This is a genomic window from Gilliamella apicola, from assembly GCF_000599985.1.
GTDB classification, from domain to species: domain Bacteria; phylum Pseudomonadota; class Gammaproteobacteria; order Enterobacterales; family Orbaceae; genus Gilliamella; species Gilliamella apicola.
This window is the reverse complement of record NZ_CP007445.1, coordinates 2,824,663-2,940,005: the sequence shown is the minus strand read 5'-3', so window position 1 is coordinate 2,940,005 and position 115,343 is coordinate 2,824,663. Positions and strand designations below refer to the sequence as shown.

The following is a 115,343-nucleotide window of genomic DNA, read 5'->3' as shown; positions in this document are numbered from 1 at the left end:
CACTAAGCAAAAGACTTTTTTGTTTATAAGACAATATTAGAATCAAATTAAATTTTAGCTTAAACAATATGACAGGAGTAAATAATGAAAATAGCTGTAATTGGTGCAAATGGTAAATCAGGTTCATTAATCGTTAAAGAAGCGCTTAGCCGTGGTCATGCAGTCACTGCAATTGTCCGTAAAGCTGATGCTAAAGTTGATCCTAAAGCTGATGTGTTAGTTAAAGATCTTTTTGATTTAACTTATGATGATTTAAAACCTTTTGATGTTATTGTTGATGCTTTTGCTACTTGGACGCTTGATTCACTGCCTTTACATCAAACAAGTTTAAAACATCTTACTGATATTTTAAGCGGTAAACCTAACCGATTATTAGTTGTTGGTGGTGCAGGTAGTTTATATGTCAATCCAGAACTTTCTGTTCGTTTAGTTGATACTCCTGAATTCCCAGAAGAGTTTAAACCGTTAGCAACTAATATGGCAAAAGCGTTAGATGAACTTAAAAAATGTGACAATGTTAACTGGACATACTTAAGCCCAGCGATTGAATTTGTTGCTGATGGTGCAAGAACAGGTCATTATACCGCTGGTGGTGAGCAGTTTATGGTTAACAGCCAAGGTAAGAGCCAAATTAGCTATGCTGATTATGCCATCGCTATGGTTGATGAAGCTGAAAATGCTAAACATATTAAACAACGTTTTACGGTTGTTGCTGAATAATTTATTTATTAAGCCTTACATTAAGATAGTTTATAATCAAATCGCTATGTTATATGTAAGGCGATTAATTTAATCCGCAAATATCAAAAAATTTTTGATGACTTTTATCTATTCTGATTCTAATTCTAATATCCAATCTTATTCTAATTTCCAAAAATGTAGCAAAGAATAATATTGCTACCCGTCGTTGAATCATTTTAGTGCATCACTCATTGGAATTATCAAGCTGTAATCGTGATGCTTAATGTTTGATTCATTGGCATGTTAATTGCATTTATATTCTTATCAATCTTTCATAGTTGTATTAATTGTACTGTTTTTTTATTTGTTATCATTTAACTTGGGAAAACTGTTATGCAATACGATCTAACCATAAAAAATGGTATTGTCATTCTCGAATCTGGTGAAATACATACCGATATTGCCATAAAAAATGGCAAAGTTGCAGCTATTGGTCCTGATTTGGGGCAATCTGATAAAACTCTTGATGCTCAAGGTTTAATTGTTAGTCCTGGTATGGTTGATGTTCATGTACATATTAGTGAACCTGGTGGCGTTCGTCATGAATGGGAAGGCTATGTCACAGGAACAAAAGCATGTGCAAAAGGCGGGGTCACTACCTTTGTTGAAATGCCGCTTAATCAACTTCCTGCCACAACGAGCGGTGAAACACTTCGGCAAAAATATGCAGCTGGAGACGGAAAACTTTATGTCGATGTTGCTTCTTATGGTGGCTTAGTTCCTTACAACTTAAATAATAATGGTATTGCAGAACAAGTTGCAGAAGGGGTCGCTGCCTTTAAATGCTTTATGGCAACCTGTGGCGATCCAAATCTTGCTGGTGATTTTGCTAATGTAAATGATTATGCCTTATGGGAAGGGATGCGCCAAATTGCTAAGACAGGTAAAGTGCTTGCTATCCATGCCGAAAATGCCGCAATTACAGATATATTAGGACAACAAGCCAAAGCACGAGGAGAAAGCAAATTATCACAATATGTAGCAACTCGTCCGGTATTTACTGAGGTCGAAGCCATTCGTCGAGCTATCTTTTTTGCTAAGCAAACTGGCTGCCCGATTCACATTTGCCATGTGGCTTGCCCAGAAGGAGTTGAAGAGGTAATCAAAGCTCGTCAAGAAGGTGTGAATGTGACGTGTGAAACTTGTATCCATTACCTCTATTTCACTACCGACAAGTTAGATGCGATTGGACCAATCGCGAAATGCTCTCCGCCAATTCGCGATCAGCAAGCTCAAGACGGGTTATGGAAATACCTTTTTGCTGGACATATTATTACCGCCGTATCTGACCATTCACCTTGTACTTATGACTTAAAAAATAAAACCAACGCGTTTGATGCTTGGGGCGGAATTTCTGGTGTTCAAAATAATGTGGATATCTTTTTTGATGAAGCGGTACAAAAACGTGGAATGTCATTAAAGCAGTTTGCCGATATCATCGCTAAAAATCCAGCTGAACGATATAACTTACCTACTAAGGGATCTATTCAAGTTGGTAAAGATGCTGATCTCATCTTTATAAAACCGCATTCACACTATGTATTAAAAGAACAAGATCTCGAATATCGCAATAAATTTAGCCCTTATGTGGGTAGGCAAATTGGTGCGCAAGTCGTTCAAACATTGTTACGAGGAAAGACCATTTATCAGATTGATTCTGGTATTGATTCAACGCCAAGAGGGACATTTATTCGCCGTTAATCATAAAGACATAATAAAAAAACCAGGTAATTAGAGGATAGGATTATGACAAATCACACAAAGCAATCATCATCTGTATCACTAACCATTGATAATTCATTACTACCTAAAGACAATAAAGATCGAACCATGAATTGTTTTACCTATGCGTTTATGTGGATTGGTGATGGTATGAATTTGGGTAATATGACTTTAGGTGCAAGTTTGGTCGTCGCGGGCGTTGCTACGATGAATATTCTTCAAACCTTTGTTGCAACGTTCATAGCGATATTAATTATCAGCACAATTTTTGTCTTTAATGATCGATTAGGGTATCGCACAGGAATTCCTTATGTTGTGCAACTTAGAATGTCATTTGGGATAAAAGGAGCTATTATCTCATCGTTGCTACGTGGTATTCCTGCTATTGTTTGGTATGGCTTTCAAAGCTGGATTGGTGCTACAGCGCTTAATGAAATTATTAAAATATTGTCTAATGGCGAATTTAATCAGGTATTTGTTTGTTTTCTTATTTTGCAGTTTTTCCAAATCATCCTTTCGCTCTATGGATTTCATGCTATAAAGTGGGTTGAAACCTTAATTTCAGTGGTTATTCTTTGTGCATTAATTTATGTCTTTATTATAGTACTCAATAATCATCAAGCTATTATTATAGATAAATGGGTAAAGCCTGAAGGGACTTGGGGACTGCCTTTTTATGGCTTTATTATGATGTTTTTAGGTAATTATGCGGCAATTTTTCTTAGTGCGGCCGATTATTCTCGAGAACTTAAATCAGGCTTTAGCAATCGTAAACGAGGATTACTCTATTTTCTACCGATTTTTATTGCTTATGGATTTATTATTACGATTGGGGTGATGTTGGCGTCTGTCACAGGTAACTCAAATCCAGTGAAAGCCTTTGCAATTGTGGTCGATAATGCCTATATCACTCTGGTCGTATCAACTTTTATTGTGTTAGGCACCATTGCGGTAAATATTGTCGCTAACATTATTCCTCCAGCCTATGTGATTACTCTGTTAACTAAAGCTAATTATAAACTGGCGGTAACAATTACGGGTTTATTTGCGATCGCTTCTTTCCCTTGGATTTTAGTGCAAGATACATCAGCACAAGGATTAGGGCTATTTATTCTCATTTACTCCGCATTTTTGGGTCCCATTGTTGCAATATTATTGGTCGAATATTATCTATTACGCCGTCAACAAATTAATATAAATGCCTTATACGATAATAAAGGTCAGTTTGCAGGTTATAACTCTGCTGCTATTTTAGCGATGCTGATTGGTTCTGCAGCGGCATTTTATGAAGTGAGTTTATCGTGGGTTGTCGGTTTTTTTGTTGGTGGAATAAGTTATATCTTATTAACCAAATACGCGTTTAAGCAATCTCTTTTCAAAAAAGGGACCATCTTTGAAAAGAGATAGAGAGTTTAAAATAGCAAGCAAGACTGCTCTTTAAATGTCCTAAGTTTATATTACGTTTCGCTGCCAATTTGACAGGTTACTTTGATCTCTCGATTATTCGGAATTTCTAAATTTGACAATACCGCTAATTGAGGAAAATTAGGTCTTAAAAATTGTGCAAGCATTGCTCGTAATGAGTGATTAACCAATAAAACAGGTGGGGCACCAATTGCTTCTTGTTGATGAAGAGCTTGTTGTAGTTGTTGAATGATATGTTCAGCTAACCCGGGTTCGAAGTTACTGGTATTTTGTAGCGTTTGCAATAGCAATCGTTCTAAATTGACATTTAAACAGATCACATTGATTTGTTCACTATCAGAAAACCATTGTTGTGTAATGACGCGTCCTAAAGCAATTCTGATCATGCTAAGTAATTGGTAAGCATCATTCTGAGTCGGTGCATGCTCACAAATGGTTTCTATAATAGTGCGCATATCACGAATAGAGACTTTTTCAACAATCAGATTTTGCAATATTTTATGGAACGTTGTTAAGGTTATAACGCCCGGAATAAAATCTTCAACAAGTTTCGGTACTTCTTGCTTAATTCGATCGAGTAGTTCTTGAGTTTCTAATCGACCAAGTAAATCGCTCGCAAATTGTTGTAACAAGTGATTAAAGTGCGTTGCAATCATGGTGCTGGTATCAACAACGGTATAACCTAATATTTGCGCATTTTCTTTATCATTTTTATCGATCCAAACAGCAGGCAATCCAAAAGCAGGTTCGGTAGTTGGCGTGCCTTTAATGGTTTCAGTTACATTACCGGGATTAATGGCTAACCATTTGTTATTAACAATTTCACCTTTGCCAATCTCACCGCCTTTGATAAAAATTTTATATTGATAAGGTGCTAATGAAAGATTATCGCGAATATGTACTTGAGGCGGTAAAAAGCCAAGCGTTTGAGCAAATTTTTTGCGTAAACTACGAATTTTACCCAATAATTCACCGTTTTGTGTTTGATCAACCATCGGAATAAGTCCGTATCCGACTTCCATGGCTAAAATATCTTCAATATTTACATCTGACCAAGTTGCCTCTAAATTTGTGGGTGTAGTTGCAGTGACCTCTGCGGCTTTTGTGGTGTTTTGCGGTTCAACATTTTTATGTTTGTTTAGCCACCATGCCAGTAAGGTTAAAAAACCTGTGAACATTAAAAATACAATATTGGGCATACCTGGAATCAATCCAAGTAAACCAATTACAACCGCTGTTAAAATTAATACTTTAGGGCTATTAAATAGCTGGTTAAGCATTTGCTCACTGATGCTATCTTGTGAGCTGACTCGAGTCACAATAACACCTGCTGCGGTTGAAATAATTAATGATGGGATTTGTGCAACTAAGCCATCACCAATTGTTAATAACACATAAGTGTGGCTTGCATCAGCAAAGGTCATGTCATGCTGCATAACACCCACTAATAAGCCACCAATAATGGTAATAGCCATAATGAGCAAACCGGCAATAGCATCACCGCGAACAAATTTACTGGCACCATCCATTGAGCCGTAAAAATCGGCTTCTTGGGTTACTTCTGCTCGACGTGTTTTAGCTTCATCTTCACCAATTAATCCTGCATTAAGATCCGCATCAATGGCCATTTGCTTACCCGGCATACCATCTAATGCAAAGCGAGCGCCCACTTCAGCAATTCGACCTGCACCTTTGGTTATAACCATGAAGTTAATGATGACTAGAATAATAAAGACCACGATACCAATAGCAAAATTCCCGCCAACTAAAAAGTGACCGAACGCTTCAATAACTCGTCCCGCAGCATCACTACCCGTATGACCTTTTAATAATACTACTCGCGTCGAGGCAACATTAAGTGATAAGCGCAATAAAGTGGCAAATAATAAAACCGTTGGAAATGCCGCAAAATCAAGCACTCTTTTAGTGAATAAAGCTACAATTAAAATAATAATGGATAAGGCAATATTAAATGTAAAAAAGAGATCTAAAATAAATGCGGGCAAAGGTAATACCATCATCGATAGAATCAATAATATGAGTATTGGCCCTGCTAAAATTTGATATTGACCGTTTTTTAAGGTATTAAATGACAATAACGTCTGTAGCTTTGATTTAATCATAAAATTAGTAATTACTGTTATTTATTTTCCGATAGCGATTCAGGTACAGGTAAATTATTCGGTGCTAATGGCTTATCACCACCATATATATGCCAGCGTTTTAACTGATATACCCAAGCTAAAATTTGTGCGACAGCGGTATAGAGCTCGGTTGGAATCGTTTCACCAATTTCACCATGATGATATAAAGCACGAGCTAATGGCGGTGCTTCTAATAAGGGAATATTATGTTCGCTTGCTATCTCTTTAATACGTTGCGCAATTTTGTCGGTACCTTTCGCCAATAATTTTGGTGCTGCCATGATTTTTTCATCATATTGCAGGGCAACGGCGTAATGGGTTGGGTTAGTTACGATAACATTGGCTTTTGTGACATCTTTCATCATTCGGCGTCTAGCTATTGCTTGTTGCATTTGTCGAATGCGTCCTTTTATTTGTGGATCACCTTCTTGTTCTTTAAACTCATCTTTTACCTCCTGCTTGGACATTTTTAATTTTTTTAAATTACTCCAAATTTGATAAAAAATATCAAATCCCACCATTGGTATTAAAGATAATACACTTAACATTCCACAAATAATGATTAACTGTATTGCATTGGTTAATGCATTATTTAAATACATATTGGGCAAGGAAAGTATATTCGGAAAATAATGTAACAAAAATAGAGCAACTGTTGTTGCAATCAATATAACTTTAAGTACGCTTTTAAGTAGTTCCGAAAGTATTCTAATACTAAATAGCCGACCAAACCCAGCAATAGGGTTGAGCTTTGAAAAATTTGGTTTAATTGATTGCAAGCTAAAAAGCAATCCTCCGATAGCAAGTGGAGCAAAGATGGCTGTAATGACCAATCCTATAAAAACTGGCACAATAGACCAAATACCCGCTGTGACCAAATTAACTAAATATAAAGTGGATAATGCATCATCTTTTGGTGAATGTGATACTTTGATCGCCATTTTTATAATGGTGATCAATTGATTAATGGTATAAGGTCCGATTACTAAAAGTAGTGAAATACCTATTAATAGAATAAATAGCGAAGTTAATTCCCGAGATCGTGGTATCTGCCCCTTTTCCTTAGCCTTTTTTATTTTGCTATCAGTGGGTTGTTCGCTTTTATCTATATCACTATCATTAGCCATATTAATAATAAAATTATACTGTTAAACGCGTTTTTTAGTGTTAACAGTATGAACTTATTACTAAAGAATTAATGCTTTGAAAAGGCGATGATTTATGGGTTATTTATCTCGTTTAATGATTTTTAATATCAATAGGTTGTTTCTTTTTATTTTAAACCTTCGCCCGTTTGGATGAAATCACTTCGGTTTGCTGATAACCATTATTTGTATAAACAGCTGGATTATTTAAATTTTTAAGATAATTAATTGATTGTTCTGTCATGTTCATGCGATTTTCAATAATCAAACCATTATCACGATTAATGTTTGCCAATAACTTGGTGGTATCGGTAATTGATTGCCATTGAGCAGCAACGGTTGGATTTTCACTATAAGGTGGTTGTATATTTAGCTGTTGACTTAATTTAACTCGTTTTTCATCTAATAATTTTAATTCAATGAGTAACTGACTTTTTCTATCGATAATGTCAGCTAATTGATTGATTAACTTATTATCAATCAGTATTTGTTGTTCTGTTTGCAGAATTTCAGAAAGTGTTTGTAACATTTCTGTTATGTTATTTAAAATATCCTCTAATTCTAACATATTTATATTCCTTAAATTTTCATTATATTTCAATTTCTTGTAGCATTTGCTCAATAAGTTCTTTAGCGATTTTTTGTGAATCAATCACTAATGAACCATCGGCAATAGCTTGTTTTATTTTTTCAATTTTCTTTACGTCAATATCATTATTGGATGTGCGTAATAGTGTCACTGCATTTTGTGATAGGTCTACATTGGCACTTACCTTAGTATCATTTGGGGATGATATTACCGCTGTCTGATTTTTTTGTTGCTCAGTAATTACATCACGACTAATAAGTCCTGAAATGGCGGTAATAGATTTTGTTGCATCAATACTCATAAAGTACCTTTAATCATATTTACGATTTATGTAATTTGTTTAGTTCTATTATCGGCAATAATAGAAAAATCATTAATATTATTTGTTGGAAATTATTACACCTTGGTTTGTTAAAATTCCCTCAATAATATTGCCAGAATTAAGTTTAATACTGATTTTATCGTCTAATATGGCATTATTGAGTGCTTTACCATTTGTCGTTACTTGGTAATCTTCGTCATCAATAATTACTTTAACGATTTGACCCGCTTTGACCAGCCAATTTTTTTGTAGCATCGCCATTTTTATGGTTTCATTCTGATTGATATTGCGAGTAGCAATATAATTAAGGACATCAGATTTATTTAAAATAACTGAAGATGGCAGTTTATCTAACCATCCAGATTTTAAATCTATCAAATCTTCAGTGATAACTGAGCCAGCCGTAATGGGCTGTTTGGCTATAAGATAATGACCGCTAACAGCAACATAAATTTGCATAAAACTTTTTTTATTATCACATTGCACACCAATGGTCATATTGCCCCATGGTTTATTTTTATTGAGTAAAGATAGAGTGGGGGTGTCACAACTTAATTTAGGTATATTATTGGTATAGCCAATGGTTATCGTTTCTAGATTATGGCTAAATTGCTGCGCGATGAGATCTTTAATCTGTTTGCTAAGCGGGTTCGCTAACACAAAATGGCAGCTACATAGCATAAACACACCAATTATTAATTTCACGATTTTAATCATGCTTATTTTTTCTAGATTATTTATAAAGTAAATTCTACTTTATGCTCAAAAAGTTTGAATGTTGAAATAAGGACAATTTTAACCGTTATTTGTACGATAATTTTTTCTAGCTTCACTTAAAATCTGTGCTATCAAAAAAATTAGGGTGATTTTATGTTTGATAAACTGGATAACTGGGTTAATTTTCACAGTCAGGCACTCAATGTGCGTGAAACGCGGCAAAATATATTAGCGGCTAATATAGCTAATAGTGATACACCTAATTATCAAGCTCGAGACATTGATTTTAAAGCAGAGTTAACTAAAGCCATAAAAAATCAAGGCAATGTTAATAATATCGCACTTCATACTACCTCTAATCATCATATTCAAATATCAATGCCAATGCCTACAAATCAAAATCTACTGTATCGAATTCCTTATCAAGCTTCGGCTGATGGTAACACTGTAGAGATGGATCAAGAGCGCACAGTGTTTATAGATAATAGTATTCACTATCAAAGTAACCTTACTTTTTTAAGTGAACAATTTAAAAATGTGATGTCAGTATTACAGCAAGGATAATTGTGATGAGTTTTTCTATTTTTGCCATTTCTGGTTCAGCACTAATGGCGCAGACCCAACGAATGAATGTCAGTGCTAGCAATTTAGCTAATGCCGATAGTATTACCAGCATTTCAGGTCAGGCTTATCGCGCCAAACAAGTAATTTTTCAAGTTGATGATAAGGGGTATCAAAATAGCGTAGCAGGCGTAAAGGTCTCACAGGTGATTGAAGATCCAGCACCAATGAATTTAGTGTATGAACCGAATCATCCTTTAGCAGACGAGAAAGGTTACATTCAAAAACCTAATGTTGATCCAGTGGCAGAAATGGTTAATACCATATCGGCATCTCGTAGTTATCAAGCAAATGTAGAAGTTATTAATACAGCGAAAAGTTTAATGCTAAAAACCCTTACTTTAGGGCAATAGAAGGATGTAATTCATGGGTATTTCTAATGTAGCGGTGTCAGATTCATCAAATATGACCAGTCCAGTCAGAAAAGGTGCATCTGATGGAAACTCTAGTCAGGAATTACAAGATAATTTCTTAACATTACTTATTGCTCAAATGAAGAATCAAGATCCTACCAATCCTATGGATAACAGTCAGTTAACATCACAACTTGCTCAAATTAATACGTTAGCGGGTATTGAACGACTTAATACGACTTTAGGTATGGTGTCAGGCCAGATTGACGATAGTTTATCGGTCAATGCAAGTAATATGATTGGTAAAGGTGTCATGGTTCCCGGCAATAAAATTTTAGTTGCCACATCGGATGTAGATGGTTCTGAAACAGAAAAAGAGACCATTGCCACACCATTTGGCTTTGAACTTATGCGTGATGCTGATTCAGTAGTTGTCACCATAAAAGATGAAAACGGCAATGTTGTACGTGAGGTCGATTTAGGTTCGATTCCTGCTGGGGTCAGCTCTTTTACTTGGGATGGTGAACTTAACGATGGAACTAAGGCGCCAGACGGTAGCTACACGTTTTCGATTAATGCCAGCTACGATGGACAAAAAGTATCATCAACATCATTATCTTATTCAGTTGTATACGGAGTAATTAATAGCAAAGTTAACAATAAAGTATTACTAGATTTAGGGATACTCGGTTCAATTAGTATTGACGAAGTACGTCAAATTCTTTAAAGGGGAATAAGTTCATATGGGGTTTTCTCAAGCAATTAGTGGTATGAATGCCGCTTCAAAACAATTAGATGTTATTGGTAATAATATTGCCAACTCTGCAACAGTTGGCTTTAAAAGTGCCAGTATCTCATTTGCTGATATTTATGCTGGCTCAAAAGTTGGTATGGGTGTTAAAGTTGCATCTGTTATGCAAAATTTTAATGATGGCACGATAACTTCAACAAATAATAGTTTAGATGTTGCCATTTCTGGTAATGGATTTTTTCGGTTAGTGGATAGCAACGGGCAAATTTATTATACCCGTAATGGTCAGTTTCAATTAGATGCTGAGCGTAATATCGTATCTGTCGATGGGTTGCAATTAACTGGCTATTTAGCAACAGGTACGCCACCAAAAATCCAGCAAGGGTCTGCACCTGGTCCATTAAAAATTTCACAAGATATGTTAAATGCATCAGCAACCAGTAAGGCTTTTTTACAAACGAATTTAAATTCAAATAGCAAAGTCCCTGAAAAACAACCGATTAATGCAGAAGATGCTGACACATTTAATTATTCAACCAACATCACAACTTATGATTCCTTAGGTAATCAACGTAACGTTCAGCTTTTTTATGTTAAAACCGCAGATAACCAATGGGATGTTCATTATCTTGATAGTAGCGATCCTAATGCAAGCCTTAAAACATTAGGACAAATGGAATTTGACTCATCAGGTAAATTAATTAGCAATCCAGAAATGACCATCAATCTTAATGGTTTAAATGGTTCAGCTGATAATACCTTTACACTGTCATTAGCAAACAGCACTCAACAAAATATGGGTAAAGAAGTAGGCAGCATTAAAGCTCCTATCATTGATGGTTATGCTGCTGGTGATCTCGTTGGCTATAGTATTAATGATGATGGCACAATTTATGGTGTTTATTCTAACCAGCAAACCATGTTATTAGGTCAAATTGCGATGGCTGATTTTGCCAATGTCAACGGATTAGAATCAACAGGCAATAATAACTGGCGCTCAACGCCTAATTCTGGAGCAGAAGTTTTAGGTGTCGCTAATAGTGGAACGTTTGGATCACTAGCTAGTGGTGCGGTTGAAGCGTCTAATGTTGATATGAGTGCAGAACTGGTTAATATGATTGTGGCTCAGCGTAATTATCAATCGAATTCCCAAACCATTAAAACTCAAGACCAAATATTTAATACATTAGTTAATCTGCGTTAATTTAAGGATTATTTATGGATCGGGTTATTTATACTGCAATGTCGGGCGCAAGCCAAACTCTTAATCAGCAGGCGATTACCTCACATAATCTGGCTAATGTATCAACGGTGGGATTTCGTGCTCAATTAACTGCAATGAAAGCCGTGCCAATAGTTGGTAATGATATACCGACACGAACGATGGTTGCTGCAACTACACCAACCTACGATTCAACAATGGGAGCATTTAATTATACAGGGCGAAACTTAGATGTCGCCCTATCTCAAGACGATTGGCTAGCTGTTCAGTTAGCAGATGGTCGTGAGGCTTATACCCGTAATGGTGCAATTGATATTGATGAAAACGGCGGACTTTATATTCAAGGTCATCCATTAATGGGTGATAATGGTGTTTTAACTGTACCACAACAATCTCAAATAAGTATTAGTAGTGATGGTACGCTTTCTGCTTTAGGTGCAGGTGATAAACCGACCACGATAGCCCAAGTCGGTAAAATAAAAAAAGTCCATCTTTTGCCACAAGAAATTGAACGTGGCGATGATGGTTTTTTTCATTTAACACAAGCGATACAAAATGAGCGTGGCACGGTAATGCCTGATAATCCTAAAGCCCAATTAATGTCTGGGGTATTAGAAGGCAGTAATGTGAATCCTGTTACCGCTATGGTGGATTTAATCTCTCATGCTCGTCAATTTGAAATGCAAATCAAAGAAATCACGACTGCTGATGAAAATGCTCAAAAAGCGAATCAAATTTTATCACTTACATAGGAAGGAATAGCAATGATTAAATCATTATGGATTGCTAAAACGGGATTAACCGCCCAACAGATGAATATGGATATTATCTCTAACAATTTAGCCAACGTTAGTACCAGTGGTTTTAAACGTCAGAGAGCGGTATTTGAAGATTTACTTTATCAAACGGTTCGCCAACCTGGGGCGCAATCATCTGAGCAAACGACATTACCCTCTGGTTTGCAAATTGGTACAGGCGTTCGCCCAGTTGCAACCGAACGTATTCATAGCCAAGGTAATTTGGAAGCAACGGATAATAGCAGTGATGTAGCAATTAATGGACAAGGTTTTTTCCAAGTTTTATTACCTGATGGTACACAAGCATATACGCGTAGTGGTGCGTTTCAAGTCAATCAAAATGGTCAATTGGTGACAGCGGCTGGTTATGAAATTCAGCCTACTATCAATATTCCTTCCAATGCTATCAAAATGACTGTTGCGCGCGATGGTGTGGTCAATGTGACGTTAGCCAACCAATCAACACAAGTACAAGTTGGGCAGTTGACCTTACATACGTTTATTAACGATACTGGTCTAGAAAGTATGGGCGAAAACCTGTATTTAGAAACCGAAAGTTCAGGTGCACCAACGGAAAACACACCCGGACTAAATGGAGCAGGTTTGCTGTACCAAGGTTATACCGAAACGTCTAACGTTAATGTTGCAGAAGAGTTAGTTAATATGATTCAAGTACAACGTGCATATGAAATTAACAGTAAAGCCATTTCTGCCTCGGATCAAATGCTACAACGTTTAAACCAACTTTAAAGCGAATAACATGATAAATTTAGTGAAATATCTTTATATTCTCATGACGTTTTTTCTTTTAAGTTGTGCACAGTTGCCTAAAAAAGCATTGGTTGAGGGGGAAACTAGCATCGTGCCGAAAATGCCTGATATCGTCAATACCAGCGGTTCGATCTATCAAGCTGCCCAACCGACTAGTTTTGGCTACCAACCTATGTTTGAAGATCGTCGTCCGCGCAACATTGGTGATGTATTAACAATTGTCTTACAAGAAAATGTTAGCGCGAGCAAAAGCTCATCAGTTAATGCCGGTCGTAATGGTGCGTTAAATGTAGGAGTAAAAACTGTACCTCATTTTTTAGATGGACTTGTTGGTCGAGGTAAAGCCGATACAGATATCTCAGGCAGTAATGATTTTAAAGGATCGGGCGGTGCGAATGCTAAAAATACCTTTAGCGGTACAATCACTGTAACTGTGCAAAATGTCATGATTAATGGCAACTTGAAAGTTATTGGTGAAAAACAGATTGCGATTAATCAAGGCACGGAATTTATAAGATTTTCTGGTGTAGTTAATCCAAGAACCATCAGTGGTAATAATACTGTTATTTCAACACAAGTTGCTGATGCCCGTATTGAATATGTCGGTAATGGCTACATTGATGAAGCGCAAACTATGGGCTGGTTACAGCGCCTATTTTTAAATTTTTCACCATTTTAGTGAGTATCATCATGCTAAATAAATTACGTTTTTTTATCAATTTTATCGGTATGACTTTATTGCTCACTCCAGTTTGTTACGCTGAACCTATTCGTGATCTTGTTACTATTCAAGGGGTAAGAGAAAACGCCTTAGTAGGCTATGGTATTGTGGTTGGACTTGATGGCACCGGCGATCAAACTTCACAAACGCCTTTTACTATTCAAAGTATCACGAATATGTTATCGCAATTGGGGATAACGGTGCCATCAGGCAGTAACATGCAATTAAAAAATGTGGCAGCAGTAATGGTGACAGCCAAATTACCTTCTTATGCACGAGTTGGGCAACAAATTGATGTTGTGGTGTCTTCTTTAGGGAATGCTAAAAGTTTGCGTGGTGGTACATTAATTATGACACCACTAAAAGGCACCGATAATCAAGTTTATGCTATTGCTCAAGGTAATTTATTTGTGGGTGGAATGGGTGCAAGTAATAAGGGGTCAAGCGTAAGTGTGAATCAAACAGCAGGAGCGACCATTCCTAATGGTGCGACAATCGAACGTGAGCTTGCTACGCGTTTAGATGAACAAGATATAATTCATTTACACCTTAATCAATTTGATTTTACCCGAGCCTTAAAAATATCTGAGGCAATTAATAAGTTACAAAAAAACACAGCAGTTGCGATGGACGGCACTACCGTCACGGTGACAATGCCTAAGGATAATCAGGATCGAGTAAGGTTATTGTCACGCATACAAAATCTTGAAATTAGTAATACACCTATTTCAGCTAAAGTGGTGGTAAATACCCGTACTGGTGTTGTAGTGATGAATCAAAAAGTTAAATTAGACAATTGTGCCGTAGCTCATGGTAATTTATCGGTTGTAGTCAATAATAAATTAAAAGTGAGTCAACCTAATACACCATTGGCAGGTGGTAAAACTGTCGTTGTTCCAGATGATGAAGTTAGCATTGAGCAAGATGGTGGCGCGCTACATAATTTGGCTTCAGGTACCGATTTGAACCGAGTTATTCATTCACTTAATTTATTGGGTGCAAATCCTACGGAGTTAATGTCTATACTTGAAGCATTAAAAACCGCAGGTTGTTTACACGCCGCGCTAGAAACGATTTAAAACAGAATTATTAATATGAAAAATTTAGTTAATCAGTCCATTAATCGTTTTGCTTATGACTTTTCAAGTATTAACCAATTAAGACGCGATGCTGTTAGTGGTTCAACTGAAAGTATCAAACAAGTTGCGGATCAGTTTGAAACATTATTTGTTAATATGATGATGCAATCTATGCGCAAGGCCGTTCCTAATGGTGGTTTATTTAATCAATCTGCCATGCAACTATTTACCTCTATGTTTGATCAGCAAATTGCTCAGCAAACAGCAGGAAAAGGTCTTGGGCTTGCCAATATTATTGCCAAACAATTAACGAATCAGCCTCATTCTGCGGCTAATATTAATGCGCAATCTCAAGCAAATAATAATCAAGTTAATATCCAATTAGCACAATCTCTATTTAGTGATAATACATCAAATTTATCTCCAGCGGCATTAGGTCAATTACTTTATCAGCAACACAAAACCAGTAATTTAACTAATACTAATGTCAATCAATTATCATCACCAACCAACTATGCTGATCAAGACCATATCACGCAATTTGTGGTTGAATGGTTTGAACCAGCTAAAAAAGCCGCTAAAGCTTCAGGTATTCCTTATGAAATTATTATTGCTCAAGCCGCATTAGAAACAGGTTGGGGTAAAAAACAGATAAAAACAGCCGACAATCAGCCAAGTTATAACTATTTTGGTATAAAAGCATCGCCATCATGGAAAGACAATTCTACTCGTTTAAAAACTCAAGAATTTTTAAATAACAATAGAGTTAAAATTCAAGATGATTTTAGAGTGTATAACAGTAAACAACATGCAATAACTGATTATGTTAATTTACTCACCAAAAATTCACGTTATCGGGCGGTGGTCAATGCTCCTGATGCAAAAACAGCGGCCAAAGCATTACAAGATGCTAATTATGCAACTGATCCTAACTATAGCGAAAAATTGATTAAAATTATCAATCGTATTGAGAAAATTGCTAAAAATATACCGCCAAAATCACCATCTGGTTTTAGACAAATTGCTTTCAAATAGTATCCGGATAAATTGATTTAAACTTAAATAAATTGATGATTAGGAGGCTTTAGCCTCCTGTTTTTTTATGTATATTTTTAAATATAATCTATTAACATTTTTGTATAAATGAAGTTTAGTGACAATCAGCTATTTCATTTGAAATAACGACATGTTTTGCATATTCATAAATGTATATTGTGCCGCTTGTAAATTTGCTTGTAACATCACATAGTCTGAAATGGCTTCATACCAATCAACATCTTCGATTTGACTAATTTGCGTTTCAAAATCGATGTCCAAGGTCTTACCAAGGGCTGTTAGTCTTTCGACTTCTGCAAGTACATTACCGCCTGATGATCTGACGGTTGATATATTTTCAAACGAGTTATCGACACCTTGGCTGGCTTTGGATAGGCTCTCTCTAAATTGTGCAATCGAATTAGGGTCATTGTCGTCTAAACCAATTTGCAATGCTTCAATGGCATAATCAATGCTGGCAAAAATATCATTTTCAACAGCACTATTGGCACCAGTCATAAAAATTTGCTCACCAGTAAAACTCATTGATACTTCACGTGTTTCATCAATAAATATATTAATGGTTGTTGAGCCACCAACATAATTAACTTTGCCATTTTCATCAACAACAAAAGGAGGCGTGTCATTTTTGTTACCCGCAAACAGATAATTCCCATTCGTGTCTTTGGCATTGGCTAATGATATTAATTGATCTTTTAATCCTTGCAGTTTATTGGCTAAATCAAGTCTGTTTTCATCGTTTAGCGTTTCATTACCTGCATAAACTAATGTTTCTTGAATTGATTGGATAACGGTATTTGCTTCTTTTAGTACGGTATCTTGACGACTTAACGAGTTATTAGCACTTTCACGGGCAGCTTGAAACTGATTATTTCTAGATTGCGACTGTTTTAATATTAAGGCTTGTGATGAACCCATTGGATCATCTGATGGTGATAAGATTTTTTTACCCGTTGCTAAATATAATCCTGATTTTTGCCATTTATTATTGGTATCTAAAATACTATTTAAATTTTTTTGATACATTGAATTAGTACTAACACGCATATTTTAATCCTTTTATCATTTAGCCAAACCTAAAATGGTATCAAATATTGTAGTTGCAGCATCAATAATCTTTGCATTAGCTTGATAATACTGCATATAAACTTGCATAGAAATATATTCTTCTTCAATATTCACACCAGATATAGATTGATTTTGCTCATAAATTTCTTGGGTAATATTTTTACTGGATTGTGCTGAAATTTTAGCAGTTTGTGTTTCACTTCCTACATAACTGACCAACGCGTTATAAGCACTATTTAAGGTTTTTGTACCATTAATTAATTTTTCGTTCTGAATATCAAGTAATTTGGCAACATTACGATTGTCACCATTACCATTTTCATCGTCATTAATGCCGGTTGCGAATTTATTCACATCTTTTACTAATAGCTGTAATGATGATGCTACATCGGCAACAGGTTTAAGTAAAAAGCTATCGCCTGCAACTGGATTGCCATTTATTTCAATAGATAATCCATCAAATAATAACTTGCCATCTTCAACTTGTGGGGTAATTTGTTTATTATCTGATAATCTGGTTACTACCCAATCGTTACCATTGAACTCAATTTTATAATCAGACGCTTTTACATCTGTCACTGAGTGGTAATTGATTTTAGCCGTAGCATTACCTTGATTTTTGGTGTTAGCAATACTGCTGGGAGACTGATAATCAAATAATTTTTCGCCAGGATTACCGTTAACATCGACACCTGACATATGTACTTCATTAAAACGCTCAGCTAAATTTAAGGCAATTAAACCGAGCTGATTGCGTGCTTCAAGGAGTGGTCCATCACGAAAAGCTAATAATCCATTTAATCGGCCTGATGCGATATTTTGACTTGTCAGTTCTTGAGTCGCACCAGAATTATGCGTGTAAATAATAGTGTTTAGGGCCGGGTCATCTTTAGACGGTTGTACCGATAATTGAGTTGCCGAAGAGCCTTGTACCAGACTTAAACCATTAGGAAGCGAAATATTATATTCTCCATTTTGATCGGTAACGGTTATTCCGATCATTTCGCTTAATTCATTAACCAATTGATCTCGTTCATCCAGTAGAGCATTAGGTTCATGCCCGCCACTTACTGCCTGTAATCTTGCAATTTTTTGATTAAGGTCAGCAATTTGTTTAGTGTATGAGTTAATCGTATCAACGTTATTAACGATTTCAGTGTTGATATTGGTAATCTGATTTTTTAAATTTAACTCAGTTTTATTGAATTGACTTACTAAAGAGTTAAGATCATTAATGACAGTCTGTTTCGAAGCTGCATTACCCGCATCAGAGGAGAGCTTATTTAAACTAGTAAACAGGTTATTTAATTGCGAAGAAATACTGTTTTCATTTTCAGCTAATAAATTATCAACTTTTGATAATTCATTGTAATAAGCTTTTATCGAACCATTCTGTGATTGTGATTGGCGTAATTGTCCTACCACAAAACTATTATACGCTCGATTAACCGATGATACCGAAACACCATTACCAACAAATCCATAATTATATTTAGTGCCATTTGCTTGCCGCAAAATTTGCTGCTGACGATTATAACCAGCAGTATGTGCATTACTAATGTTATTACTTATCACATTAAGCATATTTTGTGCTGCATTTAATCCACTAATACCTGTATTCATCAATGAATTTGACATAATAGCTCCTGCTCATAAATATAATTTCAGTTAATAACAAAACTATTAACCTAAATGGTTATCTTTTATATCGGACTAAAATCGCAAAACTTTAGTTATTTTTTTTAAAAATTGGATTTTTTTTGATTTTAATTTTTTAGCATACTCAACCAAATTATTTTTATTGGTATTACTCTGATTTAATTGGTTTTGCTTGTTTTAAAAAGTCAATTCCCGTCATGGTATTTTCATCTTCAATATATTGTTGGGCTGACTTATTTAAAATTAAAATACTAATACGACGATTAGCATCTTTACTGTAATTTTTATTATTTAAACTCACCGTGTCAGCCAGTGCAATAATGCGAATAATTTTGCCAGAATCTAATCCGCCAGCAATAAGTTCCCTTCTTGATGAATTTGCTCTATCGGCAGATAACTCCCAGTTACTATACCCTCGATCACCTGTTACATACTGACGCTCATCAGTGTGACCAGATAAAGTTATTTTGTTGGGCAAAGCGTTTAAAATGGGTGCAAGTGCATGTAAAATATCTTGCATATCAGAATGAATAACGGCACTTCCTACTTCAAACATAGGGTTGTCATCGGTTGCCAGAATTTGAATCCGTAATCCCAATTCGGTCAATTCAATAATCAGGTTGGCTGCTAATTTTTTTAATCTGGGATCGATTTCAAATACTTCATAGATTTTTTGAGCAGCTTTTATAAGCTGTAATTTTTCAACTTGCTTAGATTCTGATTCTGTAAAATTATGGTTTAAATTGGTATTTTTTTCTTCACCTAATTTTTTATTAATATCATCTCCACCACCTGGAATAGGACTTTCACTATCACTTAGGTTTTTACCGCCATTTTGTCCCAAAATAAGAGGTGTTCTAAAATATTCTGCAATACCTTGTAATTCTTGCGGGCTAGCTTTGGAAATTAACCACATGACCAAAAAAAGTGCCATCATCGCTGTCATAAAGTCAGCATAAGCGATTTTCCACGAACCACCATGGTGAATGCCACCATGCTGGGATTTTTTTCTAGTGATTATTCTTACAGATTTTTCTTTCATTATTCATTATTTTCATTTGGGTTGGTATTTTTATCTTTTACATCTTGGATGTATTTTTCTAATTCAAAGAAAGAAGGTCTTTCATGAGAAAATAACGTTTTTCGTCCAAATTCAATGCAAATTTGTGGAGCATAGTCGTGCATACTCGCAATCAGTATTACTTTGGTACACTCCAGCGTTTTGATCACACCTGCATTTCTTTGTTTTAGTAACGCCGCTAATGGTGAAACAAATCCATAAGCAAGCAAAATACCTAAAAAGGTTCCAACCATGGCATGCGCAATAAGTTCACCCAATTCACTCGCTGGTCTATCTGCTTGTGCTAGCGTATTGATAACACCCATAACTGCAGCCACAATACCAAAAGCAGGTAATCCATCTCCAACAGTTGAAATTGCATCAGCAGGTTTTTCTAATTCGTGAGTATAAGTTTCGATTTCCTCATTCATCAGTGCTTCAATTTCAAATACATTCATATTGCCACTAATCATTAATCGCAGATAATCAGTGATAAAATCGCAGATTTGAGGATTGTCCAAAATAAGCGGATATTTTTTAAATAATTCACTTTCTTTTGGATTATCAATATCAGATTCAATGGATAATGTACCATTTTGTCGAATTTTGGTAAGAATGGTGTACATTAAATTAATCAGTGTTAGATAAAGTGTTTTATTATATTTAGATGATTTAAATAATTGGCCTAATGCTTTAAGTGTCGCTTTTATCACTTTCTTTTCGTTACTGACAATAAAAGCTCCGATTGCTGTTCCTCCAATAATCAGAAATTCTAATGGTTGAAAAAGTACTGCTAAATAACCACCACTTAGAACGTAACCAAGTAATGCAGAAGCGATGACAACAATATATCCTATAATTATTAGCATTGGTTTTCCTTTTTATCCATAATTAATATTTTTAATATTTATTTTAAGCTGTCATTTCTTTAGCAATTACTGAATCAAAACCACTAGATATTGATAGTACCTGTAAACACTTCGCATGTTTTTCTTTATGGGTTTTATTATTTTTTTCTGCTCTTGATGGTGGCTGACATAAACTGCAAATAAAACTGTTATATGGTTGGTAAGCATGTGTAATAAATCGTCCATGACACTCTTTACAACATGATTGTTGCATGACATTGCTTTCAACAAATTTGACTAAAATCCAAGCTCGAGTTATGCCTAAAACGGGCTCGTTTTCATGTGAAAATGAACATTGTTCTAAGTAAAGTTGATAGGCTTTTAAAATTGTTTGAATACCAGGCTTTGAGCCATGTTTCACTAAAAAATGGTACGCGTTGTAAAATATACTAGAATGAATATTGGGTTCCCACGTCATAAACCATGTGGTGGAGAAAGGTAATAAACCTTTAGGTGGAGGGCAACCTTGAATCTCTTTATACAGTTTTATTAATTTACCTCGACTTAGATCTGTTTCACTTTCTAGCATTTGAATTCTTGCACCGAGTGAAATTAATCGGGTAGCTAATTGAACTTCCTTATATTTTTGAATGATACTTGTACCTTTCATACTGATTCCTTTTTGCTACTTATTTATTGAATCTAAAAGTAAACTTGATAAAAGTATGCCCGTATGCATCTGTTTTATATCACTTATGCGGGAATCTTCTGTGAGTTTCTTCATCATTTCTGCGTTTTCAAATCGCAATTGAAATGTTAATTGGTTGGTTTCAGATAAAACCAACATTTGTGAAGTGTTCAAACTGCTAAGTATGTCGGCTGTTTCTTCATCAATACCTAATCGATACATTGCCATCACTTTATCTTTTTCAAGCATCTTTTGACTTAACAAGAGAGTTGAAAGATTTAAATGATGTATACATTTCAAAATATCGTCATCTAATATATTTCCCAATTTAATCACCCATCCATATTTATATCCGTATAAAAAAACGAATAATTGATAAAATAAAACATTAATAATTTTTTTAAACTTAAAATTACATTTTTAAATGGAAAAGGTCAATAAAAAAATCATTTCAATTTATTTTCAATTTATTTTTCTGCGTTTTACTCTTTTAATTCTATTTTTTTATAGATTGATTTTACTTTGTATTCGTTTAATTGCTTGACTATGTAATTGGCTAACACGAGATTCACTAATATTCATCACGTTACCAATCTCTTTTAAATTCAGTTCTTCTTGATAATAAAGTGCTAAAACCATTTTTTCTTTTTCAGGCAATTTATTAATTTGTTGAATAATAATATTGTAAATTTCATCACTAATGATTGAAGAAAATGGGTTATTGTCAGTGTCCGATTCAATTACTGTATCGAAGTTATCACCCAATTTTTTTTGTATTTCATCGTAAGAAAATATCTGACTATAATTTGAATCTAATAAAACTTTGTGATATTCAGTAACAGATAATTGCAAATGTGCCGCTATTTGATGGTCATTAGGAGGGACGCCAAGTTTTTTTTCTAACTCATTAATTGCATTTGTCACATCTTTAATTTTTTTCCGTGTTTGCCTTGGCAACCAATCTCGACTACGCAGTTCATCTAGCATAGCGCCTTTTATTCTAGGAATAGCAAAGGTGGTAAAAGAATAACCTTGAGAAGCATCATACCGTTTTATGGTATCTAACAAACCGATGTAACCGACTTGTAATAAGTCATCAAGTTCAATTGTGGTTGGCAAACGAACCGCTAATTTAAGAGCTTCATTACGAACTAAATAGATATATTGTTGCCAATCAATTTGATTCACTATACCTTGAGAGTTATACAGGCTATCACTCATTTTTTGAACCAATTTAAAAAAATGCTAACAAGTATTATGACTATAATTGATTGAATTAATGGCTAGAATAAGATAAAAAAAATAGGTAATTAACTTTATTAGCAATAATGGTATTAAAAATACCATTATTGTTATTGTATAAATTAGAGTGACCATGAATTCTAATTGTATACTTTATTGTAGTAAAGAAAGTACAGATTGAGGTACTTGGTTCGCTTGTGCTAATACTGAAGTACCTGCTTGTTGTAAGATTTGACCGCGAGTCATATTAGATACTTCTTCCGCGTAATCTGCATCTTCAATACGGCTGCGCGCTGAACTTAGGTTATTTACAGTATTGTTGATGTTAGTTACAGTTGACTCAAAACGATTTTGTACCGCACCAAGCTCACCACGTAATTCATCAATTTTTGATAATGCCGCATCAATTGTTTTTAATGGATCTGCTGTTGGCGCATCTGATACATTAAAATTAGCTAAACCTAATTTGTCGCTGTCAATTTGTTTTAAATTGATAGAAATGATTTCACCATCATTTGCACCAACTTGAATGTTAAGGGTTCTATCTTCTGATAATACTTTAGTACCATTAAAATCAGTTTGTGCTGATACACGGTCGATCTCTTGTAAACGTTGATCGATTTCATTTTGAATTGAAACAAGATCGCTTTCAGAGTTAGTACCGTTTGCCGCTTGAACAGTTAACTCACGAATACGTTGTACGTTATTATTGATTTCGTTTAATGCACCTTCAGTGGTTTGTGCAATTGAAATTCCGTCATTTGCATTACGTGCTGCTTGAGTTAAACCACGAATACTTGAAGAAAAACGGTTAGCAATTGCTTGACCTGCTGCATCATCTTTAGCGCTGTTGATACGCATACCTGATGATAAACGCTCAATTGCAGTCCCAAGAACGCTTTGAGAGTGATTAAGATTGTTTCTTGCCATTATAGACATAGTATTGGTATTAATTACCTGTGCCATTTTTATCTCCTTTATATAATAATAAGTTTGATCAACACGATATTGAAGATTAATTCAAAACATTTGCTGATGCTTTAGTTATCGGTTTTAAAAAAAGAAACTTTAGTATTTTTTTCCACGAATATTTGTTTTAAAAAAAATTATTGAAAAATAAAAAATATTGTTATTATTTTTCAGTTATTTATATAAAAATTGTTTCCGTAAAATGTATCTTGCTATGTTAAATAATCTAAGATTTTTATTTTTAACCTTTGAATTTATTATCATTACTAAACTTTTTATTACATTGGTCGATAAAACAAGTGATGAAAGAATTTATATTAGGGTAATTAATCATGGCAATGAGTATTTTAGGAATTGGTTCTGGTATTGATTTAAATGAAGTATTAGATCAATTAGAAGCCGTTGAAAAAAATCGTCTTACACCAATAAAAGCGCAGCAAAAAACAATAAATAATAAGATTAGTGGTTTTGGCAAGTTAAAAAGTGCGTTATCCACATTTAATAGTGCAACAGCAAAACTGCAAAAAAAAGAACTCTTTCATGCCCGCACCGTATCAGGTAATGATAATTATTTTACGACTAATGTAAGCAGTAATGCTCAATTGGGTAATTATACGGTTAGTGTTGAACAACTTGCTCGTGCACATAGCGTTGCAACTAACGCAGTAAATGATAAAAATTCAGCGCTCGGCAATGATAATGAAACTCGGACACTCACCATTGAACAAGCCAATGGCCAAAAGTTAAATGTTACTTTATCCAAGGATGAGACGTCTTTAGAGTCGATTGCCAATGCGATTAATCAAGCGAAAGTGGTTAATGAAGATGGTTCAACCAGTGAATCATCTGTAAATGCAACCATTGTGCGTTCAGGAACGGATAGTTATCAGTTAGTTATTACATCAAAAGAAACCGGAGAACAACAAGCCATTACTTCTGTTTCATCGGATGATGATAAGCTTAATTCACTCATTGGCTTTGATATTCATCAAGCTGATTCATCGGCAATGAGTGAAGTCGCTAAAGCGCAAGATGCCAAATTTAGTTTTAATGGTATTACGGTTAATAGTGCATCAAATACTGTTAAAGATGTTATTCCGGGCGTTGATATTACGTTAAAAGCGGTCACAACTACCTCACAAAATTTAACTATTGCGGCCGATAATGAAAAAACGCAAGAGGCACTTAAAGAGTGGGTGGATGCATTTAATCAATTGCAATCAACCATATCAACCTTAACGCAATTTACTGCCAGCGATGCCAATTCAGATGAATTAAATAGTAATAATGGACCACTGATTGGAGATTCCACTCTACGTAATATTGATCAAAGCATTCGTTCTATATTTTCGAAAGGTCAAGCAGGTGAATTTTCGGTACTGTCACAAATTGGTATCAATATGGACAGCAATGGCAAGTTGGTGATTAAAGAAAACGAATTGGAAAAAGCCCTTAAAGAAAACAGTGAAGCAGTAGCCATTTTATTTACGGGAGATGGTGAAACAACAGGCATTGCTAACGAAGTGTTTGCCAAAGTCAGTAGTTTTATTGATAGTGATGGCATGATTGATACTGCAACTAATGGTTTAAATTCAACATTAAAATCATTAGATAAACGCTATGATCAAGTCAATAACTCCATTGACCAAACTATCGAGCGTTATCGGGTACAATTTACCAAGCTAGATATATTAATCAATGAATTAAATGGTATGAGTAATTACCTTACTACCCAATTTGAAATGATGGCGAATTTAAAAAAATAAGGCATAACAATGTATAAAATGGGATCTCAAGCTTATAAACAAGTTAATTTAGAAACCAGTGTCAGTCAGGCATCACCACATCAGCTTATTGTTTTGTTATTTGACGGCGCACTTAATGCTATTCGACTCGCTGATTTATATATACAAAAAGGTGATATTGCAGGTAAAGGAAAAGCCATTTCCAAAGCAATTAATATCATTGATAATGGACTTAAAAGTTGTCTTGATTTAGATCAAGGTGGTGAAATTGCCGAAAACTTAGATCAGCTCTATCACTACATTAGCCAACAATTGATTTTAGCTAACTTACACAATGATAGGGAAAAACTGCAAACCTGTTTTGATTTGCTTGATAATATTGCTCAAGCTTGGCGAGAAATAGCATAAGGATGTAACAGCTTTGAATACTAATTTATTATTAGAACAATATGAGCAACTTAATTATGTTGTTGAACAAATGCTAATTGATACTCAAAAAGAAGATTGGGAATCTTTAATCAGTTGGCAACCAAAATATCATCAATTAACGGAAAATCTTAAATTAACTGATGGGTTAACTTTTATTGAAAGTATACCTTTACAACATCAAGATGTGATTAAAATGTATTTCAACAATATAATTAGTTATCATCAGCAATTAGTACAGTTAATGCATGCGCGGCGTAGAGAACTGAGCAAACTTATTGGCGAACAAGTTGATTATCAAACTAAAATAAACAGCTATCAAAAAATAGCCGACTTATTATAAGAACTAAATATTCTTGATCTTATTTACTAAGCAATTAGGTAACTAACTAAAAGTAATTGAGGAAAAGGTTTTTTACATACAAAAACTTCCTTTCCTCAAATTTTTTTATTGATTAATTTTAGATCGTTAACGTATAAACTTTACTTGTACTGGCGATTGGTTCATTTTGCTATAATTGGAACCTTTTGCATTAAGGGCAGATAACTTTCGGTGTTATTATACATATACTCACAAACCAATGAATTACCTAACAGTTCATTAGTATTAAGTGTCTATTTTATATCACCATTTCCAAGTTTTTTAGGTCTTAGTTCAGAGTGTAGATATACCTTGCCAATAAATAAACGAGCATTATAAAGTTTATAAGTGGCATTGCCCGCAGGAAAGATTGCTGGGCTAGACTATTTATTGATATAAAACTAAATAGGAAACTAACTGTTTGTTTTCTTATTCAATAATATAAAAATACATTTTATTTGAAAAATTTATCCCTAACAAATAATTATGGCATACACCTTGCCTGTTTTGGTGTGTTTATGACTTCACAATAACTGGCTTGTTTAATATGAAAAACGATGGAATGACCTTCATTATACGAACAAACGAAATAGGGATTGATTGTAGAGTTAAGTGTCCAGCGGAGTCTATCTTTGTTATCTATGTCAGGAACTAACTCAATGCCATTCCAAACTGGAGAATCGTATAAAGAAGCCGTATAGAATGAGTAAACACTGTGGCCATCAGACATTGTTGCAGGACAGCTAACTACTGGCGTTGAAGTTTGTTCCTGCGCCTGACAATTGGTTGAAACTATTGCTAGTAATAAACTGAAAAATAGTATTATTTTTTTTGTATTGTTTAACATAAGGTCTTTTTCCATTATTAGTAATCGAATCTAAAAAATTCCCATTTCTATTAGTTATCTTACAATACCGCTTCGATATTTACTATGCCGATTATATGTCATAATTTGTATGACGTTAAATATCAATAATCTAAATTATTTTAAAATAATAACAGGTTAAAAGGGAGCGAAGGATTTGTTGTTGTAGCTAAAATAGTGGTGAGGTTAAGCCAATTTACTATAAAAATTGGCGGTTAATTAATCATATTTTTTAAACTCAAATACCATTATCTAGTAGATAGTGAGCTATCTAATAATGGTTTAAACATTCATATTCATGATTTCTTGATATGCTGAAACTAATTTATTTCGAACTTGAATACCAAATTGTAATGAAACTGAAGATTTTTGCATATTAACCATTACTTCATTTAGAGAAACATTCGGTTCTCCCATTTCAAAAGCTTTAGCTGAATTATTAGCTTGTATTTGCAATTGGCTAATGTTATCTAATGCAGTTTTTAACTCATTAATAAAGTTATTCTCATCTGTTAATTGAGGCTTTGTTGCATATGGTGCATTTAAATTTGTAAGTTCAGTTGTATTTAATGTATTGATCGTTGTCATAACGGTTTGGTTGTTTTCATTTTGTCATTTTACGGTGCAATTTATCATACAAGGCAAAAACTAAATGGCATAAGTAAGGGACAAATGCTGTGTTTTTTTAGCTATTGATTTTTATTAATACAAAGATAATAGAGCCTAGAATTAATCTAATCAGCTTAGCATTAGGATTTTTATGGCTAGCCAAACAGTCGATGGTAAAGGCGAATCAAAATTAAATAAGTTACCTTTTATAAATCAAATAAAACAAAATGCCAAAATGGCATGGTCAATTGCAGCTGTTATTGCTATTGCTATTATCAGTATCATCTATTTATGGGCTAAAGATGATTCTTATAGTGTTTTATTTAGTAATTTAAATGATAAAGATGGTGGCGAGATTATCAGCCAACTCGATAAGATGAATATTCCCTATAAATTTTCATCGTCTGGTTCGACTATCTTAATTCCTGAAGATAAAGTTTATGATACGCGTTTGCGTATTGCTCAACAAGGACTGCCTAAAGGTGGCGCTGTTGGCTTTGAGTTGCTCGATAAAGAAAGTTTTGGTATGAGTCAATTCAATGAACAGATAAATTACCAACGTGCTTTGGAGGGCGAATTATCCAGAACAATATCGATTATAAGTAGCATTGATGATGCGAGAGTGCATTTGGCGATGCCTAAACCATCATTATTTGTCAGAGAACGAAAATTTCCTTCCGCATCTGTGGCATTAACACTATTACCCGGTCGTAGCTTATCACAAGGTCAAATTGATGCCATTATTCATTTAATTTCAAGTAGCGTACCAGAATTACAGGCAGATAAAGTCACAATTATTGATCAACATGGTCATCTATTAACAGGTGAAAATTATCGAGACAGAAATGCCAATGTGGCGCAATTAGAATTCAGTGAACGCATCGAAAACAGTGTTCGTGAGCGGGTTGAAAAAATTATTATCCCTATTTTGGGTAAAAATAATGTTCGGGTGCAAGTGAATGCTGAGGTTGATTTTAGTCGACAAGAATCAACATCAGAAATTTATGATCCTAATAGTGATATTGCCAAGCAAACTATTCGCAGTAAACAGTTAACGGAAAATCGGCAATTAATTAATAGCTATGGTATTGGTGGTGTGCCAGGTGCGTTATCTAATCAGCCCATTCCTACATCAAGTGCTCCTATTGATGAAGACAAGGAATCCAAAGATATTACTGATAAGTCGCAACCGAGTAACTGGCAATCGAATAATACCTTAAATTATGAAGTTAATCGGCAAGTTGTACATAGCCAAATACCCGAGGGGCGTATTAAACGTTTATCGGTTGCAGTGTTAGTTAACTACAAGTTTGTGACCAATGAATTAGAGAATAATGAGACAAATGAGAATAATGATGAAAATAAATCATCACTTCCAACTGAACAATGGGTAAAACTTGATAGTAATGAATTAAACAATATTGAATCATTAGCTCGTCAAGCGATGGGGTTTTCTCAATTACGTGGCGATAGTTTAACTGTTGCCAATTTGAAATTTACCGATCAAGAATCTGATGAAGAGAGTGGTATTGCATTTTGGAAAACGCCTGAATTTTACGATTCTATCAAAACAGGCGGTAAGTATTTAATCTATATTTTAATCATTTGGATTATCTGGCGAAAAGCATTGCGTTCAGTATGGCTGAAATTACAACGACATTACTTAAGTTTTAATAATAAAGAGGTTGATGACCATATAACGCTAGATGAGAAATTAGATTATAAAGCGCACAGTAAACAGCAGCAGAAAATATTTGAAGATAATATGCAACAACAACAATATATTCGTAAAATTGTCGAGAAAGACCCTCGAGTTATGGCATTAATTATTCGTGGTTGGTTGAATAAGGAGGACACAGAATGATGAATTTAAGTGAATCTCAAAAAGCCGCCACAGTAATGATGATATTAGGAGAAAATCTTGCTGCCAAAGTGATGCAATATCTTAGTTCTAAAGAGGTACAACATATCAGTAGTGCGATGATGTCTTTACCACAGCTTTCGCAAGATCAATTGAAAAGCGTCCTTAATGAATGTCAATTTACACTTGAAAATTGTGCAGTTTTAACTACCGATAAAGATGGTTATTTACGTTCAATACTCGAAAAATCTATAGGCACTGAAAAAACCGAACGTTTACTTGATGAGTTGTTAGAAACAAATCGTGAAGAAGCTACCGATGGACTTGAAATGCTTAATTTTGTTGATGCTGCACGCGCAGTTGATCTGGTTAAAAAAGAGCATCCACAAATTATTGCTACTATTTTAGTTCATCTAAATCGAGATTTAGCTGCTGAAATTTTAAATCTTTTTGATGACGAATTACGTAATGATGTCATGTTACGTATTGCAACTTTTGGTGGTGTTGAACCATCAGCTCTACAAGTTTTATCGACATCATTATCTACATTATTACATGGTCAAAATATTAAACTTAATAATATGGGTGGGATTCGTACTGCTGCTGAAATTATTAATTTAATGAAATCACATCAAGAAGAGCTTGTTATTAATGCGTTACGTGATTATGACAATGAACTTGCTCAAAAAATTATTGATGAAATGTTCTTATTTGAAAATCTGGTTGAAGTCGATGACAGAAGTATCCAACGTCTACTTAAAGAGGTCGATAATGAAACATTAATTATTGCCTTGAAAGGTGCGTCAAGCACATTACGTGATAAGTTATTAAGTAATATGTCACAACGTGCCGCATCTATTTTACGTGAAGATCTGGAAAATAGACCACCAGTTCGCTTATCACAAGTTGAAACAGAACAGAAGAAAATTTTGGTTATTGCGCGTCGCTTAGCAGAAAGTGGTGAAGTGATCTTGAGTAGTGGTGATGATGAGTATGTATAATCAACCCAGTAGATTAAACTGGAAACCACTTAGTTTTCAGGATTTAACATCAGTAACGTTATCGAAATTAAGTACCAACGATAGTGCCCAAGAAAGTGAAAGTTGCCAGCCTGAACAGGAATTAGAGTTAGTTGAATCGACTAAAGAACCTGATATCGATCAAGAAATACTTGAGCAGTTAAAGCAAGAAGTTAAAGCTCAAGCTTATCAAGAAGGATTTACTTTAGGTCAAACTGAAGGTTTTGATATAGGTAAAAAGTCTGGCTATGAACAGGGATTTGCGCTTGGACAGCAAGAAGGACGTCAACAGATAGAGCAGCAACTTAGTGATGAAAAGTTAAAAGCGGCTGAAAACATAACGGATCTAATTCGCAATTTTCAGCAGTCAATTAATGAAATTGATGAGTTAATCGTGCCCAAATTAATTGATTTAGCAATGCTTGCTGCACAAAAAACCGTTGGAACTCTTTCTAAAGTCAAACAAAAGCAGTTGGTCTTTACGATACAAATGCTTATTGAGCAGTGTTCGATGTTATCAGAGCCGATTTTATTGCATCTTAACCCTGATGATCTGTTGTGGTTAGAACCAATAATGAATGAAGAGATTAAACAATATCATTGGCAAGTTATCGCCGATCCTAATATTGAAAGTGGTGGTTGTAAAATTTTTACAGATACCAATGAAATTGATACCAATGTTACCAATCATTGGCAAATCATGTCCGATTGTTTACATGAAACATGAGCATTAATATGACTTACTCATCTCAATGGATCAATAAAATAGACCAAGCTACGCAGCAACTTCAATCCTTATCCTTAATTCGCCAATATGGGCGCTTAGTTAAAGCATCGGGATTAGTTCTTGAAGCTGTGGGATTAAAATTACCATTAGGTTCAAACTGTTTTGTTGAGCGACAATCTAATGGTCAACTTGATGCGGTTGAGTGTGAAGTGGTTGGATTCAATGGGCAAACATTATTTTTGATGCCATTTGAGGCAACGGACGGCATTTTATTAGGTGCCAGAGTTTATACTTCACAATATGATTTAGCGCATTTTAGCCATAAATTATTACCCGTCGGTATGGCGTTATTGGGTCGAATCGTTGATGCCATGGGTAAACCATTAGATGGCAAACCATTGTCAGAACATATTGAATATGCTGGTTTAGTTAATAAAACACTCAACCCTTTAAATCGTACTCCCATTCATCAGGTTCTGGATGTTGGGGTCAGAGCCATCAACGCATTATTAACTGTTGGACAAGGCCAACGGATGGGGTTATTTGCTGGTTCGGGTGTTGGTAAGAGTGTTTTACTCGGTATGATGGCGCGTTATACACAAGCCGATATTATTGTTGTAGGCTTGATTGGTGAACGTGGACGAGAAGTTAAAGATTTTATTGAAAATATTTTAGGTGAAGAAGGTTTAGCTCGTGCTGTTGTGGTCGCCGCACCAGCCGATGTATCACCATTATTACGTTTGCAAGGCGCGGCTTATGCAACAAGAATTGCTGAAAGCTTTCGCGATCAAGGTTTTAATGTGTTATTAATTATGGATTCTTTAACTCGCTATGCTATGGCGCAACGAGAAATTGCCTTAGCAATAGGTGAACCTCCAGCGACCAAAGGATATCCTCCTTCTGTATTTGCAAAATTACCAGCACTTGTTGAAAGAGCCGGCAATGACGATCATGGTAAAGGAGCAATTACTGCTTTTTATACGGTTTTAACCGAAGGTGATGATCAACAAGATCCGATAGCTGATTCGGCTAGGGCAATATTAGATGGGCATATTGTTTTGTCGCGTACACTTGCTGAGTCAGGTCACTATCCTGCTATTGATATTGAAGCATCTATTAGTCGAGTAATGACCGATCTTACCGCTACTAAAGATGAAAAGAAATCACGCTTGTTTAAACAGCTATTTTCCAGTTTTCAACGTAATCGCGATTTAATTAATGTTGGCGCCTATGTGGCAGGTACTGATCCTTTGCTAGATAAGGCGATAACTTTATATCCAGCCATGCAAAAATTTTTGCAACAAGGTATTTACGAACATTGTGGATATGAAGATGCGTGCCAACAATTAGCTGCGATTGTGAGCCAACATTAATCGGTTAGGAAAGTAATCATGAATAAAAATCCTTCACAATTAGCCTTTTTAACCTTAAAAAAGTTAGCGCAAAAATCAGTTGACGATAATTTACTTAAGTTAAAAAAAGCAAATGAGAATCAGGATAAAGCACGGTCTCAACTCAATGTTTTAAATGATTACTATGTTGAGTATCAACAAAAACTGAATGATGCTTTATCTGGCGGCATAAAAGGATATGAATTAAATAATTTTAATGCCTTTATTGCCACTATTGAGCAAGGGATAGAGCAGCAAAAAAAACTGTTACTAACCTTAGATATCAAACAGAAGCAGATTACTAACCAGCTTAATCAATCACAAAAAAGTTTGAATACTTATACCACATTGTTAAATAAGCAATATAACAAATATTTACAACAGCAAAATCGTTTACAACAAAAACTGACTGATGAATTTGCTCAGCAACAATTAGCAAGGAGGTTATTGAGTGAATATTAATGTAACTGGTAATTTAAACTTAATGTCAGTGTATCAATCAGATTTTGTTATTAAAGATACCATTGATAATGATAGTAGTTTGTTTGAGCAATTACTGTTACTGAGTGAACAGTATAGCCAACCTGCTAATAAGCCAACGCAAACCAAATCCAGCGATATTGATAATGAGGAACTTGATGATAATAACGCAACTGATAATGAGTTAACTATTGGCGGTTATCCAGTTGCTGTTGAGTATTTCGAACACGAAAAATTGGCTATTATCAGTGCTACAGAGATAAACGCTGTAGAAAACAGGGATATACCCACTAACCCATCTTCACTGCCAACAAATAAGGTAAATTTTGAAATTTTACAAGATAATCTGTTGAACAATTTACCGACAAACTCATTAGACAGTGAGCCAATTAACGAAGTTATTCATGATGAAGGGAATGTAGTTAGCTTGATAACGCAACAAAATAATTTTATATCATTATTTGAAGCTAAACATCACGCTGACAATACTCTTATCAATCCCAAAAATACTGAAATTAATCATAACACGAGTAATTATCTATCTAATTCATCAAATAATTTATCAAATATTAGTGATGTTATGCCAAAAATGGTTTCCGCTCAAACTGATTTTGTTATGAATTTAGAGAGTAACGATGTAATAGCGCCTATCCATCAAGTCTCTAACTTGATAACGCAACAAAATAATTTTATATCATTATTTGAAGCAAAACGTCATGCTGACACTACTTTTATCAATCCCAAAAATACTGAAATTAATCATAGCACGAGTAATTATCTATCTAATTCATCAAATAATTTATCAAATATTAGTGGTGTTATGCCAAAAATGGTTTCCGCTCAAACTGATTTTGTTATGAATTTAGAGAGTAACGATGTAATAGCGCCTATCCATCAAGTCTCATCTTTGTCATCATCGATAACCAATGAACCTAGTCTGTTATTGCCAGCTAATTCGACTGTAACTACTTACACAATGGATTTATCAATGCCAGTTAATGTTGAGCAATGGCAAAAATCGTTAACTCAGCATATTATGATGTTTAATCATAAAGGAACGCAAAGTGCCGAAATTAAATTACATCCTCAAGAATTAGGTTCGTTACATATTAAACTTGCTATAACTGATGATAATATCAATCTTCATATGATGACTGAACATAATATGGTAAAAGGGGTGTTAGAATCTGCATTACCATTTTTAAGAACTTCATTACAAGAACAAGGTTTTACCTTACAACAAACCGATATAAGTGATTTTTCGATGATGAGAGATGGCGAGCAATCAGCGATGCATCATGAAAATAATCATCGTCAACAATCGAATACTGTTGTGCCAAAAAAAGTAGACAAAATTAATGAGCAGCCAAACAACGAAAAACATCTTGTTAAATCTGGATTGAGCGTATTTGCTTAAAAGATAGAGGGTGATTTATTCTCAACTTAGTCTCTTAAAAATAAGTTGAAAACGTTAAATAGGTATTATTTTTGTTGTTTATTCTTCAAATCAATTTTACGAGTTTGATTTATTATTTTTCTCATTATTACCATTTAATGGTTATAAATTTTTTATTGAGATAAGAATAAATATGCCAACTACTCCAAAGAAAGTGAATATTTTGAACTTAATACTTATTCTCATCACGCTGTTAGCATTAGGTACAGCTGTTTATTTATGGTTGCAAAATCAATCAAAAACCATGGCTAAAACGCAGGATGAAATAACTATTGTATCGCCAGTTTTTTTAACCTTAAAGCCTTTTACTGTATCATTACCAACCTCAGAAGATAGTGGTGATATTAATAAAATTTTTTATGTTGGTATGGTATTGCGTGTTGCCGATGAAGATCAAAAAACCGTGTTACTAGAATATTTACCTGAAGTTAGGAGTGATATACTTCTTCTATTATCTAAACAATATGTTAATACATTAAAAATAGAAGTAGGTAAATCTGAATTACAAGAACAGATAAAAAATACATTATCACGCCAATATGATATCAAACATTCGGTAAAAATTGACGAAGTGCTCTTTACTGATTTTATTATACGGTGATAGTTATGTCTGATAAACATAAACCGATAATAGACATTAGTGACGACAATGATACTATGGTTGTGTCAGCAAATTCAGTTGCCAATGAAGATAATGCTATTGATAATAACGTTGTATCATTACCATCAGGCAAAAAAGCCGATGTTAAACCTTATGATTTATCGGTTAAACACCGTTTTATTCCTGAACGTTTAACCGCATTAGAAATAATTAATGAACGTTTTGCTCGTCAGTTCAGGATAGGTTTATTTAATCTATTACGTCGTAATACTGATGTAATTGCATCTCCAATTGAAACACAAACCTTTAAATATTTTTCTAATATTTCATCAACATATCATTTGAACTTAGTGCATCTTAATCCTTTACGAGGCTCTTGTTTATTTTCTTTTTCACCCGAATTAGTCTTTATTGTGGTTGATACTTTATTTGGTGGAGATGGGCATACAAATAAGGTTGCAACAGAAGGTCGTGAGTTTACTCATACTGAACAACAAATCATTAAACGAGTTTTAGAGTTAGCATTAACCATTTATCAAAGTGCTTGGGCAGATATCTATTCAGTTGAAACGGAGTATACTCGCTCAGAAATACAAAGTAAGTTTACTAATATTACTACTTCTCCTGATGATGTTGTATTAACTAGCAAATTTAAGATTGAGATTGGTAGCTTTAAAGCGACATTTTATATTTGCATCCCTTATGCTATGGTTGAACCAATCAAAGAATTATTAATAAAACCGCCTATCGAACAGCAAACTTATCAAGATGATAATGTTTGGATGAGTTCATTAACCTCAGGCATTAAGCAATCAACTGTCGAATTAGTTGCTAACTTTGTTCGTATTCATACCTCTGTCTCTAAACTATTAGCGTTAAAAACTAATGACATTTTAATGATCGATAAACCGAACCAACTAGATGTTACCGTCGGTGGTGTGCCAGTGCTAAAAGGTCATTACGGTAAAGTTAATAAACAATATGCAATTCAAGTAGAACAGGTTATTAATCCTGTAATAGAACAATTAAATGAGGGAATGCAAAATGACTGATATCAGACAAGATAGTGAAGATATCCCGAAAGTCGATGAAAACAGTGATGAATTATCTACTCAAGGCGTTATTTTTGAAACACTATCACCACAACAAACCGAAGAACAAAAGCAGGATATTAATCTTATTTTAGATATTCCGATTGATTTGAGTGTCGAACTTGGTCGAACCAAAATGGCAATTAAAGATTTGTTGAATCTAACTCAAGGATCCGTAATTGCATTGGATGGTCTTGCCGGTGAACCTTTAGATATATTAATTAATGGTTATTTAATTGCCCAAGGCGAAATTGTGGTTGTCGGTGATAACTATGGCGTGCGTATCACCGATATTATAACTCCATCAGAGCGTGTACGCAGGTTGAGTCGTTAATGGATATTATACACGAAAATAAGGCTCAGCCTTCAATATCAGCAACAGATACAATTGCGATAACTTCTGTATCACCTGAATTAAAAGTCAACACGCAAATGGCTACATCAATGGGCATGTCGCTTATCGGTGTGATTGCTGTGATTTTGTTTTTAGGGTGGATAGTAAAACGTTTTAATTGGAAAAATCCTAATAAACAATTAATTGAGGTGAAAGCAACCTATAATATCAATCCTAAAGAACGGATCGTTTTAGTTCATGTCGATCATCAATTATTAGTTGTTGGCGTAACTGGGCAGCAGATGACTTTACTGCATACTATAAATGAACAACGAACCGATATGCTACTAGCAGAACCTTCTTCAGGAGTGAAAGATTTTTCCAAAAATAGGATGTTTGAGCAAATGTTACAGTCTATTTTGAAAGTAAGAAAGGAGTAATTGGTAGTGCGGTTAAAATCTGTTATTTTGCTAAGCTTGTTGTCGATTAGCCAATATAGCTTTGCTGAAATTTCGCCGTTATCAATCATTACTCATACTACATTGGACAATGAACAAAGCTGGTCATTACCCGTAGAAACATTAGTTTTTTTGACTTTACTGTCTTTTATTCCTGCAATACTACTGTTAATGACCAGCTTTACCCGCATTATTATTGTGTTGGGTTTATTGCGTAATGCTCTAGGGACACAATCGGCACCACCTAACCAAGTTATTTTAGGTATTGCTCTTTTTATGACATTTTTCATTATGTCACCTGTGACTGATAAAATTTATCAAGATGCTTATACACCTTATTCACAAAATCAAATCACTATGCAAGAAGCGTTATCCATAGCAACTAAACCATTGCAGGCGTTTATGCTTACTCAAACTCGAGAAAATGATTTAGCGTTATTTGTGAATATGTCCCATCAAAACGAGATCCAAAGTCGTGAAGATATTCCTTTAAAAGTTTTGGTTCCTGCTTTTGTGGTCAGTGAGTTAAAAACCGCTTTTCAAATAGGTTTTACGATTTTTATTCCTTTCTTAATTATTGATTTAGTGGTAGCCAGTACACTTATGGCATTAGGGATGATGATGGTTCCACCTGCAACAGTATCATTACCATTTAAGTTAATGTTGTTTGTATTAGCAGATGGTTGGCACTTATTACTTGGTTCATTAGCACAAAGCTTCTTTAGTTAGGGAATTTTAGTTAAGTAATTTTAGTCAAGAAATTCGAATAAAGGAACAACATGTCACCTGAGTATATTAGTACCTTGGCCATACAAGCCATAAAAGTCGCAGCATCTCTTGCTGGTCCTTTACTGTTAGCCGCTTTAGTTACTGGGTTAATCATTAGTTTATTGCAAGCGGCTACGCAAATTAACGAAATGACATTATCATTTATTCCCAAAATTTTAGCAGTTATCGTCGTTTTAGTTATTTTGGGACCATCGATGTTATCAACGATGATTGATTATATTCAAATTGTTATCACCGATATTCCTAACTTAACTCATTAAAAATGATAGATTTTAATATTAACAGCCTATTTAATATTGATTTCTTTTCTTGGATTAACGATGTTTTTTTTCCATTTGTCCGTATTTTGGCATTAATTATGGTTGCACCCATTTTTGGTGAAAAAGAGGTGCCAAATCGCACAAAAATTGGTTTAGCATTAGTAATTGTTATGCTCCTACCACTTCCTCATCTTGATGAGAATATAAAAATCTATTCCCTAATGGGAATATGGGTTATTGCTCAGCAAATAATGATTGGTGTGTTGATTGGTTTTACCATGCAACTTGCATTTATAACAGTCAGAATTGCGGGTGAATTAATTGGAATGCAAATGGGACTGGGAATGGCAACATTTTTTGATCCAGTTGGCGGACCTTCCACTTCAGTTTTATCTCGCTTAATTAATATTATAGCGTTACTGATTTTTTTAAGTTTAGATGGTCATTTATGGTTATTGTATGGTATTTCAAATAGCTTTGATATTGTTCCAATTAGACTTATGTCATTACCTGCAAATGGCTATTTATCCTTAATTGAGATAAGTAATCAACTGTTTATCAATGGCATTATGTTGGCACTTCCTTTAATGACTTTATTATTAATCATCAATATATCATTGGGGTTGTTAAATAGAATTACACCACAATTATCGATTTTTGTGGTTGGTTATCCACTAACACTATTGTTAGGATTAATCATGTTAAGCTATTTAATTTCGATGTTACCGACATTTACTGAGTTTATTTTTGAACAGATGTTTAATCACATTTCTGTTATTTTATGGTTTTTAAGCGGTGTTCAGTAATGTGATATTGATTATATAATTGAGAAATTTATTAATTTTATTCCTATCTGAATTATCTTTTTCATTAGCTATCCATTACATTAAATGATCATTTTTTGTAAAAAAGTTTCAGATTAACTATACGTTTCAGTATAAAAATTGGGTGAATTAAGCTAAACGATAATTTGAAAAAGATGAGTTAAAACTAAACAAGAAAGGAATGCTGATATAATCAGCATTTTATTTATATCAATTAAGCTTTTTTTACAAAACAAGCTTTAAGCATGATTTTCATGCCATCAATTTTACAATCGATCTCATGATCGCCTTCGACTAAACGAATACCTTTGGCTTTAGCGCCTTTTTTCAAAACGGTAGAAGAACCTTTTAATTTAAGGTCTTTAATTAAAATAATATCGTCGCCATCAGCAAGTAAGTTACCATTACTGTCTTTTACTTGTAATCCTTCATCGGTTGAAGCAATATCGTTCGGATCCCATTCGTGAGCACATTCAGGGCAAACATAAAATGAACCATCATGATAAGTATGTTCAGACTGGCAAACAGGGCAGTTAGGTATAGATTCCATGGGTATGAATAATCCAAGTTAAATAAAATGGCGTTTACTATAGCAAAAAAACGCTATTAAGTCATGGTATTCCCATTTTCAATAGCGTTATAGTGGTTATCAAATGGCTGATTTAGGTTTGATAGAACAGATGGCTATATAATTAAGTTGGTTTCGGTATTGTTTGAATGTTTTAAACATTTTAAAAAATTGTGGTCGATTTTGTTTACGTAGTGCATTGCGAATAATTCTGAATGTTCCTAATAAACCTTCATCATAAACCATGCCTTTAGGAGACATTAATGTCATGGCAGCATGTTGTGATTGAATATCAATAAATCCAACATCAGCAAAAAGGGCATGCCAAGATTCATAGCTAATCGGCTGGGCATTAACATTAATTGCTTGATGAATTCGTCCTATAACTTCTTGTGATTGTGCTGGATTAACTAGCATAATATCGTGAGTAAGGAGTTTGCCTCCTGGCTTTAATACTCGATAATACTCTTTAATTAAATGCGTTTTAGCTTTATTCGCATACATTGTTAACATCGCTTCGTTAATCACTATGTCAAAACTATTATCGGCAAAGGGCAATGTTGATGCATTAGCTTGTTGTATATCAACTAAATGAGTAACTTTATTTTTAATAACATTTTGCTTTGCTTTTTCTAAAGCAAGTTTATCCATATCTACACCAATTATATGGCAACCGAAACGCTGGGCAATTTCGATAGATGTTGTACCCATGTTGCACGCAATTTCAAGTACCTGACTTTGTGGTGTAAAGTGTGCTTGTTTAAATAACCATTCAGTAGCTTTTCTACCACCCGGGCGTAATCTGGTTTTTCCTAGGCGAGCAAGAAATTTGTGCCCAGCTTCTTTTTTTATGTCGTCCATTATATAGCACCTTAATTAGCATTTAGTGTAATTTCTCTTAACATGATGAGTAGCATTTTAGCTGCTTGTGGAGCTTCAACCGCATGAGGAACGTTAGCAGGCATTCTGACTATAGTACCGGGTACAGCTTTAACGGGTTGGCCATCAATAATCAAGGTTAGTTCACCTTCAATAACCATGACAATGGCATCAAAAGGGGCACTATGTTCGGATAATCCTTGCCCTTTATCAAACGCAAAGAGCGTTAAATTGCCACCTGTTGTTTTAGCTAAAATCCGACTGGCAATACTTTGTTCTGTTGCGTTAATTAATGAGGTGATTTCGAATGCTTGAGCAGGGTTAATGGTATTATTTGGCATAAACGACTCCTATATTAAGTGAGTAAATAAGTTATTGTGACTTTAAGAATAAAGCCATATGTTTCATATGGTTATTTAATAATTTAAAGTAATTATCAGTATTGAAATAAGAACTATTATCAATTATATTGAATTCATTCTAGAAGCATCTTTAGGCAAAACCTATGATATTTGTCAAAAATATACCAACTGAGCAACAGATTTTTGGTTGGTTAACTCAAGTTGAGTTGTTTCAAGGATTAGATAAAGAGGCGTTAATGCCTATTATTGAAAATGCTAGCTATAAAGAATTGATAAAAGGAGAAATGATCAGTTATGAAGGTAAACCCTTATCTTGTTGTGTGCTTGTTTTAACTGGGGAAGTTGAAGTTTATCGTAGTACTTATTTAGGTGAAGAAAAGATTTTTGGTATTTTTTATCATTATCAATTAGTGGCTATTGCCGCTATCTTTATGCCACATAATCGTTTTCCAATGACGATTAGAGCTAAAACAGATTGTTCGGTATTATTAATTGAAAAACAGAGTTTATTGCAAGTTTGCAAAACTAATCCTATTATTATGCAACGTTTATTAATACGTTTTAGTACTAAATTATATGAGCAAATAAATAATATCGATTGGTTAACTTCAAGCTCCTCAGAACAGCGTTTGGCTAGTTATTTGTTATCATTATGTTCTTCCAGTAACACTTATCAATTTATATTGCCTATTTCACATGGTCAGTTAGCGACAAAGTTAGGTATTCGTTATGAAACGTTAAGCCGATTAATGTCGAACTGGCGAAAACAAAAAATTATTCAAGTTGAAAATAATCGAATTAATATACTGAATGACGCTTATTTGAAAGAGCTTACTCTACCTTTTCAACGTTCATTTTAAAAAAGTGGTTAGTGTTTAGAAATAATCTTTTATAAAAGACAAATAAAGTTTATAAAAATTAAAATGACAAATTGCCGTTATTAAAGCAATCGAGATAAACATAAAAAAGGCGCGTATTATACGCGCCTCTTATACTGATAAAGAGCATTAAATATATAATGCTCTAAATAGTTAACATAGATTATTTAATAACCTTAGCAACAACACCAGCACCAACAGTACGACCACCTTCACGGATAGCGAAACGTAAGCCGTCTGCCATTGCGATTGGGTGAATTAATGATACAGTCATTTTGATGTTATCACCTGGCATTACCATCTCTACGCCTTCTGGTAATTCGATAGTACCAGTTACGTCAGTTGTACGGAAGTAGAACTGTGGACGGTAACCTTTGAAGAATGGAGTATGACGACCACCTTCATCTTTGCTTAGGATATACACTTCTGATTCAAAATCAGTATGTGGAGTGATTGAACCTGGTTTTGCTAATACTTGACCACGTTCGATTTCTTCACGTTTTGTACCACGTAATAGTATACCAACGTTTTCACCTGCACGGCCTTCGTCTAGTATTTTACGGAACATTTCTACACCAGTACAAGTTGTTTTAGTAGTCGGTTTGATACCAACGATTTCAACTTCTTCACCAGTTTTGATTACACCGCGCTCTACACGACCTGTTACTACTGTACCACGACCTGAGATTGAGAATACGTCTTCGATTGGTAATAAGAATGGTTTATCAATGTCACGCTCTGGTTCTGGAATGTAAGTGTCTAATGCATTTGCTAACTCAACGATTTTTTCTTCCCATTCTGCATCGCCTTCTAACGCTTTAAGCGCTGAACCACGAATTACTGGTGTGTCATCACCTGGGAAATCGTATTGAGATAGAAGTTCACGTACTTCCATTTCAACTAATTCTAATAACTCTTCATCATCAACCATATCGCATTTGTTTAAGAATACGATGATGTAAGGAACACCTACTTGACGACCTAAAAGAATGTGCTCACGAGTTTGTGGCATAGGACCATCTGTTGCTGCTACTACTAAGATAGCGCCGTCCATTTGTGCCGCACCAGTGATCATGTTTTTAACATAGTCAGCATGGCCTGGGCAGTCTACGTGTGCGTAGTGACGAGTTGGTGTATCGTATTCAACGTGTGAAGTGTTGATGGTGATACCACGAGCTTTTTCTTCTGGTGCGTTATCGATTTGATCGAATGCACGAGCTTGACCGCCGTATTTTTTAGAAAGTACAGAAGTAATAGCTGCAGTTAAAGTTGTTTTACCATGGTCAACGTGGCCGATTGTACCAACGTTAACGTGGGGTTTTGTACGTTCAAATTTTTCTTTAGACATCTTAATGTTCCTTTATTAAATCACTTCCCTTCTAAATAAAAGGGAAGTGTTACTTATTTATATAAATAATTATTTCGCTTTACGAGCTTCAATAATTGCTGTAGCAATATTGGTTGGCGCTTCATTGTACTTCAAGAACTCCATAGAGTAAGAAGCACGACCTTGGGTTTGTGAACGAAGGTCTGTTGCATAACCAAACATTTCTGAAAGTGGAACTTGTGCTTTAACTGTTTTACCAGTAGCGGTGTCTTCCATACCTTCGATCATACCACGACGACGGTTTAAGTCACCGATTACGTCACCCATATAATCTTCTGGAGTTTCAACTTCTACTTTCATAATTGGTTCTAAAAGCACTGGTTTAGCTTTCATGAAGCCTTCTTTAAATGCCATTGAACCAGCAATTTTAAATGCCATTTCTGATGAGTCGACATCATGGTAAGAACCATCAAAGATAGTGACTTCAACATCAACAATTGGGTAACCAGCAAGAACACCGTTTTTCATTTGTTCTTGACAGCCTTTATCAACTGCAGGGATGTATTCCTTAGGAACCACACCACCAACAATTTCATTGTTGAATTTGTAGCCTTCGCCGCCAGCTTCCAATGGTTTGATTTTTAACCATACATGACCATATTGACCACGACCACCAGATTGACGAACAAATTTACCTTCTTGTTCAACTTCATTACGAATGGTTTCACGGTAAGCTACTTGTGGTTTACCAACATTTGCTTCCACTTTGAATTCACGTTTCATACGGTCAACGATGATTTCTAAGTGAAGTTCACCCATACCAGAAATAATTGTTTGACCTGATTCTTCATCTGTGTGAACACGGAATGAAGGGTCTTCTTGTGCTAGTCGACCTAAAGCAAGACCCATTTTTTCTTGGTCAGCTTTGGTTTTTGGTTCAACTGCAACTGAAATTACTGGTTCAGGGAATTCCATTCTTTCAAGAATGATTGGTGCGCTTTCAGCACAAAGAGTATCACCAGTAGTCACATCTTTAAGACCGATTGCTGCAGCAATGTCGCCCGCGCGAACTTCTTTAATTTCTTCACGTTTGTTAGCGTGCATCTGAACGATACGACCAAAACGTTCTTTTTTATCTTTAACAGAGTTAAGAACTGTATCACCAGAGTTTACAACACCAGAGTAAACACGGAAGAATGTTAAGTTACCAACAAATGGGTCAGTCGCAATTTTGAATGCTAATGATGAGAATGGTTCATCATCACTTGAATGACGTTCAGCTGCTTCACCATTTGCTAATTCACCTTTAATTGCAGGTACATCAGTTGGTGCTGGTAGATATTCAATAACCGCATCAAGCATGAATTGAACACCTTTATTTTTAAAGGCACTACCACAAGTTACTAAGATGATTTCATTAGCAAGTACGCGTTCACGTAATGCAGCTTTAACTTCTTCTTCAGTTAACTCTTCACCACCAAGGTATTTTTCCATTAACTCTTCACTTGCTTCAGCAGCAGCTTCCATTAAGTAAGCACGCCATTCTTCGACTTGCTCAGCCATATCAGCAGGTACATCTTCATAAGTGAATGTTACGCCTTGATCAGCATCATTCCAGTTAATTGCTTTACGTTTAAGTAAATCAACTACACCAGTAAAGCCTTCTTCAGCACCGATAGGTAAAACTAAAGGAACAGGTACCGCTGCTAAACGAGTTTTGATTTGATCAACAACACGTAAGAAGTTAGCACCCATTCGGTCCATTTTGTTTACGAAAGCGATACGTGGAACTTTATATTTGTTTGCTTGGCGCCATACTGTTTCTGATTGAGGTTGAACACCACCAACCGCACAGTAAACCATTACTGCACCATCAAGAACACGCATAGAACGTTCTACTTCGATTGTGAAGTCAACGTGTCCCGGGGTGTCGATAATGTTGATGCGGTGTGGTTCAAATTGTTGACCCATACCAGACCAGAATGCAGTTGTTGCAGCAGAAGTGATAGTAATACCACGTTCTTGTTCTTGTTCCATCCAGTCCATGGTAGCTGCGCCATCATGAACCTCACCAATTTTGTGACTTACACCAGTATAAAACAAAATACGTTCAGTTGTTGTTGTTTTACCTGCGTCAATATGTGCACTAATACCAATATTGCGGTAGCGTACTATAGGGGTTGTACGAGCCATATTAATCCTCTACTTAGAATCGTTTGCTTAATAAAATATCATTTAGGTTAACTGACAGTAAATATGCACTGTCAGTTTAATCCTCAGCCATTTAATTGAATGGCGAAAATTACCAACGATAGTGTGCAAACGCTTTATTAGCATCAGCCATACGATGAACATCTTCGCGTTTTTTCACAGCGGTACCTTTGTTTTCAAAAGCATCCATAAGTTCATTCGCTAGGCGTAAAGCCATTGATTTATCGCCACGTTTACGTGCTGCATCTACAATCCAACGCATTGCAAGTGCATTACGACGAACAGGGCGCACTTCAACAGGAACTTGGTATGTAGAACCACCAACGCGACGAGACTTAACTTCTAGAGTTGGTCTTACGTTATCTAATGCAACTTCGAAAGCTGCTAAGTGGTCTTTTCCACTACGCTCAGCTAATTTATCAAGAGCTGAATATACGATTGATTCTGCGATAGATTTTTTACCATCTATCATTAAAATATTTATAAATTTCGCTAGCAAATCTGAACCGAATTTCGGATCAGGTAAAATTTTTCTTTGACCAGCAACATGACGACGTGGCATTGGAATACTCCGTTTATATGTTATAAATTTTTCAGGTTTACCCAAAACTCAAGTGAGTTAAATGGAATTATTTAGTTTGGCCTTACTTAACGGAGTTCCATTAAGCTTTAGGTCGTTTCACACCGTATTTAGAACGGCTTTGTTTGCGATCTTTAACACCTGCGCAGTCTAATGCACCACGAACAGTATGATAACGAACACCAGGTAAGTCTTTAACACGACCACCGCGGATTAAAATCACGCTATGTTCTTGTAAGTTGTGACCTTCACCACCGATATATGAAGTTACTTCAAAACCGTTGGTTAAACGTACACGGCATACTTTACGTAATGCTGAGTTTGGTTTTTTCGGTGTAGTAGTGTAAACACGTGTACAAACACCGCGTTTTTGCGGGCATGCCTCAAGAGCAGGAACGTTACTTTTTACTTCCTTTAGTGCTCTCGGTTTGCGTACCAGCTGATTAATTGTTGCCATTAATAAGCTCCTGATTAATTAAAATAAATTTAAAATTGCTTTTTAGATACGTAATTAATAACTGTAGACCAAAAACTATGTATATAAGTTTTGGGTCGCAAGATTCTAGACCTCAACAGCCATAATGTCAAGTATTACCACAACTTCTTTACCTGTTTCAATTAAATTTTATTAGTATTAGGTAAAAATAATAAAAATGTTTTAATTATATTTTGTTACTCTTTTTGTTGATTAAATTATTTGGTGAGATTTATGGTTATTTGGATGTCACTAATGTTTAATAATTAAAAAAAGTAATTAAAAGACTAATTGAGGCAAATCTTTTTTTGCAAAAGTGATCGGTTTTATTTGATGTCAGTAATATTATGTGATTTTACTCAATCTTTATATATTAAAAAACAGTAATAATATACTGATTGTGAATATATTTAACACGTAACAATGATGAATATAAAAAATAAACCTTGTAAAGTTGTTTTATTTTTTAATGCAAATAATATCTCTGATCGACAAATTCTTAAAGGTATTGGCGATTTTTTGAAATTAAATGATATACATTGGAATATTTATATATCAGAAACTCTGATTTATGATAAAAAAGCTTCTTTCCATTTTGATTGTGATGGCATTATTGCTAATTTTGATGATCCTGATATTGAAGATTTGCTTATCGAGACTGATATTCCAATAATTGGTGTGGGTAGTTCGTATCATGATGATGCTAGTTATCCTAAAGTCCCTTATGTGGCAGCTGATAATTATGCCATCATGGAAAGTGCTTTTAATCACTTATGTGATAAAGGAATAAATCAATTTGCTTTTTACAGTATACCGACAACTCGGTATTGTCGTTGGGCAGGTGAAAGAGAAAAAATCTTTGAAAAAATTTTAGCCCAGAAAGGTTATCAAGGCGTTATCTATCAAGGAATGAGAACTTCTTTAGATAATTGGCAAGAAAGCTTAGAAAAATTGTCCAAATGGTTATTATCGTTACCTGTTAATACCGGTATTATTGCAGTAAATGACGCTAGAGCACATCATATTTTACAGGCTTGTGATATGGTCGGCTTAAAAATACCAGAAGAATTATGTTTGATTGGTATTGATAATGAAGAAGTAATAAATAATTTATCAATGGTTTCATTATCGACAGTAAAACAAGGTACAGAAGGAGTGGGCTTTAATGCAGCGAGTCTATTACATAAACTTTTAACTAAAGGGAAAATTCCCGCCTCTCCTTTATTGATTGAGCCCAAAAAGATTATTGCTAGGCGTTCAACAGATTATCGTTCAATACAAGATCCATATGTTATTCAAGCAATGCACTATATTCGAAAATATGCTTGTAAAGGCATTAAAGTTGAACAAGTTATTTCTGAGATGCAAATTTCTCGTTCTAATTTAGAAATACGTTTTAAAGAGTCATTAGGTAAAACTATTCATTCAGTGATTCATGAAGAGAAATTTAATCGAGCTAAATATCTATTAATTGAATCATCATTGTCTATTCAGGCAATTTCCCAGCAATGTGGATATCCATCAATACAATATTTTTATTTTTTATTTAAAAAGTTTTATGGAATTACACCTAAAGATTTTAGAAGTAAGTTTGCAACTATTAATCATCTATAGGCGTCATATTATTAAGATCATTTTTTATAAAATGAAAGGAAAACAGAATATTTATTCACATTTTCCTAACTTCTAGATGTTTATCTTTTTACTGAACGGATTGAAAGTATTGATATCCCTCCTAACATTGCAAAAACAAAAGAAGTAATAAATATTGCTCCAAAACCGAATAGTGATATTACACAAGCGGCAATTATTGGTGCTAAAGCTTGAGTTGCTGTATTACCTAAATTATAGACGCCTAGAAAGAATGCAACCCTATTTTTGTCGGGAATAACTTCTAAATTTAATAAATTATCTAATGAGTTCCAAACGCCCATACCAATTCCAGCCGTGAATGCATAAATCAAAATACCAATATGATTAGGAGCAATAACAAAACTTAACGCTCCAACACCTAAAAATATTGTTGATAACCCAACTGGAATTTTGAGAATTTTCAATTTATCGGAGATTGGTCCAGCAATGAATCCCATCAAAATGCCAAATATAAGCATAACCAAATTAATTAATTGAATTGAGTTTTGAGTTTCAGATGAGTCAGTATGCATAAAGTCAGTCATAATAAATAGCAAATAACCAGTGATTGTGAAATTGCCAATTCCTTGAAAAAGTTTACCTATTAATGCTAGGTAGTAATCACGACCAATTGACCATCTCGGAAATATAGCTAATGAGCTTTTTTGTTTATTATCATCTTGTTTAACTTGATTTTGGTTTTTTTTGTCCAAATTAGACGGTTCGCGAACAATAAAGACAGATATTAATGCACCGATAAAAGTGATTATCCCAAATACAATGAAACCTAATCGGAAACTACCTAAGAACATTGCAGCAATAATTGTAAATCCATTATTACCCAGTGCCATACCCAGACCACCATAAGCACCTGATGCGGTTCCTTTTTTATCATCTGCTGCAAAATCAAGCCAAGCAACCATCGGTGCCACAACAAAATTTAAGGCCGTTTGCGCTAATATCCAACAAAATAATAAAAAAGGTATACTGTTGGCGGTTGATGTTAATATCATGGATAACATAAACGCAATTGCTCCAATTATAATCCATGGTGTGCGACTGCCAAATCTAGAATAAGTCCTATCAGATACATAACCTGCCAACATATTTGATATTGTTGCAGCAACCATACCACAACTTGAAAATAGCGCTAATAATGTAATTTTATTTGTTTCATCAAGTTGTTGAATTAAAGCGGGTAAAAATAGACTTGCTGCTGCAATGTAGGGACCTAACCAAGTGGCAGGTCCAATAATAAGTCCAGGAACTAGTCGAGTTAATGGAATTGTTATTTTCATGATGTCTTCCTTAATATTATTGATTATTTTTCACGTAGTAATAATCAAAATCGGCGTAGGATTGATGTTGGTAGGTATCAACTGAGGCGATAAAATTAAATAATCCTGTAAAACCACCTATTTCTCCAGGTTCTCCATTTACTCCCTCATCAGACAAATAAGTAGCATCTATCTGATTAATGATATTATTCCACTCCTCTTTTTCAATTCGATAAAAGAGTGAAACAAATCCATCTCGATATGATAATTTGAGTTCAACTTGTCCATTAGGTATTACTATTCTATGATTAACAAATTCAATTCGAGTCCCAAGTTTTGCTTGTAAAATAGTAAGGATGGTAGCGTTTAGTTGTTCACTATGAGTTAAATTTAAGTAGATCCAATTATTAGAATCATAATAAATTCCAACTCCAGCCGTTTGTGAATAATGCTCAGGATGAAACTCTACTTTAGTTTGAATATCATAATTAAAAGATGTTGCTCTTGTTGCCATTATTGATGGGTTAAATTGGGAGAATAGTGAATTTTGTCCATATATTCGCAAATGTCCCGGTCGTTCATGGGTATTCACCCAATTAGGTGTTTGCGCTCTATATGGTGTCATAAATTCTAATTGATACTCTTTATCAAAATCATCAATAACATCATGGCTTACTTCGCTACCAATAGGTAATGAATAATCAAACTCCATTTTAGCTAAATTTGTACCGTCAGCCATTTCTAACCAGCCATCATCGGTCCATCTCATCTTTTGTATGGACGTTTCTCGACCCAAAGGATTTAACAATGTCCCATTAAGCGGTCTAGACATTAAGTGAGCAATGTACCACTCACCATCTTGTGCCTTAAATAATGAACCATGACCGGCTTTTTGCATTATTGAATTTGGATTGTACATTTCAAAATGACCAGCATCTGGGTCACCTAATGAAAATAAATGATTGGGCGATGATGTGACTATTGGTTCTCTTGACGGATGTGGTTCATAAGGTCCATAAATATTTTTAGAGCGACCTATTTCAATGCCATGAGCATAACCAGTTCCACCGGCAGCAATTATTAGATAATAATAGTCAAATTTTTTATAAATTTGTGGAGCTTCAGAACATCCTCGAGTAGTAAATCCATTGGTCACTCTTGTCCATGGGCTAATGACTTTACCTGTATTTAAATCTACTTCTGCTATTACTATATTTCCAGGTGCTTGATAACCTTGGCGAGTTTCCCATTCTAAGATCGTTAAATAATGTTTACCATCATCATCGTGAAATAATGCAGGGTCAAAACCAATGGAAGTAAAATAAATAGGATCTGACCAAGGCCCTTTTATGTTATCTGCATGAACTGCATAAGCATCAGCATTAAATTCTCTTCCAGCCATGCTAACCATATGAGAATAAATTAACCAATATTTTTTATTGCTCGGATCATAAGATAAATGAGGAGCCCAAATACCCGCAGGCGTATTGGTTCCAGAAAGTTTAATTTCACCATTTTTAAAAATATAATCAACTAGTTTCCAATTTGATAAATCATTAGATTGAAAAATTTGTATTGAAGGGTGCCAATGGAAAGTTGATGTAGCAATATAGTAAGTATCATTAACCCGTATAATTGATGGATCAGGTGACATGCCAGGTATAATAGGATTTTTTATTTTAGGCATTTTTTAAAACTCCTTGTATTATTTTATTGATAAGAGAAAATCTTTATGTTTCTGATTGAACTATAATTTATCTGTTAAAACTTTTTTATTATCAAATTTGGTTTTCAGATTACGAAATTTTGTTAATGAGAGATTGATCACATTCCTAGCGTTATGGACATAAATAGGCGGTGAGTTAATTTAAGTTATTAAATCTTTTGTCAATTTTTTTAAAAATTAACGCTGTAGTTAGAATTTTGCATGTTTTTTCATGTCGTGTTGATGGGTTTGAATTATAGGTAATAGTGGTAATAACGTTTGACTAAATATCATTTAATTAGTGAAGCTGTTTGGTTAACAGCAGAAAATCATATAAATATGAACTTCTGCTGATTAAATATTAAGACATGAGTGGTTTTAGTTGTTGATAAATTTTTCTAAAAATTGAACGTTGTTGTTGGAATTGTGCATGTTTTTTCATGTCAGGTTGATGGGTTTGAATCATCGGTAATGGCGGTAACAAGGCTTCTAACTGAGTATTTGGATTACATGCAATTTGTGCCAGTTTCGCTGCACCTAAAGCGGGTCCAACTTCACTTCCCTCACAATATTCAATAGGGTAGCCTGAAATATCACTGATCAATTGTCGCCAATAGCCACTACGTGCTCCTCCACCAATAATCAAAATTTTATCGGGTGAAATACCTGTTTGATGAACAACATCAATACCATCGGCAAGCGCATAGCTGACGCCCAATAATACTGCTTTTGCTAAATCTATTTTGTTATGTTGATAAGTTAGACCAAAAAATACGCCTTTTGCTTCAGGATTATTATGTGGCGTTCTTTCTCCTGATAGATAAGGTAAAAAATACACTGGTGGTTTATCGTCAGATTGTTGTTTTTCAATTAAAGAAAATAATGTAGCCACATCTTTAATTTCTAATAATTGGCAAGCCCAATCAAGGCATGAAGCGCAGCTCAACATAACCGACATAAGATGCCACCGATTAGGTAGCGCATGGCAGAAACTATGAATTGCTTGTTCTGGCTTGCTGATAAAACGATCCGTAACGGCAAAATAAACACCTGAGGTTCCAAGTGATAACATGGCTTGACCAGATTGATACAAACCGACCCCTACTGCGCCAGCTGAATTATCTCCGCCACCAGCTATCACCGCAATGGTATTAATTCCCCAATCATTGGCAATTTCATCTGTGACATAACCAGTGACTTGAGTACCTTCAAACAGAGTTGGCATATGTTTTCGACTTAAACCACAAACATCTAATAGTAAATCACTCCAATCGCGCTTCTCAACATCTAACCACATTGTACCTGCAGCATCAGCCATATCGGATGCAAATTGATTGGTGATTTTAAAACGTAAATAATCTTTAGGTAATAATACTTTGTCAATTTTGGCGAATATTTCTGGTTCATGATTTTGTACCCATTTTATTTTGGGGGCGGTGAAGCCCGCCATCATCACGTTTCCTGTGATTTGTCTTGAAGTTGGTACTTGTTGTTCTAATTGATGACACTCGGCATCACAACGTCCATCATTCCAAAGTATTGCCGGTCTTAATATTTGTGCTTGTTGGTCTAAAAGTACTGCTCCATGCATTTGTCCACTTAGACCAATGGCTTTTACAGTTTTTAAATTATGTTGCTGACTAAGTTCACGCATTGCCATATCGGTTGCATGCCACCATTGTAATGGATCTTGTTCAGACCATAATGGATGAGGGCGAGATACAGTTAGTGGTTTTGTAATAGTGGCAACGATGTGTTGTTGTTCATCCATCAAAATTACTTTGATCCCTGAAGTACCTAAATCAATACCAATGTACATAGTCTTCTCCATTGTGTTGCCATCAGAGCTATTGCTATTACCAAATAATGGTTTCAATATAGTAGCTCTGACTTTATTATATTCAACAATATTGCTAGCCAAAAATAAACTTATTAACGAGATTTTCTAATTTCTCTTGTTCTCCACTGTATGGTTTTGGTTGTAAATTGTGGGAAAGACTATATTGAGCAATATCTTGTAGCGTCATATTGCCTTGTAATATCTCTTTACCTAAGTTGTTACTCCAACCTGCATAACGGTCAGTGACTTTTTGATTCAGTGCATTATCTTCAATCATTTTTGCCGCACATTTTAATGACAATGCCATGGTATCCATTGCACCAATATGTCCATAAAATGCATCATATTTATCAACACTTTGACGGCGGATTTTCGCGTCAAAATTCAATCCTCCCGTTGTAAATCCGCCATTTTTAAGAATTTCATACATGACAAGAGTATTTTCTTCCACACTGTTTGGAAATTGATCGGTATCCCAGCCTAGTTGTGGATCGCCACGGTTAGCATCAAGTGATCCAAATATATCTAAAGCAAAGGCAGAGGCTACTTCATGCTGGAATGAATGGCCGGCAAGTGTCGCATGGTTGGCTTCGATGTTCACTTTAATCTCTTTTTCTAAACCAAATTGTTTTAAAAATCCATAAATGGTTGCGACATCATAATCATATTGGTGTTTAGTCGGCTCTTGTGGTTTAGGTTCAATAAGTAAAGTACCGTTAAAACCAATTTTATGTTTGTTTTCAACTACAAGTTGCATAAATTTACCAACTTGTTCTCGCTCTTTACGTAAATCAGTATTTAATAATGTTTCGTATCCTTCTCGTCCTCCCCATAGTACATAATTTTGTCCACCTAGTTTATGAGTTGCATTCATGGCATGTACAACTTGTGTTGCTGCACAAGCAAAAACTTCTGGGTCTGGATTTGTCGCCGCACCAGCTGCATATTTTGGATTGGTGAAACAATTAGCTGTACCCCATAGTAAGTTAACGCCTGTTTGCTGTTGCTTTTCTAGCAATATATCGGTCATTATTGATAAATTATTGATATATTCCTGAATCGAATTGCCTTCAGGTGCAACATCTACATCATGAAATGCATAAAAAGGTACATTCATTTTATATAAAAACTCAAAGGCAACATCAGCTTTAGCTTTTGCGTTACTTAATGGATCATCACTAGATTGCCATGGATAGTTAAACGATCCTGAACCAAACATATCCGTTCCAGCCCAACAAAAAGTATGCCAGTAACAGATAGAAAAGCGTAAGTGTTCAGCCATGGTTTTACCTAAAATGATTTGGCTTGGATTATAATGCCGAAAGGCGAAAGGGTTATCAGTTTGTGTTCCTTCGTAATTAATGCGTTCTATTTTGTCATAGTAATGTTTCATAATGTTCTCCTTAATATTGTTTTTAAATTAGATTCTGATTTATTTATTCCAGAAATTTTCAAGTTCTTCTAAAGATTTTCCTTTTGTTTCAGGAAGCCATTTCCAGATAAAAATAGCTGCCATTATGCTAATTGCACCGTATAGCCAATAGGCAAAACCGTTATTAAAATGAGAGATAAGATAGGTATTTTTATCCATAATTGGAAAAGTCCAAGATACTAGGTAATTTGTGATCCACTGTGCTGCAACAGCAATGGATAAAGCTTTACTTCGGATAGAGTTGGGGAATATTTCTGATAATAATACCCAGCATACAGGTCCCCAGGAGATAGCAAAAGAAGCGATATAAAACAACATTGCAGCAAGAGCAATACTGGCTGATATCTGTAAATAAAATGTAGTGCCTAACGTGATCATGCCTATTGCCATGCCAATGGCACCAATTATTTGTAATGGTTTTCGACCAAATTTATCAACGGTAAAAATAGCAATGGTAGTAAAAGATAGATTGATAATACCCACTACAATGGTTTGTAATAATGCTGAATCAGTACTAGCACCTAATGTTTTAAACACTTCTGGCGCATAATAAAGAACAACATTAATTCCCATTAATTGTTGAAATGCAGATAATAAAATTCCAATGATAATAACCCCTATACCATATTTTAATAATGAACTACTTTTTTTATCACAATTGGATGATAGGGAATCGATAATGCTTTTTAATGCTTGATCGGCTTTTTGATTTCCTAAAATGTTAGAAAGAATATGTTGAGCTTTGTTTATTTTATTTTGTGCGGTTAACCAACGAGGGCTTTCCGGTACTGTGAATAATAATCCAAAAAATAGTAATGCTGGAATGGCTAAAGATAAAAACATATATCTCCAACCAACTATATTTAACCAAACTTGATCGCCTGAACTTGCTATACCGTAATTAACACAATAAACTAAAAGTTGTCCAAAAATAATAGCAAATTGGTTAAACGATACTAGCTTACCTCGGATTTCTGCTGGTGCCACTTCAGCTATGTACATAGGTGATAACATAGAAGCTAAGCCAACACCAATACCACCGATGATGCGATAAAACACAAAATGAGGGACATATTGAGCTAAATAATAAGGTATTTGTTGAGATTCTATTGTATGAAATCCTAGTTCAGGCCAAGCGGATCCAATTGCAGCGATAAAGAATAAAAATGCTGCAATTAGTAATGAATTTCGACGTCCAAAACGATTACTTAAATAACCTCCCATTAAACCGCCAATAATACAACCAATTAAAGCACTTGCTACACAGAAACCTAATAAGGAATTTGCAGCAGTCTCACTTAAATGTTGTGGTTCAACAAAAACTTTAAATATGGATTCAACTGTTCCAGAGATAACGGCTGTATCATAACCAAATAATAGACCTCCTAAAGTTGCAACTAAAGTAATTCGGAAAACATATAAAGAATTATAATGCTTACTCATATTCATACCTGCTTGTTTATCAAATTAGGTTTCAATTAGATCTGAAACTGTTTAATCAATATGCATGAATATTAAGCACAACAACAATTATTAAATTTTGTACTATATTTATGTTTTTTAGTTTTTGTGATGTAGATCAAATTAGCTAAAGGAGTGTTTGTTGAATAGGTGAGTTATTGATAATTTGCCATTTCCAATTTAATTTAAATGATAACTTCAGATTAAATCATGAAAAACACGTTAATAGATTTTGTGTGTAGCAAGCTTGGTGAGGACTAATTGATAGGATTATTTCTACCGTTATAAAACGGTAGAAATAAAATTGAATTAATGATGATCAATAAAGATAAATTTTAAAGCAAATAATATAGCAAAAATAATAACGCAAAGGTTGAGTTCTTTAAATTTACCTGTACAAGTTTTTAATACGACATAAGAGATAAAACCAAGTGCAACACCTTCTGTAATCGCGAAGGCAAATGGCATCATTAATGCGGTGATAAATGCTGGTGTTGCATCAGTTAAATCTGACCAATTGACTTTAACTAAGCTTGAAACCATTAAAATTCCAACAAAAATAAGCGCACCAGAGGTAGCATAATTTGGTACAAGGTGAGCTAATGGCGATAAAAAGGTCATCATTAAAAATAATAATCCAACAACCACTGCCGTTAAGCCTGTACGACCACCAACAGAGATACCTGAAGAGCTTTCAATATAGGTTAATACAGATGATGTACCGAATAAGCCACCAAGTGATGAGCTAAAACTATCAATTAATAACGCTTGACGCATTTTTGGAAAGCGACCTTTTTCATCACAAATACCCGCTTTATCGGTTAATGCCAGAATTGTTCCAGATGAATCAAATAAGCTGACAATCATAACTGAGAAGATTACACCCATAATACCGATGTTGAATGAACCAGCAAGGTCAACATGACCGACAACAGGAGTTACACTTGGTGGGATAGATGCTATACCTTGATAATTAATGTTTGGATCTAACCAAAGCGCAAGCAACGTTACAACAAAAATCGAAACAAGCACTGCTGCATGAAAGTTACGCGCAGCTAAAATTATAATAATAAAAAAGCCCAGTGAACCGAGTAATACTTTTAGCGATAAAATATTTCCCATGGTTAATAGTGTTGCCGGCGAAGAAACGACAATACCCATATTTTGAAAGCCCATAAAAGCAATAAATAGGCCAATACCAGCACTAATACCAACGCGTAAACATTGTGGAATGTGTTCAATTAACCAATGGCGAACTTTCAATAATGATAATACAAAAAATACGAGCGATCCCCAAAATATCGCTCCCATACCTATTTGCCATGAGTAACCCATTGCACCACATATTCCATAAGCAAAAAAGACGTTAAGTCCCATTGCTGGGGCTAAAGCAATAGGTAAATTGGCAAATAAACCCATTAAAATAGTGGCAAAGGCTGTAACGACGCAAGTTAACACAAATACAGCTGAAGTATCCATACCCGTTGCAGATAAAATGGAAGGATTGACGAAGATTATATAGACCATCGTAAGAAAGGTGGTACAACCAGCGATAATTTCAGTACCGACAGTTGTTTTTTTTTCTTTCAATTGAAATATTTTTTCGAATATTGAATTCATAAATTAAAGCCCAATTTTGGTTGTCAAGAATGAACGTATTTTACGTTGTACTATTTATTTTTTACCAAAAGTAAAAAATAAAAAAGATGAGGCATTGTCAGTCCACATCTTTAAAAAAAATTTTACCGCATAATTATTGCTTGTTATTTATTTAGGTCAAGCGTTATTCTAGTCTGTACAGTGCACTAGGCACTGTTCTACTCAGATACATCATCAGGTTTATTCAAAGTAATTTTGACTTTGAGAATACGGTGACTTTCTATCTCGGCAATTTCGAATAGATAATCTCCAATTTGTATCGTTTCACCAACATTTAGTAAATGTTGGGCTTTTTCCATTAGCAATCCTGCCAGAGTATGATATTCGCGTTTATCATCAATGGGTATAGGTACAAAACGAACTAATTCTTCAACAGGAATATAGCCATTAGCAATCCAACTATTATCATCTATACATTGAATATCATGTTTAGCATCAATTTCCTCTTCTTCAGTTGGAAAATCACCCGCAATCGTTTCAATAATGTCTGTTACCGAGACAACGCCTTGCATTGAGCCAAATTCATCAACAACAAAAGCAAAGTGGGTTTTAGCCTTTTTAAATTGCTCAAGCGCAACCAATAAAGAGACCGTCTCTGGGAAGATAAGAGGCTGCTTAATCAATGAATTAATATCAATTGATTTTTTGCTTTGGATCATATCTTTTAAAAGATCGTTTACTTGAATGATACCCAACGGTTCATCAATTGAGGCGTTATCAGTGACAACTAAACGTGAATGAGGATTATCAAAAATTTCTTTTAGAATTACTTCACGATCATCATTAATATTAACCATATCAACATCTAGTCGTGATGTCATAACACTACTGACTGAACGCTGAGCAAGTCCAAGTACCCGTTCGACCATACTTAATTCTTGATGGTTAAATACGGAAACTTTTTTATTAGTATCTGATACCACATCAATAGTGTGAGTTTCAGGATCTTCTTCTGCATCCCCTTTAAGTAAATGCAAAACAGCTTCGGCGGTACGTTCACGTAATGGTTTTTTGTTTAATATTTTACGACGATTAAAAATAGCTAATTGATTGAAAAATTCAATCATGATTGAGAATCCAATCGCTGCATATAAATAACCTTTAGGAATAATAAACCCAAATCCTTCTGCTACTAAGCTAAAGCCAATCATCAGTAAGAAGCTTAAACAAAGAATGACAATGGTTGGATGTGAGTTAACAAAATTAGCTAAAGGTCCACTGGCAACCATCATAATGGCAATGGCAATACATACAGCAACAATCATCACGGGAATATGTTCAACCATACCCACAGCGGTAATTACAGAATCTAAAGAAAATACTGCATCAAGTACCACGATTTGGGCAACCACTGTCCAAAAATGTGAGGTTTTTTTCGGTTTTCCTTCTTCATGGGCAGAGCCTTCAAGGCGTTCATTAAGCTCCATCGTTGCTTTGAAAAGCAAAAATAGTCCTCCAATAAACATAATTAATTGGCGCGCATTGAACGTAATACCAAATTTTGAAAATAGTGGTGTATCAAGAGTAACTAACCAACCAGCTATCATTAATAATAAAACTCGGGTAATTAATGCAAATGCAAGACCGGTTATACGGGCTTTATCTCGTTGGTGAGATGGAAGTTTCTCGGCAAGAATGGCTATAAAGACAATATTATCAATACCAAGGACGATTTCAAGTACAACTAGAGTGGATAAACCAATCCAGATTGTAGGATCCATGATCCATTCCATATGTCAGGTGATTACCTCTAATGAACACAGCACATGCTGCCGTGTAATTCTGGCTGTAATTGACCAAATAATCAATAAAATATTTATAAAAATTGTTTATTTTGTCAAAAAGTTTCAGATTAACTATACGTTTCAGTATAAAATCAGTTTCGCCAGAAGGTTGGTGTAAATAAAACAAGTAAGGTAAATATTTCTAATCGACCAAATAACATATCAACTATCATGACCCATTTAACCATGTCGCTAACACTAGCGAAATTATCACTTACACTTCCAAGGCCAACACCTAAGTTATTGAGTGATGAAGCCACAATGTAGAAAGAATCAGAGGCCGCAACACCTGTTGCCATAATGATAAATAAGCTGACTAAAAAGACTAAGGCATATGCCGAGAAAAATCCCCAAACAGCTTCAATAATTCGTTCTGGTACTACACGATTGTTTAGTTTCAATGTATAGATAGCATTGGGATGAATAAGGCGTTTTAACTCTCGTGAACCTTGCATAAATAGTAATAATACTCGAACGACTTTTAAACCACCGCCTGTTGAACCTGCACATCCACCAATAAACGATGCGCATAGTAAAAACAGCGGAAGTAATGACGGCCAAGTATTGATATCATCAACGGTAAACCCTGCTGTTGCTGCGACAGATACAACTTGCAGTATTATTTTGTCTATACTTAATTTGTGTTTTACCTGATAAAAATAAACTCCACACGCACAAATCACAATTAAAATAAGCAAAATAAAGATAAAAGTTCTAAACTCTTGGTCTCGCCAGTATACCTTAATTGATAATCCATTTAATGCGGCAAAATGTAACGCAAAATTACAACCCGATAAAATTAGGAAAATAGTAATAATATAGTTGATGGTCGCGCTGTTAAAATAAGCAAGATTATCATCGTGAGTAGAAAATCCACCCATCGATATGGTTGAGAAACTGTGTGAAACAGCATCAAAAATATTCATTCCGGCAGCCCATAAGCTAATTGCACAGAGCGTTGTGAGTAAAATATAAATTGACCACAGTGTTTTTGCTGTTTCGGCAATACGTGGTCGCATTTTACTGTCTTTTTGTGGACCAGGTATTTCAGCGCGATAAAGCTGCATACCACCAACACCCAATAACGGTAAGATAGCAACCGCTAAAACGATAATACCCATACCACCTAACCATTGTAATAATTGCCTATAAAAAAGTAGGGCTTTTGGTAGGTGATCGAGATGTACAATTGTCGTTGCACCTGTTGTTGTTAGGCTGGAAAACGATTCGAAAAATGCTGTGGTTAAATTTAAATTAATATGGGTGTCGAAAATAAAGGGAAATGCTCCTATTGTACCGAGTACAACCCAAAATAATACGACGATAAAGAAACCTTCTCGAGTACTGAGCTCATGGCGTTGATGACGATTCGGTAGCCATAGTAAACAACCTAATATTAATGCGGCGAAAAATGAACGAACAAATATAGCACCTGCACCATCACGATAGATTAGAGCAATCAGTGCTGGTAGTAACATAAATATCGATAAGAGTGCAATTAACAGACCTATAATTCTAAGAATTGAGCGCCAGTGCATCATATTGATTATCTCTATTTAAAACCACGAGAAGTTTTGATTAGATCATAAGCTGCTTGAATTTCTTGTGCCCGTTTTTTAGCGGCTTCAAGCATCTCTTTTGGTAATCCTTTAGATACTAACTTGTCAGGATGATGTTCATTCATTAATTTACGATAAGCTCTTTTTATTGTAGCAATATCATCAGATGGTTTAACACCTAGAATATTATAAGCATTTTGTAAATTTAGTTGTGAAGAGTTGTTTTGATATCCACCATAGCCATTATTATTGTGTCGATATTGATTATATTGTTCGTGTTGATAGTCATAATTTTGTTGATGAAAATGATAACTCCCCATCATCATTTGAATGTAAATTGCCATTTGATGACGAGGAATATTGAATTCATCGGCTACAATAAAGAGTATTTCTGATTCTTTATCATCTAAACGACCGTCGATTAATGCTGCTTGGATAAGCTGTTCACAGAAGACATTTAAAACATTACGTCTAGAACGATATTGATTATATAACTCTCTTAAACGTGCCCTAAGTGGGTAATCACTTGCTTTACCGCGATTAAAGGATTCTTGGGCAAGCTGACGACTATTGCTATCAAGTTGCAATTGGGTCATAAATCTACGTGCTAGATTAATATCATCTTGCGTCACAACACCTTTAGCTTTACTTAAATGACCAAGCACTTCAAAAACAACGGTTAAGTAGAGTCTTGGGTTTCCTTTAGGTTCTTCAGTCAATTTATTACAAAATTCGTAGAGTTTTGGACCAATGAATAGGCCAAGTAAAAACCCCCAGTTTGATTTTAATATAATGCTTAAGACAAAACCTGTAATTATCGCCCAAATAAAAGACATATTATTAAATTACCTCAATTCGATCTATTTTTTGTAATCCACGTGGTAAAGCTGTTCCTTTACGTGCGCGTTCCGCTCTAAATTTTTCTAAATCAGCTGGATTGAGCGTAAGTTTGCGTTTACCAACATATAAGGTTAAGGATGTTTCTGGTGTGATTAATCGTATATAAGCAAGGCTGTCGTCTGCACCTGATAATGATATGATTTTATTGCCTTTACCTTTTGCAAGTTCTGGTAAATCTTTTACAGGGAAGATAAGCATTCGTCCAGCTTGAGTAATGGATAATAATAAGCTATCTTCAGATAGAATTTCAATTGGCGTTAGCACTTTAGCACCGTTTGGTAAATTGATAATGGCTTTACCATTACGATTACGAGTAACTAAATCACTGAATTGACAAATAAAACCATAACCAGCGCTAGAGGCTAACAGTAATTTTTGATTTTCACTCGCTGACATTAACAAGTGCTCAATTGTGGCTCCAGCTGGTAGTGCTAGTTTACCCGTTATTGGTTCACCTTGCCCGCGTGCTGATGGTAGTGTATTTGGCTCAATAGCATAACTTCGGCCAGTTGAATCAATGAATACGACAGGTTGATTGCTTTTACCTTTGGCTGCAGCTTTAAAACTATCGCCAGCTTTATAACTTAAACCAACAGGATCAATATCATGTCCTTTTGCTGATCTTACCCAACCCATTTCAGATAACACAATAGTGACAGGTTCTGATGGTGTGAGTTCTTGTTCTGTAATAGCTTTAGCTTCACTACGTTCAACGATCGGAGAACGACGCTCATCGCCATATTTTTCGGCATCTTGTTGAAGCTCTTTTTTAATTAAATTATTTAATTTTCGTGGCGATGCCAATAATGACTGTAACTGATCTCGTTCTTTAGCAAGTTCGTTTTGTTCACCTTTAATTCGCATCTCTTCCAATTTAGCTAAATGACGAAGTTTTAATTCTAAAATAGCTTCTGCTTGAATTTCGGTCAGAGCAAAACGACGAATTAACTCAGCTTTTGGATCTTCCTCATTGCGAATAATTTCAATCACTTCGTCTATATTTAAGAAAGCAATTAATAGACCCTCTAAAATATGTAGTCGTTTTAACACTTTGTCTAAACGATAATTTAATCGACGTATAACTGTTGCTCGACGGTATTCTAGCCATTCAGTAAGAATTTCAACCAAACCTTTTACTGATGGGCGATTGTCTAGCCCAATCATATTCATATTTACCCGATAGCTTTTTTCAAGATCGGTGGTGGCAAAAAGGTGATTCATTACTTGTTCTAAATCAACACGATTAGAACGAGGTACGATAACCAATCGAGTAGGATTTTCGTGATCAGATTCATCGCGTAAATCTTCAATCAATGGTAATTTTTTAGCTCGCATTTGCGATGCAATTTGCTCTAAGATTTTTGCACCAGAAACTTGATGTGGTAGATCAGTAATAACAATATCACCGTCTTCTTTTTTCCATACTGCACGCATGCGAATTGAACCACGACCTGTTTTATATATTTTAGCAATATCTTCTGGTGAGGTAATAATTTCGGCCTCGGTTGGGAAGTCCGGTCCTTGAATGTGAGTCATCACTTCGCTTAAAGTTGCATTAGGATTATCAGCTAGCATAATGGCGGCATTTGCTACTTCACGAATATTATGCGGCGGAATGTCTGTCGCCATACCAACAGCAATACCTGTAGTACCATTTAATAAAATATTTGGTAATCGTGCAGGTAACATTTTAGGCTCTTGCAATGTACCATCAAAATTAGGTGTATAATCAACGGTACCTTGTCCTAATTCACCTAATAATAATTCCGCATACTTTGATAAACGTGACTCAGTGTAACGCATAGCAGCAAATGATTTGGGATCATCAGGTGCCCCCCAGTTGCCTTGTCCATCAACTAGTGGATAACGGTAAGAAAATGGTTGTGCCATTAACACCATCGCTTCATAACATGCACTATCACCATGCGGGTGGTATTTACCGAGTACATCACCTACAGTACGCGCTGATTTTTTAAATTTTGCTTGAGCATTTAGCCCTAATTCGGACATGGCATAAACAATACGTCGCTGTACAGGTTTTAGACCGTCACCAATAAAAGGTAATGCGCGATCCATAATGACATACATTGAATAGTTTAAATAAGCACTTTCTGTAAATGTGCGTAGTGACTGGATTTCTACTCCGTCATGAGTTATTTCACTCATTATTGTTCCTCTAAATCATTCTTTATGTTAGACATCAAGTTCGACTTGATCACCTTTTTCTTGTAACCATTCACGGCGATCTTCTGAACGTTTTTTGGCTAGTAGCATATCCATTAATGCCATGGTTTCTTCTGTATTATCAAGTGATAACTGAACTAATCGGCGAGTATTAGGATCCATTGTTGTTTCACGGAGTTGTAATGGGTTCATTTCACCCAGTCCTTTGAAACGTTGTACGTTCGGTTTGCCTTTTTTGCGTTTTAGTTGATCTAAGATACCTTCTTTTTCTTCTTCATCTAAAGCGTAATGTACTTCTTTGCCTAGATCGATGCGATAAAGCGGTGGCATTGCCACAAAGACATGTCCTTGTTCAACCATAACACGAAAATGACGAACAAATAGCGCACAAAGCAAAGTGGCAATATGCAATCCGTCTGAGTCAGCATCAGCTAAAATACAGATTTTACCATAACGTAATTGGCTTAGGTCATCACTATCTGGGTCGATGCCAATAGCCACTGAAATGTCATGGATCTCTTGTGAACCTAAGACTTCGTCAGATGAAACTTCCCAAGTATTTAAAATTTTACCTTTTAAAGGCATGATTGCTTGATATTCACGATCTCGCGCCTGTTTAGCGGATCCTCCCGCAGAATCCCCTTCGACTAAAAATAGTTCTGTACGACTTAAATCTTGTGACGAACAATCTGCCAATTTACCTGGCAGAGCTGGACCACTCGTGAGCTTTTTACGAATAACTTTCTTTGATGCTCTTAAACGTTTTTGTGCACTGGTAATTACCATTTCTGCTAATGATTCAGCGATCTGTACATTTTGGTTTAACCATAAACTAAATGCATCTTTAACAATCGCAGATACAAATGCTGCACTTTGTCTTGATGATAGCCGCTCTTTGGTTTGCCCAGCAAACTGTGGTTCTTGCATTTTTACTGATAATACATATGCACAACGTTCCCAAATATCATCAGCCGTAAGTTTTAAACCGCGCGGTAATAAATTTCGAAATTCACAAAATTCCCGCATGGCATCAAGCAATCCTTGGCGCAAACCATTAACATGCGTGCCACCTTGTACGGTTGGAATTAAGTTAACATAACTTTCTGTTAAAAGTTCGCCACCTTCTGGTAACCAAAGCAAAGCCCATTCGACAGCTTCTGTTTCACCCGTGTGGCTACCGGTAAATGGATCTTCAGGTAAAAGTGTGTAACCACTAACAGACTCCATTAAATAATCTTTTAAGCCATCTTGATAACACCAGCGTTGTTCAGTATTGTTAATTTTGTCTTTGAAAATAATTTCCAGACCTGGACAGAGTACCGCTTTCGCTTTAAGCAAATGAGTTAAGCGGGGCACTGAAAATCGAGGTGAATCAAAATACTTTTCATCTGGCCAAAAACGTACTTTAGTACCCGTGTTACGACGACCACATGTACCTATTACATGTAAATCTTCAACTTTATCACCATTTTCAAAAGCAATTTGATACACTTGTCCATCGCGATTAACAGTAACTTCTACCCGTTTGGATAAAGCATTAACCACGGAAATACCTACACCATGCAAACCACCAGAGAACTGATAATTTTTGTTCGAGAATTTACCTCCGGCATGTAAACGGCAAAGTAGTAGCTCAATGGCTGGCACCCCTTCTTCAGGATGAATATCAACCGGCATTCCTCGTCCATCATCAATGACCTCAAGAGAATTATCTTCATAAAGGGTGACTTTCACTTGACGAGCATGTCCCGCAATAGCTTCATCGACACTGTTATCAATGACTTCTTGCCCTAAATGATTTGGGCGAGCTGTGTCAGTATACATCCCTGGGCGATGTCGGACTGGATCGAGTCCCTTTAATACTTCAATATCGACGGCATTATAAGTAGATTGTGACATAGCGTTTCTATTTTATTTAAATAAATGGGGTGTATTATACCAATCTTTCTTTAAGATGTATGATATTAAATTTACAATGAAATACAAATAGCGTTTTATGATAGTGTATTAGTTGATAATAATTATTATTTAATTAATTTAATTTAAAATTAATCATGAGCTATATTGCTTTTTCAGTTTTAATATTCCATCAATAGTATTATGATAAATAAATCCCACATAAAAAATAAGGGAATTCAATGAGCAAGTCACAAAATAATAAAATTAGTCGACGTGGTTTTTTACAAAGATCGATAGCAATTGGAAGTATTGCTGCATTAGCAAGTAATATGCAAATACCTTTTTCTTATGCTGAATCGGATAAGAATGCCAATAATAGTGAAATTCCTCCTAATCCTACTAACCAAGAAAAAATCTTTTATAGCGCCTGTTTAGTCAACTGTGGAAGTCGTTGCCCTCTAAAAGTTCATGTTAAAAACGATATCATCACTAAAATTTCTGCTGAAGATGGTATTAATGATCCTGTTTTTGGTCAGCATCAAATTCGCCCTTGTTTGCGAGGTCGATCTGTTCGCTGGCGAACTTATGATCCTGACCGTTTAAAATATCCAATGCTACGAGTTGGTAAACGCGGTGAAGGTAAATTTAAGCGAATTTCATGGGAAGAGGCAATTAATTTATTAGCTGATAAACTCAAATATACTATTGATAAGTATGGCAATGAGGCTATTTATTATCAATATGGTACAGGTACTACTGGTGCAAACATCCCTGGACGTAACGCCTGTAAGCGGTTTTTAAATACTATTGGTGGTTTTTTGAATTACCATGGTGATTATTCAAGCGGACAAATAACTGCAATTCAACCTTATATTTATGGTAATGCTAAAGAATCTTTGTTAGACCAAATAAAACATTCTGATTTGGTTGTGATGTTTGGTCAAAATATTGCCGAAACTCGAATGTCGGGTGGTGGACAAGTTACAGAGTTATTTAATGCTTTATCACAAAGTAAGGCAAGAGTCATCATTATCGATCCACGACGTAGTGAAAGTGTAGTTGGTTATGATGCTGAATGGATCCCAATCATTCCCGGTACTGATGCCGCTTTAGTTGCCGCAATTGGATATGCTTTACTTGAAGAAGATCGGATTGATGATGAAATGCTCAATCGGTACTGTGTGGGTTGGAACGCAGACTCATTGCCTGATACTGCACCTCCTTTTAGCGATTTTAAATCTTATATTCTTGGTTTAGGAGATGATAGAACACCGAAAACACCTGAATGGGCAGCTCATATAACTGGAATTCCAGCAAATCAAATTCGAAAATTGGCGATCGACATTGTTAATGCTAAGGCTGCATGGATTTCCCAAGGTTGGGGACCACAACGTTGGCAAAATGGTGAACATACTACAAGAGCGATCATGATATTACCAATTATCACTGGTCAGTTTGGTAAGCTTGGAACCAATATAGGAACTTGGGGTGGTAGTGTGACTTATTCAGTTCCAAGTTTAAGTCTGGTTAACCCAATTAAAACCAGTATTCCATTCTTTTTATGGACTAAAGCCATTGATGAACCATATAGCATGACTGCTAAAAATTCTTATATAAAAAATAAGGATAAATTAGATGTTGGTATTAAATTTATTTGGAGTTATGCAAGTAATGTCATTGGTAATCAGCATGCTGATCTCAATCGAACTCACCAAATTTTACAAGATGAATCAAAATGCGAATTTATTTTAGTTTGGGACACGCATATGACCGCATCGGCTAAATATGCTGATTTACTATTACCAGATGTATCATCGGTCGAAAGTAATGATCTGATTAACAATTCTTATGCATCAGGTGCTTATCATTATATTATTCGTATGCAACGAGCAATTAAGCCTCTTTGGGAAAATCGTTCGTCATATGATGTGTTAACTGATTTATCTGAAAAGATGGGGGTAAAAGATAAATTCACACAAGGTCGTACTCAAGATGAGTGGATAGAGTACTGCTATGAAAAACTCCGCAAACAAGAGCCCAATTTACCTAGTTTTGATGAAACTGACGGTATGGGAGTCATTGATCGTAAGTTAGCTAATAGTGATAACCAGGTCGCTTTACAAACATTCAGAGATGATCCTGTTAAAAATCCATTAAATACGCCATCAGGAAAAATTGAACTTTATTCTGAAGCATTGGCTAAAATTGCCAATGAATGGGAGTTTGATGAAGATGATAAACTTTATCCAATTCCAGCTTATTTACCTGCTATTGAAGGTAGTGAAGATAAGCAACAGAAACAAAAATATCCATTACAATTAATTGGTTTTCATATTAAAGGTCATTGTCATTCAAGTTACAGTAATCTACCGCAATTACGAGAAGCTGTGGCGAGCAGTATTTGGATTAATCCATTTGATGCTGCGTCAAGACAGATTAGGCATGGACAGTTAGTTGAGGTTTATAACGATCGTGGTCGATTGTATATTCCTGCTAAAGTTACACCACGTATATTGCCTGGTGTTATTGCGATCCCTCAAGGTTTGTGGGCAAAAACTAATGCAGCAGGGATTGATATTGGTGGTTGTGTTAATCGCCTAACTTCAATGCGCCCATCCGTTCTGGCTAAGTCCAATCCACAACATACTAATTTGGTTGAAATTAAACCATTAGCAGCTATGTCAACGGCATCGTAATTAAAGGGAGATGATAAAAATGCAATATGGATTCTATATTAACTCTTCTAAGTGTACGGGCTGTAAAACCTGTCAATTGAGCTGTAAAGATGAAAAAGATAACTCTTTAGGTATCCATTTTCGTCGTGTTTATGAATATGGCGGTGGTGATTGGCAGCAAGTTGATGGTCTTTGGCAAAATAATACTTTTACTTACTATTTGTCGATTTCTTGCAATCATTGTGAACAACCCACTTGTGTTCAAGGATGCCCAACAGGTGCAATGCATAAGCGTGAACAAGATGGCTTAGTTGTGGTGAATCAAGATATTTGTATTGGTTGTCGATACTGTGAAATGCGTTGTCCTTATGGTGCACCACAATATGATCAGCAAAAAAAAGTTATGTCTAAATGTGATGGATGTTATGAGCGTGTAGCGGAAGGATTAAAGCCTGTATGTGTGGAATCATGTCCGCAACACGCTTTAGATTTTGATGAAATTGGTAAGTTGCGTGAGCAATATGGTGATGAACGTAATATTGCACCATTACCAAATTCACAATTGACTAAACCCAATATTGTTATAAAACCACATGCACAGGCCAAAGCATCCGGTGATACACTTGGTAAAGTGCTTAATCCGGAGGAGGTCTAAAATGCATGAATTACCACTGGTATTTTTTACTATATTTGGGCAACTATCTGCGGGGATGGTGCTTTTAGGCAATTTAAATTCTTTATTTAATCGATCTAATCATAATACGCTGATTATCGAAAAAGTTAATTTAGTCGCCTTAGTTTTTATGGCACTAGGTATGTTATTGGCTTCATTTCACTTAGGTAAACCTTTCCGTGCTTTAAATGTGATTTTCGGTATTGGTCGTTCACCAATGAGTAATGAGATCTTTACTTTTGGGGTATTATTTGGCGTTACCTTTGGTTGTGTCATACTTGCTTACTTTTCACACCTTAACAATTCAAATCGATGGGGATTTATTAAAACTTTATGTCAGCGCATTAATCAAATTCCACATATCAGCAAAATACTTGCTCTATTGTTGGTGATCCTAAGTTTAGTTTTTGTGTGGACAATTGTATTAACTTACATGTTGCCAACGGTTAAAACATGGGGAACTTATTACACGGCAATTCAAATGTACACTGCAATGTTGGTGTTGGGGGGAGTTATGGTAGCCATGTTAGGATTCCATCGAACGGGTAGCATTGCTTTTTTTATCGGTGCTTTGTTGATATTGTTATTAAAGCTTCCTTATATTAACTTAATGATCGAAATAGCTCCCCAGTTGGCTTATGATCAGTATCATTGGGTTGCAGTTCAGTGTGGTTTACTGTTGGTTGCATTGATTTTGATTGCCATAAATAGTTGGCGTAGCAAAAAAATAACGATGGTTTATATGCTTGGTTTTGTATGCACTTTAGTTGCTGAACTTTGTGGACGCATTGCTTTTTATAATTTATGGACGATACCGTTATAATTATCATAAGTTTTATTAGTTAACGATAATATATAAATAAGAGATTAAGTAATTTGGATAATTTAACTTTAGTCACTTTAGCAAAATTATTGGGTGCATTTTTCTATTATTCGCCTAATAGCAAAATAGTTAAACCACTGATTGATGGGCTACTGCATATTGATGAGTTAGTAAGCTGGACAGATGATAAATTAATTTATGAGCAGTGCCAAATATTAGCCGATCAAATACAAAACCCCGATCTTGATTTTCAGTTTTCACTGTTATTTGAAGGTCAAGGTAATATGCCTGTCCCTCCTTGGGGCTCGGTATATCTTGATCAAGAAAAGTTATTAATGGGAGAATCCCAAGAGCGTTACCGTCAATTTTTACAACAAAATGGTTTAACGCTTAATAGTGGTATGAATGAACCAGAGGATCAATTTGGGTTAATGCTAATGGCTTTTGCTCTATTAGCAGAAAAAAAACAATTATCAGTAGCAAAGCAATTAATTATTGATCATTTATCAATTTGGAGTTCAATCTATTTAAATCGCTTAAAACACAATGAAATTAGTTTTTTTTACCAAGCTTTAGCTGTGATTGCGGAACAGTATTTACAGATATTATTAAACAATATTGAACTAGATCTGTTATAACTACTTAAAAAAATTAATTCTTGTTCAAACAGATATTTTTATGCCCTATACCTAGCATTGCAGCTTTTAGGATAAACGGTATAATTCTCCAATAATTTATCAGGATAAACTCTATTTATGCTAGCTTATTTACAACTAATGCGACTCGATCGTCCAATTGGCACATTGCTATTATTATGGCCAACATTTTGGGCTATTTGGCTTGCAACACGTTATCCACCTGTTTATATCATTGTTGTATTTACTTTAGGGGTTCTGGTCATGCGCTCAGCCGGGTGTGTTGTGAATGATTACGCTGATAGGAATTTTGATGGTCATGTGGATCGTACTCAGAATCGTCCTCTGGCCCGCGGGGCATTAACTGAAAAAAACGCATTGTGGACTCTATTAATATTGTTAGTTGTGGCATTAGGTCTTTTGTTAATCTTAAACAAACTGTCATGGTTAATTGCCTGCTTGGCATTGTTAACTGCTATGGTTTATCCTTTTATGAAACGTTACACCCATTTTCCTCAAGTTATCTTAGGTATCGCCTTTAGTTGGAGCATTCCGATGGCATATGCAGCAACAATAGAACAATTCCCATTAACGTGTTGGTTACTTTGCATTGCAAATATTTGTTGGACAGTTGCTTATGATACTGAGTATGCTATGGTTGATCGTAATGATGATATAAAAATTGGCATTAAGTCTACGGCAATTCTATTTGGTAAGTATGACAAGCTAATCATTGGAATACTACAGACAATCATGCTTATTAGTTTATTTATTATTGGTAAAGTCAATCAGTTATCTTTTCTTTATTATTTGAGTTTATTGTTGGCGTTATTGTTGTTTATTTATCAACAATGGTTAATTAAAGATCGTGACAGAACAAATTGTTTTAAAGCTTTTATGAATAATAATTATATCGGGCTGTTTATATTTATCGCGATCTTTATTGAGTAAAACTTCATCATCTTTAAAAAATCCAAATGAAACTCTATATCGCTTAGATTTAATGTTTTTAATTTCAAACTATTTTATTATAAAAAATGAAAAGATATAAACTCTTCAATTTTCTGCTTTATTTCCTGATTGAGAAATAGCAATAACCTCATCGTTTTTTTAATTGACTTGCTACCATTACTATTAAATGATTATCGCTATAAGTATGGCTGTGAATTCCTATTCTCAATAATTTATGTTCAATATCTTGACTCACAATAGCTGTACAACCTACACCAAAAATAACTATACGATTAGCATGAAAAATCCATTCTGCAGCTTTGAATATAATTTTAGCATCAACAATAGATTGGGCTTCTTTTAATGCTTGTACAGAGTTATTAAATACTTTTTCAATAATATTTTTGACATTATCTTTTTCGGACAGTAGTTCTTCTTTCTCAAAAGGCAAGGCATTAAAATAGGAAAGCAATACATTTCGGATTTCTCTAAAAACTGAATAGGTTAATTTTTAGAAATTTTTATTAACATTCTATGGTAGTTTAATAGATTTCGTATTATTTGGAGTTTTACAAGGAAACAGTAAAACTTATTTTTATTACTAGTTCATTTCGAAGTAGATTGAATCAATCTAGATATTTAGCTGTTTTAGGTATTCTTTAACAGCTAAATTTTTATTTAATAATTAATAAGAAAATGAATAATGCAGCGTTAAATTATACTTGCTCTGCTAATGTTGCTTGCACAATCCGCAGTGCATCAAAGGTTTCTTTTACATCATGAACACGAATAATTTGTGCACCTTGCATAGCTGCAATTACAGCACAAGATACACTACCAATCATACGTTCTTGAGGTGGTACATTTAATACTTGTCCTATCATTGATTTACGTGACATACCAACTAATAACGGTAAACCGAAATGGTGAAAATTTTTTAATTTAGCCAATAATCGATAGTTGTGTTGTAGAGTTTTACCAAAACCAAAACCTGGATCGAGTATGATTTTTTGACGTTCTATTCCAGCATTTATACAACGGTTAATATGTTGAGTAAAAAATTGATCCACTTCTTGATATATGTCTTGCTGATAATGTGGTGCATTTTGCATGGTTTTAGGATCACCTTGCATATGCATAATACAGACTGGTAATTGTGTTTTTGCTGCCGCTTCGATGGCTCCAGGTTCGGTTAGCGCTCGAATATCATTAATTAAGTGGGCTCCCGCTTTTGCAGATTCAGTGATTACTTGTGGTTTAGATGTATCTACTGAAATCCAAACATCAAAATAACGAGCAATTTTTTCAACCAAAGGTATAACTCGATCCAATTCTTCCTCAACAGATACTTCAGCCGCTCCAGGACGAGTCGATTCTCCACCTACATCAATGAATGAGGCACCAGCTTGAATCATACTGTCAACTCGCCGCATAGCATCATCAAGATTATTGTAATTGCCCCCATCAGAAAATGAATCAGGTGTCATATTAACAATGCCCATTACTTGTGGAAATGAAAGGTCCATTATCTGATTTTGAAATCGAATTTCCATAATTGCTCCTTATTTGATTGAACCTTAGTGATTATTTTTTAATTTATAGATTTGTAAAATTTTTAACTATGAAAAAACGCGCCGTAGCGCGTTATATTTATACATTTTGAGCAAATTAACTTTCTGATTGAGGAGGTGTTGTGCTTGCACCCTCATTTGGAATCTCATTTGCTGCTTTTTCATCACTTTCTGTCCAATCATCAGGGGTAGTAACTGGACGGCGTGCAATTAAATCTGCAACTTGTTTTGAACCAATAGTTTCATATTTCATTAATGCATCTTTCATTGCATGAAGTACATCAATATTATCAGTTAATATTTGACGAGCTCGTTGGTAATTACGATCGATTATAGCTTTGACCTCTTCATCAATGATTCGAGCTGTTTCATCTGAAATATCTTTAGGTCGTCCATAGGCAGAATTTTCATCCATTTCATAAAATAATGGTCCTAAACGTTCAGAAAAGCCCCACTGTGTTACCATTGCTCTTGCATACTGAGTTGCAACTTTAATATCATTTGATGCGCCTGTTGATACTTTATCTGTACCATAGATTAACTCTTCTGCAAGTCGACCACCATAAAGGGTTGCAATATCACCTTCTAATTTTTCTCGACTCTCACTTACTCGGTCACCTTCTGGTAAAAAGAAAGTCACACCTAAGGCTCGTCCACGAGGAATAATAGTCACTTTGTGGATAGGATCGTGATCAGGCATTAAATAGCCAATAATCGCATGCCCAGCTTCGTGATAAGCTGTTGAAACGAGTTGTTCTTGGGTCATGGTTAATGAACGTCTTTCTGTACCCATATTGATTTTGTCTTTGGCTTCTTCAAATTCATCCATAGTAACAAGACGTTTATTACGTCGGGCAGCAAATAAAGCAGCCTCATTAACTAAATTGGCTAATTCTGCTCCTGAATAACCAGGTGTACCACGCGCTAATACCGATAAATCAACATCAGGACCTAGTGGAATTTTACGCACATGTACGGCTAAGATTTGTTCTCGTCCTTTCATATCAGGTAAACCAATTTGTACTTGTCGGTCAAAACGACCAGGACGAAGTAAAGCTGGATCAAGTATATCTACACGGTTAGTTGCTGCGATAATGATAATACCACTATTGGTTTCAAATCCATCCATTTCAACTAACATTTGATTTAATGTTTGTTCTCGTTCATCGTGACCACCCATAGAGCCAGCACCACGTTTACGTCCAACTGCATCAATTTCATCGATAAAAATAATACAAGGGGCGTGTTTACGCGCTTGTTCAAAGAGATCTCTTACACGGGAAGCACCTACACCGACAAACATTTCAACAAAATCAGAACCTGAAATGCTAAAGAATGGTACATTGGCTTCACCAGCGATTGCTTTTGCCAGTAATGTTTTACCCGTACCTGGAGGCCCAACCATTAAAATTCCTTTTGGAATTCGCCCACCTAATTTTTGATATTTACCAGGATCACGTAAGAAATCAACGACTTCAGTTACCTCTTGCTTAGCTTCTTCACTGCCAGCAACATCGGCAAATTTGGTTTTGACCTGATCGGGTGTTAACATTCGGGCTTTACTTTTGCCGATCGCCATTGGTCCACCTTTACCACCTCCATTCATTTGGCGCATGACAAAGAACCAAAGGCCAACAAATACTGCCATTGGAAACCAAGAAATTAAAATATTGGCTAATAAACTTGGTCTCTCTTCAGGTTGGCCATATACCGCGACTTTATTGAGCACCAAATCATCCATTAATTTATCATCATAATAAGGAATATAGGTAACATAATTTTCATTACCGTTGGTTGTAGCAGTAATTTCACGTCCATTGATATGCACTTCTTTGAGCTTTTTGTTGGCAATATCAGAATTAAATTGAGTATAATTAACTTGAGGGAGCCCATTAGATATAACGCTAAATTGGTTAAATACAGCGATTAACACTATAGCAATTACTCCCCAAATCAGTAAATTCTTCACCATGTCGTTCAAAAGAAAAACCCCTCATAAAAATAATAGTTACGACCAAAATTAACGAAGTATGGTACTACAAATTTATTAAACTGGCTACTTCATACCCGTTGCAACAATATAAACTTCTCGAGATCTTGCTCGTGATGCTTCTGGTTTACGAATTTTGACTGTTTTAAACATAGCGCGTACTTGTTTTAAATACTCTTCAAATCCTTCGCCTTGAAAGACTTTTACGATGAAATTGCCATTATGTGCAAGCACATCTCTACACATATCAAGCGCAAGTTCAACTAAGTACATTGCTCTAGGTATATCAACAGCTGGTTGTCCACTCATATTTGGAGCCATATCTGACATAACAACTTGGACTTTTTCTTCTCCAACTCGTTCTAATAATGCTTTCAAAACGACTTCATCTCTAAAATCACCCTGTAAAAAATCAACTCCAACGATAGGATCCATAGGCAGTAGATCACATGCAATAATGCGCCCTTTATTACCAATCAATGAGGCAACATATTGTGACCAACCACCGGGCGCTGCCCCTAAATCAACTACAGTAATGCCTGGTTTGAATAATTTATCACTTTTTTGAATTTCTTCTAATTTAAACCACGCTCTTGAGCGTAGTCCTTTTTTTTGTGCCTGTTGCACAAAACGGTCATTAAAATGTTCATTAAGCCAACGCGTTGAACTTGCTGATCGTTTTTTGTTACTCACAGATAATAAATCCTTAGTATAAGATAGTTACTTCAATTGATTACTCATATATATAAGGGTAAAATAACCAAATTACAACTTAATGTGATAAAAAATTAATGAATTTATCGAATAAACAAAAACAGTATTTAAAAAGTGAAGCTCATCACCTTAAACCTATAGTGATGATTGGTGCTAACGGATTTACCGAAGGCGTTTTAGCTGAAATTGAAAATGCCCTAAATTTTCATGAATTAATCAAAATTAAAATATCTGCAGAAGATCGCGAAACTAAAAAGCTAATTTGTGAAGCAATTATCCGCGAAACAAATGCGCTAGCCGTTCAACAAGTCGGATCTATTTTTACCATTTTTAGACCAAGTGACGAGAAGAAAATCTCATTACCTAAATAGAAATTGTTACAGGGCATATAAGCCCTGTTCATTTTTTAATTTAAATATATTCAACTTTAACAATATCGAATTCAACATTACCGCCAGGTGTTTTTATTTGTACTGTATCACCATCTTCTTTGCCTATTAGGCCTCTTGCAATCGGAGAGTTAACTGAAATAAGATTTCGTTTATAGTCAGCTTCATCATCACCAACGATACGATAGGTGGTTTCTTCATCCGTATCTACATTTATTACCGTAACTGTTGCACCAAAAATTATTCGCCCAGTATTTTTTACTTTAGTAATATCGATAATTTGTGCTTGTGATAATTTACCTTCGATTTCTTGAATACGCCCTTCACAAAAACCTTGTTGTTCTCTTGCTGCATGATATTCGGCATTTTCTTTTAAATCCCCGTGTGCTCTAGCTTCGGCAATAGCTGCTGTAATTTGCGGTCGTTTAACATTTTTCAGTTCTTCCAATTCCGCACGTAATAATTCTGCTCCCTTTACCGTCATTGGGATTTGTTTCATCTCTGTTTCTCCCGTTTTACTTTTTAATAAATAAAAAAATAGCAAACCTACCTTTAAATAAAGTAGGAAAATTATTTATTTTATTTGTTATTTTAAATACACATATTTTTATATATTAACTTTAAAACTGACTTAATCACAAATCATTTGTATCGAAATCAGATGCTATTTTAATTAAAATGGGGTATCGTAATGTAATTATTAAATAATTTATTTTAGTGATTAGTCTATTTATGCGACGATTAAAACTTTTTATAATTATTTTATCGACAATTCTTTGTTTTTTTGTTTTTTTACCTTATTTTTTGTTACAGACTTCGTTTGGTGCAAAAATAGCCAGTCAACAACTATCAAAATTAAGCTCTTATACTATATCAATTGATAATATGCATCATTCACTTTCAAATTTATATGAATTATCATTTGATAATGTAATTATTAGTGATGAAAAACAGGAAATAGTTAAGATTCCAAAATTAGTTATTGGGTTAGACAAAAATAATCTTTGGCAATTAAAGCACTTTAAGTATATTACTGTTATAAATGGTGTAATTAATTATAATCCAGATAATAAACATGATAATTTTACAGCAGATACATTAAAATTAGTTGATTCTATCGTTAATACTTCCTTTAATAATGGGCAAATAAATTTATCTTTAACACAGTTAAACGGTGGTATTAAACAATTTAGTTCATCAGGTGATGGACAGTATCAGTTTGATTTAACTTCACAACAGGTTTCCCTTAACCAACTACCAATGAATAAAGTTCTTATTCAAGGATTTCATCGCGATAATATTACTTCCATTACTAACTTGGGAGGGAACTTTGATAAAGGTTTCTTTGTGAGTAAATTAAAAATATTATCAGATAATAGTTTGGATATTGAACAGTTAAAGATAAGCAACATTCATTTTCAAACAACGGATAATAATTATTTTGATAAATATTTATCTATATTACCAAAATTAACGCTTCGTCAGTTGTCTATTTTTGAAAGCAGTATACAGTTGCCGTCTTTAATTATTGATAAAGGTAACCTTGAAACAGCTAACTTACGGTATGATGATCGATGGCATGTTGAGGATGGTTCTATTATTTTTAATGCTGATAGTGTTGTCTGGCATAATAATACGTTTTCATCAGTATTGCTTCAATTAGCATTAGATGATCAACAAGTCGATATCCAAAAAGCAATGGCAACTTGGAATAATGGCAATGTGAATTTTTCTGGTATATGGAAGAATAACTCATTATATTTAAATAAATTATTATTAGCAGGTATTGATTATAAAATAACCGAAAAATTAGAGCAACTTTTATTGCCAGACGTCGTTAGTCAAGTTGCAATCAATGAATTAACAGTGTTACCAAGCATGTTAATTAATACTAATCCAACTTATCCATTTACTTTAAATAATTTCGAAGTTTCTGGTTCTGATGTAGTTTTAGTAAAAGATAAAAAATTAGGCTTATATTTTGGAACTTTATTTTTTAAAGCCGAAAAAGGTTCTATTAATGGGGTTGATGTTAACTATCCTGATCTGGTGGTAAAATTTGATTCGCAGTATAATGCCCTATTGAATTTTAGTTCATTGGTAAGTGGTGGAATGGTTGAGGCTGTTGCCAAAGTTAATCCATTGCAAACTGAATTTTTATCATTGCACATCTCCGCATACGGTATAAGTAGTTTACTTCTTGACGAATGGAAATTAGTTAAAGAACCTCCTAACGCTTCCCATTATAGTGCCGATTTGCATGGTGACATTTCACCATTTAGTTTATCAGGTACATTTGTAACAAATGGTAATGAGTTTATTGTTAACCCACAACATTGATTTTAAAAAAAGCAATCTTATATAATTTGTAACAAGCTATTTAATCGGCTGTATATATTTTAATATCAAACTGGCTTTGATAATAAAATTACATGAGGTGGTGATGGAGTTAGTAAGATTAGATAAATGGCTGTGGGCTGCAAGGTTTTATAAAACCCGTTCTATAGCCAGAGAAATGATTGATGGTGGTAAAGTTCACTACAATGGGCAACGTGCTAAACCTAGTAAAATTGTCGAAGTAGGGGCAATGTTAACACTTCGTCAAGGTTCTGAACAAAAAACGATTCAAATTTTGGCTATTAGCAGTCAAAGAAGAACTGCCACTGAAGCCCAATTTCTTTATCGAGAAACCCTCGATAGTATTGCTAAGCGCGATAAAATGGCAGAAGCACGCAAGCTTAATGCATTAACTATGCCGCATCCTAATAGAAGACCCGATAAAAAAGAGCGACGAAATTTGCTTAAATTTAAATATGATAGACAAAAAGGTGACAACAACTAATATGGATACTTTAAATCGATTTTTATTTGATAATCATCCTATTCGAGGTGAAATTACCCGACTTGAACAGACATACCAAGCTATTTTAGATAATCATAATTATCCAATAGCAGTACAAAAATTATTAGGTGAATTATTAGTTGCAACCAGCTTACTAACTGCTACTTTAAAGTTTGAAGGTGATATTGCTGTACAATTACAGGGTGATGGACCACTAACTCTAGCTGTAGTTAATGGTAATAATCAGCAAGAATTGCGAGGTGTTGCTCGAATCAATAGTAGCATTGCTGATGATGCTTCACTTAAAGATATGGTAGGTAATGGCTATATAGTTATCACAATTACACCAAAAAATGGCGAACGTTATCAAGGTATAGTTAGTTTGGAAAAAGATTCATTAATAGGCTGTATAGAAAACTATTTTATGCAGTCAGAACAGTTACCGACTAGGCTGTTTGTTAAAACTGGTTTGTTTGAAGGTAAATTAATGGCTGCAGGAATTTTATTGCAAGTTTTACCTAGCAATGAAAATACAACGGATTCATTTGAGCATCTTAGTGTTTTGACTGAAACAATTACCAGTGATGAGTTATTTGGGCTATCAACTGAAGAAATTCTATATCGTCTTTACAATCAAGAAGAAGTTAGATTTTTTGAAACTCATGATATTATTTTTAAATGCGGATGCTCTCGTCAACGTTGCGAAGATAGTTTAATGACATTACCCGCTAACGAAATTGATGAAATTCTAAATGAAGATGATGGGAAGATTGATATTCATTGTGATTATTGTGGGAAGCATTACATCTTCGATACGATCGATATTGCTCAAATGAGAAAGAAAAATCATCCTCAATATCATTAATTTTCCGCTTAAAAGAACCACTAAAATTTATGAAATTTTAGTGGTTAAGGGAAATATAGGGAAATTAAACCCATATTTAATGTATCAAAGTTATGTAAATATACTAGTCTTTTTTGTTTGTTTAAGATGATTCTTTTGTAAAGAATATTTACAAAAAAATTTTTAGTTAATTCTATTAAAATATGTACCTAACCTGAAAATTTTCATAAACGTTAATGTATTGTTATTTCGATATATTATTAGATTTATTGTCAACTGTTAAAGAGTAATAAAAACTATTGCCTTTATTATTTATCAATAACAATTTGCAAGTTTTACCTATTTCTTCTTATCCATAAAGATATCTTCAACAATTGCATGTTGGTTACTTATTTTGCATTTTATATTGAATTGGTAAAGTGTCAGCCCATATTCTTGTTGTTCAATATTATTTTGTTTATATGCAGGTCTTGGATCTTGAGAAATAACCTGTGTAATTAATTCTGTTAAGTGTGGGTAAGTTGATAGGTATGTTGCTAAGATCAATCGTGCTCGTGGTGAAAATTCAACTGTGATTTTTTTTTCAGGCTCTGATTGAGCATAACCGGCAGTAGCAGTAGGGTAACTATCACAATAGGGTAAATAAGGTTTAATATCGATAATTGGCGTTCCATCAACTAAATCAATACTTCCTAATTTCAAAATAATTTGCTTATTTTTAATGACAATATTTTTTAATTCAACAGCTGAAAGTCCAATATGATTGGGGCGAAAAGGTGATCTGGTGGCAAATACACCTAATGTTTTATTTCCACCCAAGCGCGGTGGACGCACAGCTAAACGCCACTTTTCTGGCTCAATATGATGAAACTGAAATAATAACCATAAATGTGAAAATTGTTCTAATCCTTTAATACTAACAGGATTATTATATGGTGCTAATAGATGAAGTTCGCCTTGACCTGCGGTAACTAAATTGGGTTGTCGAGGAACAGCAAATTTTTCGCTGTAGGGGGAATGAATAATACCGATAGGTTTGATTTGATATGTCATTATTTAAGATTTTTATTCATTGATAGCAAAATTTAAATAGTTTTATTGATTCTTTGTATATTATCTTTCCGCTGATTTATTGGTCAGCGGAAAGATATTTATAGTTGATAATTCATAAATCATTACCAACCACGAATTGCACCACCATTGAAAATTTGATCGGCTTTTTGTGCTACCGCATCGGTTTGATAGGCTTTAACAAAGTTTTTGACGTTCTCATTATCTTTGTCAGCTTCTCGGGCAACAATAATATTAACGTATGGTGATTCTTTATCCTCTACAAATATACCATCTTTGCTTGGTGTTAAATTTGCTTGTCCTGCAAATGCATTATTGATAATAGCAAGATCAATTTGTGCGTCATCTAATGAACGCGGTAGCATTGGTGCTTCAAGCTCAACAATTTTGTAATTATAAGGATTACTTGTGATATCAAGAACGGTTGGTAGTAAACCTTTTGTTTTATCAACGGTAATCATTCCTTCGTGTTGTAATAAGAGTAATGCACGACCTAAATTGGTTGGATCGTTTGGAATTGCAATAGTTGAATTAGTGGCAATAAAGAAAGTTTCGCCACGAGGTGAAGTTACTTTTACACCTTCATCTGTTTCAGTTGCGTTATCAATTGGTTTTAATTTATGGGAATAGCTAGCAATAGGGTAAACAAATGAGTTACCGACAACAGCTAGTTTATATCCGCGTTCTTTTATTTGTTCGTCTAAATAAGGTTTATGTTGAAAAGCATTAATATCGATTAAGCCATCATTTAAAGCTTGGTTTGGTGTAACATAATCATTAAAAATAACCAGTTCAACATCAAGGTTATAAAGCTCCTTCGCTTGTTGCTTAACAACTTCTGCAACTTCTTGTTCAGGACCAGAAATAACACCAACTTTAACCGTACTAACTTGAGTTGGTTCTTCTGATTTATTATCTGAAACTGCTGATTGTTTGTCATCACAACCAGTTAAAAAAAATGAACTTACCAATGTGGTAATGAGTGCTAGCTTTTTAATAGACATAAATTCCTCCAAAATTAGTGATGCGTAACACGTTTGACAATCCTATTGCCAATAAATTGTATGATAAAAACAATAACAATTAATATAATTAAAACTGTATTCATTATAGCAGGCTTGTAACCGTTGTAACCATATTGAATCGCAAGTTGACCTAAACCACCAGCACCAACAGCTCCAGCCATGGCAATATAACCGGTAAGAGTAATTAATGTAATTGTCATACTGTTGACTATTACCGGTAATGATTCAGGTAATAGAACTTTATATATAATTTGTAATGGGGTTGCGCCCATTGAACGAGCAGCCTCAATTAGCCCTTTAGGTACATCCAGTAATGCATTTTCAATCATACGTGCAATTAATGGAGATACTCCAATACTTAATGGAACCACTGCTGCTTGTTTACCGATAAAAGTTCCCATTAAAATTGTAGTAAATGGAATAATCCAAACAATTAATATAATAAAAGGTATGGAACGAAACACGTTTGTAATGAATGAAAGAGTGCTATTGGTTGCATAACAATCTAAAATTTGTCCTTTACGGGTTGTATAAAGTAATATACCGATTGGTAAACCTATTATTGTCCCCCAAAAACCTGACAGGATAACCATATATAATGTCTCATCCGTTGCTTGTGCCATTTTAAATAGCATAGCTTCATTAAATCCGTTAAATGAAGAACAAAATGCCACAAAATCTGTCCAAAAGTTGTGTCCTGCTAGATATCTAAATAATGACTCAAAAGGCTTAAATGATGGGATAAAATCAAACATAACCAAGCACCTCTACCTTAGTGTTATTTTTTTCTAAAAACTGAATTGCTGATGCTGTGCTTCTGGGGGTTCCTCTTATTTCAGCTAACATTAATCCAAATTTAACACCTCCTGCATAATCCATTTGTGCACTAATAATGTTGCTATCAATATTAAACTCTTTAGAAATTTGTGATAATAAAGGTAAATCAACTGAAACCCCAGTAAACTCAAAACTAACCAAAGGATTAAGTCCTTCTTTATATTCAGAAGAAAGTTTTACTAAATAATCTTCAGGAATATTAAGATGTAAAGTTGATTGAATAAATTGACGAGCAATATCCGTTTTTGCATGCGAAAACATTTCTCCGACCGATGATTGCTCAACTAGTTCTCCATTACTAATAACGGCAACTTGATCACAAATTTGTTTCACGACATCCATCTCATGAGTAATTAATAAAATGGTTAAACCTAATTTTTTATTAATATCTTTTAATAATGCTAAAATAGAACGCGTTGTTTCAGGGTCAAGCGCACTGGTTGCTTCATCACATAATAATACTTTGGGATCACTAGCTAAAGCTCTTGCTATAGCAACACGTTGCTTTTGACCGCCTGATAAATTAGCTGGATAGGCATTCGCTTTTTCAGTTAATCCAACTAAATCAATAAGCTCACTGACTTTTTGTTTAATAACGGCTTTAGGTGTTTTATTTAGCTCAAGTGGAAATGCAATATTATCAAATACCGTTCGTGAAGAAAGCAGATTGAAATGCTGAAAAATCATGCTAATTTTGCGTCGTACTTCTATAAGTTTACGATTTGATAAATGGGTGATCTCTTGATTATCAAAAAATATTTTACCGCTAGTAGGTCTTTCTAAAAGATTGACACAGCGAATAAGTGTACTTTTTCCTGCACCAGACTTACCAATAACACCATAAATTTTACCTTTGGGTACATGAATTGTAATGTCCTTTAATGCATGAATTGGCATCTTATTATGTTCAAATACTTTCGAAATATGTTGTAGTTCTATCATAATGTATAAAGACAATGTGTGAATAGGTGAATATTAAGACGTCTAGACATCTAAGTCAATCAATAATATGCTATGCAAACTCGCGGAATATCCAGACAAAAGGGAAACAAGTTAATATGAAACCAGCTATTTTTTTAGATCGAGATGGGACCATTAATATCGATTATAATTATGTACATACAATTGATAAATTTCATTTTATTGATGGTGTCATTGATGCAATGCAAGAACTGAAAAAAATGGGCTTTTTGTTGGTTATTACAACTAACCAATCAGGGATTGCAAGAAATAAATTCACAGAAGAACAATTCAATGTCCTAACAGAATGGATGGATTGGTCATTACAAGATCGAGGTGTAGATTTAGATGGTATCTATTATTGCCCACATGATCCCTTAGTTGATACATGTGAGTGTCGAAAACCTAATCCAGGTATGATTCAAACCGCAGCTAAAGAGCTAAATATAGATATCGCCAATTCATATATGGTTGGTGATAGAATTTCTGACTTATTATCAGGCAAGCGTGCCGGTGTTAAAAAAACAGTGTTAGTAAAAACAGGGGATATAGTAACGGATGAAGCATTAGCTCAAGCTGATTGGGTCATTGACAGTTTAGCTGATTTACCAAAAAAGATAAAAATAGAATCTTAGATTAGTGATTATTTAAATGCAGTATTTAGAATAAACGCTGCATACTTTATATATTAATTTAATCATTATGAATTCTTTTAGTATAAAACAATATAGTTTATACAAGTAAATTAAAACAGTAATTTGATATAAAACGTCTAGTTTTAGTATGCTTTGAATGCATTTAGAGCAAAAAAAACACAAACAGAAAAAAAATAGCAATAAACACTTGCAGTAAAATTTAAAGTGCCTATAATGCGCATCCACTGACACGGCGTCAGCGACAAGCAGACGAAACTAGTGTTAGTGAGCAAGGTCAAAAATTTTGAAAAAAGATCTTGACGAATAAAAAGGTGTAGCGTAGTATACGCATCCCTTGAGACAGCAAACTGAGTGATAAGCTTAGTTGACTTAGAAAAGCTGTCAGCTCTTTAAAAAGAAGAAACAGACAATCTGTGTGGGCACTTGCGAGACGAAAGATTAAAAGTCTACGGACTAAAAAAATTAAGTCTTGATAAGTGACACTGAAGATTCATTTGAATATGTCAGAAACAGTTATTGAGCATCAAACTTTAAATTGAAGAGTTTGATCATGGCTCAGATTGAACGCTGGCGGCAGGCTTAACACATGCAAGTCGAACGGTAACATGAGTGCTTGCACTTGATGACGAGTGGCGGACGGGTGAGTAAAGTATGGGGATCTGCCGAATGGAGGGGGACAACAGTTGGAAACGACTGCTAATACCGCATAAAGTTGAGAGACCAAAGCATGGGACCTTCGGGCCATGCGCCATTTGATGAACCCATATGGGATTAGCTAGTTGGTAGGGTAATGGCTTACCAAGGCGACGATCTCTAGCTGGTCTGAGAGGATGACCAGCCACACTGGAACTGAGACACGGTCCAGACTCCTACGGGAGGCAGCAGTGGGGAATATTGCACAATGGGGGAAACCCTGATGCAGCCATGCCGCGTGTATGAAGAAGGCCTTCGGGTTGTAAAGTACTTTCGGTGATGAGGAAGGTGGTGTATCTAATAGGTGCATCAATTGACGTTAATTACAGAAGAAGCACCGGCTAACTCCGTGCCAGCAGCCGCGGTAATACGGAGGGTGCGAGCGTTAATCGGAATGACTGGGCGTAAAGGGCATGTAGGCGGATAATTAAGTTAGGTGTGAAAGCCCTGGGCTCAACCTAGGAATTGCACTTAAAACTGGTTAACTAGAGTATTGTAGAGGAAGGTAGAATTCCACGTGTAGCGGTGAAATGCGTAGAGATGTGGAGGAATACCGGTGGCGAAGGCGGCCTTCTGGACAGATACTGACGCTGAGATGCGAAAGCGTGGGGAGCAAACAGGATTAGATACCCTGGTAGTCCACGCTGTAAACGATGTCGATTTGGAGTTTGTTGCCCTGAGTGATGGGCTCCGAAGCTAACGCGATAAATCGACCGCCTGGGGAGTACGGCCGCAAGGTTAAAACTCAAATGAATTGACGGGGGCCCGCACAAGCGGTGGAGCATGTGGTTTAATTCGATGCAACGCGAAGAACCTTACCTGGTCTTGACATCCACAGAATCTTGCAGAGATGCGGGAGTGCCTTCGGGAACTGTGAGACAGGTGCTGCATGGCTGTCGTCAGCTCGTGTTGTGAAATGTTGGGTTAAGTCCCGCAACGAGCGCAACCCTTATCCTTTGTTGCCATCGGTTAGGCCGGGAACTCAAAGGAGACTGCCGTTGATAAAGCGGAGGAAGGTGGGGACGACGTCAAGTCATCATGGCCCTTACGACCAGGGCTACACACGTGCTACAATGGCGTATACAAAGGGAGGCGACCTCGCGAGAGCAAGCGGACCTCATAAAGTACGTCTAAGTCCGGATTGGAGTCTGCAACTCGACTCCATGAAGTCGGAATCGCTAGTAATCGTGAATCAGAATGTCACGGTGAATACGTTCCCGGGCCTTGTACACACCGCCCGTCACACCATGGGAGTGGGTTGCACCAGAAGTAGATAGCTTAACCTTCGGGAGGGCGTTTACCACGGTGTGGTCCATGACTGGGGTGAAGTCGTAACAAGGTAACCGTAGGGGAACCTGCGGTTGGATCACCTCCTTACGAAGAGCTCGTAAGTGTTCACACAGATTGTTTGTTTATAAAAGAAGAAGTAATTAAGTCCCCTTCGTCTAGAGGCCTAGGACATCGCCCTTTCACGGCGGTAACAGGGGTTCGAATCCCCTAGGGGACGCCATAAAATGTGATGAAGTTACTTTTTAATAAAATTATGTTTGTATTTACTTGAAGTCGGTGGATGGTAAAGTGAATAGAAGTATAAAGCTCTTTAACAATTAGGAACAAGCTGAAAGAAACGAGTTCTCGTTTTTATGTTGAACTGATGTATGAAAGTATGTTGGTTTGAAGTAAGAAAGAGAAGAAAGCGTAATAAAAACCAAGACAACTGTGAGTTGTAAGGTTAAGAAATTAAGCGTACACGGTGGATGCCTAGGCAATCAGAGGCGAAGAAGGACGTGTTAATCTGCGAAAAGCAACGGTGAGTCGATAAAAGGCGCTATAACCGTTGATGTCCGAATGGGGAAACCCAGTACAGGCGACTGTACTATCATCTGATGAATCCATAGTCAGATGAGGCGAACCGGGAGAACTGAAACATCTAAGTACCCCGAGGAAAAGAAATCAACCGAGATTCCCTAAGTAGCGGCGAGCGAAAGGGGAGAAGCCCAAGCGGGTAGCATAATGTATTAATGGAAGCGTCTGGAAAGTCGCACGATAGAGGGTGAAAGTCCCGTACATGAAAATGCATTATGTGGAAGCTTATAGAGTAGGGCGGGACACGTGATATCCTGTCTGAAGAAGGGGGGACCATCCTCCAAGGCTAAATACTCCTGATTGACCGATAGTGAACCAGTACCGTGAGGGAAAGGCGAAAAGAACCCCGGGAGGGGAGTGAAATAGACCCTGAAACCGTGTACGTACAATCAGTGGGAGCTGTTACCGTTGGGTGATAGTGACTGCGTACCTTTTGTATAATGGGTCAGCGACTTATATTCTGTAGCGAGGTTAACCGAATAGGGGAGCCGAAGGGAAACCGAGTATTAACTGTGCGTTAAGTTGCAGGGTATAGACCCGAAACCCGGTGATCTAGCCATGGGCAGGTTGAAGGTTGGTTAACACTAACTGGAGGACCGAACCGACTAATGTTGAAAAATTAGCGGATGACCTGTGGCTGGGGGTGAAAGGCCAATCAAACCGGGAGATAGCTGGTTCTCCCCGAAAGCTATTTAGGTAGCGCCTCATGAGTAACTGTTGGGGGTAGAGCACTGTTTCGGCTAGGGGGCCATCCCGGCTTACCAACCCGATGCAAACTACGAATACTGACAAGTTTAATCATGGGAGACACACGGCGGGTGCTAACGTTCGTCGTGAAGAGGGAAACAACCCAGACCGCCAGCTAAGGTCCCAAAGTCATAGTTAAGTGGGAAACGAAGTGGGAAGGCTTAGACAGCTAGGATGTTGGCTTAGAAGCAGCCATCATTTAAAGAAAGCGTAATAGCTCACTAGTCGAGTCGGCCTGCGCGGAAGATGTAACGGGGCTAAAACTATGCACCGAAGCTGCGGCAGCGCATGAAAGTGTGTTGGGTAGGGGAGCGTTCTGTAAGCCGTAGAAGGTGTACTGTGAGGTATGCTGGAGGTATCAGAAGTGCGAATGCTGACATAAGTAACGATAAAGCGGGTGAAAAGCCCGCTCGCCGGAAGACCAAGGGTTCCTGTCCAACGTTAATCGGGGCAGGGTGAGTCGACCCCTAAGGAGAGGCCGAAGGGCGTATCTGATGGGAAACGGGTTAATATTCCCGTACTGGCTATAACTGCGATGGGGGGACGAAGAAGGCTAGGTTTACCACCTATTGGATGGTGGGTTAAGCGTGTAGGGGTGTGATTAGGCAAATCCGGTCACTAAGACTCTGAGGCGTGATGACGAGCTACTAAGGTAGTGAAGTAATTGATGCCCTGCTTCCAGGAAAATCCTCTAAGCTTCAGGTTATAGTTAATCGTACCCGAAACCGACACAGGTGGTCAGGTAGAGAATACTAAGGCGCTTGAGAGAACTCGGGTGAAGGAACTAGGCAAAATGGTGCCGTAACTTCGGGAGAAGGCACGCTGATGGTAATTGAAATCCCATGCGGATGTAGGTGAAGTCAGTCGAAGATACCAGCTGGCTGCAACTGTTTAATAAAAACACAGCACTGTGCAAACACGAAAGTGGACGTATACGGTGTGACGCCTGCCCGGTGCTGGAAGGTTAATTGATGGGGTTATGCGTAAGCAGAAGCTCTTGATCGAAGCCCCAGTAAACGGCGGCCGTAACTATAACGGTCCTAAGGTAGCGAAATTCCTTGTCGGGTAAGTTCCGACCTGCACGAATGGCGTAATGATGGCCAGGCTGTCTCCACCCGAGACTCAGTGAAATTGAAATTGCCGTGAAGATGCGGTGTACCCGTGGCAAGACGGAAAGACCCCGTGAACCTTTACTATAGCTTGACAGTGAACATTGAGCCTTAATGTGTAGGATAGGTGGGAGACTAAGAAGTGTGTACGCCAGTATGCATGGAGTCGCCCTTGAAATACCACCCTTTAATGTTTGATGTTCTAACCTATACTTCTGAATCGAGGTAAGGGACACTGTCTGGTGGGTAGTTTGACTGGGGCGGTCTCCTCCCAAAGAGTAACGGAGGAGCACGAAGGTTAGCTAATCCTGGTCGGACATCAGGAGGTTAGTGCAATGGCAAAAGCTAGCTTGACTGCGAGAGTGACGGCTCGAGCAGGTACGAAAGTAGGTCATAGTGATCCGGTGGTTCTGAATGGAAGGGCCATCGCTCAACGGATAAAAGGTACTCCGGGGATAACAGGCTGATACCGCCCAAGAGTTCATATCGACGGCGGTGTTTGGCACCTCGATGTCGGCTCATCACATCCTGGGGCTGAAGTAGGTCCCAAGGGTACGGCTGTTCGCCGTTTAAAGTGGTACGCGAGCTGGGTTTAGAACGTCGTGAGACAGTTCGGTCCCTATCTGCCATGGGCGTAGGAAAATTGAGGGGGTTTGCTTCTAGTACGAGAGGACCGAAGTGAACGCACCGCTGGTGTTCGGGTTGTGATGCCAATTGCATTGCCCGGTAGCTACGTGCGGAATAGATAAGTGCTGAAAGCATCTAAGTACGAAACTAGCCTCGAGATGAGTTTTCCCTGATGAGAGTCAGTAAGGTCCGTTTGAGACTAAGACGTAGATAGGTCAGGTGTGTAAGTGTAGTGATACATTGAGCTAACTGATACTAATGAACCGAGAGTCTTAACCTTACAACTCGGAGTTGTTTTGGGTACGCGATAGAGTGATTACAAGGTAATCGAACAGTTTGTTCCGGATTGAGAGATTAGTGCGTATATGAGATAATGTGCTAATTGATAAAGAGAAGACAGGATATGTCTGGCGGTAATAGCGCGGTGGTCCCACCTGACCCCATGCCGAACTCAGAAGTGAAACGCCGAAGTGCCGATGGTAGTGTGGGTATTACCCATGTGAGAGTAGGGAGCCGCCAGACTTTTAAATATAGCGAGAGCCCAGCAGGAATGCTGGGCTTTTTTGCATATAGAGATTATAAAACTTACTAAAATTTACAGAAAGTTAGATAATAGTATTAAGAATACTATTTTATTTATATAGTCACATAATTTTTATACAAATCCTTATCATAAAAATATAACGTTATATTTCTCTTACATATCCATACATAACCTTAAATATTTCTCATAAGCATCCTTATCTTAGCTATATTAATGGTATGCAGTCCTATTCTATTGAAAACAAAATCTATTTTTTTACTAAAACTATATTGGTATTCGATGAAAATGCATATAACATATTCGTTAGTGATAATAAGGAATTTATATGGATTTATTGAAATTACGCGAACAATATAGAAGTGGTAAGCGATACAAATATATTTACTTTTGGGGACATGTAGAAAAGCAACCTTCTATCATAACAAAAAGTTGTTTTAGCCAATGGTATCCAAGTCGTTTTGAGGTTGATAATATTTACTATCCAACAGCAGAACATTATATGATGGCTGAGAAGGCAAGATTATTTGGTGATGAGGAAATATTATCAAAAATACTTACTGCTAATTCTCCTGGATTAGCAAAATCATTAGGACGGCAAGTCAAAGGCTTCATACCAGATATTTGGGATGCACACTGCTTCAACATAGTCATAAATGGTAATTTTGCTAAGTTTTCACAGAATCCAAAGTTAACTGATTTTATATTATCAACCAAACAAAGAATATTAGTAGAAGCAAGCCCTGTTGATAAAATATGGGGGATAGGATTGTCTATGGATGATCCTAATATTGATAATCCGTTAATCTGGCGTGGAAAAAATTTGCTTGGATTTGCTTTAATGAATGTTCGCCAACAATTACAAGAAAAATTATGAAATTATTCATATTAATCTTGGATAATAAGCAATATTCTGCGAATTAGGATTAAATTGCATCGCAAAGGAATAGTGAGTGATATTATAGTGGTGATGTACCTGTATCGATTTTATACATGAATTTATGTCCTACTGCATACTGCAACTTTTTAAGTACTCAGTTTACTATTGTTTCTGAGACTTGATATCATCATACACTAAACTTAGAGGCTCATCTAAACGAGCTTTATATTGTCAATACTTCTTTATACTCTTTGAGTGATATTGGCTGATTTATTTTACCTAGGCATAATAACTAGTTTACGCACTTCAAATAATCGGCATACTAGCATTAACGGATAATGTGATAAGGGATAACGGTTATTCATTGATTGGTATTGTTGATGAAGCACATATGCGTCTTTTTTTAAATATCATTCACCATTTTTAGTTCTTTTATTTCTTTTTATAAATCCATAATCCGTGGTTATTCCAAGGTGACTAGTTTTAGTCGGTGTAAGTTACCTGACTATTTATCAAGGATAGATTTACCTACGCAAAAGGTGATGGTTAGCTTACTGATGGAAATATGTACATTTGATAAGGTATATTCAAAATACTGTTTGTTGTTAAACTTAATTCTGAATATTTTGACCATAGTGTGTTTGCGTATGATTATTTAGTTATATCATTGAGGCGACATTTGTTTCCTTTTTTTATTTGGTTCATTATGTAGGTGTTATTTTATTTTTCACATTTGATGTAGTCAACTTTAACACCATTATTTATATCAATTGGAAAAATGTGCCACACCGATGAGATTGAAATTTTCTAGAAGTAGTTTAATTGAACATTATCTTCTGGCTTTTTTAATGCAATAAGTTAATTTATTGCATTAAAAATGTTTTATTTAAAATATTATTATAGAGTTTTTTATTTTTTCCTTTAAAAACAAATAATATTATAAATGCTATTAACATCAAAACGATATGGAAACCAACAAAAAACATGTATACATTTATTGCCTCTTCTCCGGACTTGGCCACACTAGATGCCGTTAATGCCAATGACGGTGAAAGAAATGCTGTACTAATTATATTAATTCCAAATGTAATCTCTGAGATTGTAGGTTCTTTACAAAATGTAATTAATGCAAATATGCTACTTATAATAGCAATATATACTCCCATCACAGGAATAAATATTGATAATGCCGAAAATATTAATGCAATTATTGATAATGCTTTCATTTTTACGTATACCTTATTAAGAATAAATAATATTTTTAAGACTGTTTTTTAATCATGTCATAGACTTTTATATTTCTTAAAAGACGGGAAAGATAATAGCAAAAAAAGATAGATTCATATGATTTATTAATAAAAAAGCTATATTGCAATAGTTTACAACTATCATAATTTAATTATCAAATATTACTAATTCTTAATAAATGAAACATGACTATTAAACGAAGGAATTGATTGATACTTGTTAGCGTTATAAATAGGAAGATTATGTATTGAAAAATATAAAAATCAGGATTGAGAGCATTATAATCTCTAATAAAAAGGCTATTTAATCCTATTTTGTCTAAAAGTTTTATATGGTGTTTTACCATTCATCGTAGAATGAGATTTACTAAATTTTTTTATCCTGCTGTAACTATCCCCTAAAATAGTACATAAAAAAGTAGAAAATTCTCTATAATATTTTTAATTAGAATTTTAAGGAGAATTTCAATATGAAAAAATTATCGGAACACCAAATTGTCTCCATTTTAAAAGAAGCTGAAGTTGGTATCCCTATTAAAGAGCTTTGCCGTAAATATGGTATGGCCGTTTCTACTTTTTATAAATGGCGAGATAAATATGGTGGTATGCAATCATCGGACATTAAGCGGTTAAAACAGCTGGAAGCTGAAAATCGTAAACTTAAACAGATGTATGCTGAATTAAGTTTAACTTCTCAGCTCCAGCAAGAAATAATAAAAAAGCTATAGTGCCGACGGCAGTTCGTAAGAGTTGGGCACAAACACTACAGTCACAATACTGTATAACAATTAAAATGAGTTGCACTATTGTGAATTTAAGTCGCTGTGCTTACTACTATCAACCTAAATCGGCAGATGACACTATGATTATTTCATTACTTAAGTCAATAACAGACAAGCATTTACGTTGGGGATTTCCTAAGTGTTTTCATCGAATCAGGAAACTGGGATATACGTGGAATCATAAACGGATTTATCGAGTTTATTGTCAGTTAAAACTCAATATTCGTTCTAAACGCAATAAACGATTGCCCCAACGTTATCCAGAGCCATTATCAGTACCAAGTCGTTTGGGAGAATGTTGGTCAATGGATTTTATGAGTGATAGTTCTCAAAATCACCGCCGATTTAGAACCTTTAATGTTATTGATGACTTTAATCGAGAGGCATTAGGCATTGATATTGCGGTCAGTTTATCGGCAGGTAGAATTACCCGTTATTTAGACAGACTGGCTCAATATCACGGTTATCCATTAAAAATACGCGTTGATAATGGCACAGAATTTACCTCAAACAGATTTACAAGCTGGGCAAAATCACATGGAATAACCCTAGATTATATTAAACCAGGTAGTCCTTATCAAAACGGCTATATAGAACGATTTAACCGCACATATCGAACGTAGGTATTAGATCTGTATTTATTTAAAAATCTGGAACAAGTAAGAAAAATAACCGAAGAGTGGTTAGAAATATATAACACAGAAAGACCGCATGAAGCATTAAATAATATGACACCAATTGAATATAGAAACATGAAGCAAATAGTATGATTTTCTACTTGGTTTGTGTGCTAACAATGGGGTATTTACACTGCTAGTTTTATTTGAATTAATATAACTATATGTCATCAATTGATAAAACTATATTTTATTAGTTTTATGAAATCTTTTTATTTTAACGTAGTTTTGATGTTCTGGATTTTAGGCAAAGATAATTGATATTTAAATCATTCAGATGTCAATGAACTCAATTTTGAATAAAAAAGCAATATCTTTTTAAATATTGCTTTTTAATTTGGTTGATTACCCTAGAAGTAATGCATCATCAGTAACCTTTTCGCCACGCGTTTTTTCAAACATAGCTAGCAAATCGTTTACTGTAAGCTTAGTGCGTTCTTCTCCAGACACGTCAAGTACGACTTGACCTTGATGAAGCATTACTGTTCTATTACCGTACTCTAATGCTTGTTTCATAGAGTGGGTAACCATCATGGTTGTTAAATGATTTTTAGAAACAATCTGATCGGTTAATTCTAAAACAAATTGTGCTGTTTTGGGATCTAGAGCAGCGGTATGTTCATCAAGCAGTAATATCTTAGATGGTTGTAGTGTTGACATTAATAGACTCACTGCTTGCCTTTGTCCTCCAGAAAGTAATCCCATCATATCAGACAATCGATTTTCTAAACCTAAATTTAATGTCGCAAGTTTTTCTTTAAATATTGTGCGTAATTTTCTATTTAGGGCTGGAGATAATGTAAAACTATGACCTCGGTTATAAGCAATAGCAAGGTTTTCTTCAATGGTTAAGTTTTCACAAGTCCCTACCATTGGATCTTGGAATACTCGAGCAACTAAACCAGCCCTTTTCCATGCCGGCCAGCGTGTTACGTTTTTTCTATTAATAATGACACTACCAGAGTCGGAAAGTAAATCACCACTAATTACATTGAGTAATGAACTTTTTCCTGCCCCATTACTACCTATAATTGTGACAAATTCACCTTCGCTTATATTAAGATTTAATCCTCGTAATACATGATTTTCGATAGGTGTTCCTTGATTAAAAGTTAATTGTAATTCTCCAACTTTAATCATGTTTACTTCCTCTTTTCTTTGAGTGCTTTTTTAACTGTTTAGGTAAGACTAAAGCAAGTACTACCAAGATTGCTGTAATAAGGTTTAAATCCTCGGTTCCAACACCAATTTCTTGTAAAAATTCATTACTAAGTGCAAACGCAATGAACAAGCGATATAAAATCGAACCAAAAATAACTGCCAGCATCACGGCCCAAATACGCTTAGTTGGAAAAATACTTTCACCGATAATAATTGATGCAAGCCCTATAACTATAGTACCTACGCCAATTGTAATATCTGCTCCGCCTTGGGTTTGTACGAATAATGAACCGCCAAGAGCAATTAAACCATTCGATATTGCCATACCAAGAATCGTGATACCACCAGTTGGAATACCTTGAGATTTAGCCATTCGTTGGTTGGTTCCTGTTGCTCTTAAAGCTAATCCCATTTTAGTATTTAAAAAGAGATTGAGTAATAACCAAAATAGAATTACAAAACCTAATATCATAAGTGGTTGTACAATATATTGGTTACTGTAATCCTCAGCAATAAATGGTGAAAATATTGTTTTGGCATCAAGTAAAGAAAGATTAGGTGAACCAGCCAATCTTGGTGTTTCGTCCATAATATAAGGTCCAATACCTAATATTCTTAAATTGATAGAATAAAGACCTATCATGACAATGATACTTGAAAGTAATTGTAATATATTGAGTTTAACATACAATATTCCAGTCATTGCTCCAGCAATACAACCTGCAAACATACCTAACAATGTTGCTATCCAAGGATCAATACCTACGTAAATACATAGACCACAAATTGCCCCTCCAAGAGGAAAACTGGCATCAGCCGTAAGATCTGGAAAATCGAGTAAACGGAATGATATAAAAACACCTAAACTAACTAGTGCATAAATAAGTCCAATTCCAATAGAGCCTAATAAAAATTCAAAAGACATGAAAAAATCCACTAAAAATTAACCGCCAAAATGGCGGTTTAGTTATCAAAAGTTACAATTATTTTTCAACAATTTTGGCTGCTGATTTTAATACATCTTCAGATAAAGTAATACCTTGGCGTTCAGCAGCTTTTTTATTAATTGTTAATTGAGTAATATTACCAACTTGTGGTGGAATATCCCCCGGTTTTTCGCCATTAAGTATACGAATAACTATTTTACCAGCTTGGCGACCAAGATCATAATAACTCATTCCTAAAGCTGCAATTGCACCACGTTCGGCTGACTCAGGATTTGATGCAACAAGAGGAATTTTACTTTCATTAGCAATTTTAGCTAAAGCTTCATAAGATGAAACAACATTATTATCGGTAGTAGTATAAATCATATCAACCTTACCTTTTAAACTTCTTGCAGCTGTTGATATATCAGAGGTTCGTTGTGCAGGAGCCGCGATAATTTTCATCCCTCTTTTTTCAAGTTCGATTTGCAATTGTTTTAATATAATCGTTGAATTAATTTCACTTGGACTATAAACATAACCAATATTTTTAGCATCAGGTTTAATTTTTAACATCATCTCAATTTGAGAATCTAATGATAAGGCATCGGATACGCCTGTCACATTAGTTTTAGAAGCATCCCAACTTGGTGTTAATTTTGCAGCCACAGGATCAGTAACAGCGGTAAACACAATAGGAATAAGTTTTGTTGTTGCAACTAAAGCTTGTGAACTGGGCGTAGCGATACCAACAATTACATCAGGTTTATTTGCTACAAATTGTTTCGCTATTTGAGCTGCATTTGCACTGCTACCTTGTGCACTAGCAAACTGAAGTTTTAAATTTTCCCCAGCAATATAGCCATTATCTTTAAGTTCATCTTCAACACCTTTGCGTACATTATCTAGTGCTGGGTGTTCAACAATTGCTGTAATGGCTACAAATTTTTGTTCGGCTTTTGTATCTGCGTAAGAATAAAATGCAGCGAACGGTAAACAGAGAAGCATAAAAAGTTTTATAATGTGATTACGCATAGGATACTCCTGTACTATTTTTTTTACAACCAAGCCAGATTCTAAGTTACTATAAAGCAAAATTGAATTGCTTTCCAGAATAAAAAAGACCTAGCAGGTGTAAATATATCATTACACCAAGGTGGTGATTTGTTATAAATGGGATATTATAATGCAATATTACACTTTGCTCACAGCTTTGAGCAAAGTTATTTTAGATATTTTTTAATAAAATTTTATTTAATTATTGGCCAATTATTTTGTAAGCCGATTGAATAATTTCGGTGGATAAATTCACTCCTTGTTTTTTTGCCGCATCAGCATTAATTACAAGACGTAATGATTGTCCAAGTTCTGGGGCAATATTTCCTGGCTTTTCGCCTTTCAATATCCGAACAACGAGCTTACCTGATTGGCGACCAACATCATAATAGCTCATTCCATAAGCGGCAACAGCTCCTCGTTCAATTGCATCAGGAAACGATGCTAAAAGAGGTATTTTATTTTCATTGGCAAATTTTACTAGCGATTCATAAGCTGAAACAACGTTATTATCTGTTGTTGTATAGATTAAATCTACTTTGCCTTTTAAAGTATTGGCTGCAGTTGAAATATCAGCAGTTCTTTGTGCGGGAACAGCAATAAGTGAAATGTTTTGTTTGGCTAAATGAGTTTGCAGATTTTTTAGAACCACGGTAGAGTTAATCTCACTTGGACTATAAATATATCCTACAGATTTAACATTAGGTACAATTTTCTTCATAAAATCAATTTGAGGAACAATTTCTTGATAATCTGAAACTCCAGTAATATTTGTACCTGTTGGTTGCCAGTTTTTAATTAATTTTGCAGCAACGGGGTCGGTAATTCCTGCAAATACAACAGGGATTTGTTTGGTTGCTGCTGCTGATGCTTGTGCACTAGGTGTTGCGATGGCGACAATAACATCAGGCTTCGCTGCAATAAATTGTCTGGCAATTTGAGCTGCAGTGGCGCTACTTCCTTGCGCACTTTTATATTGTACTGTTAAGTTTTCGTTTAACTTATAGCCACTATCAGTTAATTCATCTTTCACACCGTCACGGATTTGATCTAATGAGGGATGTTCAACAATTGCTGTAATTGCTACATGTTTCATCATATCTGCGAAACTAAACAGTGGCGTGAATAACATTATTGTCAAAAAAATAAAGCGCTTCATAAAATAAACTCATAAACTAGTACATTAGTTCGATTCTAACCTTATTAATATAAAATGTTAAGTTTATTTTATAAAAATGATAAATATCTTTAATCAACTATCTTATTAGCAAACAAAATTAATTGTGATATTAAATAATATTCATAAAACTTAATTTAAAACTAAAATGTCAATTAGCTCTTTTATTGTGCAAATATAAAAGGGTTTATACCACTTTTAGTAAATCCTTCCTCTTCTGTTTTGATATCTAAGATTAACGAAGCAATATCATCAGCAATAACCTCTATACGAGGCTCTTTATCTTGATCTAAAATTTTTAAATAGCTATGGCAAACATCACAACATTCTGTTTTCGTTGCAGATAGTTCTTTATCCAGTGAAAAATATTGAATGTCTTGCATATTATCACAACAAGTACATTTTATTCGAGGTACATACCATTCACTTTCGCATAAGCTACAGTGTAAATAACGTAACCCATTGTTACTTCCAAGTTGGATAATACTGGCAACCGGCATACTATTACATACTGGACATAACCAGTTTTTATCGGTGCTCTCTGCAACTGCCTTGCCTTTGATTTGACTTGCTAGTTGGCTATAGTAAATCGATAATGCGGACCAGATAAACATGGCTTCATTACCCTCTACGCAATTAAATTCGCCTTTAATTAGATGATTGGCTTTAACTTGTAGTTGTTCTGAACTATTTTGGCTAAGTTGTTCTATTACTAACCTAATTTGCTCTGTAGTTGCTGTAACTGAACTTAATAAGTCACTTAAATATGTTTGCCAAAAAGTGGGTAAAGTAAAGTTATATATACTTAAAGGTGGATGTTGACCATCAAGGATATTCGGCAAATCTATATTTACCGGTTTTTGTTTTACAATATTGGCTTGTAGTTCAGCAATTGTGGCACAGAATTTCAGATATTCACTAAATGGGCTACTTGCTGCTAGCTCTTTTAAACGTTCCGCGCGATGAATGTACAGTGTCTTCGGCGATGGATAGAAGAGTAGTGGAATTTGTCGAATAACTGAGTTTGTTGTTTGTTGTTCAAGTTGCTCTTGTGGGATAATTTTTATACTCATTATTGATTACCGTTTACTATCGTGTTATCTATAATTTCCATAATTAAATGTTATCGGTTAATAAAAATTAGCTGATAACATTTATTTGATGTAATGAGTTATTGTTATGCTGGTTTATGCTCTACTTTTGTTGTTTGTTTTGTTTCTGCTTCGGTATTAGCATTAAGTTCTTTTTGATATATTTTTGCCATTTCTTCTTCATACCATGCAGAATGGTTTTTACGAGCCCAAGCTCGTGATACATAACCTGTTATCATGCCTTTAATTGATCCTTTAACCCAAAGAGCCATATAAGCATGACCAATAGCGAGTAAAATTAATCCTATTGCAGCCAGTGAATGGAAAAATATCGCGATACGGACAATTTGAACTGGAAAATAGTCAGAAACATACCTACGCCACATAATCATTCCAGTGATAAATAACACAGATATTAAGCTCATAATACACCAGAATAAAAACTTCTGACCAACATTGTATTTACCAATTGGAATACCTTCTTCTTTACCCATAATTACATGCTTAAAGTTCTTTATCCATACAATATCTGCTTTATTTGGAATATTATGGTGTGCAAGTTTCAAGAACATAAACATTAATAGTACGAACACAACACAGCCAATCATTGGGTGCAATGCTCTAACTAATTGAGGGGTGCCAAGTACTAAACCAAACAGTTTAATTGAAGGAAAAAACAAAAATAAACCCGATAGTGCAGTTAGAATAAAAAGACACACCATGCACCAATGACAAAATCGAACAATAAGTGGTGTTCTTAATATCATGTCTTTTTTATTCATGACGATTCTCCTGTTGTGCTGAACTAGTGCTATTTTTACGTTCAAAAATTGGTAATCCTAGACGTTTTCTAGCTTGTTTATCAGCTTCTTTTTCATGCTCTATATCTTCTTCATCAACTTCAATTGCACCAACACCCATATAATGGAATAGTAGGCCTCCAAATGTTGCAATGAATGCAGCTGCGGATAACGGTTTCCATGCACCTTTCCAGAATTTAACAATTTCACTAATGTGAGGATCTTTTGGTAAACCATGATAAAGTTCTGGTTGATCTGCATGATGTAAAACATACATTACATGAGTACCGCCAACACCTTGAGGATCGTAAAGACCAGCCTGTTCAAAACCACGTTTTTTAAGATCCTCAATGCGATGTTCTGCATGACGAATCATATCTTGCTTTGTACCAAAATGAATTGCTCCCGTTGGGCAAGTTTTGACACAGGCAGGCTCTTGTCCCACTGAAACACGATCAACACATAATGTACATTTGTACGAGTGATTATCTTCTTTACTGACTCGTGGAATATTAAATGGACAGCCGGCAATACAATACCCACAGCCGATGCAGTGTTCTGATTGAAAATCTACAATACCATTTGCATATTGAATGATTGCACCCTCTGATGGGCAGGCTTTTAGACAACCTGGATCAGAACAGTGCATACAACCATCTTTACGAATCAGCCATTCAAATTTACCGTTTACTTCGACTTCCGAATAACGCATTACTGTCCAAGCTTTAGGTTCTAAGTCTGCTGGGTTATCGTAGACACCAACAGTATGCCCGATTTCTGCACGTAGATCATTCCATTCGCTACATGCAACTTGGCAAGCTTTACAGCCGATGCAGGTTGTCACATCAATCAGTTTTGCCACTTCTTGCTGATAATCTCGAACTCGAGGAGCTGGGGTTAAAGCATTTGTTGCTGAGCGGCGGATAATATCTTGAGTTTGTAATGACATATTTTAAATTCTCCCTCACTTATGCCGCTGTAGTTACTTTTTCGATATTCACTAAGAAAGATTTATATTCTGGAGTTTGCGAATTAGCATCACCTAAATGAGGGGTTAATTCGTTAACTAAAAATCCTTTCTTTGTCTGCCCAGTAAAACCCCATACGATTGGAATTCCAATGGTTTCAACTTCTTTACCATCAACGGTTAATGTAGGAAGGCGCTTAGTAACAACCGCTTTTGCTTTGATGTAGCCACGGTATGATGTTACTTTAACTGTATCACCAAGCTTTATTCCTTTTTTATTTGCTAAATTCTCACTTAGCTCAATAAATTGTTCGGGTTGTGAAATAGCAGCCAACCTTGCATGTTGCGTCCAAAAATGGAAATGCTCTGTTATACTATAAGTTGTTCCGACATAAGGAAATTGGCTGGCATCTCCTAAGCGAGCCAAGTCTTCTTTAAATGCGCGAGCTACAGGATTGTTGATCTGGTTAGGATGTAATGGGTTATTGGTAATTGGTGTTTCAAAAGGTTCATAATGTTCTGGGAATGGCCCATCGACCAACCGATTCAAACAAAATAGTCCGCCTAAACCATCATTATTCATAATGAAAGCTCCTGCACCAGAACTTGGCGATAATGTTGCGGTGAAATCGGCAACGTCATTACCATCCCAACTTGAACCATTCCATTTTACTAAGACCCGTTTAGGATCCCATGGTTGACCATTTTTATCAGCAGAGGCTCGATTATAAAGTACTCGTCGATTCATTGGCCATGCCCAAGCCCAGCCCGCGTGAACTCCTTTACCTGATGGATCGCTTGGATCGCGCCGAGCCATTAGGTTGCCTTGCTCTGTCCAAGAACCGCAGAATATCCAAATCCCTGATGATGTTGTACCGTCTGCTTTTAATTGAGAGAACCCTCTTAATAATTGTCCTTTTTTAAGAATAATATTGCCATTAGCATCAGCCATATCTGTCAGTGCTCGGCCATTACACTCTTTTGCTAGCTCTTCGGCGGATGGTCCTTCAGGATCTTGATAATTCCATGTTAAATTATTAATTGGTTCATGATAAGCACCGCCTTCTTCTTCATAAAGTTCTTTAATTCTTAAATAAATGCGAGCAATAATCTCTGGGTCATAAAGTGCTTCATAAGGTGGTCTTGCTGCTGCCCAGTGCCATTGTAATAAACGTGATGAATTAACAATTGTTCCATTTTCTTCAGCAAAACAGTTAGCAGGTAGCCTAAACACTTCGGTTTGAATTTTGCTTGGATCTACATCATTTGATTCGCCGTGATTTTTCCAAAACTCCGCTGTTTCTGTTGGCATTGGATCAATGTTAACCAGAAATTTTAGTTTAGATAATCCTTCACGGATGCTATTTTTATCTGGTAGTGCAGCCAGCGGGTTAAAACCTTGACAAATAAAGCCGTTGGCTTGGCCATCGCGCATCATTTTGCTGAATCTCAAAACATCATAAGTTTTATCCCATTTCGGTAACCAATCAAATCCCCAATTATTATCAATAGTGGATTTATCACCATACATTGCCTTCATGAAGCTGACAAAAAATTTAGGATAATTCCCCCAGAAATTAACTTCATTAGGACCGAGTGGTTTTGGTGTTTTTTCATCTAAATATTGTTGAAGTGAAACTTGAGAATCTTTAGGTAGTTCAAGATAGGCAGGTAATCGATTGGATAATAAACCAACATCGGTTAAGCCTTGAATATTCGAATGTCCGCGTAGGGCATTAATGCCACCGCCCATTACACCAATATTACCTAAAATTAGCTGGATCATCGCAGCTGTACGAATAATTTGCGTACCGTAGCTATGTTGCGTCCAACCTAACGCATATAAAAAGGTTGCAGCTCTGTCATTCGTTTTGGTGCTCGCTAAGGATCGGCAAACATGTAAAAATCCTTCAATAGGACTGCCAGTTACTTTATTAACCATTTCAGGTGTATAGCGACTTACGTGTTGTTTGAGTAGATTCCAAACACAACGAGGATGATTTAATGTTTTATCACGAAGTGCAAAACCATTTTCATCTTTTTGATATGCCCAACTAGTTTGATCATATTGTTTGGTTGTTGCATTATAGCCACTAAAAAGCCCACTGTTTGCATCAAAATTAAAATCATCACGAATAATTAAACTTGCGTTACTATGAGTGACTAAATAATCATAATTAACTTCATTATGTGTAATTAGATAATTAATGATACCGAGCAAAAACGCAATATCCGATCCAGCACGAATAGGTACATAATGATCAGCCACAGAAGCGGTTCGATGAAAACGTGGATCAATGGCAATCAATTCTGCGCCGTTAGTAATTTTCGCTTCAATCGCCCATTTAAAGCCAACCGGATGAGCTTCTGCGGCGTTCCCTCCCATGACAATAACAACATTGGCATTTTTAATGTCATTCCAATTGTTGGTCATTGCTCCTCGTCCATAAGTCGCTGCTAAGCTTGATACTGATGGGCCATGACAAACTCTTGCTTGGGTTTCAAGACTTAACATACCTAATGAACGTGCTACTTTAAATGCTAGCCAACCTGTTTCATTGCTAGCGGCGGAAGTAACAAGCCAGCCTGTTGTTGTCCAACGATTTACAGTTGTACCTTGTTCATTTTTCTCAATAAAATTTTTGTCACGATCTTCTTTCATTAAACGAGCAATACGATCAATCGCATCTTCCCAACTAATGCGTTGCCATTTATCCGAGCCCGGTGCACGATATTCTGGATATTTAACGCGCTGTTCACTTTTGATGTAGTCAAGTACTCCTGCACCTTTTGGACAAAGCGAGCCGCGACTAACAGGATGGTCAGGATCACCCTCTACATGAAATATTGATGATTCGGCATTTTTGGCGCCATCTTCCCGGCTATAAAGCAACATTCCACATCCAACAGAACAATACGTACAGTTATTGCGGGTTTCTTTTGATTTTAGTAATTTAAATTGGCGTGTTTGTGCAAGCGCTACATTTGGCACTAAACCCAGTGTAGCGACAGTTGTTCCTGCGATGCCACCAGCACAGATCTTAAAGAACTGCCTACGGTTGAATAGCATATAGACTCCTTAGAAAGCAGACATTACATTATTAAATTTATTGTATTGGAGGCGATAAATATCCTTATAATTATTGATATTAATAATAATCGTTTATTGAACAGAAATAAAGGGAAAAACAAATAGTAATTGGTGAAATTTGATGTTTGTCAAAAAATAAATTTGTTCATATACTTAATACAGTGAATATAAGAAAAAGAAATTTTATATTGGAGTGGAAAATTTTAGGAATACATAATAGTTAATTATATTTATTTAATAGTGTATTAAATAATAAAAATTATATATTCCTAAATAAAATACTTTTTTACTCTTTTTTTAATGAATTGATTTCATCAATAGTTTGCATGACCCGAGCGGTAATTAAAGGTTTAAGAATTTTGTTCATTGCTTCAATTTTTGGTAGATTTGCGCCATCTTTATCATCTAAATAACCTTGCTCACGTAGCGATGCGACTAATATTGAAAATACACCTTTGTCAAAAAATTCGGGTGCATTGATACCGTGTAAAACAGATAATCTTTCAGCAATTAGTCGACCTTCTTTTTCCAAAGCAGCACGACTGATAGAAGGATCTTTTTGTAATAAAGAGAATGCAACTACATAGCGCTGTAATGTATCTTTCGATGATGAAGCGAGTAATTGTAATCCCGACATTTTTAAATAATTTAATGTTAATTTATCAGTTGAATAACTGATTAAATGTAGCTCAGCATAAGTTGCAATTATATTTTCCACGTACTCAGTGAGCTGTTCATCATTGTGATAAAGAAATAATTCAGATTTTATCAATGGGAAAAGTAATTTTACTTGTTCAATGACTTCTTGTAATGAGATTCTATTATGTTTTAACAATATTCTGGCTACTATTGCAGGAATAATGAGTAAATGTTGGATATTATTACGATAATAGGTCATTAATATTGCTTGTTCGGCGGTGAGACCAACTATTTCACCCACTTCATCTGTTGTGATAATAAATTTTCCCATTTGCTTTGCATGTTCAAACAGCTGTTCCGGAGTTTGATCTGGGATAGTAATTAAATCAGAATAGGGCACTTTTTGTAATATTTTTATCGAATAATCAATATGTTCAATCAATCTAACTTTTGTTAATGCACATTGATCTGCTGCTAATAATATTGAGCTACATAAATTCATTGCATTAATTGCTGCCGACGAGTTAATGCGCTCCATTATCTGTTTGGCAAGTAAGTTTGTTGTTGGGGTTAACCAGCTAGGGCGTTGAGAACCCGTTGGTTCAATTGCCTCGCGCCAATCAGGGATATGTTGATTTAAAAATTGATTTAATGGGATTGGTTGTCCAAAATTAACATAACCAAAACCTAATTTTTTTAGTTTAAAAAAGGCTTTAATGGTACTCCATAAACTCTCTTTTTGTTTTTGAGCTCCACGTAGTTCATTTGCATAGGTGGCAACTTCTAAAACATGCTCATAACCAATATAAACAGGGACAACCGTAATTGGTCTAGCATCACCACGTAATAACGTCTGCACTGTTATTGTTAACATGCCTGTTTTAGGATCGAGTAACCGTCCTGTGCGAGAACGACCACCTTCAATAAAATATTCAACAGAATAACCACGAACAAAGAGTTCAGCTAAATATTCACGAAAAACCGCGGTATAAAGTTTATTTCCTCGAAACGAACGGCGAATAAAAAAAGCACCTAAACGTCGAAAAATGGGGCCAGCAGGCCAGAAATTCAAATTAATACCTGCGGCAATATGTGGTGGGACTAATCCTTGACGATAAAGAACATAAGATAATAATAAATAATCCATATGACTACGATGGCAAGGTACATAAACAATCTCGTGCCCATTTTGTGCTAATTCACGAATCGGATCTGCATTAGTGACTTTTAATCCTTGGTAAAGCCTATGCCATGCCCAAGTCAGAATAAAATCGGTTATTCTTAGCATACGATAAGAAAAATTAGCCGCAATTTCATTTAAAATGGCTAAAGCATTTTTCTTAGCTTTATCAAGATTAATGTTTTTACTTTTTGCTTCTTCTAGTATTGCCTCTGAAATGCTCTGATTATTTAATAATTTATTAAGCATTTCTTGGCGAACAGGTAACTTTGGACCAACCGATGCCGTTCTTTGTTTAGCAAAATGAATTCGAGCAACACGTGATAATTTGTGTGCTAATGTTGAAATATCTTGGTTATTATCAAGTTGGAGCGTTTTAAATGAAACGGTTCGAGAAAAACGGGTATAACAGTCACGCCCAGAAACAATTATTTTATATAACTTATACGTTGCTCCTACTACTTGTAGTGATGGCATTTTTTTGCCTTCTTTATCTGGTCTTCGTCCAAACATTACCGAAACAGGTAACATTTGTACATCCAGATCATGATTTTGCTGATGTGCAGAAATATAATCTCTTAGAATCTCAATGGCTTTAGTTTGTTGCCGATAAGAGGCAAAAATACCCGGTCCTTTATCGATATAAATATACGAAGGTACGATTTTTCCATTGATTTCAATCCCTGTCAGCGGATCAGGTAAATGATATTTTAAACAAAGAGATCTAACGACCATCAAATCAATTTGTGAGTTATAAGGAAGTACATATAAAATAGGTTTACTTGAATCCAGATTCAGTTCTTCTATTGGATCGGTAGGAATCGGTTTACTTTTAACAAAAAGTTTGACTAAGATTTGGATAAGCAAAAAATAGACTTTAGTCCACCATGAAAACATAAAAAAATAAACCTCAGAATTTTACACTATTGATATACTTGAATAAATTTAATTATAAACTTATTAATTAAACAGAAATATTTGTTAATTTTATAAAACTAAAACGTTTTTTTAATAAAGAGATAATTTAAGTATATACTCGTTACTAATTAATTGTTAGCAATTTTGCACGATCTTTAGGCTATGCGATTTACTGAACGTAAATAATTTTTAACGAAATATAAACTTATTATAAGTGGTTATTAATCTCAACTCTACAAATCAAATTTATTCGGTACTATTTTCAGAAAAACATTGAACAATATTAAATTTAACTACCTATATAACCACACATAAATCATTATTTAAGCCAAACTCACTTTACCTTATAAATATGATAATTTATTCTATTTTTAATGATGTTTACTTAAATAATATTTTTTATTGGTTAGATTGAATTATATACTTTGATTAAGCTTTGCTTCGATACAAGACATCTAAAATATAACGTAACTCTTTCACATCTAATTGACCTGGCGCTGATGGATTTTTAGCTGCACCAAATGTCATTGAAGATCCAAAGGTTATTCCTGCCACGCGACTGATTGCGCCAAGACCAGCCATCGACATAGTAATAATAGGTTTTTCAGCGTAGTTTTCGTTCATTTCGGTTGTTGCTGCAAGTAATGTTAAAACATCATCTGTTGTTTTTGGCATGACTGCAATTTTGGGAATGTCTGCACCTAAATCTTGCATCTTTCGTAATCGGTAAATGATATCGCTTTTAGGCGGTGTTTTGTCAAAATCGTGATTGGATGCTACTATAAAAACATTGTGCTTATGAGCAACATGAATCATCTCTTTTACATATTCATCACCAATAAACACCTCAACATCAATAAGATCGATTAAACCACTATGCACCATTTGTTTATTTAACTCTATATATGAGGCTAATGGCCAAGGTTTCACGCCACCTTCGTTTGCGGTTCTGAAAGTAAATAAAATCGGCTTATTAGGTAAAAGTTCTCGAATTTGTTTTGCTACCTGTTTTACAGCATTGATATCGTCAACTTGAGTAAAGTGATCAACACGCCACTCTAAAACATCAAAATCGATTGATTGTAAAAACTTTATTTCGTCAAGTAGTTCTGCTTCGGTTTTACCGACAACAGGAACGATAATTTTAGGTGCGCCTAAACCTATCTCAAGTCCTTTAATAGTAATGGTTTTCATTTCATATCCTGTTAGTAAAAAATCATGTTAATTAAACTAATTGAATAAATTTTACCACTAATTATGGCAGTGGTATTTAGGTCGAAAAAAACAAGTTTAATTATCCATTAATCATTAAATCTCATTTTTTCTTTTACATATTCAATCGGAGCTTCTTCGCCAGTCCAAATTTTAATTTGCGCAGCACCTTGCCATAGCATCATGCCAATACCATTGAGTACCTTACAACCTTGTTGCTCTGCTATTTCAAGTAATTTTGTTTTTCGAGGACTATAAATACAATCAGTTACCACAAGATCAGCCCTTAGCATCGTTGGATCGGTTATTAAACTTTGGCCTTCTAATGGTTTCATACCTACGCCAGTAGCATTACATAGTACGACACTTTCGGCAATTTCTTTACGTAATTGCTCTTTATCATCAAGATCTGTTACATAAACTTTACATTGAGTATTTTGGTTTAATTTTTTTGCTACTGCTTCGATTTTTTGGTAACACTCGTCTTTTTGGTTAAATATGGCAATCTCTTTTACACCATCTAATGCCGCTTGTACAACAATCGCTGTTGCCGCACCGCCTGCTCCCATAATTGTCATTTTTTTACCAATAACATCAACGCCAGCCTCTTTGAGCATACGCATATAGCCTATACCATCGGTGTTGTAACCTGTTAGCACGCCATTGTCATTTGAAATTGTGTTACAAGCGCCACTCATTTTGACCGCTGGGGTCAATTTATCTAAATATTGGCAAACCAATTGCTTATTTGGCATCGAAACGGCACTTCCACGCAGTCCTAATGCTCGTAAACCTTTTATTGCGTCGGGTAATTTTTCTTGATCCACTTCGAATGCTAAATATACATAAGGTACATTCAATTTAGAATAAATTGTATTTTGCATTTGTGGCGATAAACTGTGGCGGATTGGGTAGGCCATTAATCCGATTAATAAAAAATGACCGTCGATATTATCTCTCATTGAAATTCTCCAAAATAACCTTATTGCTACACAAGTTTTATAATATAAAGGTTTTTCTATAGCTTGTATAAGTCATGCACGAATATTTTCAATATACATTATAGCGCGTTTAATGAGTGATTTTGACAGGGATAATTCATCATTACAACATTCAATTTAAATAGTTATTTACATAATGTTTTTAATAATGATACAAGATCAATTTTTATAAACTTCATTATTAAATGATAATTGCGTGCTTGGTAAAGTCATTCCTTTCTATCTTTTAGTTTTTTATGTCATCGTAACGTTGCATATATCATCAATAATGATTTTTTTAGTTTTTTAGGTGAGTTTGCACCATGATGAAAATTAAGTGAATTGGTTATCATGCCTCAATTATGGTGGTGCGCTTCTTTCAGTTGTTCAATACTCGTATTAATATTTGGCATATCTTTCTTCTTAATTAAAAATTTAATTCATATAAAATATAAATTCTATGTAATTTTTAAATTAGCCTAACCATGATTTGTCATGATATTTGTATAAATAATTATTGTTTAAATTAAAGTGATAATGTTCACTTAGTAAGTTAAAAAAGGAATTTTTATTAAAATGGGATCTATATCAAAAAATTAAAAATCAGTAGATTAAAAGGTATGATGCCCAAATATCAGACAATCTACTGATTTTATTTTTAATTAAAATATTTTTAGAAATGTTGCAAATTTATTCAAAAATCAATATGTTTTGCGTTAACTTTATTTACAATCTATCAATTACTCTACCAATTGCACTTTCCATATCTATAGCCTAAAATGTTAAACTTTGCTTCTTAACCCAGAATCTTCTTATGAATACAGTGCTTGATTTGTTCTCATCCATAAATGCAGTTGTGGTTGCAGTAATCTGTATGTTAATTTTGTCTCTTTGCCGTGTTCATGTGGTAATCAGCTTAATTATTGGTGCATTTGTCGGTGGATTATTTAGTCATTTATCTTTGAAAGAAACGATCGATGCTTTTAATACTGGTATTAGTAATGGTGCCAATATTGCGCTTTCATATGCTATGCTCGGCGCTTTTGCTGTGGCGATCTCAAAATCAGGCTTACCTGAATTATTAGCAGACAAGGCGATAAAACAGCTTACAACAAGTAGTGCCAAAAAGCGTATTAAATGGTTATTAATTATCATTATTGCACTAGTTAGTATTTCATCACAAAACATTATTCCTATACATATTGCTTTTATTCCTCTGTTAATTCCGCCACTTTTATATGTAATGTCGCGTTTGCAATTAGATAGAAGGATGATTGCTTGTATTATGACCTTTGGTCTTATTACACCTTATATGTTCTTGCCCGTTGGTTTCGGTAATATCTTTTTAAATCAAATATTATTAAAAAATATTATTTCATCAGGTATGGATGTCAGTCATGTTAATGTCATGCATGCGATGGCGATCCCTGCATTTGGTATGTTTCTTGGTTTATTATGGGCTATTTTTGTCAGTTACCGTAAACCAAGAGAATATAAAATCATTCGTGAAGAAACCAATTTAGACGCACTAAACAATGTGAATAAGCGTTCACTTATTGTTTCGTTATTAGCGATTGTTTTATCGTTCACGATTCAACTTTACACTGGATCAATGATTTTAGGCGCATTAGTTGGTTTTATTTGCTTTATTGTATCAGGCTCTATTAAATGGGGTGAAGCAGACGGCGTATTTACCGATGGCATCAAAATGATGGCAATGATTGGTTTTGTGATGATTTCAGCCCAAGGCTTTGCCGAAGTTTTAAAACAGACTCACGAAATTGAACCTTTAGTTATCAATAGTGCTGAGTTGTTTGCGGGCAATAAAGTTATTGCTTCATTTATGATGATGCTCGTCGGACTGGTTATTACCTTAGGTATTGGCTCTTCGTTTTCAACTGTACCAATTATTGCCGCTATTTATGTACCGCTTTGTGTGCAACTTGGTTTTTCTCCTATTGCTACCGTGTGTTTGATCGGTGCATCTGGAGCGATTGGTGATGCGGGTTCTCCGCCTTCCGATACCATTTTAGCAACATCAGCGGGTTTAAATAGCGATGGTCAGCATGATCATATCCGCGATAGTGTTATACCAACATTCACCCACTTTAATATTCCATTATTTATTGCGGGTTGGGTTGGATCATTAATTTTATAATCATTTAGGTAGATAAGTTAAGGTCATTATTAGTTATGAATAAAAAGTTACACTCAAATATTCGAGCTATTTGTGCGCAAGCGATTTTTAATGTACTTGAAGATGGGCAATCGCTTAGTACGACCTTAACATTATCGAGCCATAAAATAGCGGAAAAAGATCGCGCTTTAGTTCAAGAGATCTGTTTTGGTGTGATGCGAGTTTTACCGGAACTTAACTTTTATATTCATACTTTGATGAGTAAAGTGCTTACTGGCAAAAATCGAGTTCTCCACTATTTATTGTTAGTGGGCATTTACCAAATTTTATATACCCGAATACCTGAGCATGCTGCAGTAGGCGAAACGGTTAATGCAGTAAATGAGTTAAAAAAGTCAGCGCTCAAAGGGTTAGTAAATGGTGTATTGCGTGAATTTTTACGCCAACAGGCATCATTACAGCAAAAATTTATACAGGATAACAAACAACAGATAAGCCAAACCTTGCACCCAAGTTGGTTACTTAATCGTCTTAAGCAAGCTTATCCACAGCAATGGCAAAATATTATTAATGCAAATAATCAAAAACCACCAATGTGGTTACGGGTTAATCTTAATCACTATTCTGTCAGTGAGTACCAACAATTATTGGCTGAACAGCAAATCGAGTCAGAAGCTTTTGCTGATTTACCTTGTGCAATCAGGTTATTGTCGCCAGTGAATGTAACGAAATTACCTGATTTTGCTGAGGGAGCGGTTACCGTACAGGATCTATCCGCGCAATATGCTGCATATTTGCTAGCACCAAAAAATGGTGAGCAAATTTTGGATATGTGTGCCGCTCCAGGCGGTAAAACAACTCATATTTTAGAAATTGCTCCGAAAGCGAATTTATTAGCGGTAGATGTTGATGCGAGTCGTGCCAAACGTATTGAAGAAAATCTGGCTCGCTTAAAACAAGTAGCAGAAGTTAAAGTAGGTGATGGGCTTACTCCTGAAAAATGGTGCTCAGGCAGACAGTTTGACCGAATTTTGCTTGATTCACCATGCTCGGCAACCGGCGTGATTCGTCGTCATCCTGATATTAAGTGGCTACGTCGTGATAGCGATATTGTGCAATTAACCGAATTACAACACGCTATTTTAACTAATATTTGGTCATATCTAAAAACAGATGGCACTTTAGTTTATGCCACCTGTTCAATCCTACCCGATGAAAACAAATTTCAAATTGAGCGTTTTTTAAAAGAAAACAGTAATGCTCAACTCATGGGTGACATGAAACAATTTTTACCAACCGCACAAGGTGGTGATGGGTTTTTCTATGCTGTTTTAAAAAAGAGTAGTTAGTACATTTAAAAATGTCATGCTCTATTAAAAATGATTAACCCATTATTGTTGCTCTACTTACTATAATTTTTAATTAATTGAGCTAATTGCTTACTGTGCTGTGATGCTTTTGCTTTTATCGTTGCTTTTTCTCCTTCAATAACAGGTGATACACCATATAAAAGTATTGGAGGAAGATATTTCATTTGTGTGTAGAGTGCTGAAACTTTAACGGATTCAAGTAAATTATTTATTAATTCAGAGCTATATTTTTGGTAATTCTCCTCTACTTGTCCTACTGTTAAGCTTTGTAATAACTTTTTATCTTTTAATTTATCTCCCTGCGAGCCATAAGCAAATTGGTAGGTTAATACCTCATCAAACCATAATTTAAGTATTGCTGGCATATTAAACCAATACATAGGGTATTGTAGTACGATAAGATCATGTCTAAGTAAAGCGGCTTGTTCTTCTTGTACATTTATTTTGTAATCTGGATAAAGCTGGTGAATATTACGAATTTCTAAATCAGTAATATGTTCTTGCAATGATTCTATGATGGTTTTGTTGGCAATAGATTGTTCAATATTGGGATGACCTAAAATGATTAATGTCATGATAATTCCTTTTTAATTTATGCTATAAAAATTTGAGTTACTATAATTAGTTTATTCCTTAATGAGGTTATGGCAATATCTATCAAATTAGATAGTTATAAAAAAATAGTTAGGTAAGTTAAATGGAACAAGACAAACAAAGACTTTCAAAAATTTATAAAAATAAAACGTATTATTGTCCTATCAGTCTAGCGATGGATTTAGTTGGTGGAAAATGGAAAGGTGTAATACTTTACTATTTACTTTCTGGAGAAAAAAGATTTAGCGAACTAAAAATAGTGATCCCTGAAATTACCGATATGACCTTAAGTATTCAACTAAAAAAACTTGAAGATGATGGTTTAATTACTCGCACAGTTTTTGGCGATAAGCCTCCGTTAAAAGTATTATATAAATTAACGCCACTCGGCGAACGAATTGGTCCAGCATTAGAACAACTTTGTTTATGGGGATTAACTGTATAGTGTTAAATGATTATATTAGTATATGTTAAGAGTTTTTAGAAAATAGATATTTGAATATAAAATAACTTTTTGTGAAAAATATTCAGGAGTCTATGTCATTTCAACTGTTGTGTATATAAAGGCTTCAATAATGGAATTTAAATTGTTAATGATTATTTATAAGTATTTTTTTATCAACTTGGATTAATCTCTAGAAATATTCACCTTTATCCGAAAATCAAATAGACAATTATCTATTTTAAGAGCGTATTTTTTTTGTCTTAATCTTAGAAGCCAGTTGACAAGCATCGGTTAAATCATTTTTGCAAGCTTGATTAAGCCACAATAATGCTTGCTGGTAATTTGATTGAGCCATTTGAATAATACCTAAGTTAAGTTGAGCAAACGCATTATTCTTTTGTGCTGCTTTTTCATACCAATAAACTCCTTTTTTGTAGCTATCTAAATCTGAACCCAAATCGAAAGTTGTTAAATATAAATTACCTAATTCAACTTGCGCAGGTATATAATCTTGTTGAGCCGATTTTTCTAAAAAATATAATGCTTTTGAACTGTCTGATTTAACATCAAATCCAAATCGATAATTTATGCCTAATTCATATTGAGCTTTTGCATGATTTTGTTTTGCGGCTTTTTCTAACCAAATAAACGATTTTTCAGAGTCACCGCGCTCTGAATAAATAACAGATAAAGCAAATTCAGCTTCTACATATCCTTGTTCTGCTGATTGCTGATACCAATAAAAAATTTGATCATTATATTCTTCATCAACGTTTTTCGATAACAACAAATTTGCTAAATGATACTGAGCAACCTTATCTCCATTTTCTGCTTTAATGATTAAATTATTTTCGTTATCAATATCAGCCTTTGCAAGATTTATTACCAACAAAATGCAAGTTAATCCTACTGCTGTAATAAATTTTTTATTGAGGTATTTCATTAAGTTCTTTTTCCTCTGTTTCATATAAATCATCATAATTATATATTTTTTTAGTTAATACCTTACCATTTTTATCATAAGTTGTAATAATCTTATAATCTTTGCCAAACTCATCAGGATGATAATAATTCGTACGTACAGGCATACCTAATAAATCATATTCATACCAATTACCTACAGAAATACCTGCCGCATTATAATGACCTTGGCAACCTTGTTCTTTAATTTGACCATTTGGATAATAATCAATGCGTAAAGAGTAACAAAAAGGATCACTATGATTAGCGGCTGACCGTGCTGCACGAATATCAATGTGTTCCTTTTGATTATTGGCAAAAACATTATTAACCAAGAATAGTGGAATGAGCGATAAAAAAATTATTCTTTTCATTATGTAATATCCTTATAATCTTCCTTATAAAATATTTTAATATTTTGGGATATAACTATCATCTGGTAGTGTTAAATTACTAGTTTTAAATAGCTAATTTTATTTGATACCCGTTCATGTCCATTTATCGAGAATGCATTTATCCACATCGAGGTGATTAGTCAGCTCACGGATGGATAGGTAACCATTTTATAAAACAGAATCAATAGATTATTATTTAACTTAAACAATAGTTTTCATTAAAAATAATTATAATAAACAATCTGTTATTTACGATATCAATATTAAATTTGTACTATGTTATATAACTGTTAAACCAATTTGTTAGCAATTAATACTGTAAAAGTTGTAAATTCTTTTGAAATAAAAAATCGCAACAATAAGTGAATATCTCCTTAGCGATTTACTCTAAAACTTTTCTAATATTAGTTTTTTTCTGGAAGTAATAATGCTTTTTTAACAAGATAATGTTCACCTTCAGGAGCATTAATTAAATCCCAGCTTAAATTATTACCTTGAATCGTTATAACCGCTAAACTATTTATACCGCCAAAAGTACTATCAAAATGAACCTTAATTTTATTGTCAATTAAGGTAGAAGAAAAAAGAATAGGGCAATCAATTTTATTACCATATTGGATAATTGAACATAATTCTCCATTAACTTTGTCATTATCCTCAAATTTTAACTCTATTGAGAAAATACTATAGGGTATTTCATTATTATCTGTATAGATTTCTTCAGTCCAACTTCCTTCTTTAGGTAATGCATATAAATAATTAAAGTTAAATAGAAACAATAAAATAACAAATATTTTGAA

Annotated in this window: 102 protein-coding genes, 1 tRNA gene, 3 rRNA genes and 1 pseudogene (1 of these 107 running past the window's edge); 49 read left to right on the top strand and 58 right to left on the bottom strand. The window is 35.1% G+C overall.

From position 1 onward, the window contains the following. Positions 1-84 precede the first annotated feature (84 nt). From GAPWK_RS13145 to GAPWK_RS13135, 3 genes are all read left to right on the top strand, one after another. A complete protein-coding gene (locus GAPWK_RS13145) occupies positions 85-720 on the top strand; it encodes an NAD(P)-dependent oxidoreductase (RefSeq protein ID WP_025316676.1) in 636 nt (211 codons plus the stop codon). Between the two features lie 354 nt (positions 721-1,074). Continuing rightward, positions 1,075-2,442 (top strand): allantoinase AllB, encoded by a 1,368-nt coding sequence (gene allB, locus GAPWK_RS13140; RefSeq protein ID WP_025316675.1) that lies wholly within the window; start codon positions 1,075-1,077, stop codon positions 2,440-2,442. A gap of 45 nt (positions 2,443-2,487) precedes the next feature. Continuing rightward, positions 2,488-3,870, top strand: coding sequence for an NCS1 family transporter (locus tag GAPWK_RS13135; RefSeq protein WP_025316674.1), 1,383 nt, complete (start codon positions 2,488-2,490; stop codon positions 3,868-3,870). Positions 3,871-3,920: 50 nt separating this feature from the next. Here GAPWK_RS13135 and flhA read toward each other — a convergent pair whose 3' ends face one another. The 5 genes from flhA to flgA all read right to left on the bottom strand — a co-directional run bounded on the left by flhA (position 3,921) and on the right by flgA (position 8,805). Continuing rightward, positions 3,921-6,011: a flagellar biosynthesis protein FlhA gene (gene flhA, locus GAPWK_RS13130; RefSeq protein WP_025316673.1), complete on the bottom strand. Its 2,091-nt coding sequence runs from the start codon at positions 6,009-6,011 to the stop codon at positions 3,921-3,923. Positions 6,012-6,028: 17 nt separating this feature from the next. Continuing rightward, on the bottom strand, positions 6,029-7,159 hold the full coding sequence (gene flhB, locus GAPWK_RS13125; protein WP_025316672.1) for a flagellar biosynthesis protein FlhB: 1,131 nt from the start codon (positions 7,157-7,159) through the stop codon (positions 6,029-6,031). Between the two features lie 151 nt (positions 7,160-7,310). Beyond that, positions 7,311-7,745, bottom strand: a complete 435-nt coding sequence (locus GAPWK_RS13120) for a flagella synthesis protein FlgN (protein WP_025316671.1) — start codon at positions 7,743-7,745, stop codon at positions 7,311-7,313. 22 nt (positions 7,746-7,767) lie between these two features. Next, the gene (gene flgM, locus GAPWK_RS13115) at positions 7,768-8,067 is read right to left on the bottom strand and encodes a flagellar biosynthesis anti-sigma factor FlgM (RefSeq protein WP_025316670.1); all 300 of its coding nucleotides are present in this window, start codon (positions 8,065-8,067) and stop codon (positions 7,768-7,770) included. 78 nt (positions 8,068-8,145) lie between these two features. Next, the gene (flgA, locus tag GAPWK_RS13110) at positions 8,146-8,805 is read right to left on the bottom strand and encodes a flagellar basal body P-ring formation chaperone FlgA (protein WP_025316669.1); all 660 of its coding nucleotides are present in this window, start codon (positions 8,803-8,805) and stop codon (positions 8,146-8,148) included. Between the two features lie 153 nt (positions 8,806-8,958). Here flgA and flgB point away from each other — a divergent pair, with 153 nt between their 5' ends. From flgB to flgJ, 9 genes are read left to right on the top strand one after another with little or no spacing between them, the layout of a single operon-like run. Further along, entirely contained in the window at positions 8,959-9,369 is a 411-nt protein-coding gene (gene flgB, locus GAPWK_RS13105; RefSeq protein ID WP_025316668.1) for a flagellar basal body rod protein FlgB, read from the top strand. 2 nt (positions 9,370-9,371) lie between these two features. Then, positions 9,372-9,779, top strand: a complete 408-nt coding sequence (gene flgC / locus GAPWK_RS13100; RefSeq protein WP_110287316.1) for a flagellar basal body rod protein FlgC — start codon at positions 9,372-9,374, stop codon at positions 9,777-9,779. A 13-nt stretch (positions 9,780-9,792) separates the two neighbouring features. Next, entirely contained in the window at positions 9,793-10,506 is a 714-nt protein-coding gene (gene flgD / locus GAPWK_RS13095; RefSeq protein ID WP_025316666.1) for a flagellar hook assembly protein FlgD, read from the top strand. 16 nt (positions 10,507-10,522) lie between these two features. After that, a complete protein-coding gene (gene flgE, locus GAPWK_RS13090; protein ID WP_025316665.1) occupies positions 10,523-11,734 on the top strand; it encodes a flagellar hook protein FlgE in 1,212 nt (403 codons plus the stop codon). A 14-nt stretch (positions 11,735-11,748) separates the two neighbouring features. Beyond that, positions 11,749-12,504: a flagellar basal body rod protein FlgF gene (locus GAPWK_RS13085; protein WP_025316664.1), complete on the top strand. Its 756-nt coding sequence runs from the start codon at positions 11,749-11,751 to the stop codon at positions 12,502-12,504. Between the two features lie 12 nt (positions 12,505-12,516). After that, positions 12,517-13,299 carry a flagellar basal-body rod protein FlgG gene (flgG, locus tag GAPWK_RS13080; protein ID WP_025316663.1) on the top strand — a complete coding sequence of 261 codons (783 nt, stop codon included), beginning with the start codon at positions 12,517-12,519 and terminating at the stop codon, positions 13,297-13,299. Positions 13,300-13,309: 10 nt separating this feature from the next. Beyond that, entirely contained in the window at positions 13,310-13,999 is a 690-nt protein-coding gene (locus GAPWK_RS13075) for a flagellar basal body L-ring protein FlgH (RefSeq protein ID WP_025316662.1), read from the top strand. A gap of 11 nt (positions 14,000-14,010) precedes the next feature. Beyond that, the gene (locus tag GAPWK_RS13070; RefSeq protein WP_038517594.1) at positions 14,011-15,120 is read left to right on the top strand and encodes a flagellar basal body P-ring protein FlgI; all 1,110 of its coding nucleotides are present in this window, start codon (positions 14,011-14,013) and stop codon (positions 15,118-15,120) included. A gap of 15 nt (positions 15,121-15,135) precedes the next feature. Beyond that, positions 15,136-16,155 carry a flagellar assembly peptidoglycan hydrolase FlgJ gene (gene flgJ, locus GAPWK_RS13065; protein WP_025316660.1) on the top strand — a complete coding sequence of 340 codons (1,020 nt, stop codon included), beginning with the start codon at positions 15,136-15,138 and terminating at the stop codon, positions 16,153-16,155. 129 nt (positions 16,156-16,284) lie between these two features. On the opposite strand, the gene flgL is transcribed toward flgJ, so the two are convergent. From flgL to GAPWK_RS13025, 8 genes are all read right to left on the bottom strand, one after another. Further along, a complete protein-coding gene (gene flgL, locus GAPWK_RS13060; RefSeq protein WP_025316659.1) occupies positions 16,285-17,223 on the bottom strand; it encodes a flagellar hook-associated protein FlgL in 939 nt (312 codons plus the stop codon). 15 nt (positions 17,224-17,238) lie between these two features. After that, entirely contained in the window at positions 17,239-18,882 is a 1,644-nt protein-coding gene (flgK, locus tag GAPWK_RS13055; protein WP_025316658.1) for a flagellar hook-associated protein FlgK, read from the bottom strand. Between the two features lie 169 nt (positions 18,883-19,051). Next, positions 19,052-19,945, bottom strand: coding sequence for a flagellar motor protein MotB (gene motB, locus GAPWK_RS13050; RefSeq protein ID WP_038518563.1), 894 nt, complete (start codon positions 19,943-19,945; stop codon positions 19,052-19,054). Continuing rightward, a complete protein-coding gene (motA, locus tag GAPWK_RS13045; protein ID WP_025316657.1) occupies positions 19,945-20,832 on the bottom strand; it encodes a flagellar motor stator protein MotA in 888 nt (295 codons plus the stop codon). Before motA ends, motB begins: the two co-directional genes overlap by 1 nt. 43 nt (positions 20,833-20,875) lie before the next feature. Continuing rightward, positions 20,876-21,481, bottom strand: coding sequence for a flagellar transcriptional regulator FlhC (gene flhC, locus GAPWK_RS13040; RefSeq protein ID WP_051516290.1), 606 nt, complete (start codon positions 21,479-21,481; stop codon positions 20,876-20,878). 15 nt (positions 21,482-21,496) lie between these two features. Then, positions 21,497-21,817 (bottom strand): flagellar transcriptional regulator FlhD, encoded by a 321-nt coding sequence (flhD, locus tag GAPWK_RS13035; protein WP_038518557.1) that lies wholly within the window; start codon positions 21,815-21,817, stop codon positions 21,497-21,499. Between the two features lie 186 nt (positions 21,818-22,003). Beyond that, positions 22,004-22,720: an RNA polymerase sigma factor FliA gene (locus tag GAPWK_RS13030; RefSeq protein WP_025316656.1), complete on the bottom strand. Its 717-nt coding sequence runs from the start codon at positions 22,718-22,720 to the stop codon at positions 22,004-22,006. A gap of 174 nt (positions 22,721-22,894) precedes the next feature. Further along, positions 22,895-23,707, bottom strand: coding sequence for a flagellin N-terminal helical domain-containing protein (locus GAPWK_RS13025; RefSeq protein ID WP_025316655.1), 813 nt, complete (start codon positions 23,705-23,707; stop codon positions 22,895-22,897). A gap of 335 nt (positions 23,708-24,042) precedes the next feature. On the opposite strand from GAPWK_RS13025, the gene fliD reads away from it, so the two are divergent. Genes fliD through fliT form a run of 3 tightly spaced genes read left to right on the top strand, consistent with a single transcriptional unit; the run spans position 24,043 to position 26,224 of the window. Next, complete coding sequence (fliD, locus tag GAPWK_RS13020) at positions 24,043-25,476, top strand: flagellar filament capping protein FliD (protein ID WP_051516289.1); 1,434 nt, start codon at positions 24,043-24,045, stop codon at positions 25,474-25,476. A 9-nt stretch (positions 25,477-25,485) separates the two neighbouring features. Continuing rightward, complete coding sequence (gene fliS, locus GAPWK_RS13015; protein ID WP_025316653.1) at positions 25,486-25,863, top strand: flagellar export chaperone FliS; 378 nt, start codon at positions 25,486-25,488, stop codon at positions 25,861-25,863. A gap of 13 nt (positions 25,864-25,876) precedes the next feature. Next, positions 25,877-26,224, top strand: a complete 348-nt coding sequence (gene fliT, locus GAPWK_RS13010; protein ID WP_025316652.1) for a flagellar protein FliT — start codon at positions 25,877-25,879, stop codon at positions 26,222-26,224. Positions 26,225-26,726: 502 nt separating this feature from the next. Here the strand turns inward: fliT and GAPWK_RS13005 are convergent. Together GAPWK_RS13005 and fliE are read right to left on the bottom strand one after the other, a co-directional pair. Next, positions 26,727-27,089, bottom strand: a complete 363-nt coding sequence (locus tag GAPWK_RS13005) for an STY0301 family protein (RefSeq protein WP_146206964.1) — start codon at positions 27,087-27,089, stop codon at positions 26,727-26,729. A 300-nt stretch (positions 27,090-27,389) separates the two neighbouring features. Next, positions 27,390-27,695 carry a flagellar hook-basal body complex protein FliE gene (gene fliE, locus GAPWK_RS13000; protein ID WP_025316650.1) on the bottom strand — a complete coding sequence of 102 codons (306 nt, stop codon included), beginning with the start codon at positions 27,693-27,695 and terminating at the stop codon, positions 27,390-27,392. A gap of 172 nt (positions 27,696-27,867) precedes the next feature. Here fliE and fliF point away from each other — a divergent pair, with 172 nt between their 5' ends. From fliF to fliR, 13 genes are all read left to right on the top strand, one after another. Continuing rightward, positions 27,868-29,580, top strand: a complete 1,713-nt coding sequence (gene fliF, locus GAPWK_RS12995; protein WP_025316649.1) for a flagellar basal-body MS-ring/collar protein FliF — start codon at positions 27,868-27,870, stop codon at positions 29,578-29,580. Further along, positions 29,577-30,578, top strand: a complete 1,002-nt coding sequence (gene fliG / locus GAPWK_RS12990) for a flagellar motor switch protein FliG (RefSeq protein WP_025316648.1) — start codon at positions 29,577-29,579, stop codon at positions 30,576-30,578. The genes fliF and fliG overlap by 4 nt, the downstream gene beginning before the upstream one ends. Then, positions 30,571-31,323, top strand: coding sequence for a flagellar assembly protein FliH (locus tag GAPWK_RS12985; protein WP_025316647.1), 753 nt, complete (start codon positions 30,571-30,573; stop codon positions 31,321-31,323). The genes fliG and GAPWK_RS12985 overlap by 8 nt, the downstream gene beginning before the upstream one ends. 8 nt (positions 31,324-31,331) lie before the next feature. Then, positions 31,332-32,696 (top strand): flagellar protein export ATPase FliI, encoded by a 1,365-nt coding sequence (gene fliI, locus GAPWK_RS12980; protein WP_025316646.1) that lies wholly within the window; start codon positions 31,332-31,334, stop codon positions 32,694-32,696. Positions 32,697-32,714: 18 nt separating this feature from the next. Then, positions 32,715-33,176 (top strand): flagellar export protein FliJ, encoded by a 462-nt coding sequence (gene fliJ, locus GAPWK_RS12975; protein WP_025316645.1) that lies wholly within the window; start codon positions 32,715-32,717, stop codon positions 33,174-33,176. After that, positions 33,166-34,611 (top strand): flagellar hook-length control protein FliK, encoded by a 1,446-nt coding sequence (locus GAPWK_RS12970; RefSeq protein ID WP_025316644.1) that lies wholly within the window; start codon positions 33,166-33,168, stop codon positions 34,609-34,611. Before fliJ ends, GAPWK_RS12970 begins: the two co-directional genes overlap by 11 nt. Before the next feature lie 172 nt (positions 34,612-34,783). Further along, positions 34,784-35,251: a flagellar basal body-associated FliL family protein gene (locus GAPWK_RS12965; RefSeq protein ID WP_025316643.1), complete on the top strand. Its 468-nt coding sequence runs from the start codon at positions 34,784-34,786 to the stop codon at positions 35,249-35,251. A 56-nt stretch (positions 35,252-35,307) separates the two neighbouring features. Continuing rightward, positions 35,308-36,303, top strand: a complete 996-nt coding sequence (gene fliM / locus GAPWK_RS12960; protein WP_038518552.1) for a flagellar motor switch protein FliM — start codon at positions 35,308-35,310, stop codon at positions 36,301-36,303. Continuing rightward, the gene (gene fliN / locus GAPWK_RS12955; RefSeq protein WP_025316641.1) at positions 36,296-36,676 is read left to right on the top strand and encodes a flagellar motor switch protein FliN; all 381 of its coding nucleotides are present in this window, start codon (positions 36,296-36,298) and stop codon (positions 36,674-36,676) included. Before fliM ends, fliN begins: the two co-directional genes overlap by 8 nt. Next, positions 36,676-37,116, top strand: a complete 441-nt coding sequence (fliO, locus tag GAPWK_RS14350; RefSeq protein ID WP_025316640.1) for a flagellar biosynthetic protein FliO — start codon at positions 36,676-36,678, stop codon at positions 37,114-37,116. Before fliN ends, fliO begins: the two co-directional genes overlap by 1 nt. A 69-nt stretch (positions 37,117-37,185) precedes the next feature. Then, entirely contained in the window at positions 37,186-37,863 is a 678-nt protein-coding gene (gene fliP / locus GAPWK_RS12945; protein WP_330981652.1) for a flagellar type III secretion system pore protein FliP, read from the top strand. A gap of 50 nt (positions 37,864-37,913) precedes the next feature. Continuing rightward, positions 37,914-38,183, top strand: coding sequence for a flagellar biosynthesis protein FliQ (gene fliQ, locus GAPWK_RS12940; RefSeq protein WP_025316638.1), 270 nt, complete (start codon positions 37,914-37,916; stop codon positions 38,181-38,183). A gap of 2 nt (positions 38,184-38,185) precedes the next feature. Beyond that, positions 38,186-38,989, top strand: coding sequence for a flagellar biosynthetic protein FliR (gene fliR / locus GAPWK_RS12935; RefSeq protein ID WP_025316637.1), 804 nt, complete (start codon positions 38,186-38,188; stop codon positions 38,987-38,989). A gap of 232 nt (positions 38,990-39,221) precedes the next feature. On the opposite strand, the gene GAPWK_RS12930 is transcribed toward fliR, so the two are convergent. The 3 genes from GAPWK_RS12930 to GAPWK_RS12920 all read right to left on the bottom strand — a co-directional run bounded on the left by GAPWK_RS12930 (position 39,222) and on the right by GAPWK_RS12920 (position 40,795). Continuing rightward, positions 39,222-39,557 carry a zinc ribbon domain-containing protein YjdM gene (locus tag GAPWK_RS12930; protein ID WP_025316636.1) on the bottom strand — a complete coding sequence of 112 codons (336 nt, stop codon included), beginning with the start codon at positions 39,555-39,557 and terminating at the stop codon, positions 39,222-39,224. Between the two features lie 99 nt (positions 39,558-39,656). Beyond that, positions 39,657-40,436 (bottom strand): class I SAM-dependent methyltransferase, encoded by a 780-nt coding sequence (locus GAPWK_RS12925; RefSeq protein WP_025316635.1) that lies wholly within the window; start codon positions 40,434-40,436, stop codon positions 39,657-39,659. A gap of 11 nt (positions 40,437-40,447) precedes the next feature. Beyond that, a complete protein-coding gene (locus tag GAPWK_RS12920) occupies positions 40,448-40,795 on the bottom strand; it encodes a cupin domain-containing protein (RefSeq protein ID WP_025316634.1) in 348 nt (115 codons plus the stop codon). A 164-nt stretch (positions 40,796-40,959) separates the two neighbouring features. Here GAPWK_RS12920 and GAPWK_RS12915 point away from each other — a divergent pair, with 164 nt between their 5' ends. Then, a complete protein-coding gene (locus GAPWK_RS12915; RefSeq protein WP_025316633.1) occupies positions 40,960-41,676 on the top strand; it encodes a Crp/Fnr family transcriptional regulator in 717 nt (238 codons plus the stop codon). Between the two features lie 181 nt (positions 41,677-41,857). Here GAPWK_RS12915 and tuf read toward each other — a convergent pair whose 3' ends face one another. The 4 genes from tuf to rpsL all read right to left on the bottom strand — a co-directional run bounded on the left by tuf (position 41,858) and on the right by rpsL (position 46,269). Beyond that, on the bottom strand, positions 41,858-43,042 hold the full coding sequence (tuf, locus tag GAPWK_RS12910; RefSeq protein WP_025314614.1) for an elongation factor Tu: 1,185 nt from the start codon (positions 43,040-43,042) through the stop codon (positions 41,858-41,860). Positions 43,043-43,111: 69 nt separating this feature from the next. Further along, complete coding sequence (fusA, locus tag GAPWK_RS12905; RefSeq protein WP_025316632.1) at positions 43,112-45,214, bottom strand: elongation factor G; 2,103 nt, start codon at positions 45,212-45,214, stop codon at positions 43,112-43,114. Between the two features lie 109 nt (positions 45,215-45,323). Beyond that, the gene (gene rpsG, locus GAPWK_RS12900) at positions 45,324-45,794 is read right to left on the bottom strand and encodes a 30S ribosomal protein S7 (protein WP_025316631.1); all 471 of its coding nucleotides are present in this window, start codon (positions 45,792-45,794) and stop codon (positions 45,324-45,326) included. Between the two features lie 100 nt (positions 45,795-45,894). Beyond that, positions 45,895-46,269: a 30S ribosomal protein S12 gene (rpsL, locus tag GAPWK_RS12895; RefSeq protein ID WP_025316630.1), complete on the bottom strand. Its 375-nt coding sequence runs from the start codon at positions 46,267-46,269 to the stop codon at positions 45,895-45,897. A 444-nt stretch (positions 46,270-46,713) separates the two neighbouring features. Here rpsL and GAPWK_RS12890 point away from each other — a divergent pair, with 444 nt between their 5' ends. After that, positions 46,714-47,901, top strand: coding sequence for a XylR family transcriptional regulator (locus GAPWK_RS12890; protein WP_025316629.1), 1,188 nt, complete (start codon positions 46,714-46,716; stop codon positions 47,899-47,901). 80 nt (positions 47,902-47,981) lie between these two features. On the opposite strand, the gene GAPWK_RS12885 is transcribed toward GAPWK_RS12890, so the two are convergent. The 11 genes from GAPWK_RS12885 to parE form a co-directional block, all read right to left on the bottom strand. After that, positions 47,982-49,217 (bottom strand): MFS transporter, encoded by a 1,236-nt coding sequence (locus GAPWK_RS12885; RefSeq protein ID WP_202961658.1) that lies wholly within the window; start codon positions 49,215-49,217, stop codon positions 47,982-47,984. A 16-nt stretch (positions 49,218-49,233) separates the two neighbouring features. Continuing rightward, a complete protein-coding gene (locus GAPWK_RS12880) occupies positions 49,234-50,883 on the bottom strand; it encodes a family 43 glycosylhydrolase (RefSeq protein ID WP_025316627.1) in 1,650 nt (549 codons plus the stop codon). A gap of 379 nt (positions 50,884-51,262) precedes the next feature. After that, the gene (xylB, locus tag GAPWK_RS12875) at positions 51,263-52,720 is read right to left on the bottom strand and encodes a xylulokinase (protein WP_025316626.1); all 1,458 of its coding nucleotides are present in this window, start codon (positions 52,718-52,720) and stop codon (positions 51,263-51,265) included. A 94-nt stretch (positions 52,721-52,814) separates the two neighbouring features. After that, complete coding sequence (gene xylA, locus GAPWK_RS12870; protein ID WP_025316625.1) at positions 52,815-54,134, bottom strand: xylose isomerase; 1,320 nt, start codon at positions 54,132-54,134, stop codon at positions 52,815-52,817. A gap of 39 nt (positions 54,135-54,173) precedes the next feature. Beyond that, positions 54,174-55,616: a D-xylose transporter XylE gene (gene xylE, locus GAPWK_RS12865; RefSeq protein ID WP_025316624.1), complete on the bottom strand. Its 1,443-nt coding sequence runs from the start codon at positions 55,614-55,616 to the stop codon at positions 54,174-54,176. A 327-nt stretch (positions 55,617-55,943) separates the two neighbouring features. Then, positions 55,944-57,254 (bottom strand): NCS2 family permease, encoded by a 1,311-nt coding sequence (locus GAPWK_RS12860; protein ID WP_038517589.1) that lies wholly within the window; start codon positions 57,252-57,254, stop codon positions 55,944-55,946. A 197-nt stretch (positions 57,255-57,451) separates the two neighbouring features. After that, positions 57,452-59,026 (bottom strand): TerC family protein, encoded by a 1,575-nt coding sequence (locus tag GAPWK_RS12855; RefSeq protein WP_025316622.1) that lies wholly within the window; start codon positions 59,024-59,026, stop codon positions 57,452-57,454. 143 nt (positions 59,027-59,169) lie between these two features. Next, complete coding sequence (locus GAPWK_RS12850) at positions 59,170-60,615, bottom strand: TrkH family potassium uptake protein (protein WP_025316621.1); 1,446 nt, start codon at positions 60,613-60,615, stop codon at positions 59,170-59,172. A gap of 14 nt (positions 60,616-60,629) precedes the next feature. After that, complete coding sequence (djlA, locus tag GAPWK_RS12845; RefSeq protein WP_025316620.1) at positions 60,630-61,472, bottom strand: co-chaperone DjlA; 843 nt, start codon at positions 61,470-61,472, stop codon at positions 60,630-60,632. Between the two features lie 4 nt (positions 61,473-61,476). Further along, on the bottom strand, positions 61,477-63,702 hold the full coding sequence (gene parC / locus GAPWK_RS12840; RefSeq protein WP_025316619.1) for a DNA topoisomerase IV subunit A: 2,226 nt from the start codon (positions 63,700-63,702) through the stop codon (positions 61,477-61,479). Positions 63,703-63,729: 27 nt separating this feature from the next. Further along, positions 63,730-65,619 (bottom strand): DNA topoisomerase IV subunit B, encoded by a 1,890-nt coding sequence (parE, locus tag GAPWK_RS12835; RefSeq protein ID WP_025316618.1) that lies wholly within the window; start codon positions 65,617-65,619, stop codon positions 63,730-63,732. Positions 65,620-65,858: 239 nt separating this feature from the next. On the opposite strand from parE, the gene GAPWK_RS12830 reads away from it, so the two are divergent. The 5 genes from GAPWK_RS12830 to ubiA all read left to right on the top strand — a co-directional run bounded on the left by GAPWK_RS12830 (position 65,859) and on the right by ubiA (position 71,376). Next, entirely contained in the window at positions 65,859-68,315 is a 2,457-nt protein-coding gene (locus GAPWK_RS12830) for a DMSO/selenate family reductase complex A subunit (protein WP_025316617.1), read from the top strand. Positions 68,316-68,334: 19 nt separating this feature from the next. Continuing rightward, positions 68,335-68,949, top strand: a complete 615-nt coding sequence (locus tag GAPWK_RS12825; protein WP_038517586.1) for a DMSO/selenate family reductase complex B subunit — start codon at positions 68,335-68,337, stop codon at positions 68,947-68,949. Position 68,950: 1 nt separating this feature from the next. Beyond that, on the top strand, positions 68,951-69,790 hold the full coding sequence (locus GAPWK_RS12820; protein ID WP_025316615.1) for a dimethyl sulfoxide reductase anchor subunit family protein: 840 nt from the start codon (positions 68,951-68,953) through the stop codon (positions 69,788-69,790). 53 nt (positions 69,791-69,843) lie between these two features. Continuing rightward, positions 69,844-70,428 carry a TorD/DmsD family molecular chaperone gene (locus GAPWK_RS12815; protein ID WP_038517583.1) on the top strand — a complete coding sequence of 195 codons (585 nt, stop codon included), beginning with the start codon at positions 69,844-69,846 and terminating at the stop codon, positions 70,426-70,428. A 117-nt stretch (positions 70,429-70,545) separates the two neighbouring features. Next, positions 70,546-71,376, top strand: a complete 831-nt coding sequence (gene ubiA, locus GAPWK_RS12810; RefSeq protein ID WP_025316614.1) for a 4-hydroxybenzoate octaprenyltransferase — start codon at positions 70,546-70,548, stop codon at positions 71,374-71,376. Between the two features lie 148 nt (positions 71,377-71,524). Here ubiA and GAPWK_RS12805 read toward each other — a convergent pair whose 3' ends face one another. The 4 genes from GAPWK_RS12805 to rlmE form a co-directional block, all read right to left on the bottom strand. Continuing rightward, a complete protein-coding gene (locus GAPWK_RS12805) occupies positions 71,525-71,848 on the bottom strand; it encodes a hypothetical protein (RefSeq protein ID WP_051516288.1) in 324 nt (107 codons plus the stop codon). Positions 71,849-72,092: 244 nt separating this feature from the next. Continuing rightward, positions 72,093-72,929: a dihydropteroate synthase gene (folP, locus tag GAPWK_RS12800; RefSeq protein ID WP_025316612.1), complete on the bottom strand. Its 837-nt coding sequence runs from the start codon at positions 72,927-72,929 to the stop codon at positions 72,093-72,095. A gap of 115 nt (positions 72,930-73,044) precedes the next feature. Next, a complete protein-coding gene (gene ftsH / locus GAPWK_RS12795) occupies positions 73,045-74,928 on the bottom strand; it encodes an ATP-dependent zinc metalloprotease FtsH (protein WP_407919843.1) in 1,884 nt (627 codons plus the stop codon). 75 nt (positions 74,929-75,003) lie between these two features. Continuing rightward, positions 75,004-75,630 carry a 23S rRNA (uridine(2552)-2'-O)-methyltransferase RlmE gene (rlmE, locus tag GAPWK_RS12790; protein ID WP_025316610.1) on the bottom strand — a complete coding sequence of 209 codons (627 nt, stop codon included), beginning with the start codon at positions 75,628-75,630 and terminating at the stop codon, positions 75,004-75,006. Positions 75,631-75,728: 98 nt separating this feature from the next. Here rlmE and yhbY point away from each other — a divergent pair, with 98 nt between their 5' ends. Further along, positions 75,729-76,022: a ribosome assembly RNA-binding protein YhbY gene (gene yhbY, locus GAPWK_RS12785; protein ID WP_025316609.1), complete on the top strand. Its 294-nt coding sequence runs from the start codon at positions 75,729-75,731 to the stop codon at positions 76,020-76,022. A gap of 40 nt (positions 76,023-76,062) precedes the next feature. On the opposite strand, the gene greA is transcribed toward yhbY, so the two are convergent. After that, complete coding sequence (greA, locus tag GAPWK_RS12780) at positions 76,063-76,539, bottom strand: transcription elongation factor GreA (RefSeq protein WP_025316608.1); 477 nt, start codon at positions 76,537-76,539, stop codon at positions 76,063-76,065. A 233-nt stretch (positions 76,540-76,772) separates the two neighbouring features. Here greA and GAPWK_RS12775 point away from each other — a divergent pair, with 233 nt between their 5' ends. From GAPWK_RS12775 to hslO, 3 genes are all read left to right on the top strand, one after another. Next, positions 76,773-78,380: a hypothetical protein gene (locus tag GAPWK_RS12775; protein WP_025316607.1), complete on the top strand. Its 1,608-nt coding sequence runs from the start codon at positions 76,773-76,775 to the stop codon at positions 78,378-78,380. A gap of 103 nt (positions 78,381-78,483) precedes the next feature. Next, a complete protein-coding gene (gene hslR / locus GAPWK_RS12770) occupies positions 78,484-78,882 on the top strand; it encodes a ribosome-associated heat shock protein Hsp15 (protein ID WP_038517576.1) in 399 nt (132 codons plus the stop codon). Further along, positions 78,854-79,747: an Hsp33 family molecular chaperone HslO gene (gene hslO, locus GAPWK_RS12765; protein WP_038517571.1), complete on the top strand. Its 894-nt coding sequence runs from the start codon at positions 78,854-78,856 to the stop codon at positions 79,745-79,747. The genes hslR and hslO overlap by 29 nt, the downstream gene beginning before the upstream one ends. A 318-nt stretch (positions 79,748-80,065) precedes the next feature. On the opposite strand, the gene tsaA is transcribed toward hslO, so the two are convergent. The 4 genes from tsaA to metN form a co-directional block, all read right to left on the bottom strand. Then, the gene (gene tsaA, locus GAPWK_RS12760) at positions 80,066-80,782 is read right to left on the bottom strand and encodes a tRNA (N6-threonylcarbamoyladenosine(37)-N6)-methyltransferase TrmO (RefSeq protein ID WP_025316604.1); all 717 of its coding nucleotides are present in this window, start codon (positions 80,780-80,782) and stop codon (positions 80,066-80,068) included. A 119-nt stretch (positions 80,783-80,901) separates the two neighbouring features. Next, positions 80,902-81,801: a MetQ/NlpA family lipoprotein gene (locus GAPWK_RS12755; protein WP_025316603.1), complete on the bottom strand. Its 900-nt coding sequence runs from the start codon at positions 81,799-81,801 to the stop codon at positions 80,902-80,904. 14 nt (positions 81,802-81,815) lie between these two features. Further along, positions 81,816-82,457, bottom strand: a complete 642-nt coding sequence (locus tag GAPWK_RS12750; RefSeq protein ID WP_025316602.1) for a methionine ABC transporter permease — start codon at positions 82,455-82,457, stop codon at positions 81,816-81,818. A gap of 112 nt (positions 82,458-82,569) precedes the next feature. Beyond that, positions 82,570-83,601 carry a methionine ABC transporter ATP-binding protein MetN gene (gene metN / locus GAPWK_RS12745; RefSeq protein ID WP_025316601.1) on the bottom strand — a complete coding sequence of 344 codons (1,032 nt, stop codon included), beginning with the start codon at positions 83,599-83,601 and terminating at the stop codon, positions 82,570-82,572. 116 nt (positions 83,602-83,717) lie between these two features. Between metN and gmhB the strand changes: the two genes are divergently transcribed. From gmhB to GAPWK_RS12715, 6 genes are all read left to right on the top strand, one after another. Then, positions 83,718-84,254, top strand: coding sequence for a D-glycero-beta-D-manno-heptose 1,7-bisphosphate 7-phosphatase (gene gmhB / locus GAPWK_RS12740; RefSeq protein WP_025316600.1), 537 nt, complete (start codon positions 83,718-83,720; stop codon positions 84,252-84,254). A gap of 553 nt (positions 84,255-84,807) precedes the next feature. Then, positions 84,808-86,345 (top strand): 16S ribosomal RNA (locus GAPWK_RS12735). A gap of 57 nt (positions 86,346-86,402) precedes the next feature. Continuing rightward, a tRNA-Glu gene (locus GAPWK_RS12730) sits at positions 86,403-86,478 on the top strand. 220 nt (positions 86,479-86,698) lie between these two features. Beyond that, positions 86,699-89,597, top strand: a 23S ribosomal RNA gene (locus GAPWK_RS12725). A gap of 126 nt (positions 89,598-89,723) precedes the next feature. Continuing rightward, positions 89,724-89,839, top strand: a 5S ribosomal RNA gene (gene rrf / locus GAPWK_RS12720). The 16S, 23S and 5S rRNA genes sit together here with 1 tRNA gene alongside, the layout of an rRNA operon. A 347-nt stretch (positions 89,840-90,186) precedes the next feature. Further along, a complete protein-coding gene (locus GAPWK_RS12715; RefSeq protein WP_025316599.1) occupies positions 90,187-90,735 on the top strand; it encodes an NADAR family protein in 549 nt (182 codons plus the stop codon). Between the two features lie 866 nt (positions 90,736-91,601). Here the strand turns inward: GAPWK_RS12715 and GAPWK_RS12710 are convergent. Beyond that, the gene (locus GAPWK_RS12710; RefSeq protein WP_025316598.1) at positions 91,602-91,964 is read right to left on the bottom strand and encodes a hypothetical protein; all 363 of its coding nucleotides are present in this window, start codon (positions 91,962-91,964) and stop codon (positions 91,602-91,604) included. Positions 91,965-92,455: 491 nt separating this feature from the next. Here GAPWK_RS12710 and GAPWK_RS12700 point away from each other — a divergent pair. Continuing rightward, positions 92,456-93,537, top strand: a pseudogene (locus tag GAPWK_RS12700) (IS3 family transposase). Positions 93,538-93,789: 252 nt separating this feature from the next. Here GAPWK_RS12700 and GAPWK_RS12695 read toward each other — a convergent pair. From GAPWK_RS12695 to GAPWK_RS12645, 11 genes are all read right to left on the bottom strand, one after another. Beyond that, positions 93,790-94,584, bottom strand: coding sequence for an ABC transporter ATP-binding protein (locus GAPWK_RS12695; protein WP_025316597.1), 795 nt, complete (start codon positions 94,582-94,584; stop codon positions 93,790-93,792). Next, the gene (locus GAPWK_RS12690; RefSeq protein WP_025316596.1) at positions 94,577-95,530 is read right to left on the bottom strand and encodes an ABC transporter permease; all 954 of its coding nucleotides are present in this window, start codon (positions 95,528-95,530) and stop codon (positions 94,577-94,579) included. Before GAPWK_RS12690 ends, GAPWK_RS12695 begins: the two co-directional genes overlap by 8 nt. 58 nt (positions 95,531-95,588) lie before the next feature. Further along, positions 95,589-96,566, bottom strand: coding sequence for an ABC transporter substrate-binding protein (locus GAPWK_RS12685; protein WP_025316595.1), 978 nt, complete (start codon positions 96,564-96,566; stop codon positions 95,589-95,591). A 223-nt stretch (positions 96,567-96,789) separates the two neighbouring features. Next, on the bottom strand, positions 96,790-97,746 hold the full coding sequence (locus GAPWK_RS12680) for an ABC transporter substrate-binding protein (protein ID WP_025316594.1): 957 nt from the start codon (positions 97,744-97,746) through the stop codon (positions 96,790-96,792). A 182-nt stretch (positions 97,747-97,928) separates the two neighbouring features. After that, complete coding sequence (fdhE, locus tag GAPWK_RS12675; protein WP_025316593.1) at positions 97,929-98,837, bottom strand: formate dehydrogenase accessory protein FdhE; 909 nt, start codon at positions 98,835-98,837, stop codon at positions 97,929-97,931. Between the two features lie 104 nt (positions 98,838-98,941). Further along, positions 98,942-99,637 carry a formate dehydrogenase subunit gamma gene (locus GAPWK_RS12670; protein WP_025316592.1) on the bottom strand — a complete coding sequence of 232 codons (696 nt, stop codon included), beginning with the start codon at positions 99,635-99,637 and terminating at the stop codon, positions 98,942-98,944. Beyond that, entirely contained in the window at positions 99,630-100,604 is a 975-nt protein-coding gene (gene fdxH / locus GAPWK_RS12665; protein ID WP_025316591.1) for a formate dehydrogenase subunit beta, read from the bottom strand. The genes GAPWK_RS12670 and fdxH overlap by 8 nt, the downstream gene beginning before the upstream one ends. Positions 100,605-100,623: 19 nt before the next feature. Continuing rightward, entirely contained in the window at positions 100,624-103,692 is a 3,069-nt protein-coding gene (gene fdnG / locus GAPWK_RS12660) for a formate dehydrogenase-N subunit alpha (RefSeq protein ID WP_080692509.1), read from the bottom strand. Positions 103,693-103,999: 307 nt separating this feature from the next. Next, positions 104,000-106,429 carry a glycerol-3-phosphate 1-O-acyltransferase PlsB gene (plsB, locus tag GAPWK_RS12655; RefSeq protein WP_025316589.1) on the bottom strand — a complete coding sequence of 810 codons (2,430 nt, stop codon included), beginning with the start codon at positions 106,427-106,429 and terminating at the stop codon, positions 104,000-104,002. Between the two features lie 450 nt (positions 106,430-106,879). Continuing rightward, entirely contained in the window at positions 106,880-107,644 is a 765-nt protein-coding gene (gene aroD / locus GAPWK_RS12650; RefSeq protein WP_025316588.1) for a type I 3-dehydroquinate dehydratase, read from the bottom strand. Between the two features lie 107 nt (positions 107,645-107,751). Further along, positions 107,752-108,624 carry a shikimate dehydrogenase gene (locus tag GAPWK_RS12645; RefSeq protein ID WP_025316587.1) on the bottom strand — a complete coding sequence of 291 codons (873 nt, stop codon included), beginning with the start codon at positions 108,622-108,624 and terminating at the stop codon, positions 107,752-107,754. A gap of 832 nt (positions 108,625-109,456) precedes the next feature. On the opposite strand from GAPWK_RS12645, the gene GAPWK_RS12640 reads away from it, so the two are divergent. Both GAPWK_RS12640 and rsmB read left to right on the top strand, forming a co-directional pair. After that, on the top strand, positions 109,457-110,800 hold the full coding sequence (locus tag GAPWK_RS12640) for a Na+/H+ antiporter family protein (protein WP_080692508.1): 1,344 nt from the start codon (positions 109,457-109,459) through the stop codon (positions 110,798-110,800). Positions 110,801-110,835: 35 nt separating this feature from the next. Then, entirely contained in the window at positions 110,836-112,128 is a 1,293-nt protein-coding gene (gene rsmB, locus GAPWK_RS12635; protein WP_025316585.1) for a 16S rRNA (cytosine(967)-C(5))-methyltransferase RsmB, read from the top strand. Between the two features lie 53 nt (positions 112,129-112,181). Here the strand turns inward: rsmB and GAPWK_RS12630 are convergent, their stop codons facing one another. Next, complete coding sequence (locus tag GAPWK_RS12630) at positions 112,182-112,724, bottom strand: NAD(P)H-dependent oxidoreductase (protein WP_025316584.1); 543 nt, start codon at positions 112,722-112,724, stop codon at positions 112,182-112,184. 122 nt (positions 112,725-112,846) lie between these two features. Here GAPWK_RS12630 and GAPWK_RS12625 point away from each other — a divergent pair, with 122 nt between their 5' ends. Then, positions 112,847-113,188, top strand: coding sequence for a winged helix-turn-helix transcriptional regulator (locus tag GAPWK_RS12625; protein ID WP_025316583.1), 342 nt, complete (start codon positions 112,847-112,849; stop codon positions 113,186-113,188). A 238-nt stretch (positions 113,189-113,426) separates the two neighbouring features. Here the strand turns inward: GAPWK_RS12625 and GAPWK_RS12620 are convergent, their stop codons facing one another. The 3 genes from GAPWK_RS12620 to GAPWK_RS12610 form a co-directional block, all read right to left on the bottom strand. Continuing rightward, positions 113,427-114,131: a tetratricopeptide repeat protein gene (locus GAPWK_RS12620; RefSeq protein ID WP_025316582.1), complete on the bottom strand. Its 705-nt coding sequence runs from the start codon at positions 114,129-114,131 to the stop codon at positions 113,427-113,429. Beyond that, the gene (locus tag GAPWK_RS12615) at positions 114,115-114,522 is read right to left on the bottom strand and encodes a hypothetical protein (RefSeq protein WP_025316581.1); all 408 of its coding nucleotides are present in this window, start codon (positions 114,520-114,522) and stop codon (positions 114,115-114,117) included. The genes GAPWK_RS12620 and GAPWK_RS12615 overlap by 17 nt, the downstream gene beginning before the upstream one ends. A 425-nt stretch (positions 114,523-114,947) precedes the next feature. Further along, positions 114,948-115,343 carry the 3' portion of a hypothetical protein gene (locus GAPWK_RS12610; RefSeq protein ID WP_025316580.1) on the bottom strand. It continues 18 nt past the right edge of the window, so only the last 396 of its 414 coding nucleotides appear in the window; the start codon falls outside the window, past its right edge; its stop codon occupies positions 114,948-114,950.

What these genes read in the sequence shown, in the direction of transcription:
- flgL (WP_025316659.1), bottom strand. Translation starts at nt 17,223, where the DNA reads ATGCGTGTTAGTACTAATTCAATGTATCAAAAAAATTTAAATAGTATT.
- flhC (WP_051516290.1), bottom strand. Translation starts at nt 21,481, where the DNA reads ATGAAAGGTACAAGTATCATTCAAAAATATAAGGAAGTTCAATTAGCT.
- hslO (WP_038517571.1), top strand. Translation starts at nt 78,854, where the DNA reads ATGATAGACAAAAAGGTGACAACAACTAATATGGATACTTTAAATCGA.
- yhbY (WP_025316609.1), top strand. Translation starts at nt 75,729, where the DNA reads ATGAATTTATCGAATAAACAAAAACAGTATTTAAAAAGTGAAGCTCAT.
- flgG (WP_025316663.1), top strand. Translation starts at nt 12,517, where the DNA reads ATGATTAAATCATTATGGATTGCTAAAACGGGATTAACCGCCCAACAG.
- fusA (WP_025316632.1), bottom strand. Translation starts at nt 45,214, where the DNA reads ATGGCTCGTACAACCCCTATAGTACGCTACCGCAATATTGGTATTAGT.
- fliR (WP_025316637.1), top strand. Translation starts at nt 38,186, where the DNA reads ATGATAGATTTTAATATTAACAGCCTATTTAATATTGATTTCTTTTCT.
- GAPWK_RS12640 (WP_080692508.1), top strand. Translation starts at nt 109,457, where the DNA reads ATGAATACAGTGCTTGATTTGTTCTCATCCATAAATGCAGTTGTGGTT.
- GAPWK_RS12855 (WP_025316622.1), bottom strand. Translation starts at nt 59,026, where the DNA reads ATGGAATGGATCATGGATCCTACAATCTGGATTGGTTTATCCACTCTA.
- xylE (WP_025316624.1), bottom strand. Translation starts at nt 55,616, where the DNA reads ATGAGTAAGCATTATAATTCTTTATATGTTTTCCGAATTACTTTAGTT.
- GAPWK_RS13005 (WP_146206964.1), bottom strand. Translation starts at nt 27,089, where the DNA reads ATGTTAAACAATACAAAAAAAATAATACTATTTTTCAGTTTATTACTA.
- ubiA (WP_025316614.1), top strand. Translation starts at nt 70,546, where the DNA reads ATGCTAGCTTATTTACAACTAATGCGACTCGATCGTCCAATTGGCACA.
- GAPWK_RS13070 (WP_038517594.1), top strand. Translation starts at nt 14,011, where the DNA reads ATGCTAAATAAATTACGTTTTTTTATCAATTTTATCGGTATGACTTTA.
- GAPWK_RS12715 (WP_025316599.1), top strand. Translation starts at nt 90,187, where the DNA reads ATGGATTTATTGAAATTACGCGAACAATATAGAAGTGGTAAGCGATAC.
- GAPWK_RS12625 (WP_025316583.1), top strand. Translation starts at nt 112,847, where the DNA reads ATGGAACAAGACAAACAAAGACTTTCAAAAATTTATAAAAATAAAACG.
- GAPWK_RS13145 (WP_025316676.1), top strand. Translation starts at nt 85, where the DNA reads ATGAAAATAGCTGTAATTGGTGCAAATGGTAAATCAGGTTCATTAATC.
- GAPWK_RS13030 (WP_025316656.1), bottom strand. Translation starts at nt 22,720, where the DNA reads ATGAGTGATAGCCTGTATAACTCTCAAGGTATAGTGAATCAAATTGAT.
- rpsG (WP_025316631.1), bottom strand. Translation starts at nt 45,794, where the DNA reads ATGCCACGTCGTCATGTTGCTGGTCAAAGAAAAATTTTACCTGATCCG.
- flhA (WP_025316673.1), bottom strand. Translation starts at nt 6,011, where the DNA reads ATGATTAAATCAAAGCTACAGACGTTATTGTCATTTAATACCTTAAAA.
- GAPWK_RS12690 (WP_025316596.1), bottom strand. Translation starts at nt 95,530, where the DNA reads ATGTCTTTTGAATTTTTATTAGGCTCTATTGGAATTGGACTTATTTAT.
- GAPWK_RS12670 (WP_025316592.1), bottom strand. Translation starts at nt 99,637, where the DNA reads ATGAATAAAAAAGACATGATATTAAGAACACCACTTATTGTTCGATTT.
- fdnG (WP_080692509.1), bottom strand. Translation starts at nt 103,692, where the DNA reads ATGCTATTCAACCGTAGGCAGTTCTTTAAGATCTGTGCTGGTGGCATC.
- fliM (WP_038518552.1), top strand. Translation starts at nt 35,308, where the DNA reads ATGGTTGTGTCAGCAAATTCAGTTGCCAATGAAGATAATGCTATTGAT.
- fliD (WP_051516289.1), top strand. Translation starts at nt 24,043, where the DNA reads ATGGCAATGAGTATTTTAGGAATTGGTTCTGGTATTGATTTAAATGAA.
- GAPWK_RS12630 (WP_025316584.1), bottom strand. Translation starts at nt 112,724, where the DNA reads ATGACATTAATCATTTTAGGTCATCCCAATATTGAACAATCTATTGCC.
- GAPWK_RS12925 (WP_025316635.1), bottom strand. Translation starts at nt 40,436, where the DNA reads ATGGACGACATAAAAAAAGAAGCTGGGCACAAATTTCTTGCTCGCCTA.
- fliI (WP_025316646.1), top strand. Translation starts at nt 31,332, where the DNA reads ATGACTTACTCATCTCAATGGATCAATAAAATAGACCAAGCTACGCAG.
- GAPWK_RS12830 (WP_025316617.1), top strand. Translation starts at nt 65,859, where the DNA reads ATGAGCAAGTCACAAAATAATAAAATTAGTCGACGTGGTTTTTTACAA.
- GAPWK_RS12930 (WP_025316636.1), bottom strand. Translation starts at nt 39,557, where the DNA reads ATGGAATCTATACCTAACTGCCCTGTTTGCCAGTCTGAACATACTTAT.
- GAPWK_RS12750 (WP_025316602.1), bottom strand. Translation starts at nt 82,457, where the DNA reads ATGCTATTTAAAATGGCACAAGCAACGGATGAGACATTATATATGGTT.
- fliG (WP_025316648.1), top strand. Translation starts at nt 29,577, where the DNA reads ATGATGAATTTAAGTGAATCTCAAAAAGCCGCCACAGTAATGATGATA.
- flgA (WP_025316669.1), bottom strand. Translation starts at nt 8,805, where the DNA reads ATGATTAAAATCGTGAAATTAATAATTGGTGTGTTTATGCTATGTAGC.
- GAPWK_RS12825 (WP_038517586.1), top strand. Translation starts at nt 68,335, where the DNA reads ATGCAATATGGATTCTATATTAACTCTTCTAAGTGTACGGGCTGTAAA.
- fliJ (WP_025316645.1), top strand. Translation starts at nt 32,715, where the DNA reads ATGAATAAAAATCCTTCACAATTAGCCTTTTTAACCTTAAAAAAGTTA.
- GAPWK_RS12965 (WP_025316643.1), top strand. Translation starts at nt 34,784, where the DNA reads ATGCCAACTACTCCAAAGAAAGTGAATATTTTGAACTTAATACTTATT.
- GAPWK_RS12680 (WP_025316594.1), bottom strand. Translation starts at nt 97,746, where the DNA reads ATGAAGCGCTTTATTTTTTTGACAATAATGTTATTCACGCCACTGTTT.
- GAPWK_RS12645 (WP_025316587.1), bottom strand. Translation starts at nt 108,624, where the DNA reads ATGAGAGATAATATCGACGGTCATTTTTTATTAATCGGATTAATGGCC.
- folP (WP_025316612.1), bottom strand. Translation starts at nt 72,929, where the DNA reads ATGGAAATTCGATTTCAAAATCAGATAATGGACCTTTCATTTCCACAA.
- GAPWK_RS12775 (WP_025316607.1), top strand. Translation starts at nt 76,773, where the DNA reads ATGCGACGATTAAAACTTTTTATAATTATTTTATCGACAATTCTTTGT.
- rpsL (WP_025316630.1), bottom strand. Translation starts at nt 46,269, where the DNA reads ATGGCAACAATTAATCAGCTGGTACGCAAACCGAGAGCACTAAAGGAA.
- GAPWK_RS12620 (WP_025316582.1), bottom strand. Translation starts at nt 114,131, where the DNA reads ATGAAATACCTCAATAAAAAATTTATTACAGCAGTAGGATTAACTTGC.
- djlA (WP_025316620.1), bottom strand. Translation starts at nt 61,472, where the DNA reads ATGTCTTTTATTTGGGCGATAATTACAGGTTTTGTCTTAAGCATTATA.
- parE (WP_025316618.1), bottom strand. Translation starts at nt 65,619, where the DNA reads ATGTCACAATCTACTTATAATGCCGTCGATATTGAAGTATTAAAGGGA.
- fliQ (WP_025316638.1), top strand. Translation starts at nt 37,914, where the DNA reads ATGTCACCTGAGTATATTAGTACCTTGGCCATACAAGCCATAAAAGTC.
- flgB (WP_025316668.1), top strand. Translation starts at nt 8,959, where the DNA reads ATGTTTGATAAACTGGATAACTGGGTTAATTTTCACAGTCAGGCACTC.
- GAPWK_RS12850 (WP_025316621.1), bottom strand. Translation starts at nt 60,615, where the DNA reads ATGCACTGGCGCTCAATTCTTAGAATTATAGGTCTGTTAATTGCACTC.
- GAPWK_RS13120 (WP_025316671.1), bottom strand. Translation starts at nt 7,745, where the DNA reads ATGTTAGAATTAGAGGATATTTTAAATAACATAACAGAAATGTTACAA.
- GAPWK_RS12755 (WP_025316603.1), bottom strand. Translation starts at nt 81,801, where the DNA reads ATGTCTATTAAAAAGCTAGCACTCATTACCACATTGGTAAGTTCATTT.
- GAPWK_RS12885 (WP_202961658.1), bottom strand. Translation starts at nt 49,217, where the DNA reads ATGAAAATAACAATTCCATTAACTCGACTAGTTCCTGGACTTATTATT.
- GAPWK_RS12695 (WP_025316597.1), bottom strand. Translation starts at nt 94,584, where the DNA reads ATGATTAAAGTTGGAGAATTACAATTAACTTTTAATCAAGGAACACCT.
- GAPWK_RS12890 (WP_025316629.1), top strand. Translation starts at nt 46,714, where the DNA reads ATGAATATAAAAAATAAACCTTGTAAAGTTGTTTTATTTTTTAATGCA.
- GAPWK_RS12915 (WP_025316633.1), top strand. Translation starts at nt 40,960, where the DNA reads ATGATATTTGTCAAAAATATACCAACTGAGCAACAGATTTTTGGTTGG.
- plsB (WP_025316589.1), bottom strand. Translation starts at nt 106,429, where the DNA reads ATGTTTTCATGGTGGACTAAAGTCTATTTTTTGCTTATCCAAATCTTA.
- flgJ (WP_025316660.1), top strand. Translation starts at nt 15,136, where the DNA reads ATGAAAAATTTAGTTAATCAGTCCATTAATCGTTTTGCTTATGACTTT.
- GAPWK_RS12820 (WP_025316615.1), top strand. Translation starts at nt 68,951, where the DNA reads ATGCATGAATTACCACTGGTATTTTTTACTATATTTGGGCAACTATCT.
- GAPWK_RS13135 (WP_025316674.1), top strand. Translation starts at nt 2,488, where the DNA reads ATGACAAATCACACAAAGCAATCATCATCTGTATCACTAACCATTGAT.
- flgK (WP_025316658.1), bottom strand. Translation starts at nt 18,882, where the DNA reads ATGTCAAATTCATTGATGAATACAGGTATTAGTGGATTAAATGCAGCA.
- fliF (WP_025316649.1), top strand. Translation starts at nt 27,868, where the DNA reads ATGGCTAGCCAAACAGTCGATGGTAAAGGCGAATCAAAATTAAATAAG.
- xylA (WP_025316625.1), bottom strand. Translation starts at nt 54,134, where the DNA reads ATGAAACATTACTATGACAAAATAGAACGCATTAATTACGAAGGAACA.
- greA (WP_025316608.1), bottom strand. Translation starts at nt 76,539, where the DNA reads ATGAAACAAATCCCAATGACGGTAAAGGGAGCAGAATTATTACGTGCG.
- fdxH (WP_025316591.1), bottom strand. Translation starts at nt 100,604, where the DNA reads ATGTCATTACAAACTCAAGATATTATCCGCCGCTCAGCAACAAATGCT.
- GAPWK_RS12710 (WP_025316598.1), bottom strand. Translation starts at nt 91,964, where the DNA reads ATGAAAGCATTATCAATAATTGCATTAATATTTTCGGCATTATCAATA.
- hslR (WP_038517576.1), top strand. Translation starts at nt 78,484, where the DNA reads ATGGAGTTAGTAAGATTAGATAAATGGCTGTGGGCTGCAAGGTTTTAT.
- flhB (WP_025316672.1), bottom strand. Translation starts at nt 7,159, where the DNA reads ATGGCTAATGATAGTGATATAGATAAAAGCGAACAACCCACTGATAGC.
- GAPWK_RS13025 (WP_025316655.1), bottom strand. Translation starts at nt 23,707, where the DNA reads ATGGCACAGGTAATTAATACCAATACTATGTCTATAATGGCAAGAAAC.
- aroD (WP_025316588.1), bottom strand. Translation starts at nt 107,644, where the DNA reads ATGAAAACCATTACTATTAAAGGACTTGAGATAGGTTTAGGCGCACCT.
- GAPWK_RS13085 (WP_025316664.1), top strand. Translation starts at nt 11,749, where the DNA reads ATGGATCGGGTTATTTATACTGCAATGTCGGGCGCAAGCCAAACTCTT.
- GAPWK_RS12920 (WP_025316634.1), bottom strand. Translation starts at nt 40,795, where the DNA reads ATGCCAAATAATACCATTAACCCTGCTCAAGCATTCGAAATCACCTCA.
- motA (WP_025316657.1), bottom strand. Translation starts at nt 20,832, where the DNA reads ATGCTAATAATTATAGGATATATTGTTGTCATCGCTTCTGCATTACTT.
- GAPWK_RS13075 (WP_025316662.1), top strand. Translation starts at nt 13,310, where the DNA reads ATGATAAATTTAGTGAAATATCTTTATATTCTCATGACGTTTTTTCTT.
- allB (WP_025316675.1), top strand. Translation starts at nt 1,075, where the DNA reads ATGCAATACGATCTAACCATAAAAAATGGTATTGTCATTCTCGAATCT.
- fliE (WP_025316650.1), bottom strand. Translation starts at nt 27,695, where the DNA reads ATGACAACGATCAATACATTAAATACAACTGAACTTACAAATTTAAAT.
- fdhE (WP_025316593.1), bottom strand. Translation starts at nt 98,837, where the DNA reads ATGAGTATAAAAATTATCCCACAAGAGCAACTTGAACAACAAACAACA.
- fliO (WP_025316640.1), top strand. Translation starts at nt 36,676, where the DNA reads ATGGATATTATACACGAAAATAAGGCTCAGCCTTCAATATCAGCAACA.
- GAPWK_RS12880 (WP_025316627.1), bottom strand. Translation starts at nt 50,883, where the DNA reads ATGCCTAAAATAAAAAATCCTATTATACCTGGCATGTCACCTGATCCA.
- GAPWK_RS12860 (WP_038517589.1), bottom strand. Translation starts at nt 57,254, where the DNA reads ATGAATTCAATATTCGAAAAAATATTTCAATTGAAAGAAAAAAAAACA.
- gmhB (WP_025316600.1), top strand. Translation starts at nt 83,718, where the DNA reads ATGAAACCAGCTATTTTTTTAGATCGAGATGGGACCATTAATATCGAT.
- flgE (WP_025316665.1), top strand. Translation starts at nt 10,523, where the DNA reads ATGGGGTTTTCTCAAGCAATTAGTGGTATGAATGCCGCTTCAAAACAA.
- fliN (WP_025316641.1), top strand. Translation starts at nt 36,296, where the DNA reads ATGACTGATATCAGACAAGATAGTGAAGATATCCCGAAAGTCGATGAA.
- GAPWK_RS12685 (WP_025316595.1), bottom strand. Translation starts at nt 96,566, where the DNA reads ATGCGTAATCACATTATAAAACTTTTTATGCTTCTCTGTTTACCGTTC.
- flgD (WP_025316666.1), top strand. Translation starts at nt 9,793, where the DNA reads ATGGGTATTTCTAATGTAGCGGTGTCAGATTCATCAAATATGACCAGT.
- GAPWK_RS12615 (WP_025316581.1), bottom strand. Translation starts at nt 114,522, where the DNA reads ATGAAAAGAATAATTTTTTTATCGCTCATTCCACTATTCTTGGTTAAT.
- motB (WP_038518563.1), bottom strand. Translation starts at nt 19,945, where the DNA reads ATGAAAGAAAAATCTGTAAGAATAATCACTAGAAAAAAATCCCAGCAT.
- xylB (WP_025316626.1), bottom strand. Translation starts at nt 52,720, where the DNA reads ATGTACATTGGTATTGATTTAGGTACTTCAGGGATCAAAGTAATTTTG.
- parC (WP_025316619.1), bottom strand. Translation starts at nt 63,702, where the DNA reads ATGAGTGAAATAACTCATGACGGAGTAGAAATCCAGTCACTACGCACA.
- metN (WP_025316601.1), bottom strand. Translation starts at nt 83,601, where the DNA reads ATGATAGAACTACAACATATTTCGAAAGTATTTGAACATAATAAGATG.
- flgM (WP_025316670.1), bottom strand. Translation starts at nt 8,067, where the DNA reads ATGAGTATTGATGCAACAAAATCTATTACCGCCATTTCAGGACTTATT.
- tuf (WP_025314614.1), bottom strand. Translation starts at nt 43,042, where the DNA reads ATGTCTAAAGAAAAATTTGAACGTACAAAACCCCACGTTAACGTTGGT.
- rsmB (WP_025316585.1), top strand. Translation starts at nt 110,836, where the DNA reads ATGAATAAAAAGTTACACTCAAATATTCGAGCTATTTGTGCGCAAGCG.
- fliS (WP_025316653.1), top strand. Translation starts at nt 25,486, where the DNA reads ATGTATAAAATGGGATCTCAAGCTTATAAACAAGTTAATTTAGAAACC.
- GAPWK_RS12985 (WP_025316647.1), top strand. Translation starts at nt 30,571, where the DNA reads ATGTATAATCAACCCAGTAGATTAAACTGGAAACCACTTAGTTTTCAG.